The sequence below is a fragment of the Caballeronia sp. AZ10_KS36 genome (genome assembly GCF_023631105.1).
Taxonomy (GTDB): Bacteria; Pseudomonadota; Gammaproteobacteria; order Burkholderiales; family Burkholderiaceae; genus Caballeronia.
On sequence record NZ_JALQDQ010000023.1, the window covers coordinates 1 to 115,343 of the forward strand.

The window sequence follows — 115,343 nt, forward strand, 5'->3', positions numbered from 1 at the left end:
CGATGTGTGCCCGAAGGGACTCAACCCGACGAAGGCCATCGGCAAGATCAGGGAAATGCTGGTGCGGCGGGCGGTTTGACAAAGGATGATGACATGGTCGACAAGCAAGACGACTCGCATCAGTCCGACCCTCTTCGCCGTGCGCGTCTTCGCTGGCGCGCGCGGCGCGGCTTGCTGGAAAACGATCTGATCTTCGAGCGTTTTTTCAGCCGATATGAGCATGACCTCAGCGACGCCGACGTGGCCGCATTGACCCGCCTGCTGGAGCTGAGCGACAACGAACTGATGGACCTGCTGCTCGCGCGCACCGAACCGGAAGGCGATCTCGCCACGCCGGACGTGATGCGCCTGCTGCAGTGGCTGCGTTCGGTGTGATTTCGGCAGAGATCCCGGGAGTTTTGCACAATACGCGCAGCAACCGGGCCGAAACACCAAGCGACGACCAGCCTGAGCACTCGCGGCTACCCTGAAGCGTTGCCGCGCAGCTTCCGTCGTGCAAATTATCGAAAACCTGTATCCATACTTCGATTGAGGATGTGCTATGACCCCGTCAGATGTTAAAGCCACGCTATCGTTCAGCGACAACTCGCCGAGCGTCGAAATGCCGATCTACAAGGGCACGATGGGCCCGGACGTGATCGACATCCGCAAGTTGTACGGGCAGACCGGCAAGTTCACGTACGACCCGGGCTTCATGTCGACGGCGGCGTGTAATTCCGCGATCACGTATATCGACGGCGACAAGGGCGAGCTGCTGTATCGCGGCTACCCGATCGAGCAACTGGCCGTGAACGCCGACTTCCTCGAAACCTGCTATCTGCTGCTGAAGGGCGAACTGCCGAACGCGGCGCAGAACAAGGAATTCGTCGACACGGTGACGCGTCACACGATGGTGCATGAGCAGATGCACTTCTTCTTCCGCGGCTTCCGTCGCGACGCGCACCCGATGGCCGTGCTGACCGCGGCAGTCGGCGCGCTGTCGGCGTTCTATCACGATTCGCTCAACATCAACGACCCGCGTCACCGCGAAGTCTCCGCGATCCGCATGATCGCGAAGCTGCCGACGCTCGTCGCGATGGCGTACAAGTTCAGCATCGGCCAGCCGTTCGTGTATCCGCGCAACGAGCTGTCGTACAGCGCGAACTTCATGCACATGATGTTCTCGAACCCGTGCGAAGAGTACAAGGTCAACGACGTGCTGGTGCGCGCGCTCGACCGTATTCTGATTCTGCACGCGGATCACGAGCAGAACGCGTCGACGTCCACCGTGCGTCTCGCGGGCTCGTCGGGCGCGAATCCGTTCGCGTGTATCGCGGCCGGTATCGCGTGTCTGTGGGGCCCGGCGCACGGCGGCGCGAACGAAGCCGCGCTGAACATGCTGGAAGAGATCGGCTCGGTCGAGAACATTCCCGAATTCATCAAGCAGGTGAAGGACAAGAATTCGGGCGTGAAGCTGATGGGCTTCGGCCACCGCGTCTACAAGAACTACGATCCGCGCGCCAAGCTGATGCGCGAAACCTGCCACGAAGTGCTGAACGAGCTCGGCCTGCACGACGACCCGCTCTTCAAGCTCGCGATGGAACTGGAAAAGATCGCGCTGGAAGACGAGTACTTCGTGTCGCGCAAGCTGTACCCGAACGTCGATTTCTACTCGGGTATCGTGCAGCGCGCGCTCGGCATTCCGACGTCGATGTTCACCTGCATCTTCGCAATGGCGCGTACCGTCGGCTGGATCGCGCAGTGGAACGAGATGATTGCGGATCCCGAGCAGAAGATCGGCCGTCCGCGTCAGTTGTTCGTCGGGCATACGCCGCGTGAAGCGAAGCCGCTCGATCAGCGGTAAGCCGATTCACGAATGAAGTAGGGTTGAAGGCCCCGGCGGGCGACTGCCGGGGCCTTTTTGCGTGGTGGATGACAGGATCGACGGGGATACTGATATGCGAACGACTATCGCACCGGTCTGACCAACACATCCGCAATTGTTCACGAGGCACTCAAGGCGCTCGTGCAACGCGAAGCAGCGCGGCGGCTTGCGAGCCTCGGCGGCAGTCAGCCGGACGTTGAAGGCGCTCGCCGTCGTCGGCAGAAAGGGCGTAAAGATCTGGACACGCGATAAGCGCTTGCAGAAAGTCGCGGAAGAACTCGGCGTCAACGCGGTGCTCCAGCATTGAAACGCAAGAAAACGTTAGGCTGGTACTGCCCATCCGGGTACTGATACCACTACCATAACCCCATGTTTTCAATAGCTTTTTTGCCTTAGCCTAGTACCCACGCGGCGCGCGAAGGTGGCATAATCGTCCAACAAGCTGCCGACGAAGCGAAGCAGCGTCATCCCGCAGTCATCTGAGAAGCGCTCACCATGTCCCAGACTCTCTACGACAAGTTGTGGAACTCGCACGTCATCCACACCGAAGAGGACGGCACCTCGATCCTCTATATCGACCGTCATCTGCTGCATGAAGTGACGAGCCCGCAAGCCTTCGAAGGGCTGAAGCTGCATCAGCGTCCCGTCTGGCGCATCAGCGCGAATCTGGCCGTGTCCGATCACAACGTGCCGACCACCGACCGCTCGCAAGGCATCGCCGATCCGGTGTCGAAGCTGCAAGTCGATACGCTCGACGCCAATTGCGACGAGTTCGGCATCACGCAGTTCAAGATGAACGACCTGCGTCAGGGCATCGTGCATATCATCGGGCCGGAGCAGGGCGCGACGCTGCCGGGCATGACCATCGTCTGCGGCGACTCGCACACGTCCACGCACGGCGCGTTCGGCGCGCTCGCGCACGGCATCGGCACGTCGGAAGTGGAGCACGTGCTCGCCACGCAAACGCTCCTGCAAAAGAAGAGCAAGAACATGCTCGTGAAGGTGGAAGGCCCGTTGCCGCGCGGCTGCACGGGCAAGGACATCGCGCTCGCGGTCATCGGCAAGATCGGCACGGCGGGCGGCACGGGCTACGCCATCGAGTTCGGCGGCTCCACCATTCGCGCGCTCAGCATGGAAGGCCGCATGACGGTCTGCAACATGGCGATCGAAGCGGGCGCGCGCGCGGGCATGGTCGCTGTCGACGATACGACCATCAACTATCTGAAGGATCGTCCGTATTCGCCGCAGGGCGTCGAGTGGAATCAGGCAGTCGAGTACTGGCGCACGCTCAAGTCGGACCCGGACGCGCATTTCGATCGCGTCGTGGAAATCAACGCCGCCGAGATCGTGCCGCAAGTCACGTGGGGCACGTCGCCGGAAATGGTGACGTCCATCGACGGTCGCGTGCCCGATCCCGAGCGCGAAAAAGACCCGGTCAAGCGCGATGCCATGGAGCGCGCGCTGCACTACATGGCGCTGCAGCCGAACACGCCGATCGAATCGATCAAGCCGGACAAGATTTTCATCGGCTCGTGCACGAACGCGCGCATCGAAGACCTGCGCGCCGCCGCGTACGTGGTGAAGTCGCTCGGCAAGCGCGTGGCGTCGAACATCCGCACGGCGATGGTCGTGCCGGGCTCCGGTCTCGTGAAGGCGCAGGCCGAGCGCGAAGGGCTCGACAAGATCTTCACCAACGCCGGTTTCGAGTGGCGCGAGCCGGGCTGCTCCATGTGCCTCGCGATGAACGCGGACCGCCTGGAGCCGGGCGAACGCTGCGCATCGACGTCGAACCGCAACTTCGAAGGGCGTCAGGGCGCGGGCGGCCGCACGCACCTCGTCAGCCCGGCGATGGCCGCGGCGGCAGCCATCGAAGGTCACTTCGTCGACGTGCGCAAGCTCGCGTAACCCAACGGGACACAGAGACAGATCATGGAGAAATTCACCGTGCATAGCGGCCTCGTCGCGCCGCTGGACCGCGAGAACGTCGATACCGACGCGATCATCCCGAAGCAGTTTCTGAAGTCGATCAAGCGCACCGGTTTCGGCCCGAACGCGTTCGATGAATGGCGCTATCTGGACGTCGGCCAGCCTGGGCAGGACAACAGCAAGCGTCCGCTGAATCCTGACTTCGTGCTGAACCAGCCGCGCTATCAGGGCGCGTCGATTCTGCTCACGCGCAAGAACTTCGGCTGCGGCAGCTCGCGCGAGCATGCGCCGTGGGCGCTGGAACAGTACGGTTTTCGCGCGATCATCGCGCCGAGCTTCGCGGACATTTTCTATAACAACTGCTTCAAGAACGGCCTGCTGCCGGTGGTGCTGTCGGAGCAACAGGTCGACAAGCTCTTCAACGAGACGTACGCGTTCGTCGGCTTCAAGCTGACCATCGATCTCGAAGCGCAAGTCGTGCGTACGGGCGACGGTACCGAGTACGCGTTCGACGTGCCCGGTTTTCGCAAGTATTGCCTGCTGAACGGTTTCGACGACATCGGTCTCACGCTGCGCCACGCGGACAAGATCAAGCAGTTCGAAGCCGAGCGGCTCGCGAAGCAGCCGTGGCTGAACAATCGGCTCGTCGGATAAACGAAACACGCACACGTAGAAGGAAGCCACATGAAGATTGCAGTGCTCCCCGGCGACGGGATCGGTCCGGAAATCACGGCCGAAGCGGTCAAGGTGCTGAACGCGCTCGGCGAACGATTCGAGCTGGAAGAGGCGCCTGTCGGCGGCGCGGGTTACGAGGCGAAGGGGCATCCGCTGCCCGACGAGACGCTCGCGCTCGCGAAAGAAGCGGACGCGATTCTCTTCGGCGCGGTCGGCGACTGGAAGTACGACTCGCTCGAGCGCGCGCTGCGCCCGGAGCAAGCGATTCTCGGCCTGCGCAAGCATCTGCAGCTCTTCGCGAACTTCCGTCCGGCAATCTGCTATCCGCAACTGACGGCCGCTTCGTCGCTGAAAGCGGAAATCGTGTCGGGGCTCGACATCCTGATCGTGCGCGAACTGAACGGCGACATCTACTTCGGCCAGCCGCGCGGCGTGCGGCAAGCGCCGGACGGCCCGTTCGAAGGCGCGCGCGAAGGTTTCGACACGATGCGCTATTCGGAGCCCGAAGTGCGCCGTATCGCGCACGTCGCGTTTCAGGCCGCGCAAAAGCGCCAGAAAAAGCTGACGAGCGTCGACAAGGCCAACGTGCTGGAAACGTCGCAACTGTGGCGCGACACGATGATCGACGTCGCGAAGGAATACGCGGACGTCGAGCTGTCGCACATGTATGTGGACAACGCGGCGATGCAGCTCGTCAAGGCGCCGAAGGCATTCGACGTGGTCGTGACCGGCAACATGTTCGGCGACATTCTGTCCGACGAAGCCGCGATGCTGACCGGCTCCATCGGCATGCTGCCGTCGGCGTCGCTCGACAAGAACAACAAGGGCCTGTACGAGCCGTCGCACGGTTCCGCGCCGGATATCGCGGGCAAGGGCGTGGCCAATCCGCTCGCCACCATTCTGTCGGCCGCGATGATGCTGCGTTATTCGCTCGGCAAGACTGAGCAGGCGGATCGCATCGAGAACGCCGTGAAGAAGGTGCTGGAGCAGGGCTACCGCACGGGCGATATCGCGACGCAGGACGGCAGGACCGTCGGCACGAAGGAAATGGGCGACGCGGTGCTGGCCGCGCTGTAATGTCCGTCTCGGGATCGCCCGAGTCGGTACAGTTGACGCGCAATTCGCGGCGATTTCACTGGAAAGACGGTACTTCCGACGAAAACGCCGCGTTTCGTGTATATTCTTTGGTCATGGCGAAGAACTTTCAATTCTCTACGGATTGCATCGGCCGCGGCATTGACGCTCGCGCGACCGGCTTCGCCCTCGTCACGCGCATCGACGGCATCGCCACCACTGGCGCTATCGGCACTATCGGCACGTCGAAAACGCGCATTACGAAAGTCTCCATCAAAGCGATCACGATTCGCTGATCGTCCCTCGTGTCCGAGCGTCTTCCCCGCGCGGCCACGCCGGGTAAGGATGCGGGGAAGCCTCAACAAATAAGGTTAGTCATGAACGTAGGTCTCGTGGGTTGGCGCGGCATGGTCGGCAGCGTGCTGATGCAGCGCATGCAGCAGGAAGGCGATTTCGACCTGATCGAACCGGTGTTTTTCAGCACCAGCAATGCGGGCGGCAACGCGCCGTCGTTCGCCAAAAACGAGACGAAGCTCAAAGACGCGACGAGCATCGACGACCTGAAGAAGTGCGACGCCATCATCACCTGCCAGGGCGGCGACTACACGAACGACGTGTATCCGAAGCTGCGCGCGGCGGGCTGGAAGGGCTACTGGATCGATGCGGCCTCGGCGCTGCGCATGAAGGACGACGCGGTCATCATCCTCGATCCGGTGAATCTCGACGTCATTAAGGATTCGCTCGTCAAGGGCGGGCGCGATTTCATCGGCGGCAACTGCACGGTCAGCCTGATGCTGATGGCGTTGGGCGGCCTCTTCCGCGAAAACCTCGTCGACTGGATGACGGCCATGACGTACCAGGCCGCATCGGGCGCGGGCGCGCAGAACATGCGCGAACTGCTGTCGCAAATGGGCGCGCTGAACGCGTCGGTGGCGGGCGATCTCGCGAATCCGTCGTCGGCCATTCTGGATATCGACCGCAAGGTGCTCGCCACGATGAACAGCGACGCCATGCCGACCGACCATTTCGGCGTGCCGCTCGCCGGCTCGCTGATTCCGTGGATCGACAAGGATCTCGGCAACGGCATGTCGAAGGAAGAGTGGAAGGGCGGCGCGGAAACCAACAAGATTCTCGGCAAGCCGGCAATGGGCCAGCCGGGTTCGATTCCGGTCGATGGCCTGTGCGTGCGCATCGGCGCGATGCGCTGCCACTCGCAGGCGCTGACCATCAAGCTCAACAAGGACGTGCCGCTCGACGAAATCAACGGCATTTTGGCTTCGGCGAACGACTGGGTGAAGGTCGTGCCGAACGAGCGCGAAGCGTCGATGCGCGATCTGTCGCCGGCAGTCGTCACCGGCACGCTGACGGTGCCGGTCGGCCGTCTGCGCAAGCTCGCGATGGGCGGCGAATACCTGTCGGCGTTCACCGTCGGCGACCAGCTGCTGTGGGGCGCCGCGGAGCCGTTGCGCCGCATGCTTCGCATTCTGTTGGACAAGTAAAGTAAACTACGCGCCTGAGAGCGCGGACCTCGTCCAGGAAGCGTCGCGTTATCGCGGCGCTTTTTGTTTATGGAGCCGCATTTTTGGGACTGCGAGCGAATCGACCGGTCGTACGATTGGGGCGCGCATCAGTCTTGCTGTTCGTATCAACCTTCGCCGTACTTCTGGAGCTTCAATGATTCGACGACCCCGCCGGTCCTTCATCCCGTCATCGCGTGCGGCGTTTGCCGCGGCCAGCGCCGTTCTGTGCGCGGCGCTCTGGACGAATTCCGGCGCGGCGTTCGCGCAGGCGAGCGGCGCGACAGCCGATACCGCCGCACCCGGCAATGCGCCCGCGCAGCGGTACGCCGTGAAGCCGGGGCAGTCGCTGAGCGATATCGCGGGCGAACTGACCGGTTCGAAAGAGCGGGCCGTGAAGGAGAAGATGGCGCGCGCGCTGTTCGATGCGAACCCGAACGCGTTCGCGGGTCACGACATCAATCGGCTGAAGCTCGGCGCGGTGTTGAACGTTCCGGGCGCGGATGTGGGCGCGGCCTCTGACAACGCAACGCCGCTGGCGTCGGCGCCGCAGGCAGTCCAGCCGAGCGCCCCGTCGGCGAATGCGGCCAGTGCAGCGCAGTCGTCGTCGCCGGCCGTCGAAACCGCGCCGGTTCAGCCGGCGGCGTCCGCCGCCGAACCGGCCGCGAGCGAGCCGGCCACGCCGGCCACGGCTTCGGCGGCATCGCAAGCCGCGCCGGAGGCAGCGCCTGCCGTCGCGCCCGTCGCGAGCGCGCCCGCATCCGATAGCGCGCCGCAAGCCCACGGCGGCATCGATCCGAAGGTGATCGCGCTCGTTCTCGCGGTCATCGCTTTGCTGCTGTTTCTGCTGCTCCGCCGCAACAAGCGCCGCGCTCAGGCCGAAGCCGAAGCCCGCCAGCAGCCGCCCGCGCCGGTTCCCGCGCCGACGCCGCCGCGTCCTGAATCGGCAGCCGATCTCGAAGGCACCGCCGTCGAGCGCGATCAATCCGAACTGAACGCCGTCGCCGCAAGCCTCGCAAGCTACGAAGCGGCGCAGTCTTTCGCGACGCCGTCGGCGGATGACGCGCCCGAGTCCGCCAGAACGCCCGAAGCGCGCACGGACCAGCCGAATCGCACGCAGCCGGCCGAGCCGTTGATTCCGACGCCGCCGGCTGCGGCTCACGCGGCCTTCGTTCCGCCGCTTTCGCACGCAGCAACGGCCGACGCGCAAACGCATGAGGCTCACGAGGCGCATGCGCGCGAAATCGCCGCGCGCGAAGCCGCAGCGCACGAAGCCGAAAAGTGGGAAGCCGAAGAACGCGAAGCCGCCGCGCGGCAGGCCGCCGCGCGAGAAGCGGAGGAGCGCGAAGTTCGCGCGCGTGAAGCCGCAGCGCGCGAAGCATTGGAGCGCGAGCTTGCCGGCCGCGACGAGGCGTCGCGCGAAGCCGCCGAACAGGAAGCGCAGGCGCATCAGGCTCGCGAGGCGGCGGCGCGCGAAATCATCGCTCGCGAAGCCGAGTTGCGCGAAGCGCAGGCGGTTGCCGCCCAGCAGCAAGCGGCGGAGCAGCGCGCAGCGCAACAACGCGCCGTCGAGGAGCAAGCCGCGCGCGACGTCGAGCAGCATCCTGCGGGCGTCGAGGACGACGAACCGGTGTCCGCCGATCGCTTCCCGATGCCCAAGTTTCCGACCGAAGCTGTCCAGGCGCTGGACTCGCTCGACATGAGCCTGCCGCCTCGCATGGAACTGACGCTCGCTCCGCCTTCCGACGACCACGCTCCGCGCCATGACGCGCCATCGCACGCGTCGGTCGGACAGGAGCCGTTCGTTCCGCAGCCGATTGCCGAGACCGACGCGGCCCACGAGGCGCAGGCGTTCGCGCTGCCGTCGGTTGCCGACGAGGTTCACTCGTCTGCCGCCGCGCGTATCGAAGCGGGAACAGCCGGCGCGCCGTCGGTCGCCGGGCTGGGGGCGACGCAGTTCGGCCCGTTGAGTCTCGACTTCAATCTGGACTTGCCATCCAGCCACACGGAGCCGCTGCCCGCGCTGACCGCCGCGCAACTGGCGACCATCGCGCGCAATAAGCTCGAATTGGCGGTGGAATATATCGAATTGGGCGATCTGTCGGGCGCTCGCACGTTGTTGCAGGAAGTGATCGCATCGAACGATCAGGCGACGCGCCAGCAAGCGGCCGGCTTGCTCTCGACGCTCGCGCCGCACTCCTGATATGCGCATAGCGTTGGGCGTTCAGTACGACGGGGCGGGGTTTTGCGGCTGGCAATCGCAGCCGCACGGCAATACGGTGCAGAATGAACTCGAGCGCGCGCTCGCGGAATTCACGCAGACGCCGGTTCAGACGGTCGTCGCCGGACGCACGGACACGGGCGTGCACGGCCTCGGGCAAGTGGTGCACTTCGACACCGAACTGGACCGTACCGATTTTTCGTGGGTGCGCGGGACGAACGCGTTTCTGCCGAGTTCGGTCGCGGTGCAGTGGGCCAAGGCGATGCCCGACGACTTCCACGCCCGTTTCGCGGCCTTCGAGCGCACGTACTTTTACGTTTTGTACGTCAATCCGGTACGTTCACCCATGCTGGCGAAACGCGCGGGCTGGGTGCACACGCCGCTGGACGTCGCCGCCATGCGCGATTCCGCCGGTTGCCTCATCGGCGAGCACGATTTCTCGTCGTTTCGCGCGGCCGATTGCCAGTCGAAGACGCCGGTCAAGCATCTTTATCGGATCGACGTGCGCGAACAGGGCGATTTCATCCACTTTCGGTTTCGGGCGAATGCGTTCCTGCATCACATGGTGCGTAACTTGATGGGCTGCTTCGTGGCGATCGGGCGCGGACGACATCCCGCGTCGTGGATGGCCGACGTGCTCGAAGCGCGCGACCGTCGCGCCGCCGCGCCGACCTTCATGCCCGACGGGCTTTATCTCGCGGAAGTCGGATACCCCGAGCGTTTCGCGGTTCCGCCGCCGCATATCGCAAGCATGCCGTGGAGCGCCGTTTGGGCCGACCAGCCATGACAGATCAAGATTTGCACCGGACCAGAATCAAGCTATGCGGGCTCTCGACAGTTGAGCACGTCGAGCACGCCGTCGCGCTGGGCGCGGATGCCGTGGGTTTCGTCTTCTATCCGCCGAGTCCGCGCTCGCTGACCGTGTCCGAAGCGGCGGAACTGTGCCGCTACGTGCCGCCGCTGGTGGCGGCGGTCGGCCTGTTCGTCAACGCGACGCCGGAATGGGTGCGCGAGGTGACGTCGAACGTGCCGCTCTCGCTGCTGCAATTCCACGGCGACGAAACCCCGGAACAATGCGCCGAACTGGCCGCGATTGCGGGTTTGCCCTGGTGGCGCGCGGTGCGCGTAGGGCCTGATGCGGCCGCAAGCGATTTGGTAGAATCGTCGCTTAACTATGCGGCGGCGGGCGGTATTTTGCTCGACGCTCTCGTCGAGGGCTTCGGCGGCGGTGGAAAGGTATTCGATTGGTCACTTATTCCAACAGATCTCGGGCATCGGGCCGTTTTGAGTGGTGGGTTGAACGCGCAAAACGTCAGTGACGCCATCCGGCGCGTGCGCCCGTTCGCGGTCGATGTCTCGAGCGGCATCGAAGTGCCGGGCGCCAAGGGCGTGAAAGATTCCGCCCGAATGACCGCGTTCGTGCGCGCAGTGCGCGAAGCGGACGCCGGCTGATTCCGACTGCGGGCCAACCATGGCTCGCCACCGAGAGAGTGACGCAATGTACAACTTGCCTGACGAAAGAGGCCACTTCGGCCAATATGGCGGCGTGTTCGTTTCCGAAACGCTTATTCACGCGCTGGACGAACTGCGCCAAGCCTACGACGCAGCCCGCCAGGACCCGGCATTCCAGGCCGAATACGACTACGAACTGAAGCATTACGTCGGCCGTCCTTCCCCGATCTATCACGCGAAACGCTGGAGCGACATGCTCGGCGGCGCGCAGCTTTATCTGAAGCGCGAAGACCTGAATCATACGGGCGCGCACAAGGTCAACAACGTAATCGGGCAGGCGCTGCTCGCGCGCAAGATGGGCAAACCGCGCGTCATCGCCGAGACCGGCGCGGGGCAGCACGGCGTGGCGACCGCGACCATCGCGGCGCGCTTCGGCATGGAGTGCGTGGTCTACATGGGCGCCGAGGACGTGAAGCGACAGGCGGCAAACGTCTATCGCATGAAGCTGCTGGGCGCGACCGTCGTGCCGGTGGAATCGGGCTCGCGCACGCTGAAGGACGCGCTCAACGAGGCCATGCGCGACTGGGTGACGAACGTCGAAAACACGTTCTACATCATCGGCACCGTGGCCGGGCCGCATCCTTATCCGATGATGGTGCGCGACTTCCAGCGCGTGATCGGCGACGAATGCCGCGTGCAGATGCCCGAGATGGCGGGCCGTCAGCCGGATGCCGTGATCGCGTGCGTCGGCGGCGGATCGAATGCAATGGGCATCTTTTATCCGTATATCGAAGATGAAGCCGTGCGTTTGATCGGCGTCGAAGCGGCGGGCGACGGTATCGACACCGGCCGGCACGCGGCGTCGCTCATGGGCGGAAGCCCCGGCGTGCTGCACGGCAATCGCACGTATCTCTTGCAGGACGACAACGGCCAGATCATCGAGACGCACTCGGTGTCGGCGGGGCTCGACTATCCGGGCGTCGGTCCGGAGCACGCGTGGCTGAAGGACGCGGGCCGCGCCGAGTACGTCGGCATCACGGACGACGAGGCGCTCAAGGCGTTCCACGACTGCTGCCGTATCGAGGGCATCATTCCGGCGCTGGAGTCGAGTCACGCGCTGGCGTACGGCGCGAAGCTCGCGAAAACGCTGCCGCGCGACAAGGTGCTGCTCGTCAACCTGTCGGGCCGCGGCGACAAGGACATGCACACGGTCGCCGAGCGATCGGGCATCCAGTTCTAAGCCGCAGATGCGCACCGTTATCGACGAACCGATGTCCGCCGGCGCGCTGCAAGGCGTCGGCATCGACATTCGGAACCGCGATTTTCTCGCCGATGCCGCCTCCGTTCCCGATGCGTCGATCGATCTGATCGTCGCCGACCCGCCTTATGGGCTCGGCAAGGACTACGGGAACGACTCGGACATGCTGTCCGGCGAAGCCTTTCTTGCGTGGACGTATCGCTGGCTGGACATCGCGATACCGAAGCTGAAGAAAAGCGGGTCGATGTACATCTTCTGCACCTGGCAGTATTCGCCCGAACTGTTCGTGTTCCTGAAGCGCCGGATGACGATGGTCAACGAGATCGTCTGGGACCGGCGCGTGCCGAGCATGGGCGGAACCACGCGCAAATACACGTCGGTGCACGACAACATCGGCTATTTCGCGGTGTCGAAGGATTACTACTTCGATCTTGATCCGGTGCGCATTCCCTACGACGCAGCGACGAAAAAGGCGCGCTCGCGCAAGATTTTCGAAGGCAGCAAGTGGCTCGAAATGGGCTACAACCCGAAGGACGTCTGGTCCGTGTCGCGGCTGCATCGGCAGCACGCGGAGCGGGTCGATCATCCGACGCAAAAGCCGCTGGAGATCGTCGAGCGCATGGTGCTGGCGAGTTGTCCGCCGGGCGGCCGCGTGCTCGATCCGTTCATGGGTAGCGGCACGACCGCCGTTGCCTGCGCGCGCCACGGCCGGCTTTTCACGGGCTTCGAGATCAACGCGGACTACTGCGCGATTGCGGAAAACCGCCTGGCGAAGCTCGATGCGCCGCTGACGGCCGAGACCGAGACCGCCGAATAGCGCGCGAGCCGCAGCTTCGTCGCTGATCGCGTCGATGATCGACGCTAACGAATACGCTTACGAGAATTCTCATGTCCCGTATCAAGAACACTTTCGCGACGCTTGCCGCGCAAGGCCGCAAAGGGCTGATTCCGTTCATCACCGCGGGCGATCCGAACCCCGAGCAAACCGTCGAATTCATGCACGCGCTCGCCAGGGGCGGCGCGGACGTCATCGAACTGGGCGTGCCGTTTTCCGATCCGATGGCCGATGGCCCCGTCATCCAGCGTTCGTCGGAGCGCGCGCTGGCGCGCGGCGTCACGCTCAAGCGCGTGCTCGCCGATGTGGCGCGCTTTCGCGAGACCGACGCCGACACGCCCGTCGTGCTGATGGGCTACGCGAATCCGATCGAACGCATGGGCGCCGACGCGTTCGCGCAAGCCGCGAAAGAGGCGGGCGTGGACGGCGTGCTCGTCGTCGACTATCCGCCGGAGGAAGCCAGCGATTTCGGCGCGACGATGCGCGCGGCCGGCATCGATCCGATTTTTCTGCTCGCGCCCACATCGACCGACGAGCGCGTGGCGGCGGTCGGCAAGATCGCGAGCGGCTACGTGTATTACGTGTCGCTCAAGGGTGTGACCGGCGCGGCAAATCTGGACGTTTCCAGCATCGCGAGTAAAATCCCGGCCATCAAGTCGCAGGTGCCGCTGCCGGTCGGCGTCGGTTTCGGCATTCGCGACGCAGAGACGGCCCGCGCCGTCGCCGAAGTCGCGGACGCGGTCGTCATCGGAAGCCGGCTCGTGCAGTTGCTCGAAGAGGCGCCGCCGGACACGGCCGCCGCGTCGCTCACGAGCTTCATCGCGGAAATTCGCGCGGCGCTCGATTCCGCCAAATAACATGTGCCGCCGCGGCCGTCTTCGACGGTGCGCGGCGCTGCCCCGATCAGTCAAGGAACAACGATGAGCTGGCTCGACAAACTGCTGCCGCCCAAGATCAAGCAAACCGATCCCAAGAACCGCAAGGGCATCCCGGAAGGGCTGTGGGTGAAGTGTCCGTCGTGCGAGGCGGTGCTGTACCGCAACGACGTCGAGGCGAATCTGCATGTTTGCCCGAAGTGCAGCCACCACATGCGTATCGGCGCGCGCGAGCGGCTCGACCGCCTGCTGGACCCGGAAGGCCGCTATGAAATCGGCCAGGAAATCGTGCCGGTCGACGCGCTGAAGTTCAAGGACAGCCGCAAGTATCCGGACCGCCTGAAAGAGGCGATGGAAGACACCGACGAAACCGACGCGATGGTCGTCATGGGCGGCGCGATCCATACGCTGCCGTGCGTGGTCGCGTGCTTCGAGTTCGCGTTCATGGGCGGCTCGATGGGCTCGGTGGTCGGCGAACGCTTCGCTCGGGGCGCGCGCAACGCGCTGGAGCAGAATGTGCCGTTCATCTGCTTTACGGCGTCGGGCGGCGCGCGCATGCAGGAAAGCCTGCTTTCGCTGATGCAGATGGCGAAGACCACCGCCATGCTGACCAAGCTGGCCGACGCGAAACTGCCGTTCATCTCGGTGCTCACCGACCCGACGATGGGCGGCGTGTCCGCGAGCTTCGCGTTCCTGGGCGACGTCGTGATCGCGGAGCCGAAGGCGCTGATCGGCTTCGCCGGCCCGCGCGTGATCGAGCAGACGGTGCGCGAGAAGCTGCCCGAAGGCTTCCAGCGCGCGGAATTCCTGTTGCAGAAGGGCGCGATCGACATGATCGTGGATCGCCGCAAGATGCGCGAAGAAATCGCACAGTTGATGGCGCTGATGACGCGACAGCCGGCCGATTCGGTGGCTTGACGCCGTTTTGTGCCCGCGCCGCGCCGCGCGTGAACCGCGAGGTTCCGCGCGGCGTTTTTGCTTTTCCGACTACCGAACATGACCACATTTCCCACTCTCGACGCGTGGCTCGCCCATCTGGAAGCGGCGCATCCGGTCGGCATCGACATGGGCCTTGCGCGCATCGGGCGCGTCAAGGAGGCGCTCGGCCTGCGCTTCGACTGCCCGGTGATCACCGTCGGCGGCACGAACGGCAAGGGCTCGACGTGCGCGATCCTCGAAAGCATTCTGCTGCGCGCGGGCTATCGCGTGGGCTGCCATACGTCGCCGCATCTGCTGTCTTTCAACGAGCGCGCGCGTATCGACGGCGCTGAAGCCACCGACGCCGAGTTGCTGGAACACTTCGAAGCCGTCGAGAAGGCGCGCGTCAGCTTGGCCGATCCCGTCTCGCTGACGTATTTCGAATTCACGACGCTCGCCATCCTGCATCTGTTCGCGTCGCGCGGGCTGGATGTGGTGATCCTCGAAGTGGGGCTCGGCGGGCGGCTGGACGCGGTGAATATCGTCGATACGGACTGCGCCGTGGTGACGAGCATCGATATCGACCATGCGGACTATCTGGGCGACACGCGAGAGAAAATCGGCTTCGAGAAGGCGGGCATCTTCCGTACGGGCAAGCCTGCCGTGTGCGGCGATCCATCGCCGCCGCAGACGCTGATCGACCATGCCGCCGCCGTGGGCGCGGATCTGTGGCTAGTCGGCCGCGATTTCCGCTATGAAGCGCAGCCGGGCAACGAACGTCAGCAGTGGAGCTACATCGGCCGCACGCAGCGGCGCGCGGCGCTCGCGTACCCGGCGCTGCGCGGGGCGAATCAGCTCATCAACACGTCGGCGGCGCTCGCCGCGCTGGAGGCGCTGCGCGACCGGCTGCCGGTGTCCGCGCAGGATATTCGTCTGGGGCTCGCGAACGTGGAATTGCCGGGGCGCTTTCAGGTGCTGCCGGGCAAGCCGCAGATCATTCTCGACGTGGCGCACAATCCGCACGCCGCCGCCGTGCTGGCGCAAAACCTCGGCAACATGGGTTATTTCCCGTACACCTACGCGGTTTTCGGCGCGATGGGCGACAAGGACATCGAGGGCATCGTGAAGCAGCTCGCGGGCGAAATCGACCACTGGAACGTGACCGCGCTGCCGACGCCGCGTGCGGCCGCCGCCGACCGTCTGGAAGCCGTCCTGCGCGATGCCGGTGTCAACGACGGCCCCGACAGCAGCGTTGCTCGATTCGAGACCCCGGCGGATGCATTTCGAGACGCGTTAAGCCGCGCGTCCGAAAATGATAGAATCGTGGTTTTCGGTAGTTTCTATACGGTGGCTGGCGTCATGGCCTACCGTAAATCGCAGCATCACTAAGACGGCAGCCCGTCTGAAGCTTCTCGCACCAAGCCATACATGGGACTTTTCTCGTTCGGCAAGAAAGACGACGCCCGCGCCGCGAGCGACGCATACTCCGATTCCCCGCGCGGCTCGCGTCATACCGTGCGCACGGAGCGCCGCACGCGCCGCACGGACCGTCCCGATGCCGACGCCATGATGCTCGACCCCACGCTTCCCGAGAAGCAGCGCGCGCGGCGCAGGCTCGTCGGGGCCATTGCGCTGGTGCTGGCGGCGGTCATCGTCCTGCCGATGGTGCTCGATTCGCGCCCGAAACCCGTCGCTGACGACATTTCCATCGATATTCCCAACCGCGCCGCGCCCGCCGCGAAGCAGTCCCGCGAGGCGAACGATGCAGACACGCAGGCAGGCGTCGCGCACGATACGCCGCCCGCCGCAACCGATACGGCCAATGTCGCCGCAGGCGTGACGCAGCCGCAACCGTCGGCCTCGGCGCCCGCGGCCACTGCGCAGGCCAAGCCCGAAGCGAAGGCTGAAGCGAAGCAGCCGGCACCCGTTGCCAAGGAAGCCGCCAAGCCGCAGGCCCAAGCGGCCGCGGAAAAGGACACCACGGCAAGCCCTGCATCAAGCGCGGCGAACACGCCGTCGTCGCCGGCAGGCAGCCGCTTCGTGCTCCAGATCGGCACGTTCGACGACGACACGGCAGCGCAGAACTGGGTCAACAAGTTGAAAGCGGCGGGCGTGCCCGCATATCTCGAACATCGTCAGCAGTCGGATGGCTCATCCCGCGCGCTGTTGCGCGCAGGACCGTTCCCGGATCGCGCGTCGGCGTCCGCCGCGCTCGTCAAGGTGCGGCAGGCGGGCCTGGCCGGCGGCAAGCGGTCGGCGTCGAACTAAGCGTCGATGTCGATGTTCACGAGCTTCGACTACGCCGTGATGGCCGTGATCGGCCTGTCCGCCTTGCGCGGCATGTGGCGCGGGTTGCTCGCCGAAGCCTTCGGGCTGGTCGGCTGGGTCGCTGCCATTCTGATCGCGGGCCGGTTCGTGAGCGTGGTGGTGCCGTACATCCCGGCATACTGGCCGGGCGGCGCGCTGACTCAGTGGGTCCTCGCGTTCTTGCTGGTGGTCGGCACGGTGCTGCTGCTGTCGAGCGTGCTGTCGGCGCTGCTCACGCGCATGACTGAAGTAACGGGCCTGCGCGGGGTGGATCGCTCGCTGGGCCTGCTGTTCGGCCTCGTCAGAGGCGCTATATTGGTGGTGATTCTGGTCGCGCTCGCAGGTCTGACGGAATTGCCGCAGAAGGATTTCTGGCGTAACGCGCTGCTGCGGCCCATGGCCGAGCAGGGCGTGCGCGAATTGAGACCGCTTCTCCCCGATACGCTCGCCGCGTATGTGCACGTCGCACCGCAGTCAGGCGACACGGCGCCAAGCGCCGCACAATAGACGAACGGCAGGCTACACGAGGAACGCGCGACGGCCACTTGCGCCGCCGAACGCGCCCGCTCGCGGGACTCGTTCGACCCGGCGCGACGCCGGCACGCCTCTCTACCGTTTCGACTCTTTGAAGGACCATGCCATGTGCGGCATCGTAGGTGTAGTTTCCCAAAGCCCCGTCAATCAGCTCATCTATGACAGCCTGCTGCTCTTGCAGCATCGCGGGCAGGATGCGGCGGGAATCGCGACAGCGAACGGCAACAACTTCCACATGCACAAAGCCAACGGCATGGTGCGCGACGTGTTCCGCACGCGCAACATGCGCAGCCTGCCGGGCAACGTCGGCATCGGGCAAGTGCGCTATCCGACGGCCGGTTCGGCGTCGAACGAGGAAGAAGCGCAGCCGTTCTACGTCAACGCGCCGTTCGGCATCATCCTCGCGCACAACGGCAATCTGACGAACTGGATGCAGCTGAAGGACGAGATGTTCCGGATCGATCGCCGGCACATCAACACCGCGTCCGACACCGAAGTGCTGCTGAACGTCTTCGCGCACGAACTGCAACTGGCGAGCTCCGGTCTCGAACTCGACGAAGCCGCGCTGTGGAAGGCGGTCGCGGGCGTGCATCGGCGGGTGAAGGGCTCCTACGCGATCGTCTCGCTGATCGCGGGCTACGGGCTCGTGGCGTTCCGCGATCCGTTCGGCATTCGCCCGCTCGTGCTCGGCAAGCTGGAAACATCGACGGGCGTCGAGTGGATGGTGGCGTCGGAATCGGTGGCGATCGAAGGCATCGGCTTCGAATTCGTGCGCGACATCGAGCCGGGCGAAGCGATCTTCATCGACGCCGACGGCAATCTGCACAGCCACCAATGCGCCGAAAAGCCGGTGCTGAACCCCTGCATCTTCGAACTCGTGTATCTGGCGCGTCCGGATTCGTGCCTCGACGGCGTGCCGGTCTACAACGCGCGTCTGCGCATGGGCGACTATCTCGCCGAGAAGATCAAGCGCGTGCTGCCCGACGTGCCGATCGACGTCGTGATGCCGATTCCCGATTCGTCGCGCCCCGCCGCGATGCAGGTGGCGGCCAAGCTCGGCGTCGAATATCGCGAAGGCTTCTTCAAGAACCGCTACGTGGGCCGCACGTTCATCATGCCGGGCCAGGCGGTGCGCAAGAAGTCGGTGCGCCAGAAGCTGAACGCCATGGGCATCGAGTTCAAGGGCAAGAACGTGCTGATCGTCGACGATTCGATCGTGCGCGGCACGACATCGCATGAAATCGTGCAGATGGCCCGCGATGCCGGCGCGAACAAGGTGATCTTCGCGTCCGCCGCGCCGCCGGTGAAGTTCCCGAACGTGTACGGCATCGACATGCCGACGCGTGGCGAACTCGTCGCGCATGGCCGCAGCGACGACGAAGTGGCGCGCATGATCGGCGCTGACCATCTGGTGTATCAGGACGTCGAGGATCTGAAGAACGCGGTGCGCGACATCAATCCGGCGCTGAAGGATTTCGAGGCGTCCTGCTTCGACGGTCACTACATTACCGGCGACGTCACGACCGACTATCTGGATCGCATCGAAACCGCGCGTCTCGCTCCGCAAGAGCAAACGGACCGCGACATCGCGGGCGAGGCACTCGAAGGCGGTCCCGCGCGTTCGCAACTGCACCTGCAACTGTCGGTGGAATAAGCCTTCGTATTTGCTTCGAGAAGCCCGCTCGGTCGATCAGACGAGCGGGCTTTTTTGCGTCTGTTGCTCGCGCGGCGTCTTCAAAGCGCCGCTGCGCCATTGCCCCGGCGGGATGCCGAAGCGTTTCGAGAACGCATGCGTGAACGCGCTTTGATCCGCAAACCCGACTTCGAGCGCGACATGCGTGAGCGAGGCGCGCGGATCGGCGAGCAGCGTCAGCGCCGTGTCCAGACGCAGGCGATGCACATAGCGATGCGGCGTCTCGCCGAACGCCTCGCTGAACAACTGGTGAAAGCGCCGCATGCCGAAGCCGCAATGCGCGGCGAGATCCGCAATGCGTAGCGGCTCGCAAAGATGCGCGCGCAGCCACCGGTCGATGCGCGCGAAGTCGAGGCCGCGCAATTCGGCATCGAGCGATGCGCCCGCGCCGGCCATCAAGGCGCCGCACAGATGCGTGGCCGCTTGCCAGCCGAGACGCGCGGGCAGGGCAGTATCGTCGGTAGGAAGGCGCCCGGCGACGCTCGCGACGAGCTGCGTGACCGATGCATCGAGATCGACGGTACGCGCGCGTTCAAAGAAACGCGCAGGCACCGCGACCGATGAAGCGGGAAGATCGAGCACGAGCTGGCGATTCACGCCTTCGGCCCAGTACTCGTGACGCGCGCCGGCAGGAATGATCCACGCGCGATGACGGTCGATGAGCGATTCGCCGCCCTCCACCGCCATGCCCATTGCGCCGTCGAAACCGAGCACGATCTGATGGAAGTCGTGCTCGTCGGACGCCTGCACCGCTTCATAGCGGCGCAGCGAAACGGTAGGGCGGGGGACCGGCGCGCTCATGCCGTCTTGCTCAAACGTCGAGCAGTTCCACTTCGAAGACGAGCGTGGCGTTCGGCGGAATCACGCCGCCCGCGCCGCGCGCGCCGTAACCGAGTTGCGGCGGAATGGTGAGACGGCGCACGCCGCCGACCTTCATGCCCTGCACGCCTTCGTCCCAGCCTTTGATGACCATGCCGCCGCCGAGCACGAAAGCGAAGGGATCGTTGCGGTCCTTGCTGGAGTCGAACTTCTGGCCGTCGGTCAGCCAGCCGGTGTAGTGCACGCTGACGGTCTTGCCCGCGACGGCTTCGGCGCCTTCGCCGACGGTGACGTCTTCATACTTGAGACCGGAATCGGTCGTGACTGTCGACATTGTTTGCTCCTGGTTGCACGGCTCTACGCCGATGGTCGAAACCACCATTGTAGAGCGTAGCAACGAAGCGAGTCAGGGCGATCAGGAGTGACGGCCGCGTGGATTCATGCGGCTGCCGATGCGCGGGCGGTCCGCGTTCATCGGCGAACCGACCCGGGCGCCCACGTTCGGGCTCACGCTCACGCCGAATTCGGGGCTGATGTACGAAGGCTCCATCCCATTGCCCGGCATGAGATCGCGCGTATCCCTTTTCGCGAGCTTCAGCGCCCGCACGCGGACATACGCCATGGCGATGAACGTCCACGGCGCGAGGTACGCGAACTCGGGCACCGACACCATCATCATGGTCCACGTCGCCACGCAGCACTGGCGCAGCGCCATGCCGCGCGCGTCCCAGTCGAGCTTGAACGCGGGGTAGAGCATCAGCACGCTGACGCCGACGAGACCGATCACCCCCGTGTTGACGAGCAGGGTCGAAAACAGATCGGTGGACCGGATATAGCCGAAGCCGATACCGAACAACTGGTTCAGCGGCGATGAATGCGCCCACAAGCGCAACGACTCCAGGAACAGCTTCGCGCGGTCGGAGCCGGACTCGTTCTTTCCTTCCAGCTTGTCCATCACCATCTGCTGGAACAGGTCGGCGATATAGTCCTGCAACGCGAATGCGACCAACGCCACCAGGAAGAGGCCGATGAGCGCCTTGATCGGATTGATGCCGAGCTTGCGCATGCGAATGAGCGCGAAGACGGCATAGCCGATCAACACTGTGGACGACGTACTCATGAGAAGCGAGATCCCGATGATCCACACCGGCCAGCGCAAACGGGCCGTCGCGTTGAAGTAGATCCAGAAGGGGAAGATGGACATGGCGTACATCGACGGTTCGCCGGTCAGCGCCTTGAGACGCTGTATCGACATGCCGCCCGCGCTCACGGTCTGGAACGAACTGCCGTTCACGGTGCCGTCCGAGCGCACGATGCCGCGGCCGAACTGGTCGCCGAACGCGCGGTTCGAGATGAAGTCGCCGGGCGAGCCCGTCAGCACGTAGAACACCACTTCATAGATGCCGTAGAGGGCGAAGAGCGTCACCGCCGCGAAGATCCACTGGTCCCACGTCGGCCGGTAGTAGTAGTACACGTACGCCGCGTACAGCACCACCGCCGCCACGTAGATGGACTGCGTGAACATGCTCTTGCGCATGATGAACGTGACCGGGTCCTTGTCGTCGACGAGCGCGATCTTGCTGAAGTCGGCATCGAACGGAGCCATGACGTCCGCGAGTTGCGTCGTGCACAGCATCAGCAGCCAGACGAGGATGGCCGCGCCCACGAAGTGCAGGTAGTTCTTGCGCGCACGGCCGCCGAAGAGAAGCACGAGCGGCACGGAAAGGAAGCACATGAGATAGCCGATCGTCGTGCCCTGAATCGACGGGATCACGAGGAACGACGTAACCGGCATCGCGAAGGCCCAGATGCGGTAGTACTTGTCGACCAGCGTTGCTTTGTCTTTCATCGTAGAGAGTGTTGCTGCGTCTTTTGTTTGCTTGCCGTTACGTGTGAAGGCCGCCCCCTGAAACGCAACGCCGCGTGACGGGCACGCGGCGTTTCGCTCAAGCAATCATGCTGTGCTTCGAGACGTTCATCAGTTCGCCGACTTGAAGCTGCTCGTGTACGCCGCCGCGTAACCATACGTGCGGCGGTTGCTGCGACGCTTCGGGATGGCGTTGAACACCGAGCCGACGAGACGTCCGCCTGCGCGCTGCACCTTCTTGACCGTCTCTTCGATTTCCTCTTCGCTCTGGATGCCCGAGCGCAGCACCAGAACCGTCGAGCCTGCATCGCTTGCGACGATGGCCGCGTCCGTGACGGCGAGGAACGGCGGAGTATCGATGAGCACGAGGTCGTACTGATCGCTCAGGCGCGCGAGCATGTCGCGGAAGCCCGGCATCATCAGCAGTTCCGACGGATTCTCCGGGTAGCTGCCGCACGACATGAACGAGAGCCCCGGCACGCCGACCTGACGAATCGCTTCGGCCGTGCCCACTTGCCCCTTCAACACTTCCGACAGACCGCCGGGATTCGCCTGCTTGAAGAACGACGCGATATGGCCGCGGCGCAAGTCGCCGTCGATCAGCAGCACGCGCAGGCCGATTTCCGCGAGCAGCACGGACAGATTTGCCGCGACGAAGCTCTTGCCCGCCGAGGGAATCGGACCGGTCAGCATCACGATGTTGTTCGGCGCGTTCACGAGGTCGCGATACAGCTCGGTGCGCACAGCGCGCAGCGCTTCGACGGCCGGATCGTGCGGATAGCGCGTGGCGAGCACGAAGGCGTCGCGGTCGGCGCCGGCGAGATTCGGCATGGTGATGTCGTCATGCGGCTCGCGCTTGACGTGCGGCAACGCCTTCGGCGCGCTGCCCGCCTGCGTGGTCGAATGACCCAACGCGTGACCGACCGGCGACACCGAGATCTCGTGATCGAGCAACTGCTGCTGACGGCTGAAGAGCACCTCGCCGAGCACCGGCACCGAGAGGCGACGTTCGACGAACATCGGATCGGTGACGCCGATCATCGCGTGGCGGCGCAGGAAGATGAAGAACGTGCCGACGAAGAAGCCGAGCGCCGTGCCCGCGACGATCACGAGCGGCTTGTTCGGCTTCACCGGACGATGCGGACGCAGCGCGTTATCGACGATGTGCGCGCCGCCGCTCGTGCTGGCGCGACGAATCGACAGCTCTTCGGCCTTGTTCATCATGCCGAGGTAGACGGTTTCCGCAACGCGCGCATCACGCGTGAGTTCGGCGCTTTGGCGTTCCGAAGCGGGCATGCTGTCGAAGCGCGACTGGATCTGCTTGTTGGTCTGCTCGTATTGCGCGATCTGCTGATCGAGATTGCGAACCTGCGGGCTGTCCGGCGTGAAGCGCTGCAACGCTTGCGTGCGCTGCAGTTGCAGCATCGCGAGTTGCTGCATCGAAGTGATGCTGCCTTGCAGATACGCCTGCGCTTCGTTGATCGGCTGCACCGACTGGGACTTCGCGCGGAATGCGCTCAAGCGGCCTTCGGCGTCCTTCAGGTCGCGCTCGAGGCGCGGCAGTTCCGAGCGGATGAATTCGAGCGTCTTCGTATCGTTGGCCTGACGGCTGGCTACGGCGGCGGCGAGATACGCCTGACCCAGCGCGTTCGCGACCTCCGCGGTTTGATCGGGATCTTCGCCGTTATACGAGATTTCGACGATGCCCGTGTCCTTCGTGGACTCGGCCACTTTGATCGACTTCAGCAGCAGGTCGATGGCATCCAGCGTGTTGTAGCGCGTGACCGTGAAGTGCACGCCCGGATGACCGACGGCGCCGTCCACGAGCATCGACACGCCGTGCGCCGAAGCGGGACGACCGATCGTGCCGCGCAACAGCACGTTGCCGTCCGGGTCTTCGAGCTGGTACTGATTGTTGTCGAGCAACGTGAAGTCGAGCTTTGCGTCTTCGAGCGACGGCGGAACGTCAAGACGCGCGATGCGCAGATCTTCGCCGCCCCACGCGTACGATTTCATGCCGAACCATGCGGGCGCGAGATGGCCGCGCTCGGCGAACATGCCCGCGATCCAGCCGAGCACCGGCATGGTATGCGGCTTGACCTTGACGTCGAAGTGGAACTGGTTGACGACCGGCTCCAGCACCGAGCGGCTCTTCATCACCGAGATTTCAGCCGGCGCGAGTTGAGTGGCCGACATTTGCGGCTGCTGCGCCTGCATCTGATTTTGCGGCGCAATGCCGAGCGCGTTCGGATCAGGCGGATCGACACGCACGACGACGTCGGCCGAATAGATCGGCTTCGCGAGGAATGCATAGGCGGAGGCAAGCGCAGCGGCCGCCACGACGAACACCAGCAACATGCCGATGTGATCGCGCAGCAGCTTGATCATGTCGCCCGCAGTGAATTCATTGTCGTCCTTGCCAGGACGCGAAGATCCGGAGTTGACGTATAGCGTGTTCAAAGGCGGCATCCTCTGTTCGAATGTTGAGCGTGGTTTTCCGGGCCAAACAGAAACGCAAAGCCCGCGCGGTTGGCCGCGTTACGTCGTTCGTGTGTGTATCCGGCGTGGCCGGGAGAGTCAAAGGCTTCAGGCGGTACGGCTCGTCGAGTTGCGCTCGAACGAGGAGAGCGCGAATCGGCGAGGCGCTCTCTATCGATCTGCAACGGCAGGGTGTTCGCCCCACGCCTGTGTGCGAATCGACACCATACGCCCAAAAAAAATACGTAGCGTCAGGCTAATCTTCCAGCCTCGAAGTGCTTACGTCTGTTAAGTAGCGAACCAATCTAGAGCGTAGTGGTGCGTACCGCACTTGCATCGACGAGGTTTCGGGCGATAATTACTGATTTCGCCCGAAAGACATTCGTCAGACATAACGTTTTTTCCGTTACGTTGTCCGTTAAGGCATGGGATTCGCTTTGATGAAGTCCCGCACGACGTTGAAGCGCGGCTTGCGCGTCTGCCCGTCGTCGTGAATCACGCCGTAATTCCCATCGCCGCCGAAGCGCTCGTCATCGTATAGCTCATAAAGCGTGACGTTTTGAACGTCGTACTTTTTGGCCACTTTCACGAAGCCGGCAAGCGCGTCCTTGCCTGTCAGGAAACCGCCGGGGTCCGCATGATTCGGGCGCACGCCAAATTCCGTGATCCAGATGGGCTTGCCATAGCTGTCGCGCAGACGTTCGAGCACATTGACCTTTTTCGGGCCGGCCGCCGTGATCGAACCCATGTTCGAATACCAGTGCCACGCCGTGATGTCCCATTTCGGAATCGGATGACCTTTGGTGCCGTCCGGCTGCGTGCCGGCGAAGAGCATGTCCGTGAAGCCGTAATGCAACCAGCCGAAGGACGTGAGCAGGATCTTCGCGTCCGGGTTCGCTTCGCGTATGCCTTTGATGAGGCCGAGTATCGAGCCACGCGCTTTCATGAACCTCGCGTTGTCGTAATCCGACGGATGCTCGCCGCTGCGATCCGAGCCCAGGATGGTCCAGTTGTCGTATTCGTTGCCTACCTGATAGTAAGTGACGAGGCCCTTCAACACGCGCCCCGCCGTCTTGCCCAGCGCATAGCCCCGCTCGAAGGTCTCCTGCTCGTTCGCGCGCTTTTGCGGTTCGAACGGCGTCACGAGCGCAAGCACGCTAATGCAGGATTCCGCGGCCTGACGCGCGAACTTCGCGACGAGATGCGCGCTGTCTTCGCTCGACACGTCCTGCGCATAGATCGTGGCGCCGAGATCGCGCACTTGCGAGATCTGCTGGGAAAAGTCGGTCGTGCGATAAACGCCGCGATGTTCGAGATGGCCGACCACGCCGTAGAACACACCTTTCGTCTGATCGTCGCATTGCATGTTCGCGGCATCGGACGGTGCGGACTGCACCGCGCCGGTTCGCGCCTGCACCACGGCGGAGCCGCACAGCAGCGCGCCGACCAACGAAATTGCCACCCACAGCCTTCGCTTCAACATTCATCCCTCGCGAGAAAGCGTGATCAACTGGGAACGTCCGAGTGTTGCGGCGATGCCGGATCGAATGCGCCGCGGCACGGCATGGCGGGCAGCATCACGTTTTGCGCTTGCGCATCGAACGCCTCGCGTGAGAAGCGGCGGCGGAAGCTGTTGGCAAGCGCCGTCATCGGCACGTCCCGCGCGGCAAAAATCCGCTCGACGAATGCCTCGTGGTCGCCCGGACGGAAGAGCAGGGCATTCGGCAAATAAGAATCGAGGCCCGAGATGCGCGACACGACGATGGGCCGCTCGGCCAGCACCGCTTCGATCATCACGAGCGGCACGCCTTCGAACGCCGACGGCAACACGAGCGTATCGCTTGCGACGATGTAGGGCAGCACGTCGTGCTTCGGCCCGACGATGCGCACGCATGCGGACAAGACCGGACTTGCATCGACCATCTCGGCAAGCCGCGCGGCATCCGGTCCTTCGCCGACGATCAGCACGACCGTATGCCTGAACGCGTCCGCATGACGCTCGATGGCTTCCATCAGGAAGTCCTGACGCTTCTGCTTGAAGTTGATGCGGCCGATATGCGCGATGATCGTCGTGCCATCGTCCGGCAGGCCCAACGCGGCGCGCGCGGCGGGCTTCGTCAGCATGGAACGGCTGAAGCGGTCGTCGACGTAGTTTTCGAGAATCATCGTGCGCGCCTGAGGCGCGAGCGTGCGCAACTGGCCGCGCAGATGTTCGTTGAGCGTGACGAACTCGTCCGGCATGCGGTACAGCACGCGTTTGACGAGCCACTTGATCTTGTCGGTAACGCCGCCATCCTCCGGCGCTTCGTCGACGAGCGGCAGATAGCTCAGCGTCGGCACGCGCGCATAACGCGCCCCCAACAGTCCCGCGAGGCCGGATGCAATCGTGCCCTGTGCAATGAGCAGCTTCGTGAGGTTGAGCGTGCGCAGCGTCGCCGCCGTCGAGCGAATCGCGCGCAACAGCGCAAAGAGGTCGCCGCGAAGGGATTCCGCCGTATAAGCGAGCCCGATGGTGCGGACCTTCGCGTGCTGGCGGCTCAGATCGCTGACATAACGGTAGAGGGCTGCGTTCGTCCGCGGCACGAGAATGTGGAGCGTGTCGACGTTCCCGCTCGAAATAAGCGCGAGCATAAAACGCTTGAGCATCTCCTCGTGCCCACCGTTGATGCCCGAATCGCAATAGATTCCAACGTTCACTGTGTTTCCCCTGTCGCGCGCGTTGGCGCGCTTTGACATCTGCTTATCGTCTATTTATGAACTGCATGAGCATTCGCGCACTCTCGGTCCAGCGATACCGCTCTGCATGCGCGAGTCCCCGGCGTCGAAGGTCTTCGCTCAGTTGCGGCGAGTCCAGCAGCTCACGCAGCTTCGCGGCGATGTCCTCTACCGAGAAGGGGTCGCAGTAAATGGACGCATCGCCGCACGTTTCGGGCAGCGCGGCTGCGCGGCCGACGAGCGTGGGGCATCCGTTACGCATCGCTTCCAGTGGCGGAATGCCGAAGCCTTCATATATCGAAGGGTAAAGAAAGCAGGCTGCGTGCTGGTACAGCGCCTTGAGCTTTTCATCGCTCACGTAGCCCGCCTGCTTGATGTTCGGGGCGCTCGACAAATCCTGCGCCTTGCCGAAGATCGTCGCATTCTTCATGCCGACGATGACGAGATCGATGGACGGATCGTTCAGGCGCATGAACGCTTCGACCAGACGCTTGAAGTTCTTCGTCGGGTTCATGCTGCTCACGGCCAGAACGTAACGGTTCGGCGTGAGTTTCAGGTCGCCGATCACCGACGTATCCGGCACGATGTGATCCAGATGGTCCGCCGCGAGCGGCACGACGCCGATACGCTGCGGATTCACGCCGACATGATGCGCGAGACGGTCACGCGAGAACTCGGAGTTCGTCATCACGCAGCTCGACGTACGCGCGAGAATCCAGAACATCACGCGGTACCACATGCGGAATTTCCACGAGAAATGCGCAGGCGTGTCGAACACCGCTGCATCGTGCATGTAGATGATCTGGTTCGGCCGGAAGATCGAGCCCGAGTTGCTGAGATTGACGATGCGCGAGCGCCCCGCGAAAAGCGGCAGCACGATCTGCTCCCAGAACACGCCCTTGCCGAATCCCAGTTCGACGGTCGGCACGCCGTCCACCGGCACGAGGCCCGGTTGCGGCGGCACGGCCAGCGTCACATGCGAGCCTTCGGGCAGCTTCATCAGCGCGGCGACGAGTTCGCGTGCGACGCGCTGCACGCCGGTAGTCTTCTGGCTGGTGAAGCGGCCGTTGTAGACGAGCTTGTTTGGAGCGAAGGAGGTATTCATGTGTTACGCGTCAGAACTGTGAATCGGAGCTCGTCTCATACGATGCCACTTCATTCGCGCCGAGCGGTTCGCGCGAATGACGGTCCGAGCCGAACTCGTACATCGAGAGCCACTGGCGGAAGATGGCGTCCATCGAAAAGCGTTTGCACGCCGACGCGCGCGCTTCGGCGCCCATTCGTTCGCGCAGCGCCGCATCGTCGCGCAGACGCGCGATGTAGCCTTCCATTTCTTCGTCGCTTTTCGCGACGAAGCCTGTCACGCCGTGCTGAACCACGTCGCGGTTTCCCACCACGTCGGTGACGACTGCGGGGATGCCCGCCACCTGAGCTTCGATCAGCGCGATAGGCATGCCTTCCCAGCGCGACGTCTGCACGTAGATGTCGAGTTCCGATGTCAGTTCGAGGGCGCGCTCGCGCGTCACCCAGCCGCTGCATGTGACGGCGCTCTCCGACTGACCCGGCAGTTCTTCGACATTGCCGCCGATCCACAGAAACTTGACCGATGGCGCATGCAGGTCCGTCGCGAGCTTCACGAATGCCTCGTGATTCTTCTGGTACGAGGCGCGGCCACTCATGCCGATGACGAGCTCGCCGCTCGTCTTCTCGATGCGAGGCGGGATCTCAGCCACGTTCACGCCGTTTTCGATCACCCGCGCGTCAGGCGGCCTGACCTTCGTTTCGATCTCGTGCAGCTCGCTCATCGAACACGCGACGATGGTCCCGCCCATGCGCGCCGCGATGCGCTCGAACGTGAGATACGCGAACTGCTTGGCAGGCGATACATCGCGGCGCAGGAACGAGAGTCCATGCGGCGAATAGAACACGCGTGCTCGCGGCGCGGCGATACGCGCAGCGATGCGGCCCAAGACGCCCGCCTTCGAGGAATGCAGATGCACGACCGACGGATCACATTCGCGAAGCGCGCGCGCCAGATCGCGAACGCCGACGCAATCATTCTTCGGGTGCACTTCGCGGCACATGTTGACGTGCTTGAGTCTGACCGCGGGGTGGAACAGCTTCTCGAAGTTCGCTGGGGTTTCCTGCCTGATGGAATGAAGGATCGTTACGCCGACTCCTGCGGCCGCTGCGCGATTGGAAAGCTGGGTGAGCATCGAGAGAACCCCGCCTCCGAACGCTTCTGTTATATGGACGATCTCTTTCATGTTTGACTCTTCGAATAGCGTATTACCTGCGCCCCGCGGCAATCGCAATGGAGAAGAACAGCGGTCTTGTCGTTATCAATGGTCGGTAAACCACACATCGCCATATGCAGCATGCTCTGACGGCAAGGGCGCATCCACGTTCAAAGGAAAACACAAAAAACAGAACTAGGCGCGCAGCATCGCTTACCGAGTGTGGTTTCGACCACTCGGTCGGAACGCACCCCACGCACGCCGCATGCGACTACAACGTATCGCCTGTCTTACGTGAATTCCAGGTCAACCGTGAGATGCGTCATCCCGTCAGGCTCGCCTGTTCATCCGAGCAGGCAAGTCCGTACAACTTCTCTCCGAACGGATAACGCAGGCCCGTTCACGCAAAAACGAATCGCGCGCAATCAGGGTTGTCGAGTCTGCTAAAAAATCCGTACGGAACGTAAAGTCCACTTGTCATGCAATTCGTCATGCAATCAGTCGAACGACCGCCCTGGCGAAAAGCGCCTGCTCGCACGCATACGCCGGGACATGCTACGCATTCCCGTGCCGGCCGACCCACGCGGACTTTACTGATGATGTCGAAGTCAATTGACTTCGGGTTCTGTCTTGATGTCGGACATGGTCCGTTGTGCAAAGGCTATTTCGCATACGTCCAGCAGGATGCGAAGATCCTTGACCGGTACCGCAGCGGATTGCATACGCAGATTTTCAGCGCGCTCGACCAGCCTTTGCACGCGTTCGAACGATAGGTCGTCTTGTTTCATGCCACGGCTCACAATAAGGATTGATACCTAGTACCATAAGCCCCGATTTGTCATCCGTCCGTGCGCTGCCCCACATACACCGGTGCAACTTTCGGAGTAGCGGGCAAGCAAGACACAAAAGCTTCATCGGGCGACGTGCAGCTTTGGCATGTCGTCCGTGAAAGTTCTATAGCAAGGACAGTGCAGGCAAGGTCGGGGTGCGAAGGAAAACCGGGGCTGTCAGACAGACAGCCCACGTGAGGACGCAGGAAACGGGCCAGGTCTCAACCTGCTCCGCCTGGCGTCATGGGACGCTTCAGCAAGGGCACGCCTTCGAGATGAAGCGTGAAGGCCATGGCGGCGGCAACGGCCGTCTCCACGATCAGGACGGTTGCGGCGGCGCCCTGTTCGCCGAAGAGCACAGCCAGCACCGCGAGCAAGCTGAAGTTCAGGATCGCGGAGCCGATCAACACGCGGCTGAAGTGCGACTTCATGCCGAGCGGAAGCATGGTCTGAACGCCGAAAAGGTCGGTCAGGCCCGACATAAGCGGCACGAAGGCCATCCAGCGCAGCACATCGACGGTAGGCCCGAACTGCGGACCATACAGCAGCTTCACGGCAAGCGGCGCGCCGAAGAAAATGCACACGGAGATGAGTGAAACGATCGTGCCTTGCACGACGAACATCTTGCGCAGGAACGCGAAGGCATCTTCGCGTGCATGGTGCATGAGGAAGCTCACGCGCGGATAAGCCGCCGTCTTGAGCGGTCTCAGCATGTTGAGCGCCGCGCGAATCAGCTTGTCGGCCGCGGCGAAGTAACCGCCCGCGACGTTGCCCGAGATGAACGTCAACAACACGATGTTGCTCGACGCATAGATGTCGACGAGCGATGTCGCCATGAAGACGCTCCATCCGTCTTTCAAGCGATCGATGACGGTCCTGAGCGTGATGTGAACGAAGTCGATATCGCGCCGGAAGTACAAGTAAATGCAGATCGCGATGCCCGAGCCGAGCGGCACCAGCGTATTCACGAGCATCGCGTTGTTCACGTCGTCGTGATGACGCACGAAGAGATACATCGCGGGAATACTGAGCGCGCGTCCGACGAACACGAGCGCGCTGATCACGCCGAGATCTTCGACGCCTTGGAAGTACCACGTGGGAATGAGCATCGAGCCGATGGCCATGCCGAAGCCCACGAGCAGCAGTTGGCGATTCTCCGCGAGCGTCGGCACGACGAACGTCAGCCCGAGCAGCACGAGAAAGCCGGCTACCGAGAGCGCCATCTGCGCATACATGGTTTCCCAGAAAATCTGGGAACGCACCGCGCGGTTATCGCGATTGATGGATATCTTGGGTGTGGCGGTCAGTGAGAAGCTGAAGTTCGTGAGAGTGATGAAATAGGCCGTGAAGGCCATCGCAAACGAAAGCCGGCCATACTCGCTCGGACCCAGAACGCGTGCGAGCCACGGCAGCGTCAGGAGCGGTGCGAGGTAGGTCGATACCTGCAACGTCATCAGAATCGTGAAGTTCTTTCGAAAAGATGCCATTGAGCGATTTTTCCCGGCTTGAGTGCTGCGCTTGATTTCGATGACGCAAAAAATGCTGACTCATACGTGCCTCGTGCATGTTCGCCCTTCGGCGAGCCATTGCCAGACAACGCATCGGACGAATAGTTTCGTCGGACGCGCGGCTCGCAACGGCAGGACGTAAGCCATACAGGGCGAATCACCCGCGTCTTGGCCTGACAGCGAGTGAGCGAAGGACATGCGAGGGTAACGATGCAACGACATGACGGCGCCGCTTCAGTATCGCACCACGGGGCACGAGTATGACGCGGACACAAGTAATGGGTATTTAACAGGAAAAAAAAGAATTGTTCAGTGGGTTTGCACACGAACGAATCGGCGCGCGTATGCATACATGCAGCGCAAAACGCCAAGGCGCCCGTGATGTAGAGCCTGCGAGTACGCCGACATTCGACGATGCACGCGAGCCGCACGGGCGTGCGCGCTCACGCACGCGGTTTGCTCAGTCGCAACGGGAACGGTTGAGAGCCGGGGTTGAGCAGTGACGCTCTTCGCACCGCTGTGCGTTCGGCGCTCACATATAATGGGCTGACGATAGGGTACACACATAGAGTACACAGATCGCGGCTACACAGATTGGCCACACGGCTTGCATCGCTCAGGGCGCTTATCGGCGACCGGAACGCATCCGCTCCAGCGTCATCCACTGCAACATCGATACATGCAAGGACTAACAACCGTGACCACGTCTTTCTCAAGTACGGTCGAACGCACAGGCGCGCAGTCCGGCGATCCGGTCGTCGCAGGAAACGACGGCGTTCTGGTCCTCGATGCGGCCCTGCGCTGCGTCTCGGCCGACGCCACCTTCGCCCATCTCTTCGAACTGGATGCCTTGGCCCTCGCGAATCGCGCGCTCGCCGACACGCCGCTGCCCAAGCCGCTCGCGGCCGCGCTCGCCGAAGCCGCGGATGCCGCGTTCGCCGGTCACGGCATCAGCCGTGCGCGGGTGACGTTCGATGACGACGCCGCCTCGCGCAGCTTCAGCATCCTAGCGCTGCCGTCGGCAGGGTCGGTGACGGTCGTGGTCTCCCCGTCGGCCGATGCGTCGGAGGAAGTGGCGCCCGGCCGCATCGCGCATCTTCGGGCGGAGGCCGCGCTCTTCATGCGCGATCACGTGCTGTCCATCGTCTCGCATGACCTGCGCGGGCCGCTCAACGCCATTCACAGCTGGGGCTACGTGCTGGAACGCAAAGTCGACGCGAAAGATCCCGCCGCGCAACGCGCGCTGACGGGCATCCGCTCGGGCGTCGAGCAGCAGGTCAAGCTGATCGAGCAGTCCGTCGATACCACTCGCGCCGAAACGCGCGCCGTCGCGCTGTCGCTCGCGCCGGTGGCCGTGCGACCGCTCCTCGACAAGAGCGTGGCCCTCGCGCGCGCGAGCATCGCTCGCTCGCGTGGCATCACCTTCGCGGTGGAGTCGTCGTTGGCCGAAGAGCAGGTCGAAGGCGATGCGGAGCGGCTCACGCAAATGCTGTGGCTCATGCTCACGTTCGCCGCGGAAGCGAGCGCGCGCGACGCGATCGTGCAGGTGTCGAGCGTCATGGAAGGCGGCATGTGGCGTACGGACGTGCGCTTCACGACATCGGCGCAGGCGCTGACCGATGCGTCAGCGCCGCACGCGCTCGAAGCGTTCGCGCGCAGGCAGGCGCTCGAACCGCGCGAGGCCGGACGCATCGCGTGGGGGCTCGCGCTCTGCAAGCGCGTCGCAGAGGCGCACGGCGGCGGCTTCGAGCACGCGAATATCGTCGACGGCCAGGAGGCCGTGCTGTCGGTGCGTATCGCGGTCGCAGGAATGTAAGTTGACTTTCGATTACCTGTCGCCCATATACTGACGCTTTCCATTTTCGACGAGAGTTGCTTTGGCTCAGGTTGTCGCGCTGATCGGCGCATTGTTGTTGGTCGCCCTCAACGGTTTTTTCGTTGCGGCGGAATTCGGCCTCGTGAAACTGAGGGCGACGCGCGTCAAGGCCATCGCGCGGACCAACGGCCTGCCCGGCCGCTTGCTCGCCAAAGTGCACGGACAGCTCGACGCCTATCTCTCGGCATGTCAGCTCGGCATCACACTGGCCTCGCTCGGGCTCGGCTGGATCGGCGAACCGGCATTTGCCGCGTTGCTGCATCCGCTCTTCGCGCTCGTCGGCGTGCATTCGGAACAGGTGATCGAGTCCGTCTCGCTGTTCTTCGCGTTCTCGGTCATTTCGTTTCTGCATATCGTCGTCGGCGAGCTCGCGCCCAAGTCGTGGGCCATTCGCCGCGCCGAACAGGTGGGCTTGTGGCTCGCCACGCCGCTCTACGGTTTCTACTGGCTCATGTACCCGTTCATCTGGGTGCTGAACACGAGCGCGAATCTCGTGCTGCGGCTCTTCGGCATGTCCGGCGAGCACGGCCACGACGCCCAATATTCGACCGATGAACTCAAGCTGATCCTGCGCGGCCGGCGTCATGGCGGCGCGTCGTCATATAACGCGGACGAGTGGAACACCATCGCGCATTCGCTCGACTTCAGCCGCATGACGGTCTCTGACTTGATGCGGCCGGCGCACGAACTCGTCGGCCTGCGCAACGACTTGCCCGCCCGCGAGAATCTCGCGGTGATCTCGCGGCATCGCTTCAGCCGCTATCCGCTGTATGCGGATGCTTCGGGCGAGCGCGTGATCGGCATGGTTCATCTGAAGGACTTGCTGCTGGACCGCGGGCTGGCGAGCCGCACGTTCAGCTTCAGCATCACGAAGGACGCGAGCAAGCTGGAGAAGCTCGCGCGCTATGCGCGGCCGGTGCAGTACGTCGCGCCGAATCTGTCCGCGCTCGAACTCTTCCGGCGCTTTCGCAAGGGCGCGCCGCATCTCGCCATCGTCGGCAGGAAGGGCGCGAAGCCGATCGGCTTCATCACGCTCGATAACCTGCTGGGCGCGCTCGTCGGCCAGATTCACGATGAATTCCGTCAGGGCGACGCGGACTGGTCGCGCATGGACGACGGCACGCTGATGGGCAAAGGCTCGTTGCCGGTGGTGTCGCTGGAACGTGCGCTCGGTATCGATATCGACGAAGGCCGCGCCGAGTCGGTCGGCGGGCTCGTGATCAACGCGCTGGGCGATCTGCCATCGGAAGGGCAGCGCGTGGGCTTCGACCACTTCGATATCGTCGTGAAGAAGATGAACGGGCCGAGAATCGTGCTTGTTCGCGTCTATCCCCGCGAAGAGGCGCTAGAAGGGGCCGAATAGCGCGATGGCCGCGAGCGGCCATCGCAGACAAACGCAGCATCAGGCGCCTGGAACGCCTTCCTCGACGAGCAACGCCACCGGCATCACGCCGAGAACGTCGCGCACGAACAACCGCTCGCCGTCGGCCTTCGGCGCGTTGGGACTGAGCCAGTCGAATAGCGCGCGCGAATGCAGCGCTTCCGGCAGCACGATCGACGTATCGCCCCAGACCGAAGGCTCGACCAGCGGCACATCGCGCTTATCGCCGAGCAACCGCGCCGCATGCCGCGTCGCGACGACGATCGCATACGCGCTGCCCGCATGCCGCGCATAGGCGATCACATGCTTCGCGTGTTCGCCCTGCACGGTGAGCGGCACGTAATCGCCCTGCGCGAACAGCGACTCGCAGTGCTTGCGCAGCGCCAGCGCGCGCCGCACCAGCCCGAGCTTCACGCGGCCATCGCGCCAGTTCTCCATCTGCTCGGACGGCGGGCCTTTTTCGTCGATCTCTTCGAGCCACTTGCGGCGCAGCGCGTAATCCACCGGACGCCGATTGTCCGGATCGACGAGACTGAAATCCCACAGCTCCGTGCCCTGATACAGGTCCGGCACGCCCGGCGACGTGAGCCGCAAGAGCGTCTGCTGGAAGCTGTCGATGGCGCCGAGCGGCCCGATGCGCTCGACGAACTTCGATAGCTCCTGCAGAAAGCCGCTGCGGCGCTGCGGCGCGACGATATCGAACAGGAAGTCGCGGCACGCCTGCTCGTACGCCTCGTCGGGCGCGAACCAGCTCGTGCGCAGCTTGCCTTCGCGCAATGCCTTCAGCTGCCATTGCGCGACGCGTTCGGCGAGTTCCTGCACGCCCGCTTCGTCGTCCGGCGACAGCGTGAGCGGCCAGCAGCCGACGAGCGTCTGATAGAGCATCGATTCGGCGGCGGGACCGGGCGCCCAGTCGTGGCTGTCGCTCGTTTCGTTGTGGCCGCCGTTGGGGCCGCGCCGCAACGGCGCGTTCAGCGTGGACCACGCCTTCTGCGTCGCGGCCCATTCGTCGGGAATCTCGCTCAATGCGGCGATGCGCGCGCGCACGTCCTCGCCGCGTTTGTGGTCGTGCGTCGCGGTGCAGAGCATCGCGTGCGGGAAGGTTGCAAGGCGCTCGCGATTGGCCTTGTGGAACTCTTCGAGCGACAGCGAAAACTCGCCCGGATCGGCGCCCACTTCGTTGCGCGAGATGAGGCGCCCATAGCGATAGCACGCCGTATCCTCGACCGCCTTTGCCGCGACAGGCGAGGTGAGTTGCGAGAACAGCGTCTGCGCCGCGCGCCGCTGCGATCCCGCCGATGCCTGCGGGCTCTGGTTCGGATTCTGGCCTTGACCGGCGTGAACCTGCGCGTGATTGCGCTCGCGATTGCGTTCGGCCGCGCGATCGCGCTGACGGTCGTTCCTGTCGCCGCGCTCGTGCTGCGCGCCGTCGTCGGGCAGCTTGCCGCCTAGCCATTGCGCGACCTGATCGAGTATCTGGTGATCCGCGCTCGCCAGCGACGCGCGCGCGGCTTCCAGTGCCTGCGAGAAGTAGCGCTCGTCCTCGGGACTGCGCACGCCGCCGACCGGATAGATGCGATACACCGGAAAGTGCACGACGAGTTCCGCCACCACGCGGCGAATCGACGTGAACGTGTAGTCGCGCGTGGTCTGCGCATCGCGTGCAATGCGATGCAGCGCCCGCGTCACGCGATCCAGTTCCGCCGACAGGTTCTCCGCGAGAATCTTGCGGCGCGCGATCAGCGCTTCGTCCGAGAATTCGCTGCTCTTGCCAGTCAGTTCGGCCCACAGCCTGGCAAGCGGCTCCGCGCCCGCCGGATCATGCAGGAGCGCGCCGACGTCGTTCATGAAGTCGTAGCCGGTCGTCCCATCCACCTGCCAGTCGCGGCGCAACGGCTCGCCGCGCGCCAGAATCTTCTCGACGACGAAATAGGTGTGGCCATTGCCGTTGCGCAACGCTTCGGGCCGCTCCGCCGACAATTCTTCGAGCCGCGCGCGCAGGCGCTGGCAATACTCGCGCGGTTCCGCGAGACCATCGACGTGATCGATCCGCACGCCGTCGATCAGCCCTTCGGTGAAGAGCCGGAAGATCAGCGCATGCGATGCCTCGAACACTTCGGGCCGCTCGACGCGCACGCCGCCTAACGTGCTCACGTCGAAGAAGCGCCGCCAGTTCACTTCGTCCGCTGCCGTGCGCCACCATGCGAGCCGATAGTGCTGGCGCTCCAGCAGCCGGTGCAGACGCTCGCGGCCCGCCGGCGTTTGCGGCGAATGCGCGGCGAGCACCGCTTCGATTGCGGCCCGGCCGCCTTCCGTGTTCGCGATGGTCACGAGCGCCTTGCGTGCGTCGGCGGCGCGCGGCTGATCGACGGGCTGCGTCGTCAGGCCGGCGAAGCGTTGCGCAAGCTCGGGCGCTTCCTGAAGCACGGCGGGGTAATCCACCGGACACACCGGGAACACATGCGAGTAGTACTCGATGACGAAGCGCCCCTCCTCCTGACGATACGCGAGCTTGATCTTGCCGCCTTGCAGCTCTTCGCCGTAGGCCGCGCCGAGAAACGGCGCGAGCACCTTGCCGCGCAGCGCGGGATCGGGCGAGTGCCAGTCGACATCGAAGAAGCGCGCATGCGCCGCGTGGCGTCCCCATTCGAGGATGTCCTGCCACCACGCGTTCTCCGATCCGCCGACGCCCATGTGATTCGGCACCACGTCGACGATCAAGCCCATGTCATGCGCGCGCAGCTTTTCGACGAAGCGGCGCAAGCCCTCCTCGCCGCCGAGCTCGGGGTTGACCTTCGTGTAGTCGACGGTGTCGTAGCCGTGCGTGGAACCGGAGGTCGCGGTCGTGATCGGCGACGCATACGCGTGGCTCACCCCGAGCGACGCGAAATAGTCCACTTGCGCGGCGGCGTCGTCGAAGGTGAAGTCCTTGTGAAGCTGAAGCCTTAGCGTGGAGCGCGGTACGGTCATGGTGTTTCGGATTTGGGTGTGTCTGAGTTGTCAGGGCGCACGGCGCGCTTGCGGGCTGATTCGACGGCGAGCAGACGGTCGCGGAACGCATCGTCGTTCATCATCTCGTCCACCGGCAGCGCGAGACGCCGCCTCCAGTTCGGATGCTCGTCGATGGAACCGGGCAGATTCGGCTGCTCCACGAGTCCGAGCAGGTCTTCGAGCGGATACGTGACGAGCGGCGCGGGCGTCGTGCCGACGAAGGCCAGCGCCTCGTCCACCGGCGCGTTGTCGACGGAAGGCGGCGGCACGTCCTTCGGCGCGATGCCGGCTTCCTGGAACGCCTGCCACAGATGCCCGCGATCCACGCCGCGCTCTTCCATCGCCGCCTCGACCGGATCGCGGCCATCGGCGCGCGCCATCGTCTGGCCGATCTTCGAGCGCCATTCGATGTCTTCGCCGCGCCACCATCCGTTGACGGTCGGCAGGTCGTGCGTCGTGGTCGTTGCCGTCACGCCATCGCTCCATTCGCCCGGCGGCTTGAATCCTTCGCCGTCCTGAGCACGTTCGAACCATAATACCCGGATGCCTAGCAAACCCTGCTCCTGCAAGCGCTCGCTGAAGCCCGGCGGCACGGTGCCGAGGTCTTCGCCGACCACGATCGCGCGATGCCGCCACGATTCCAGCGCGATCAGCCGCAACAGGTCTTCGAACGGATAGCGCAGGTACGCGCCGTCCTTCGCGCTTTCGCCTTCGGGCACGAGCCAGAGGCGGCGCAGCCCGAGAATATGGTCGATGCGGATGCCGCCCGCGTGCGCGAACGCGGCGCGCAGCATGTCGATGAACGCGGCGAAGCCCTGCATGCGCATGGCGCGCGGCGAGAACGTCGTAAGTCCCCACGATTGCCCAGCCTGATTGAAGAGGTCGGGCGGCGCGCCGACGGACACGCCGGTCAGCATGTCGTCGGGATACGACCACGCGTGACTGCCCGCGCTATCGCAGCCGACCGCGAGATCCGCCACGAGACCGACCGCCATGCCCGCATCGCGCGCGGCGTGCTGGGCGTGCGCGAGTCCCTTGGCCGCGAGCCATTGCGTGAAGAGATAAAAGTCCACTTCGCGCCGATGCGCTTCGGCGAACGCGGTCACCGCTTCGCTGCGCGGGTCGCGCAGTTCATCGGGCCAGTTGCGCCAGTGGCCTTCGCCGTTCTGCGCGATCTGTTCGGCTTGCAGCGCTTCGAAGCGCGCGTGGTCCAGGAGCGCGCGTCCGCCTTTCTCGACGAACGATGCGAAGTCCTTCGCGAACGGCGAATCGTCGTCTTGCGAGAAGCCGTCGAAGAGGGCGCGCAGCACGGCCACGCGCGCTTGCATCGCACGCGGCCAGTCGATCAGCGGCAGTCCTTCGAGCGCGGCGAGTTCATCGGCGACGCCGGCTTTCTCGATCGCGGCGCGCGCAGCCGGTGCGCCCAGCACCGCGGCCGGATCGATATGCGCGATGTTGACGAAGAGCCGCGACGACGGCGAGTACGGGCTGCACTTGTTCGGCTCGGCGGTGAACATGGCGTGCATCGGGCTGATGGCGAGCGCGTGGCTGCCTTGCTTCGCCGCCTGCGTCGCGAGCGAGGCGAGCGCGGTGAAGTCGCCCACGCCGCCGTCGCCGTTGCGGCGCAAGCCATACACTTGCGCGGCGATGCCCCAGAGCGGCGGCGCGCCTTCGGTGTCGTCGGCGTCGTCATGCAACGCGCGCCATGCGTCATCGACCGTATAGCAGCGCGTCGGCGCGACGGCGAGCGTCGTGCGATGGTCGTTGATGACGAGCGTGTGATAGCCCGGCTCCGCAATCGGCGCGAGCAGCGCGGTCTCGCCTTTGGGCGACGTGAAGCGCCCGTCGATGATCTCGCCGTTCTCTAGCTCGACGCGATAACGCGCACCCGACTTCGCCGCCGCCGCGGGCAGCGCGATGCCGCGATCCACTTCCGCCGTGATGAGCGGCGGCAGCTTGCGGCCGCTCATTTCGGTATCGATGGCGGCCATGCTTTGCTTGATCTGCGTGGCGTTGCCGCACGGCAGGCCGAGCTTTTCGAGCAGGATGCGCAGCGTGTTTTCCGGCACGCGCTGCGTCTTCTTGTGCGCGTCCTGCCACTCGACTTCGAAACCCGCGCGCTCGGCGAGGGTTTCGATCGACGAGCGCGGGCGCTCACTTTGGCCTTGATTCGCGGCGGTCACGAGCGTTGTCCTTCAGTCGGTTCGAAGCGGCGCGCGTCGTGCGCGGTCGCGTATTCGTTCACTTCGCCGGTCAGCCACGCGACGAACGTGCGGCCGCCCAGTTCGCCTTCTGCCGTGCGATCCTGCGCGCGCGGCGGCGTCTCGAAGATCACCTTGCCTTGGGGGGCATCGGAAAGCGCGACGGATGCATCGGCCAGATTCAGCGCGATGGTGAGCGTCTCGCCGTCGCCGAGCTTCCAGCGCGCGACGAGCGCCTTCTCGCCGAGCACGCTCGCGCCGAGCGCCTTCGCGCCCTTCAGACGCGGCGTGATGAGCTTCGCGCGCACCGTCAGCGCCGAGCGATAGAAATGCAGCCATTCGAGGCGATCGAGTTCGTCTTCCTTGTTCGCGATGTTCGGCGACGACATCTCGAAGGTGCGCTTGTCGTTCGGATCAGGAATCTGCGCGCGGCGCTTTTCATCCGTGAACGCGGAGAACTTCGCGAATTCCTTGCGACGTCCTTCGCGCACCGCGTCGGCGAGTTCGTCGTGATAGTCGGTGAAGAACAGGAACGGCTGCTTCGAGCCGTATTGCTCCTCCATGAAAAGCATCGGGATCTGCGGCGACAGCAGCAGAAGGCCGGTGGCCGCATAGAGCGATTCGTCGTCGGTCAGCGCGCGCAGCCGGTCGCCCATCGCGCGGTTGCCGACCTGATCGTGATTCTGCAGGAACATGACGAAGGCCGTGGGCGGCAAGTGACCGCTCGGCTCGCCGCGCGGCGCGCCGTCGTGAATCGGCGACGGATCGCCCTGATACACGAAGCCTTCGGACAGCACGCGCGCGAGCTTTTGAATGGGCTCTTCCGCATACGCGCCGTAGTAGCTTTCGTTTTCGCCCGTGAGCAGCACGTGCAGCGTGTTGTGCGCGTCGTCGCTCCACTGCGCGTTGAAGTGGTTCTCGAGCAGGCTCGCCGTGTTGTGCTCGTTCTCCAGCACGAGATGCACGTGACGTCCCGCTTCCACGGAACTGCGCACGCGGTCCGCGAGTTCGCGCAGCCATTCGTCGTCGTTGATGGCGTGCACCGCGTCGAGGCGCAGGCCGTCGAAACGGTACTCGTTGAGCCAGTACAGTGCGTTGTCGAAGAAGAAGTCACGCACTTGCGGACGTTCGAAGTCGATCGCCGGACCCCACGGCGTGTTCACGCCTTCGCGGAAGAAGGTCTTCGCGTAGGCGTGCAGATAGTTGCCGTCCGGGCCGAAGTGGTTATAGACGACATCGAGAAAGACCATGAGACCCAAGCCGTGCGCGGTGTCGATCAACTGCTTCAGTTCTTCCGGACGGCCATACGCCGAATCGGGCGCATACGGCAGCACGCCGTCATAGCCCCAGTTGCGCGTGCCGGAGAAGTCGTTGAGCGGCATCAGTTCGATGGCCGTGACGCCGAGTTGCGCGAGTTCCGGCAGGCGCGCGGTAACGCCCGCGTAGCCGCCCATCGCGCCGACGTGCAGCTCGTAGAGCACGGTCTCTTCCCACGGCCGGCCGTGCCAGTTGGTATTCGTCCAGCGATAGGCGCGCGGATCGACCACTTCGCTCGGGCCGTTCACGTCCTGCGGCTGAAAGCGCGAGGCCGGATCGGGCACGGCGAGGTCCGCATCCAGACGATAGCGATACAGCGTGCCCGCGCCGCCATCGGCTTCGGCTTCGAACCATCCGTCGCCCGCGCCCTGCATATCGACGAGGTCGGGCGTCGTGCTGCCGGGGCGTTGAATCTCCACTTGAACGTGGTCGCGCGAAGGCGCCCAGAAGCGAAAGCGCGTGCGCGGACTGTCGCCCGCCGCGCCGGTGAGATGCGCGCCGAAAGGAAGGCAATGCGCGTGGTGATGCTGATGAGGATCGATCGGACGTTCGGACATGATTGAGTGCCAGTTTGCTTGTCGCATTGCCTACGGTGGAGCGTGCCGCGCGAGCCTCGACGTCGTGCGTCCGACGTGGCGCTACTGCGTCGAATCGGTCTCGTGCGGCCGGTTCGACGGCAACGTGCCGGGGTCCGGCGGCAGCGCGGTCAGAAGTCGCGGGCCCTGATGCGCGCCCGCCATCCAGACAGCCTGCCAGTCCGCTTGGCCCGAGGGCTGCGCCAGCAGCACGACGATGCTGTGCGCTTCCAGCTGCAGTTCGGTGCCCACGAGCGGCCGTTCGACGGCGTCAGGTTCCGCGCTGTCTAGCAGCACGTTCCATTCCAAGTGCGGCGCGGGCGGCGCGAACGCGAGCGGGCTCGCGGAGCCGTTGATCATGATGAGGATGACGTCGATTTCGCTGTCGATGCCGGGCCCGGCGCGACGCAAAGTCAACGCGCGGCCTTCGGGGTCCTGCCACGCCTCGATGGCGAGCGCGTTGCCGCGCTCGTCGAACCAGCTGACGTCGTAAAGACCCGGCAGCACTTCGCGGTCGCCGTAGAGAAAGCGCGTTTCGCGCAGAACCGGGTACTTTTTGCGCAGCGCGATCACGCGCGCGACGAACTCCGTCATCTCCACGCCGCGCGGGCTTTGCGCCGCTTCCCAGTCCATCCACGACAACTCGTTGTCCTGACAGTACGCGTTGTTGTTGCCGCGCTGCGTGCGCAGGAATTCGTCGCCGCCCAGGATCATCGGCGTGCCGAGCGAGAGCAGCGTCGTCGCGATCATCGAGCGTGCGAGCCGCGCGCGGATGTCGAGGATCTTCGGGTCGTCGGTCGGGCCTTCCACGCCCCAGTTCGCGCTGCAATTTTCGTTGTGGCCGTCGTTGTTGCCTTCCTGATTCGCTTCGTTGTGCTTGTGCGTATAGGCGGTCACGTCGGCGAGCGGGAAGCCGTCGTGCGACGCGACGAAGTTCACCGACGCCCACGGCTTTCGAAAGCGCCGGTTGAAGAGTTCCGCCGAGCCCGTGAGACGCGCGGCGAGATCGGGCCGCATGCCGGCGTCGCCGCGCCAGAAGCGCCGCACGCCGTCGCGGAACTTGTCGTTCCATTCCGCGAAACCCGGCGGATGATTGCCGACCTGATAGCCGTCCGGGCCGATATCCCACGGCTCCGAGATGAGCTTGCGCGTGGAGAGAATCGGGTCTTGCCGGATGGCGTCGAAGAAGCCGGAGCCCGGATCGAAGCCATGACCTTCGCGCCCGAGCGTGACGCCGAGATCGAAACGAAAGCCGTCGATGTTGAACGCCGTGCACCAGTAGCGCAGCGAATCCATCACCATTTGCAGCACGCGCGGATGCGAGAGGTTCACCGTGTTGCCGCAGCCGGTCTCGTTGATGTAATGCCTCTCGTCGCCGGGAATCAGACGATAGTAGCTGGCGTTGTCGAGCCCGCGCCACGACAGCGTCGGCCCGAGTTCGCTGCCTTCGCATGTGTGGTTGTAGACGACGTCGAGTATGACTTCGATGCCTGCCGCATGCAGTTGCCGCACGGCGATGCGCATTTCGTTGAGCCGATGCGTCGACAGATACGTGGGCTCCGGCGCGAAGAACGCGGCGGTGTTATAGCCCCAGTAATTGCGCAGGCCGCGCTCGATGAGGAAGCGGTCGTTCAGGAACGCGTGCACCGGAAGGAACTCGACGGCGGTGATGCCGAGCTTCTGCAAGTGCTCGATGAACCACGGCGAGGAGAGCGCCGCGAACGTGCCGCGTTCGTGCTGACGAATATCGTTGCGCAGCATGGATGCGCCGCGCACGTGCGTTTCGTAGATGATGGTTTCGCCCCAGGGCGTATCGGGGCGCACGTCGCGGGACCAGTCGAAGGCGTCGTCGGTGACGATGCACTTGGGCATCGCGGGCGCGGAGTCGCGGCGGTCCATCGACATGTCGAGCCGGTTCGAATGCACGCGATAACCGAAGAGCGCATCGGACCATCGCCACGGGCCGACGAGCTTTTTCGCGTACGGATCGAGCAGCAGCTTGTGCGGATTGAAGCGATGCCCGTGCTGCGGCTGATACGGCCCGTGCGCGCGAAAGCCGTACACGGTGCCGGGATGCGCGCCTGGCAGATAGCCGTGCCAGATTTCGTCGGTGCATTCGGGCAGGTCGAAGCGCATCAGCTCCTTGCGGCCGGTGCTGTCGAAGAGACACACCTCGATGCGGTGCGCATTCGACGAGAACACGGCGAAGTTGACGCCCAAACCGTCCCAGTTGGCTCCGAGCGGGTACGGAGCGCCCGGGAGCAACTTTTCGGGGAGTGCGTTCGGCATAATTGGTTTTCTTGAGCTTCGCTCAGGGGTGCTTGGTTTTGCGGTTTCTGCGGTTGTATCTTTGTCGGCCTAGCGTCGTTGGCCCTTTCCCGGGTTTGTCGGCTTGTTTCTTCGTGGAACTTGATTTCTCGTCGGTCTATTAGCGTTGCCCCTCCCCGGGGCGGGGGTCACTTTCTTTGCTGCTGCAAAGAAAGTAACCAAAGAAAGCAGCTCTTTTTAGCCCGCAGCATCAACAGTGTGGTCACTCCGCAGCAAGTCATTGGCACTCAGTTTGAACCAACCCTGAATCACCCTCCACGCCCACTGAACACCACGTCCTCCGAGCCCCTTGGCTCGTCAAAACCTTCGGGAACATCGCGCATGTCCTTCTTCTCGCGTTGCCCGAGCCAATCGAAACACGCGACATAGTTCGAAACGGGCACTCCCGTACTTACATGCGACACACACAAACACGCGTCGGTGTTAACGAGCCAAGGGGCTCGGAGGACGTGGCGCTCAGCGGGCGCGGGGGGTGATTCAAGGTTGTTTCCGACTGAGTGCCACGGTCTTTCTGCGAAGTGATCACCTTCTCAGTGCTGCGGGCCAAAAAAAAGCTGCTTTCTTTGGTTACTTTCTTTGCAGCAGCAAAGAAAGTGACCCCCGCCCCGGGGAAGGGCAACGCCGATAGACCGACGCGAAAACAAGTTCCCCAAAAACAAGGCGCCGCAAACAAACACCGTCTAATCAGCCCGCAAAACGATAGCAGCCAAAGGAGGCAAAGTCAGTGCAGCAGACTGCTGCTTCCCATGACTGGGGTGGTCATCGGCATGAATAACGCCGCCATTGCCCATATTGGACCCGCCATAAATGGCCGCATCGGAATTGAGGATCTCACTCCAGCGCCCGCCGCGCGGCAGCCCTACGCGATACCCTTGCCGCGGCACCGGCGTCATATTGCATATGACCACGAGTTCGCGCCCTTCGGCATCCGTACGCCGAAACGCAAACACGCTATTGCCATTGTCATCGCCGACAATCCATTCGAACCCGCGCGGATCGCTATCGAGCTTATGCAGCGCGGGCTCATGCGCATACAGCAGGTTCAGATCGCGCACGAGCTTCTGAAGCCCGCCGTGCATGGCGTCATCGAGCAAATGCCAGTGCGGCGACTGATCGTGATTGAACTCCGCGACCTGACCGAACTCGCCGCCCATGAAAAGCAGCTTCTTGCCCGGATGCGTCCACATGAAGCTCAAATACGCGCGCAGATTCGCGAACTTCTGCCAGCGGTCGCCCGGCATCTTGCCGATGAGCGATCCCTTGCCATGCACCACTTCATCGTGCGAAAGCGGCAGCACGAATCGCTCGGAATACGCGTACACCATGCCGAACGTGAACAGGTGATGGTGATACTGCCGGTACACCGGGTCTTCCTGCATGTAGTGCAGCGTGTCGTGCATCCAGCCCATGTTCCACTTGAAGTCGAAACCAAGGCCGCCGCTATCGACGCTCGCCGTCACGCCCGGCCACGCCGTCGATTCTTCCGCAATCGTGATCGCGCCCGGAATGTGCCGCACTTCCTGATTCAGCCGCTTCAGAAACGCAATCGATTCGAGATTCTCGCGGCCGCCATAGATGTTCGGCACCCACTCGCCCGCCTTTCGCGAATAGTCGCGATACAGCATCGACGCGACCGCATCGACGCGCAGGCCATCGACGTGATAACGCTTCAGCCACGCAAGCCCCGATGCGATCAGGAACGCGCTCACCTCGTTGCGGCCGAGGTTGTAGATCATCGTGTTCCAGTCCTGGTGATACCCCTCGCGCGGATCGGCGTGCTCGTAGAGCGGCGTGCCGTCGAACTGAATCAGACCATGCGCGTCATTCGGAAAGTGCGCCGGCACCCAGTCGATGATCACGCCGAGCCCCGCCTCATGCGCGCGGTTCACGAACTCCGCGAACTGCTCCGGCGTGCCGAAACGCGCGGACGGCGCGAACTGCCCGAGCGGCTGATAGCCCCACGATCCGCCGAACGGATGCTCCGCCACCGGCATGAATTCGATATGCGTGAAGCCCATGCCCTTCGCGTACGGAATGAGGCGCTCGGCCAGCTCATGCCAGTTCATGCCGCGATTGCCTTCTTCAGGCACGCGCAGCCACGATTCGGCATGCGCTTCGTAAATCGCGATCGGCGCTTGCGGCGTCTGCTTGCCGGCGCGCGAGTTCATCCATTCGCCGTCGGTCCATGCGTAATGGTCGATGGCATCCGCATCCGCCACCACCGATGCCGTCGAAGGCGGCTTCTCGCTTTGCATCGCGCACGGATCGGCTTTCAGCGGCAGCGTGTAGCCTTCGCGCGCGACGATCTCGTACTTGTAGCGCGTGCCCGCGCCGATGCCCGGAATGAACAGCTCCCACACGCCCGCGTTATGACGCAGACGCATCGGATGACGGCGTCCGTCCCACGTATTGAAGTCGCCGACCACCGACACGCGCCGCGCATTCGGCGCCCACACCGCGAAGCGCACGCCCGCCACGCCGCCATGCGTGATCGGCCGCGAGCCGAGACATTCGAGCACAGCATACGGATCGGCCTGCGACAGGCGATGCAGCCATTCATCGGAGAGCACGGGGCCGAACGAATACGGATCGTGCGTTTCCTGCGGCGTGCCATGCCAGTCGATCAGAAGCCGGTAAGCCGTGGGCCGCTCGACGAATCCCGCGAAAAGACCCGCATCGTGAATGCGCGTGAGCGTCCCGAGCGGCTCGCCGCTGCCCGCATCGAGCACGCTCACGCCGGCCGCATTCGGCAGAAACACGCGCACGACAGAGCCGTGCTCGGTCTGATGCAGACCGAGCATCGAGAACGGATCGGGATGCCGCGCCTCGACGAGCGCATCGATGTCGAGCGGATTCAGGCCGTGGGCCGGATTCCTCGTATCCGCTCCCGGATCGCTACGGTTATTCATGGTCAGTTCCATCCGGATTGTCCTTGGTTGCATCGAACACGGGGCGCGTGCCGGGCGCGGGCGGCACGCCCGTGTCGCCGAGCAGGCGGCTCGCGAGCGACGCGAGGCCCCGCAGCGGAAGGCCGATCCACGTCGGCCGGTTCGCCGCTTCGTAGCGGATTTCGTAAGCGGCTTTCTCGATCAGGAAGAGATCGAGCAGCGCGGACAAGGCGCTCTCATCCGCAATCGGTTCGGGCGACGACGCAATCGCCTCGCGGTATTGCCGCATGAAGCTCTCTTCCGCGACGGCGCGCATGCGTTCGAACAGCGCGCGCTTGCGGTCGGCCGTTTGCGCGGGCGCGGCTTCGGTGGTCGGCTGCGCGGCGGCGCTCGCATACGACAGCGAACGCAAGAGACCGGCCACGTCGCGCAGCGGGCTCGTCTTTCTGCGGCGCTCTTCCAGCGTGCGCGCAGGCTCGCCTTCGAAGTCGATCAGATACGCGTCGCCCTGCGCCATCAGCACCTGACCGAGGTGGAAGTCGCCGTGGATGCGAATGCACAGCGCATCGGCGTCGGCCGTCACCAGTTGCTTCACCGCTTCGATGAGCTTCTCGCGGCGGTCCAGCAGGCTTTGCGCGAGGAAGCGGTCGTGCTCGTTGAAGCCGCCGATCTTCTGCGCGAGGATATCGAGCGCGCTCGTCAGCAGTTGCAGCGTGCCGTCGATCCAGCCTTGCACGTCTTCGGCCGTCGCGCGGCGCGGCGAGAACGCTTCGTCGTCGGTCGGCGTGGCGAGCGCGACGTGCAACTCACCCAGCCGCTTGCCGATGATGCCGATGATGTTGCCGTAGCCTTCGAAGCCGTTCAGTTGTGCGCTGTGCTCGGGCTTGCTCTCTTCGGTATCGACCGTGACGGCAAGCTCATCCACCACGCGGCGCAGATAGTCGAGCGCGTAATTCCACGCATCGCCCTGATTGTCGACGAAGCCTTGCAGAATCACGAGCGTATGCGGCACGCCTTGCGGATCGACGCGCACCACTTCGCCATAGAGCGGGCCGGTGTTCGCATAGCCGAGCTTCGTGAGATAGCGGCTCATTTCCGCTTCGGGATGAATGCCGCCGACCACGCGCCGCACGAGCTTCAGCACGATCTTGTCGCCGATCACGAGCGAACTGTTGCTCTGTTCCGCCGCGAGCCAGCGAATCTCGGGCGGCGACGCGGGATTCATGTCGAGCGTAGCGAAGCGTTCGGTCGGCAAGAAGCGGATCTCGCTCTTCTGCACGGTCGGCACCACGGCGCGCTGCGCGAGCTTCTGCAAGATGCCGTAGGTGAATTGCGGCACCGCGAACGCATCCGTGATGTGCCCGATCGTGCGGCCGCGCCGCACCCGCGCGAGCGCAAGCTGCATGTAGAGCGGCGACGTGGTTTCCGTGCCCCACGCGATCGAAAGCGGCAGCACGTAGCGTTCGGTGTGATCGCCGACGTCGGCTTCGATCTCGGTGAACGCGAAGCCCGCGCCTTCTATCGTCGTGAGCGCGGCGAGGCGCACCGCATGCAGCTGCTGATCTTTCGATGCAAACCAGCGGCGCTTGCTGAGATAGCTCGGCAGCACTTCCGATTCGAGCAGACGCACGTTTTCGGGCGTCGGTCCCGTTTGCCCTGCGCGAATCACCATGGTGACGAACTCCGGTAACTGCTCCGACGGTGCCTGCGACCATGCGGGGCGCATGTTGCCGGGGCAAAGCTGGAACCACAAGAAGCCGTAAGGCGGGAAGGTCAGCAGATAGGTCAGCTGACCGATGGCGGGGAAGGGCTGGTCCGCCGTCATTTCGAGCGGCACGGAGCCCGCGAATTCCGACAGATCGAGTTCAACCGCTTGCGGCGCGCGCGAAAGATTCGCGACGCAGAGAATAGGCGGCTCGCCCTTCAGTTCACGCAGATACGCGAGAATCTTGCGATTGCTCGGCTTCAGGAAGCGAATGGTGCCGCGTCCGAACGCATGCTTCGAGCGGCGCACCGCGAGCATCTTGCGCGTCCAGTTCAGGAGCGAGTGCGGGTCGCGGCTTTGCGCTTCGACGTTGATCGCGTCGTAGCCGTAGAGCGAGCCCATCACGGGCGGCAGCACGAGTTGTTCCGGATCGGCGCGCGAGAAGCCGCCGTTGCGATCGGACGACCATTGCATCGGCGTGCGTACGCCGTCGCGGTCGCCCAGGTGAATGTTGTCGCCCATGCCGAGCTCATCGCCGTAATAGATGACGGGCGTGCCCGGCATCGAAAAGAGCAGCGAATTGATGAGCTCGATGCGGCGGCGGTCGCGTTCCATCAGCGGCGCGAGACGGCGGCGAATGCCCAGGTTCAGGCGCGCGCGGCGGTCGCTCGCGTACGTGTTCCACAGGTAATCGCGCTCGGAGTCCGTGACCATTTCGAGCGTGAGTTCGTCGTGGTTGCGCAGGAAGATCGCCCACTGGTTCGTTTCGGCGAGGTCCGGCGTCTGCCGCATGATGTCGGTGATCGGGAAGCGGTCTTCGCTTGCAATCGACATGTAGATGCGCGGCATCAGCGGGAAGTGGAACGCCATGTGGCATTCGTCTTCGTCGCCGAAGTACTCCTTCACGTCTTCCGGCCACTGGTTCGCTTCGGCGAGCAGCATGCGGTTCGGATACTCGGCGTCGATGGTCGCGCGAATCTGCTTCAGGATGGCGTGCGTCTCGGGCAGATTCTCGTTGTTGGTGCCTTCGCGTTCGACGAGATACGGCACCGCATCCAGCCGCAGACCGTCGATGCCCATGTCGAGCCAGAAGCGCATGATTTGCAGCACTTCCTTCATCACGGCCGGATTGTCGAAGTTCAAATCCGGCTGGTGCGAATAGAAGCGGTGCCAGTAATACTGACCCGCGACGGGATCATGCGTCCAGTTCGAAGGCTCGGTGTCGATGAAGATGATCCGCGTCTCTTCGTACTTCTTGTCGGTATCGGACCACACGTAGAAGTTGCGGTGATTCGATCCCGGTTTCGCGCGGCGTGCGCGCTGAAACCACGGATGCTGGTCCGACGTGTGATTGATGACCAGTTCCGTGATGACGCGAATGCCGCGCGCGTGCGCTTCCTGAATGAAGCGTTTGACATCGGCGATGGTGCCGTAGTCCGGATGCACGTTGCGGTAATCGGCGATGTCGTAACCGTCGTCACGGCGTGGCGAAGGATAGAACGGCAGCAGCCAGATGGCGTCGACACCCAGCTCCGCGATGTAATCGAGCTTCGCGAGCAAGCCCGGGAAGTCGCCGATGCCGTCGTTGTTCGCATCGAAGAACGACTTGATGTGCACCTGATAGATGATCGCGTCTTTGTACCACAGCGGATCGTCGCTGAGAGTCGACGACTTCTTGCTGCGCTTCACCCTTGTATCCACGGTTTGCTCCAGTACTCTTGTAGGCGCTTCTCGCGCTGTTATCGGTTCGCTATCGTCACTGACGTTCGCTGCTCGTTCGTACCGTGTCGCAATTAACGTTCTCCGTCGGGCGAAGGCTTCGGCAGACCCCACGTCGGCGAGATGCGCCAGATCGCGAAGGGCAGCGAATGGGGGTTGAGCCGCACATGCTGACGCCGGCCGCGCCACTCGAAACGCTCGCCCGTCATTTGATCCTCTACCGCGATGGCGTCGCCTTCGCGCACGCCCCAGCGTTCCAGCGTCTGCCACGGCAGTTCGATATCCGCGCCTTGCTGGTTGAACGGATCGAGATTGATCGCGACGAGCACGACGTTGTCGCGCGATGCGTTGGCCTTCTCGAAGAACAGGATGTGATCGTTATGCGCGGGCAGGAAGTTCACGCCGAGATGCGTCTGCAACGCGGGATTCGCGCGTCGAATGCGGTTGAGCGCCGTCACTTCGCCGACGATATTGCCGGGCCGGTTCCAGTCCCACGCCTTCAGCTGATACTTCTCGGAATCCAGATACTCTTCGCTATTCGGCAGCGCGGCGGACTCGCACAATTCGAAGCCGCTGTACACGCCCCACAGGCCGGAAAGCGTCGCGGCTAGCGCGGCGCGAATCACGAAGCCGGGACGCCCCGAGCTTTGCAAGAAGCGCGGATTGATGTCCGGCGTGTTGACGAAGAAGTTCGGCCGGAAGTAATCCTTGGCATCGGTCTGCGTCAGATCGTGCATGTATTCGAGGAAATCGCGCTTGGTCTCGCGCCACGTGAAGTACGTGTACGACTGCGAGAAGCCGAGCTTCGCGAGCCGGTTCATCACGCGCGGCCGCGTGAACGCTTCGGCAAGGAAGATCACATCGGGATGACGCGCGCGCACGTCGCCGATGACCCATTCCCAAAACGGGAACGGCTTCGTATGCGGATTATCGACCCGGAAGATACGCACGCCCGCCGCGATCCAGTGCAGGAACACGTCGCGCAAGGCGATCCACAGTTCGGGCTTCGCGTCCTGCGCGTAGAAGTCCGGATTCACGATGTCCTGATACTTCTTCGGCGGATTCTCCGCATAGCGCAGCGTGCCGTCGGGCCGCCACGCGAACCATGTCGGATGCTCCTTCAGCCACGGATGATCCGGCGAGCACTGCACCGCGAAGTCCAGCGCGATCTCAAGCCCGTGCTCATGCGCGGCTTCGAGCATGCGCTTGAAGTCGTCGAAGTTGCCGAGCTCCGGATGCACCGCATCGTGGCCGCCTTCCTTCGCGCCGATCGCGTACGGGCTGCCAACATCGCCCGGCTCGGCCGTCAGCGAATTGTTCTTGCCCTTGCGGTTCGCCATGCCGATAGGATGGATCGGCGGGAAATACAGCACGTCGAAGCCCATCTCGCGAATGCGCGGCATCTTGCCGATCACGTCGATGAACGTGCCGTGACGGTTCTCGTCGTCGCTCATCGAGCGCGGGAAGATCTCGTACCAGCTTGCGAAGCGCGCAGCCGCGCGTTCCGAGTCGATGCGATACACGACCGGATCGCGCGACAGGAACGGCCGGTGCCGCGCCGCCGCCACTGCCTTCGCCGTCGCGGCAGAGAGCACCAGTTCCAGCTTGCGTTCAGGCTCGGCCTTCGTGAATTCCTTGACGATGGTTTCGAGCGGCGCGCTGTCGGAGTCCTCGACGGTCTTCACTTCCGCGAGGATCAGCGCGAACAGGTGCTTCGCTTCTTCGAGTTCGAGTTCGACCGTTTGCCCGGCCTTCAGCTTCTTCTGCATGTGATCGACGAGCGACGCGAAGTCGTCGCGCCACGCCATCACCACGAATTCGTGACGTCCGACGCGTTCGAGCGGAATGCGCGCCGTCCACAAGTCGTTGCCGAGCGGAAGCACGAGCGACATCGGCGTTTCGTGCCACTCGGTTTCGTCGGCGGCGCGCCATTGCACTGCTGCCGCGATCTTGTCGTGACCTTCCGCGAAGATCGCGGCCTGGATCTCGACCGCCTCGCCGACGATGCGTTTGGCCGGAAAGCGCCCGTGGTCGACCGAAGGCGTGACGCTTTCGATCGACACGCGCGGCGCGGTGATCGCTTCGTTCACGGACTTCTTGTCGGCGGTCTTCGCGCCGCGCTTCACTTGCGGCTGCGCGAGCAGAATGAACGGCTCGGCTTCCGCGCGGAAGAGGCGCACTTCGCCGGCTTTCAACGACAACGCCGCGAGGCGCTCCGCCGGGGCGTTCGCGTCGCCGAGCGGCGCGAAGCGCGTGTAGTTGCCCGGCACGCCTTCGAGCAGATGCCGCGTGTCCACATGGACCGGTGCAACCAGATCCGGATTGACCACGATGAGCACCGCCGAAGCGCTGTCGCGCAAATCGCCGCCGGCGGCGCGAATGAGCGCGGCGTAGGGCGTGCCCGCGCCCGTCAGCGAGCGCAGTTCGCCGACATCGGAAAGCGTCGCGGTATCGCGCTGCAATCCGTTCGCGCGCTTGATCTGCTCGCACAGGTCGATGCGCGCCTCGCTCTTTGCGCGCTGATACTCGGCCGCGACGCCGTACTGCTGCGACATCGGCAAGCCGACGCCGTATTCGAAGCCCATCGGCACCAGCAGGCCCGTGCCGAGCGCGGTGGCCGTGTAGAGCGCGCGGCAATACGCGCGTTCGACGAGCGCGGTATCGCTCGTATCGCTCAGGTCCGCGATCAGGCGCGTGCCGAACGGCTCCTCGGGGAAGGAGACCGGCGGCGCGATGCGCGAGAGCGCCGCGTGCTCGTCCACGAGCCACGCGCCCTTGAAATCCCACCAGCGCGTCGAGGCGAAGACGGCATCGAACTCGGCATCGGCGAGCGCGCGCAAGTCATCGCGCGATACGCCGACGGTCCACGCGAGCCAGCGCGTCTGCGGATGCTTTTCCCGCACCGCGGCCCCGAGCCGCCGCCACACATGCGCCGGCACCGCGTGCGGCGAGTCGAAGCGGAAGCCGCCGATGCCCGCATCCGCGATCACGCTCAACTCGCGCGCCCACCACTGCGTCAGTTGATGCGCGGCTTCGCCATCGGCGAAATTGGCGTAGGCCACGTCGCGCTGTTGCGGCGGACGGCGCGGATCGAGCCGCGCATCCGCGCTCTCGAACGGCTGAAACCAGTGCTTGTTGTCCTGATACAGACCGCCTTCCGCGCTCACGCGATTGATCACGATATCGACGAGCAGGGTCAGGCCATGCGTTTTCGCGGCGTCGGCGAGCTGGCGCAGGCCGTCCGCGGCGCTCGCGTCGCATTCGAAGACAGGGTGCAGGCGATGATGATCGGCGACGGCCTCGCGATGCCCGTTGCTGCCGGGCACGAACGGAGAGCCGATCAGGACATGATCGAAACCGAGCGCCGCCGCGTGCTCGAACTGGGCAGGCCAGTTGGAGAGCGGGCCGACGAGCAGGGGATCGATGAAATAAATACGGGGTGCGTACGCATGATGAGCTTGATGGTTTTCCATCGTTCGTCTTTTCCAGAGTCGTCCTGCGGTGGCGGGGATGCGGGCAACCAATCGCGATCACGCTCACGGGTCAAACTGGCTGAAGAGCCGGTCCGCACGTTACGCCGCATGGCGCGCATCGCGCGGCGCGAACCGTGGAACACCGCCGCGCCGTCGAGCGGCGCAAGTCCCGGTCGCGTCTCGTGTGCACCATGCATCGAGCGCAGCTGCCGCCTGGTCGCGCTCGCCGGTGGGCGCCACGGTCCCAGAAGGGATTTCCTGCGGGCATTGCACGGGCTTGGGAGCATGTTACGTGCCGCCCCCGGCGCAACGGCGACGCTTTCGCTGCATCGCTGCTGTGCGCTCAGGCGGGCGGACGCGCGCGGCATGGGCTCACGCGGTGCTCAGGCGGTCTTCGCGACGAGCGGCTTGGCGCTCTCGTGCGTGCGGTGGCCGAGCGCGTGCGCGGCGCTGTCGGCGGCGCGGCGCGGACGGACGGCGGTGCGGCTCGGGCGCAGGCCGGTGAGATCGCTGTAAAGCGCGACCATCTTCGCGACGGTTTCACCCCAGCCGAAGTCGCTGGACATCGCGTTGCGCTGCATCGCGCGCCAGACCGGCGGGCGCATGTAGGCGTCGATGGCGCGGCTCGCGGCGGCGATCACGTCGTCGGGCGCTTCGCCGTCGAAGAGAAAGCCCGTGGGCGCGGGCGCCGTGTCGTGCGCGTCGTGCATCGCGATGGGCGCGTCGTGCGTGCCGTCGCGGACATAGAGGGTTTCGCGCGAGGCCATTTCCGCGCGGTCGCCCGCATCGACGATGGTGTCGGCGAGCCCGCCCACGCGCGAGGCCACGGGCAGCGTGCCGTAGCGCATGGCGTACATCTGCGTGAGGCCGCACGGCTCGAAGCGGCTGCCGTGCAGAAGAATGTCGGCGCCCGCGTGCAGCGCGTGCGCGCGGCGCTCGTCATAGCCGATATGCACGCCGACGCGATCCGGCCATTGCTGCGCGAGTTGCCGGAAACCGCGCTCGATGTACGCCTCGCCCTGGCCGATCACGGCCAGTTGCAGACGCGGATGCTTCTCCAAGAGGCGCGGCAAGGCGTCGATCACGACATCCGCGAGCTTCTGGCCGGTCATGCGGCTGCCGATCGCCATGAGCGGCGCGAACGGATCGGCCGGCAACCCGAACATGCGCTGAAGACGGCGCTTGCACGCGTGCTTGCCGCGCATGTCGTCGAAGGAATAGGCGCGCTCGATCAGCGGGTCCGTAGCCGGATTCCACACGTCTTCGTCGATGCCGTTCACCACGCCCGAGAGCTTGTCCGCGCAGCTTTGCAGCACGCCTTCCATCAGATGCCCGAAGCGCGATGTCAGGATCTCGCGCGCATACGTTTCACTGACGGTCGTCACGCGGTCGCTATGGACGATGCCGGCTTTCATGAGGCTCAGCGCGCCATAGAATTCGATGCTTTCGGGATTGCTGAACGCGTGGACCAGCCACTTCGCCGGCACGCCGAGCGATGCGCCGAGCGACAGCGCGTAGTTGCCCTGGAACGCGAGATTGTGGATCGTGTAGACGCTTTTCGCCTGCACGCCAGCGTCTTTCATCAGAAGCGGCGTGAGGCCGGTATGCCAGTCGTGCGCATGAACGATGTCGGGCTTCTTCACGCCGCGCACGCCCTGCGCGATGCGCACGGCGGCGGCCGAAAGCGTCGCGAAACGCACGGCGTTGTCCGGATAGTCGCGGCCATGCGCATCCTGATAGAGCCCGGTGCGCGCATAGAGTGCATCGCAGCGCAGCAAAAGAACCGGGACGCCGGTGTCCGGCATGCGGGCGCGCAGGAGCGCGGCGTCGCCGCCCGGCAGGCCGCGCAAGGTGCACAGCTTGCTTACGCCTTCGGCCTGCGCGAGTGCTTTCGGATAGGCGGGAAGAAGGATGGTGGCATCGACGCCTGCTGCGCGCAGGGCGGCGGCGTAGGCGCTGACCATATCGCCGAGGCCGCCAGTCTTGGCGAGCGGAACGGCCTCGGAGGCGACCAGCAGTACGTTCAAAGGCAAAATGGGCTCCTGTGCGGGCAGACGCGGACGATGACCATGCGCCTCGTTCACGTGCATCGACGTGCTCATCGACGTGCTTCATCGACGTGCACACTCGGGTGACGAGGAAAAGGCCGGGCCGCGCGATCCTGGTGCTGATCGGGGTTTATTCTTAGTGCTGGCGCAGTGCAGCAATCTACGTGCCACTCAGCGGTGCGGTATGTGCGCTGGACCACGATCATTTCGGACTGATGCTCGACGAGGGTCTGCTCGCGCGCACGCGAAAACGGGAACGGCGCGAGGCCGTGGCGCATGTAAAACTGACAGCCGCGCGCGCCGCGTTTTTACATGACGCGTTTCGCGGGCGCTTTTGGAAGAGCTTAGGGACGGCGTGTGACAGGCGCGTTGCGCGCCGCGTCGGCGTCAGCCGCCGACGAGGCTCGCGGCGATGTTCACGCACAACCCGAGCACCGCGAGATTGAAGAAGAACGACAGGACGGACTGCGCGAGCGCCGTGCGGCGCGCGCTCGTCGAGCAGAGAACGACGTCGGAAGTCTGCGAAGCGACCGCGATGGTGAACGAGAAGTACAGGAAATCCCAATAATCGGGCTTCAGATGCCGGTCGGGAAACTTCAGCGCCGCATCGCCTTTCGGCGAACGGTAGTAATGCCGGGCGTAGTGCAGCGTGAACATCGTGGGAATGAGGAACCAGGCGCCGAGCATCGTCGCGCCGGTCAGCAGATAGTTGGGAAACGCGCGAAAGCCGAGGCTCTTCGCCGCGGCGAGTTCGACGACGATCGCCACGAGGCTCGCGATGGCCGCGAGGCTCACGATCACGAGGACGGCTGCGGCGTTCTCGTCTTCGCGTTCGGCGAGCGCCTGCACGTTGCTCTGGCGCGCGGTGCCCATCTGCAGCCAGATCAGCGCGAGATAGAGCCAGACAGCCGAGTCCCAGCCGATCAGCGCGCGGGCGGTCGGCCGCACGTGCGCCGGAACCAAAGCCGCGATGACGAAACCAACGAGCAGGCCGATCATGGCTCGCGGACGAGTGCGCAAAACGGGCGGGATAAGGTTCATCGTGGCAACGGCTCGGTTCGCTCGACGCCAGCGATTATTGCTGATGCGCCTTACATCGAGATGAGGATGACCGATGGCTGAACGTAAGCGCGTGTCCTTCGCGATGCGTCGAGGCATGCTGGCGGGCGCGGGTGCGTCGGCTGCCCTGGCGTTCGCGCCGTCGCGCGCGTCGCCTGCGGTCGGCGAAGACTTCGACACGTTCATCGCGGTCTCGATGAAGCTGACCGGCCGCGCCGCCTTCGATCCGCTCGTCGCCGCGCGCCTTCACGCGGCCCTGCTTCGCGCCGACGCGAATTTCGCCGACAACATGAAGCGGCTCGATCACTGGCTCGCGACGCACGGCGGCACGCCCAGCGACGTCGTGACCGCCGCGCTGCAGGCGACGCAGCCGGATCTCGCAAAAGCCGTCGGCAGCGTGATGCGCGCGTGGTATCTGGGCGTCGTCGGCGAAGGCGGGCAGGCGCAGGTCGTTGCGTTCGAACGCGCACTGATGTTCGATCCCGTCCGCGACATGCTCACGGTTCCCTCGTACTGCCGCGGCACGCCCGCCGACTGGGCGAAAAAGCCGTAGCCGACATCCGACTCCCCAACCACAACGACAACGACGAACAAAGGCGAAGCGCATGGCGGGATCGACAGCGGCGGACGTGGTCATCGTCGGGTCGGGGGTGGCAGGCAGTCTCGTCGCGTACCGGCTGGCGAAGGCGGGCGCGTCGGTGATCCTGCTCGAAGCGGGGCCGCGTCTCGCGCGCTGGCAGATCGTCGAGAACTTCCGCCGCGCGCCCGAGAAGCGCGATCTATGCGCGCCGTATCCGCTCGTTCCGCACGCGCCGCGCACTGATCCGGCGAATCCGGGCAGCTATCTCGTGAATCGCGGGGAGAAGGCGTACGAGCCGCAGTTTCTGCGGCTCGTCGGCGGCACGACGTGGCATTGGGCCGGCGCGGCGTGGCGTCTGTTGCCGGCGGACTTTCGGCTGCGCACGCTGCACGGCGTCGGCCGTGACTGGCCGTTTCCCTATGAAACGCTGGAACCGTGGTACGGGCAGGCCGAACGCGAGCTGGGCGTCGCGGGGCCGGACGTCGATCTCGGCTCGCCGCGCTCGACGCCGTATCCGATGCCGCCGTTGCCGCTCTCGTATCTGGATCAGCGGTTCGCGCAGGTGCTCGCAGCCCAGTCGATGCGCGCGGTGCCCGAGCCGATGGCGCGCAACAGCCGCGCGTACGACGCCCGGCCGCCGTGCTGCGGCGCGAACAGTTGCATGCCGGTGTGCCCGATCGGCGCGCTCTATCACGGCGGCACGCACGCCGACAAGGCCGAACGCGCCGGCGCGACGCTGATTGCGCAGGCGGTCGCGTATCGCATCGAAGCGAACGACAAAGGCGAGATTATCGCCATTCAATACAAAGACCCGAACGGCGCGAGCACGCGCGTGACCGGCAGGCGCTTCGTGATCGCGGCGAACGGCATCGAAACGCCGAAGTTATTGCTAATGTCGGCGTCGGCGCGCTTTCCGAAGGGCATCGCGAATGCGTCGGATCAGGTCGGACGCAATCTGATGGACCATCCGGGCGTGGCCGTCAGCTTCCTTGCGAACGAGGCGCTCTGGCCGGGGCGCGGGCCGGTGGAGATGAGTTCGGTCGTCGATTTCCGCGACGGCCCGTTCCGCGCGCAGCAGGCGGCGAAGAAGCTGCATCTGTCGAATGCGTCGCCGACGCTCGTCGTTACGTCGAAGCTGATCGAAGCCGGGCTGACCGGCGGCGAGCTCGACCGGCAAATCCGCGAGCAGTCCGCGCGACGCCTGACGCTCGGCAGCTTTCACGAACAACTGGCGTCTCCGGACAACCGCGTGACGCTGTCCGCGCAGAAAGACGCGCTCGGCCTGCCGCGCCCGGAAATCCGCTACGCCATCGACGATTACGTGCGCCGCAGCGCCGCCGATACGCGGGCGCTCTTCGAGCGCATCGCGGGATGGTTCGGCGGCGAGCAGATCGAGCACGACGACGGTCTCGCGCCGAGCAGCCACATCATGGGCACGGCGATCATGGGCCGCGACGCGAGGGATTCCGTCGTCGATGCCGATTGCCGCGCGCACGATCACCCGAATCTCTTCGTCGCGGGAAGCGCCGTGATGCCGGCGGGCGGCTCGGTCAACTGCACGCTGACGATTGCGGCGCTCGCGCTGCGGCTCGCGGGCACCATCGAAGCGTCGCTGCGATGACGCGGCGGCGTTCGCTCGTCGTGATCGCGATGCTTGCGCTTGCGGCTGCGCTTGCGTTCAGCGATCTTTCGGCGCAATCGCAATCGCAATCGCAATCGCAATCGCAACGCGGCGAGGCGGCCGCGCCCGTGCGAGCCGAGAGCGTTACGCGCGGCGAATATCTGGTGCGCGCGGGCGGCTGCATGGCGTGCCACACGGCGGACCCGGCGCGGCCGTTCGCGGGCGGCCGCGCCATGCAAACGCGCTTCGGCACCTTCTACACGCCGAACATCACGAGCGACCGCGCGACCGGCATCGGCGCGTGGACCGACGCGCAGTTCGTCCGCGCGATGCGCGAGGGCATCGGCAGGAACGGCGAGCATCTTTATCCCGCGTTTCCGTACACGGCCTACACGCGGCTTTCCGACGCCGACGTGCTCGCCATGCGCGCCTATCTCGCGACGGTGCCGCCCGTGCGCTACACGCCGCCGCCGCACGCGCTGCGGTTTCCGTTCGGCTGGCGCTGGCTGATGGCCGCGTGGAATGCGTTCAACTTCACGCCGGGCCGCTTCGTGCCGGACCCGGCAAAGCGCGCGGAGTGGAATCGCGGCGCGTATCTCGTCGAAGCGCTCGCGCATTGCGGACAGTGCCACACGCCGCGCAACGTGCTGGGCGGGTTGAAGGAGAGCGAGCGGCTCGGTGGCGCGTCGGTGGCGGGGTGGCGCGCGGGCAATTTGACGCCGGATCGGGCGGCGGGCATCGGCGCGTGGCGCGACGACGAATTGCTGCGCTATCTCGCGAGCGGCGCGGCGCCGGGGCGCGCGTACGCGATCGGGCCGATGGCGGAAGTCGTCGCGAACGGCACGCAATTTCTGACTGATGAGGATCGCCGGGCGATGGTGGTTTATCTTCGCTCGATGCCGGTTGTCGCTGCGCAGAGCGGCACGCGTTCGCGATGGAGCTTCGGGGCGGCGGGGCAGGCTGACATCACGACGTTGGACGCGGTGGGCGCGTTCGAGCGCGACGGCGGGAGAGCGCGGGCTGCGGGGATGGAAAGCAAAAGCGACAGCGCGAGCACCGGGAAAACGGCGGGCACCGCGACGGATTCTGTCCGGGACAGCGCAAGCACCGCGAAGACGCCGACCGCCTCAACGGATTTCGCCCACGCCAGCGCAGACGCCCAAGAGAGCCCGCAACACGCCACTAACGCCGACCCCGGCGCAGCCAACGCGGCCCATCCCCAAGGCGCTCGCCTTTACGCCGCCGCCTGCGCAAGTTGCCACGGCGTCTCGGGCGAAGGCGCGGGCGGCGCATTCCCGTCGCTCGTTCAGGACGCTGTGACTGCCGCGTTCGGCTCGATGGACACGAGCAACCTCGTCCTCGTGATCCTGCACGGCGTGAACCGCGAGACTCACGCTGCCCCGGCGCTCATGCCGGCGTTCGGCGCGTCCCTATCCGACGAGGACGTCGCCGCGCTCGCCAACTATGTGACGCAGCAGTTCGGCGACCCGCGCGCGACGACGCAGGCCGAAGATGTCGCGCGGCTCCGCTCGATCGCGCAATAATAGGGCTCGCTCAGTTCGCTTCCTGTCGAGAGTCGAAACGAGCATCGAACCAGCACGCGAAACGCCGTCCGCCGACGCTGCGAAATCCGCAGCGAAAGCGACCCACCACGCACACGTTCCATTTTCCCGGCGCTAAGATCGACGCATGAATGATCCGACCTATTCCGCCGTCTGCAGGCATCCGGCAAACGACATCGGCCGCGACTTCGTCGTGGGCGATCTGCATGGCTGCGTCGATGCGCTGCGCTATCTTCTGAGCGAGATCGGCTTCGACGGCTCGCGCGACCGGCTCTTTTCGGTCGGCGATCTGGTCGACCGCGGCACGGATTCACTCGCGGCCGTCGAGCTCATCGACAAACCGTGGTTCTATCCGGTGCTCGGCAATCACGAGGATTCGCTGGTCGCGGTGGCGGCGGGGCAGATGCGCCGTCAGTCGTGGTACGCCATCGGCGGCGCGTGGGCCGAGACGCTCCCCGACGACCACCTGGCCGCGCTCGCCAGCAAGCTCTCGACGCTGCCGCTCGTGCGCGTCGTGGGCGAAGGCGCGCGGCGCTTCAACGTGCTGCACGCGGAATTTTTCGGCAGCGACGCGGATCTGGATGCCGCCGAGTTCTCCGACGACACGCGCAGCCAGATGCTCTGGGGCCGCAGCCTTGCGCTCGGCAACGCGGACCCGTCGCGCCAGCGCGGGCTTTCGCCGACCTATTGCGGCCACACGCCGATGCGCGCGGTTCGGCAAATCGGCTCGCAGATTTATATCGACACAGGCGCGTTCGCGGCGGAGGGACGGCTCACCATCGTGGAAGTCGGCAGCGACGAAATCTGGTCGGTCAAGGAACGCTGGGCGGCGTCGGAAGGCGCGCGCGAACTCGCGTTGCCCTGAGCGTCGCGCTCGGAAAGTAGCGCGCGGCACGGCCGTTGCTCGCGTTCTCGCCACGAACGAAAAGCAACGAGTCGAGGCACGCAGTGGCGAGAATCGGACGCAACGCTGGACAAAACACCGCACGCAGCGGCGGCAACGGGGTTTCGGAACAACCGCGCGGCGCGCAGAACGTTCTTGCGCAGTCGCTCGCGGAAGAGCTTCCGCCCGGCCTGCGTTACGTGGACGATTCGCGGCGCGGCTACACGCGCGAATGGATCGACGGCGCGTTCGTCTACTTCAACACGCAGGGCAAACGCATCGAGGACGAAGCCGAGATCCGGCGCATCAACGCGCTTGCGATTCCACCGGCTTACGTCGATGTCTGGATCTGCCCGGACTCGCGCGGCCATTTGCAGGCGACGGGACGCGACGCGCGCGGCCGCAAGCAGTATCGCTATCACCCGCAATGGCGCGAAACGCGCGACGCCAACAAGTACGAACGCATGCTCGCGTTCGGCGCGGTGCTGCCGAAGCTGCGCGCCCGCGTGTCGCGCGATCTCGCGCTCGACGGCATGCCGCGCGACAAGGTGCTCGCGACGGTCGTCCGCTTGCTCGATACGACGCTCATTCGCATCGGCAGCGAGGAATATGCGCGCGAAAACCGCTCTTACGGACTGACGACGCTGAGAAAGCGCCATCTGAAAGTGTCGTCGGGGACGCTGCGCTTCAAGTTTCGCGGCAAGAGCGGCATCGAGCACGACGTGGCCGTGAGCGATGCGCGCGTCGCCCGGATCGTCAAGCGCTGCATGGATTTGCCGGGGCAGGACCTGTTTCAGTATCTCGATGCCGACGGCGAGCGGCACTCGGTCAGTTCATCCGACATCAACGATTATCTGCGCGAGATCACCGGCGCGGATTTCACCGCGAAGGATTACCGCACGTGGGCGGGCAGCGTGTTCGCGCTGGCGGCGCTGCGCAAGCTGCAATGGGAGACGGTGACGGAAGCGCGCAAGCATGTCGTCGGGACGATCAAGGAAGTGTCGCAACTGCTGCGCAATACGCCGGCGGTGTGCCGCAAGTGCTACGTGCATCCGGCCGTGATCGAGGCGTTCGAGGCGGGCGAACTCGCCGAGGCGCTGCCGGCGTCGCGGCGGCACGGACTCAAGACGGATGAGGCCGCGCTCGTCATCTTTCTGGAGAAGGATGCGAAGCGCCGCGCACGCGAGGCGGCCCGTGCGAATCGCAAGGGCGCAGCGGCGAGCGACGCGCGGCTCACCGGGCTGCTCGCGGAATCGAGCAAGAAGGCGCGCGCAGGGGCGCTGAAGGGCAGCGCGAAGGGCGCGGCGGCGCAGGCGCTTCAGACGGTCGCGCGCAAGACGTCGCCGAAAGCCGCGCGGCCCGCCGCGAAAAAGCTGTCGCGCACGCGCAGTTCGACGGCCGTCGCGATCAACTAGCCCGAAGCTAGCCGACCTGATTCAGTTCGAACACGCAATCGATTGCGTGACCGTTCCAGTTGTATTCGAGATACGCGGCGTGATGACAGTCGCGCAAGAGCGTCGTGCGCAGCGCGGCGAGACATTCGCCTTGCGGATCGCGCACCGACGGATAAACGATGCCCGGCGCGCCCGCCGCCCGCACCGCCCGGCCGAGCGCCATGCCGGGCGCGTAGTCGTCCGGCGCGAGAATCCGCGGATCGAGCCCCGCTTGCGCGATGCGATCGCCCCTCACATCCACCACTTCGCCGCGCGCCGTCACGCGGTAGAGCCGCATCTGCTGGCGCAGCGGCGCTTCCTTCGTCGCGGCGAGAAAGAGGCCGGCGTGATAGCGCGTCTCGGCAATCGCGGTCTGCCGGTCGCGAGCGCAATAGAACACGCCGTAGCTGCCGTCCGAGAAACGGCTGCCGTTCGGGTTCAGATGCGTGAAGGCGGCCATGATCGGGCCGCAGCCGGGCCCGAAACAACGTTCGTCGGGCGGCACGAGATCGAGCTCGCCGACTTCGGTGCGCAGGCGGTCGTTGGTCATGGCTTCGAGCGCGTACAGCGCGTCGAAATCTTGCGGCGATGCCACCCGGTCGAAGAGATTCACGGCGGGAAAGCGAGTCGGAATCACGCGATACGCCGGCGACCAGTCCAGTTCGGCGTGCGGCCAGCGGTCCCGCCAGTTCGATACATCCTGAGTGCCCGTCACGCCCAGCCGCCCCGCATTGCATCGAGATACTGCCGGACGGCGACGAGATCGCTGACGTTGCCCGCGAGCATACGTTCGAGGGCGGGCCGGCCGCCGAACGCGGGCGCGGTGTTCGGGCGTTTGACCCAGGTATCGGCGGCTTGGGGATCGGGCAAAAGGATTTGCAGCGCCTTATAGATGCCGAGAATCAGCGACAGGCGTTCGAGCGTGTCGCGCCCGACGCGCGCGGCTTGCGGCGCGTTCTTCCACTTGAAGAAGGTCGACCGCCCGGGTTTGCCGAGCAAGACGATTTGCTCGTCGGCGGAAAGCGACCACGCTTCCGCGATCTTGAAAAAGGCGCGCAGGCCGGCAGCGGACAGGTCGCCGAGATCCGGCGCGGGACGCGGCGCCGGATGGCCGGCCGCCGACGATGCGGCGCGTGCGGCATGGGGCATGTCGTTAAGTCTCCAAAGGAACCTTTAACGCATGTTAGTCCATATCTGGATTTATACAAGATAAATGTAGCTTCGGCGCGCCGTCGTGCGGTCAATCGTCGTCGTCGGCGGGACCGTAGCAGCGGCCCGGTGTATGCGATTGAAGCGCATCCGCGATATCGGACGGCGTGCAATCCGCTCGCAGCACGCGCCGCTGCACGCGCGGATCGCTCTTGAGCGTCCATTCGACGGTACGATACGGCTCGCCCCAGGGCGGCTCGATGGGCGCGGACAAGCGGCAGCGGCTCAACTGGAGCGCCGTGTGGCGGCGCATGGCGCGGGCGAGATTGGCGAAAGGGCGCGCGGCGGTGTTGGCGGACATGGCACATTCCTCACGTGAATGCCCGGCTGTCGGCGGCCGGGCGTGATCGCGTATTGAGTGTGTGCGCCGACAATTAAGCCCGGCTTAATCGCTATCCGCTGCGTGCGTTATGCGGCAAAACGCCGCTCGCCGCGCGGTCTCCGCTGCGCCGCTGCGTCGCTGCGCCGGTCAATAGCCGCTTCGGCATTTTCGCCACGGCGCGCATCGACAGTTTGCCGGCCCGCTGCATTACTGTATATTCGTACAGCTTGTCTGCACCAAGGAGCTTGCCGATGATCTCTCGCAACGATTCGCTCGAAGCTGCCGCGCTCGAACGCTTCATGCGCGCAAGCCGCGCCGTGGACGCCGCCTTCGACGCCACGCGAGGCGAGCCGCAGTTCGAAGAGGGCACGCAATCCGTCGCGCGTTCGCTTGCACGCCTGGACGCCGCGCTACGCGAGCTGGAAACCTCCGAACGCACGCTCGACGCAATTCTGTCGCGCAGCGCGCGTCAGGGCCACTGAGTTGCAACCGATACTGAACCGATGGAGCGAAACGAATTGAAACTCGCATTCCTGACGATGGCTTTCGTGCTCGGAACGTCGCCGGTCATGGCGGCGCAGCGGTACACGGAAGTCTGGAATCCGCCGGAAGCGAAGTCGCAATCGGCTAAGAGCAAGGCGAAGACGCACGCCGCATCGCGGACGGCCGCAAAGAAGAAGGCCCGAAGCGTGGCGGCGGTCAAGCAGATCGCCGACAAAGCTGCCATCCAGACACCGACGGTCGTGCCGCGCGAGAAGGCGGCGTCGCCCCGGCAGACGGAGCCTGTCATTCCCCGGAAAATCGAGCCGAACGGTCAGGTGATGCAGGTCTGAACCGCACCGCATGGAAACGAAGAAGGGCGCTCCGTCGAGCGCCCTTCTTTTTTTCCAGCGAGGCGGCGGACGCTTGCGGCGCCCGCCCGATGTCATAGGCGGCCCATCAACAACAGAACGATCACGACGATCAACACGACGCCGAGAATTCCGCTGGGTCCGTAGCCCCAGCTTCGGCTGTGCGGCCAGGACGGAATGGCGCCGATCAACAGCAAAATCAGGATGATGAGCAGGATGGTTCCGATCGTCATTTCACTTCTCCTTATAAAAGACCGCGCGACCATCCGGCTCGACGTGGACCTCCCAACCCGCTACACGTCTTAGCGCAGCGGCACTTAAGCCGCTGGCCGTCCGGCGTTGCGATCGACAAGGAGCGAAAAGCAAGGCCCGTGCCGTGCACGGCGCGGGCTCGGCAGTAAGGCGGCGCACGCGTCGGCAAGCATGCGTGCGGCGATGCCGATTGTCAAAATGAAAGACGGGGTATCGGCGCGCGCAAAATTTTCAATGCCGAAGCGCGCGCCCGACCATGCGTCAGAACAGCCCTCGGAACGCCCAAAAGAGCGCGCCGGCTAGCGCGATCGAAACCGGCAGCGTGAGCAGCCACGCGAGCGCCAGACTGCGGACGGTTCGCCATTGCAGACCCGAGCCGTTGGCGGCCATCGTGCCCGCCACGCCGGACGACAGCACATGCGTCGTGCTGACGGGCAGGCCGTAGACGTCGGCGGCGCCGATGGTCAGCATCGCGACGAGTTCCGCCGATGCGCCTTGCCCATAAGTCAGATGCGTCTTGCCGATGCGTTCGCCCACCGTCACGACGATGCGCTTCCAGCCGACCATCGTCCCGAGCCCGAGCGCCACGGCGACCGCCACCTTCACCCACGTCGGAATGAACTTCGTCGCGTGATCGAGCTGATGCTTGTAGTTGTCGAGCACGGCGACGTCGGCAGGCGCGAACGCGGGCGACTTCTGCTTCTCCATCACGCGCAGGGCTTCGGACGCGATGTACATCTCGTTTCGCACGTTGCGGACGTTGCCTTGCGGCACGGAGGCGATCGTCTCGCTCGGGCGGATCTGCGATTCGATCGAGCCGATCAGCGCCTTCAGCGAGGCGATGGTGTCGGGCGCGAGCTTCTTCGTTTGCACGAACTTCTCGACCTGCGCTCGCGCGTCCGGCGCCGCGGACGCGCCGCCGCTGTATCGCTGGAGCGTTTCCGTCGCGCTGTGGCTCACCGCGAGGAACGTCTGCGTCTCGGCAGGGGTGACTGCCTTGTTGAGCGCGTAGGCCGTCGGCACCGTGCCGATCAGGATCAGCATGATGAGGCCCATGCCTTTCTGGCCGTCGTTGGAGCCGTGCGCGAACGACACGCCGGTACACGTCAGGATCAGCAGGCAGCGAATCCAGAAGGGCGGCGGCGTGTTCTTCTTCGGCTCCTGATAAAGCTCCGGCACGCGGACGACGAGCTTCAGCACGTACAGCAGAAAGCCCGCGAGCACGAAACCGACGAGCGGCGAAAACAGCAGCGACTTACCGACCGACACTGCCTGGCTCCAGTCGACGCCCGACGTGCCGTTGCTTCCGTGCAGCATTTGATTCATGAGGCCGACGCCGATGACCGAGCCGATCAGCGTATGCGAGCTCGACGACGGCAGCCCGAGCGCCCACGTGCCGAGATTCCAGATGATCGCCGCGATCAGCAGCGCGAAGACCATCGCGAAGCCCTGCGAACTGCCGACGCCGATGATCAGTTCGACCGGCAGCAACTGAAGGATGCCGAACGCGACTGCGCCGCTCGAAATCAGCACGCCGATGAAGTTCCACGCGCCGGACCACACGACGGCGAGGTTGGGCGTCAACGAGTGCGTGTAGATGACGGTCGCGACGGCGTTGGCCGTATCGTGGAAGCCGTTGACGAACTCGAAGCCGAGCGCGATCACGAGCGCGACGCCGAGCAGAAGGTAGGGAAACACCGACGATTCGCGCACCGGCGCGAGATCCTCGAACAGGTGCAGGATGCAATACACGACGCCCGCTCCAATGGCGAGCAGAAACAGCAGGAACGCGAAGCGTTGCCCTGGCGTGCGGCCTTGCGTTTGGGGAAAGACAACCTGGTTCATGGCGCGTCCTTGAGGCGAGGAACTCCGGCAACGGTGAAGCGTTAGGCCGGCGAAGGAAAGTGGTCATGTTTCATGGGGCACATGTCCGTTTCGTGACTCTCGGAACAATTCCTATTTCCTCTGATGTGTGCCGCCATCGGCCGTGGGAGCAACGCTGGCGCTGAACGCGTCGATATAATTCGCGGCACTTTCCGCGCATTCCCTCATTCGAGAGGCGACCGATGACCAACGAAACACCGCCCGCCGTCCCCGAACCGCTCGAGTTCGGCGGCTCGGTCTGGATAAAAAGCGGTGGCGAAACGCTCGGCGGCGCGGGGCGCATCGCGCTGCTGGCAGCGATTCGCGATACCGGATCGATCACCTCGGCCGCGAAACGCGTCGGCATGAGCTACAAGGCGGCGTGGGACGCAGTCGATACGATGAACAATCTCGCGGGCGAGCCGCTCGTGGCCAGCGCGACCGGCGGCCGGGGCGGCGGCGGAACGAGACTGACTGCGTCGGCGCTGCGGCTCATCGACACGTATCACGCGGTGGAGCGCGAGCATCGCAAATTTCTTGAGCACGTGAGCGAGGCCATCGAAGGCTTCGACCGCGATTGGCGGCTTATCGGGAGATTGGGGATGAGAACGAGTGCGCGAAACCAGCTGGCCGGCAAGATCACGAAAATCACGCGCGGCGCGGTGAACGACGAAGTGGAACTCGGCTTGCCGGGCGGTCAGACCATCGTCGCGGTCCTCACGCATGAGAGCACGGAGGCGCTCGGCTTGCAGCAAGGCAGCGACGCGTTCGCGCTCATCAAGGCGTCGTGGGTCATGCTGATGGAAGACGCGCCCGCGAAGCTGTCGGCGCGCAATCAGTTGCGCGGGACCGTCGCCAGCGTGACGCGCGGCGCGGTCAACGCCGAAGTGACGCTCTCGCTCGACGAGTCGACGACTGTCACCGCGATCATCACGAATCAGAGTGCGGAGGCGCTCGGGCTGGCGGAGGGCCAGAGGGCTGTCGCCGTCGTCAAGGCGTCGAGCGTGATCATCGGCGTGAACGACTGACGCATCTTCGATTGCTTTACACGGCGGCGGGCTCGCGCGGCGCGTGCGAGTCGGCGCGCCGGTCCGGCACGCGATAGATTTTCGCCTTCCAGCGCGCCCGAACGTACGGGCGCTCGTGGCCCGACAATCCGAGCGCGATTTCGGTGATCCAGTGTTGCGTCGGCACCGGCACGCCATGCAGCGCCACGACGACCGCGCCGAGGCTTGCCGCGACGGGCGCGGGCGAAAACTTGCCGGCTTCCGCTTTCCACGCGATGCGCACGAACGCGATGGCAACCGCGCCGCCGAGCGCGCAGCCCGCGACGACTTCCGATACCGAATGCGCGTTGACCACCACGCGCGATCCGCCGATCAGGGCGCCCAGCAGCAGGCCCACGGCCACGCCGCCCGCGCGCAACGCGCCGCGTGCCGGCAGAAGCGCGACGAAGAGCGCCACGGGAAGCACTGCGGTCGCCATGTAAGCGTGGCCGCTGATGCCCGTGAAGTCGATATTGCGCACGCCGATTCCCCAGCCGATAAACGCGATCTTGCTCAGAGCCACGCATGCGCTGCCCGCGCCGAGGAGCGCGAGCCATTCGAGCGTGTACTTCCAGCGATAACCCAGCGCGAGCCACGCCGCAGCCGCGAGCCCGACGGGCAGCATGACGCCGACGCTGCCGAGCGCGGTGATGCGTAACCAGAGCGAGATGGGAATTTCGACGTTCATCGAGGGCAATAGGAATAGCAGTTGCTGCATTGCGGCAGCGATGGAATTAGAAAGCCGGTGCGAGCAGCAGTATACCGGTTGGGAAGAAGACGAAATTTCGGCTCATTCTTTGTTTGCATCGCGGCTCATCCGGCAACAAGTTCGGTCTTATTGGTCTAAATGTCGCAAACCTCCAGCTGGGGTGTGGCAAAGGACTCGGCGAGTCGCTGCATTTAATGGTATTGTGCAGTGCAACACGACGCGCCACGCGTGCGTCATCTGAAACACGCTTTAGGAGAACCAGCCGAATGTCGAAGAGCCTTACCAAACTCTGGTTGCGTGGCTTGAGACGCCTGGTCGCTGTCCAAGCCGAGAGCATCCACCCGCCCAAGCCGCGCCCGGCCACGAAGCCCGCGCGTTCCAAGACCGTACGGTCCAAGCTCAAGTCAGGCGCCGCCGCGAAGGCCGCGGCTTTCGCCCCGGCCGCGCGCCGCCCCGAAACGCGCGAATCCCGCGTCCGGCCGCGTGCTTCCGCATGGGCGCGCGGCAAGTGGGACCGTTCGTATCATTCGGCGCCGCCGACCGCCGGCCGTTTCGTCAACCACCTTTCCTACGCGTTGTATGTGCCGCCGAGAACCGGCCTGGGCCGCATGCCCGTCGTGGTGATGCTGCACGGCTGCAAGCAAAGCGCCGACGACTTCGCGCAGGGCACGCGAATGAATCTGCTCGCGGACAAATACGGCTTCGCGGTGCTGTACCCTGAGCAGTCGAAGCATGACCATCCGCATCGCTGCTGGCGCTGGTACGACGATTCCGACAGCGGCGGCGGCGGCGAGGCCGCGTCCATCGTCTCGCTGATTCGCGCGACGGTCGCCGAGCACCAATTCGACCCCGAGCGCGTCTATCTCGCGGGGATGTCGGCGGGCGCAGGGCTCGCGGCGCTGCTCGCGGTGCGCTATCCGGACTTGTTCGCGGCGGTCGGGCTGCATTCGGGCGTTGTTTTCGGCGAGGCGAACTCGGCAATCGGCGCGATGGACGTCATGCGCCGCGCAAGCCGCACCGACCCGGTGACGCTGATCGACGCCGCGCTCGACGTGCGGGACTACCCGGGCATGCCGGCGGTCATCATCCACGGAGAACTCGATTCGGTGGTGTCCGCCGAGAACGCCGAGCAACTGACGCAGCAGTTCCTTCGGCTGAACGGCTTCATCGACGCAGCGGGCAAGCCGCGCGCGGGCGAAGTACGGGAGGAAACGCATCCCGATGGCGTCGTGCGCGACTATTTCAAGAACGGGCGGCGCGTCGTCAAGACGTCGATCGTGCGTGGGCTCGGCCATTCGTGGGCCGGCGGCGACGACACGGTGGCGTTTCATTCGTCCAAAGGGCCGGATTCATCCGCCGTGCTGTGGGAGTTCTTCAAGCATCAGCGCCGCTCCAGCGAAGCCGCGCGCGCGGTGTTCGTCGCTTGAACGTGGCCGGCTTTGTTTCAGGTGTTGCAATTTCGTCTTTAGTATCAGCGTTCTAGCGGTAAATGCTGGCGCTGGCTCAGGGATTACCCTATAATCACGCTTATAGGTAGTTACCCCAGTATCCAGCGAGGCCAATCATGTTCCTGCTTTCCCGTATTTTCCTGTTCCTGACCAAGACCGCTGAAGAGCGTGACCGCGAGCGTGACGACGCGTACCTCGCTGAAGCCACCGACATCTACGATCTCGAATATCGCATGAAGAAGTTGGACCAGCGTGCGGCAGCCCGTCATCCGTCGTGGATGGCGAACTGAGTCGCCCTCGGCGCGAGTTCGAGTCGATGTGAAAAAGCCGGCAGTCAGCCGGCTTTTTTGTTGCCTATTCGCCGCATTCACGCGGCACCGTCAGCGTCCCGAGGCGCCGGACGTGTTCGGCAGGTCCGGCGTGTCCGGCGTCTGCACGCCGAAGCAGCCGCGATACGTCGCGTAGAAAGAGCAGTAGAGCGCGGTGGTCACGAGAATCGACGCTGGCATCAGCACGGCGAACGCCATCTCCTGTCCGACGCCGAGCGCCTGCATCAGCGCCGTGATCCCGAACGAAATGGCAAGCGCCACCGCAATCCATAGGACGCCGTACAGGATGAACGCGCCGCGATTGCGCCAGCAGGAAACCAGGCTGAAGAACAGCGCCTTCGCGGTCGGAACCTCGTGCCACGCAATCAGAATCGGCGAGAACCAGAACAGCATGGCGACCGGCAGATAACATGCCATGGCGACGAGTACGGCCAGCGGACTGAAGCCGGCCGCGACCGTCTCCGGATCGCCGGACGGTCCGTTGCCCATCATCAGGTTGAGGAGCGCGCCGCCGTCGACGAGGGCGGAGACGCCGAAAATCACCGCCATCGCGACGACATAGAGCGCGCCCAGCACCAGCAGGCGGCGCGCGACCACGCTCCCGTACGAGCGGAATCCGTCGACGAGGATGGTCGGCCAGACGGGCTTGCCGGCGATGGTGTTCCTGCACGCGGCCATGAAACCCACGGCGACGCCGGGGATGAACAGGAGCGGCAGCAACGGACCGACGAGCGGCACGCGCGAAATCAGCGTCATCACGAACAAATAGGCGAAGAACACCGTGAGGAACGCAAACGGGTTGCGGCGGAAGAGCCAGATGCCCTGGCGAAACCACACGTAGCCGGTTTTAGCGGGAACTTCGATCAGTCGCATGGGAGTCGCTGAATTACTGTTTGGCGGAAGAGGACGCGGCTTGGACGCGCTCGCGCAGAATGCGCTCGAAATGGCCGGGATCGTGCGCCTTCAGCATCTGCGCTTCGCGCGGTCGATGAAAGTCATAGAGCCGCGACACCCAAAAACGCATGGCGCCCCCGCGCAGCATGTCGTTCCAGTGGCGTTCCTCGGCCGGCGTGAAAGGACGCACGGTTTGATAGGCGCGCAAAAGCGCATCGACGCGGGCCGCATCGAGCGCGCCGGTCGCCAGGTCGACGCACCAGTCGTTCACGGTCACGGCCACGTCGAAGAGCCACTTGTCGACGCCCGCGAAATAGAAATCGAAGAAGCCGCCGAGCCGCGCGTGCTCGCGTCCATGCGCGAACAGCACGTTGTCGCGAAAGAGGTCGCAATGGCACGGGCCGGCGGGCAGCGCGGCGTAGTCGGCCGAGGCAAAAAAGGCGGTCTGATGCGCGAGTTCGGATTCGATGAGTTCGCGCTGGCTGTCGCTCAGGAAATCGATGATGGCCGGCACATTCTCTTGCCACCACGGCAGGCTGCGCAGATTCGGCTGATGCCGCGCGAAGTCGCGCCCCGCGAGATGCATGCGCGCGAGCATGTTGCCGACTTCGATGCAGTGCGCGGGCGTCGGCGCCAGTTCGGGCGCGCCTTCGAGCTTCGTGACGATGGCGGCCGGCTTGCCGCGCAGCATGCCGAAGAGCGAGCCGTCGCAGCGCGGCATCGGATCGGGAACCGGCACGCGATGCGAGGCGAGATGCCGCATCAAATCAAGATAGAACGGAAGCTGCGTGGCCGTCAGATTCTCGAAGATCGTCAGCACGTATTCGCCGTGCGTGGTCGTGAGGAAGAAGTTGCTGTTTTCGATGCCCGATTGGATGCCGCGAAATTCGACGACATCGCCGAGATCGTAGTGTTGCAGCCAGTCGCCGAGCTCGGCGTCAGAGACGGGGGTGAATACGGCCATGCAGGAAACGTCGGTCTGGTTGATTGGCCCGCGCGGGGCCGAATGACGAAGCCCGCTCACGAAGAGCGGGCTCGAAGCTATCTTACTTGACTCAATAACGCAGATTCACGGACGGCAGGCGCGTGCTCGCGCGGCCGTTGTCGCGCACTTGCGGCGACGTATCCGCAGGCGCGCTCATCTGATAATGCGTGCCGAAATTCGAGTGGACGTTGATTTCGACAGGCTTGCCCTTGTCGCGATACTCGGTGATCTCGGTCCCGTTCGGGCTCAGTTCGTGAAAGCTCGGCGTGCGCGGCGGCGAAATCTCGACCTTGGAGCTGACATTGGCGGGCGGACGGTTGATGGCCTTGAGATCCGGAAGGCCCGCGGCTTCTTCCGCCGACATGGTGTGCTGAGCCGGTTGCGCCGCCGGCGGGTTCGCGTCGGATATCGGCTGCGCGATGGCGCCAACGCTTGCGGCGGCGAGGACTGCCGCCGTCGCGACAGAAAGAAGCGGCTTCATGATAATTCTCCAGGGATGGCCGGATTCTAACAAACCCTGTCGAAGCGTAACGGACTGCGTTGCGTGGCGCGTGTTAGCCTTATCGGAAGGCGCGCGGTAGGGGCTTCACGGTCTGCACTTTCTTCCGTGTTAATGTCGATTCATCGACAAGGCATTGAAGCACACGCACACAAAACCATGACCAACGACCGCACTCAAACCACGCAAGGCACGCCGGCCAACGATTTTCCGACCGAATCCTTCGATGACCCGGTCGCCGCCGTCACGCGCCTTTCCGCCATTTACGAAGCGAACACGTCTTTCCTGCGCGACGCCTTCGCGCGCTACCGGCGCAACGAGCAGTTCACGCATCGGGTGCGCGCGTGCTATCCGTTCGTGCGAGTGCGAACGGAGCTGAACACGCACATCGATTCGCGCCGCTCGTACGGCTTCGTCGCGGGGCCGGGCATCTTCGAGACCACGCTCACGCGCCCCGACCTCTTCGGCGATTATTATCGCGAGCAGTTGCGCCTGCTCACGAAGAATCATCACGTGGGCATCGAAGTGGGCGTGTCGGCGCAGCCCATTCCGATCCACTTCGCGTTTGCGGAAGGCATTCACCTCGAAGGCGATCTCGACCGCGACCGCCTGCTCGCGATGCGCAATGTCTTCGATACGCCGGATCTCGCGCTGCTCGACGACCGCATCGTCAACGGCACGTACGAGCCGGGTCCGGGCGAGCCGCATCCGCTCGCGCTGTTCACGGCGGCGCGCGTGGACTTCTCGCTGCATCGGCTGCGTCATTACACGGCGACGTCGCCGACGCATTTCCAGAACTATGTGCTCTACACGAACTACCAGTTTTATATCGACGAGTTCGTGAAGCTCGGCCGCACGCTGATGTCGCGCGCCGACGACGAAGAGACGCGCGCGTATCGCAGCGAATATTCGTCGTTCGTCGAGCCGGGCGACGTCATCACGTACAACGCGAATCTCGGCGAGCAGCCCGACGAAGGCACCGCGCTGGCCCGTTTGCCGCAGATGCCCGCCTATCACCTGAAGCGCGCGGACGGCAGCGGCATCACGATGGTCAATATCGGCGTGGGGCCGTCGAACGCGAAGACGATCACGGATCACATCGCCGTGCTGCGTCCGCATGCGTGGGTCATGCTCGGGCATTGCGCGGGCCTGCGCAATACGCAGCGGCTCGGCGACTATGTCCTCGCGCATGGTTATGTGCGCGAAGATCACGTGCTCGATGCCGATCTGCCGCTCTGGGTGCCTGTGCCGGCGCTCGCCGAAGTGCAGGTCGCGCTCGAAAAAGCGGTGGCGCAGGTGACGCAGCTTGAAGGTGTCGAACTGAAGCGCGTTATGCGAACGGGGACGGTTGCGAGTGTCGATAACCGCAACTGGGAACTGCGCGATCATCGCGAGCCGGTTCAGCGCTTGTCGCAAAGCCGCGCGATCGCGCTCGATATGGAAAGCGCGACCATCGCCGCGAACGGGTTCCGCTTTCGCGTGCCGTACGGGACGTTGCTTTGTGTATCGGACAAGCCGCTGCACGGTGAACTGAAGCTGCCGGGCATGGCGGACCAGTTCTATCGCGTGCAGGTGGATCAGCATTTGCAGATCGGCGTGAAAGCGATGGAACTGCTGCGGATGAACGGCTTGTCGAGGCTGCACTCGCGCAAGTTGCGGAGTTTCGCGGAGGTGGCGTTTCAGTAACGAAATGCACGCGGGCGAGCGGCGCAGGGTCGCCGCCCGCGATGCAGTGTTTTATTGTTGCGGGCGCGGCGCGCTCAACAAGCGCGTGTAGTTCATCCAGCCGGTGACCGGTGCGTCCGTGCCGTGGGAGGGCGTGCAGCCGGTTTGCTGATCCAGTTCTTCGGGCGTGCAATACGCGCCTTCATACGTCACCCGAACCCACGGCGTGTTGGCTCCCGACGACTCGGTGACGTTCCGGATCGTGGATGTATCGGCACTAATCTTCGAGTCCTTTGGAACGATCAGCAGCGCTGCGCAAGTCGAGCCGGGACACGAACGCATGTTCATGTCGATGCCGCCAAGCCACATGTCGATGATGCCGCGGTCGCTCGAAGTGACCGGCGCGGGTGCCGATTCTGTCGGCTGACTCGGCGCAGGGGACGACGCCCGCGCCACGCTCAGCCGGCTGATTCTGTTGAGATCGTCGTTGCTTATGCGGCGCACGAAGCCGAGCACGTCCTGTTGTCCGTCACTGCCCGTCATCGTCAGGTTGTAAGCCGTGTGATCCGCGTTCCACTTCTTGCGAAGCGTGAGGATCTCTTCCTTGCGATTGACGACGGTGTTGACGTTCACCGTTTCCTCGCCAGGATCGACGTCACCCAGCGTGACCGCGAGCGGTGTGTCGCCCTGAAGGATCTGCAAGCGGTTGTCGGAGTATTGAATTGTCGTGAGTCCGATTGCGGACGACGAACTCCAGACGCCGGATATGTCCTTCAAGAGAGCGAGTTTCGCGTCCTGCGCGGTGGCGGACGGAGTGACGGCTGGCGTATTGGTCGCCTTATCGCAACCAGCGATTAGCGAGACGGCCATTGCGGTCGCGACGGTCAGTTGGAGTGTTCGATACAGCGCTTGCTTCATGCTTGCTCCAGGCTTGCCACTGGGGGCAAATGACGGCGGCTCTTCGATCAGACGCCATCCCGAAGAGCCGAGACTATTAATGGAAGCCGTGGAATCGACGCGAGGTACCGCTCATGCGGCCGGTATGCGCGTTCCCAATGCGGCGCGGGCGCGAGCATACCGTTCACAACGCTGTCGTTTATGGAAAAGTGTGAAGCCGCGGCAAGGCCTTGCCGGGAAGAAGAAAAGGAAGGACCAAGGGCGGTCCTTCCCTTGATGAATCGACAGCCTTACAAATAAAACATCCGATCCTCGTCCGACTTACCCTCAGCCGGCTCTTCGACCTTCTCTTCGCGGTCTTCATAGAACCGCAGCACGGCATCGAGCACCTGATCCGGCTCGTCGATGACCTGCATCAGATCGAGGTCCTTCTCGCTGATCACGCCATTGGTCAACAGCGTCTTCTTGAACCAGTCGAGCAGCCCCGCCCAGAACTCGGCGCCGACGAGCACGATCGGCACATGACGCGACTTCTTCGTCTGGATGAGCGTGAGCACTTCCGCGAGTTCGTCGAGCGTGCCGAAGCCGCCCGGCATCACGACGACCGCATCCGAATTCTTCACGAACGTGACCTTGCGCGTGAAGAAGTGACGGAAGCGCAGCGAGATGTCCTGCCACTGATTGCCCGACTGCTCGTGCGGCAATTCGATGTTCAAACCCACCGACGGCGACTTGCCCGCGTGCGCGCCCTTGTTGGCCGCTTCCATGATGCCCGGACCGCCGCCCGAGATGACGGCGAAGCCTGCATCGGAGAATTTTTGCGCGATTTCGATGGTGCGCTGATAGTACGGCGACTCCGGTTTCAGACGGGCCGAACCATAGATGCTGATGGCAGGGCGGATCTCCGAGAGGTACTCGGTCGCCTCGATAAACTCTGCCATAATCGTGAACATCTGCCACGACGCGCGGGCCTTCTTGGCTGTCGCGCGCTCTTGATCTGCGAGTGATCGCAGACTCGGAATCACTTTTCTCTTGTTCATAATGCCTGAAGAACTCAGTCTTGAAGGTAAGACCCTGCTATTGGTCGACGGTTCTAGCTACTTGTACCGGGCTTACCATGCGATGCCTGACCTGCGTGGTCCCGACGGCGGTCCCACCGGCGCACTGTATGGGATGGTGAACATGCTGCGGCGCCTTCGCCGCGAAATCAATGCAGAGTATAGCGCGTGCATCTTCGACGCCAAGGGTAAGACCTTCCGCGACGACTGGTACGCCGACTACAAAGCCAACCGTCCTTCGATGCCCGAAGACCTGAGCAAGCAGATCGAGCCCATCCATGTCGCGGTGCGCGCGCTCGGCTGGCCGCTCGTGATGATCGAAGGCGTAGAGGCCGATGACGTCATCGGCACGCTCGCCGTGCAGGCCGAAAAGCGCGGCATGAAGGTAATCGTGTCGACGGGCGACAAGGATCTGGCTCAGCTCGTGACGGATCATGTCACCCTCATCAATACGATGACCAACGAAACGCTCGATCGCGCAGGCGTCGTGAACAAGTTCGGCGTGCCTCCGGAGCGCATCGTCGACTATCTGTCGCTCATCGGCGATACGGTCGACAACGTGCCCGGCGTCGAAAAGTGCGGACCCAAGACCGCGCTCAAATGGCTTACCGCATACGAAACGCTCGATGGCATCGTCGCACACGCGAGCGAGATCAAAGGTGCGGTAGGAGACAATCTGCGCAAGGCTCTGGACTTCCTGCCGATGGCGAGAAAGCTCGTGACCGTGCACACGGCATGCGACCTCGCTTCGCAGATCGACTCCATCGAAGAGACGCTGCAAACGCGCCCCGAATCCCGCGACGAGTTGCGCGACGTGTTCCTGCGTCATGGCTTCAAGACGTGGCTGCGCGAGATCGAAATCGCGGATGCCGTCGAAGGCCCGACCGATACGCCGCCCGCCGAAGTCACCGAGATCGTTCACCACTACGAGACCGTGCAGACGTGGGAGCAGTTCGATGCATGGCTCGCGCGCATTGAAGCCGCCGAGATCACCTCGTTCGATACGGAAACCACCTCGCTCGATCCGATGGTCGCGCAGATCGTCGGGCTGTCCGTGGCGGTCGAGCCGGGACATGCCGCGTATATTCCGGTCGCGCATCGCGGGCCGGACGCGCCCGTGCAGTTGCCGCGCGACGAAGTGCTCGCAAAGCTGAAGCCCTGGCTCGAAGACGCATCGAAGAAGAAGGTCGGCCAGCATCTGAAATACGACGAGCAAGTGCTGGCCAATCACGGCATCGAACTGAACGGCGTCGAGCACGACACGCTGCTGCAATCGTACGTGCTGGAGTCGCATCGTCCGCACGACATGGACAACCTCGCGCTGCGGCATCTGGGCGTGAAGACCATCAAGTACGAAGACGTGGCGGGCAAGGGCGCGGCGCAGATCGGCTTCGACGAAGTGGCGCTGGAGAAGGCCGCCGAATACGCAGCCGAAGACGCCGACGTGACGTTGCGCCTGCATCAGACGCTTTATCCGCAGGTCGCGGAAGAAGAAGGGCTGCTGCGCGTGTATCGCGATATCGAAATGCCGACCTCGCGCGTGCTGCGCAAGATGGAGCGCAACGGCGTGCTGATCGACCGCGAGAAACTCGACGCGCAAAGCAACGAGATCGCCAAGCGCCTGATCGAACTACAGACCGAAGCGTACGAGCACGCAGGCGGCGAATTCAATCTCGGGTCGCCCAAGCAGATCGGCCAGATTTTCTTCGAGAAGCTGCAATTGCCCGTCGTGAAAAAGACGCCGAGCGGCGCGCCTTCCACGGATGAAGAAGTGCTGCAAAAGCTCGCCGAAGACTATCCGCTGCCGAAGGTGCTGCTCGAACATCGCGCGCTGTCCAAGCTCAAGTCGACGTACACGGACAAGCTGCCGCGCATGGTCAATCCGTCCACGGGCCGCGTGCACACGAACTACGCGCAGGCCGTCGCGGTGACGGGGCGCCTGTCGTCGAACGAGCCGAATCTGCAAAACATCCCGGTGCGAACGGGCGAAGGCCGGCGCATTCGCGAGGCGTTCATCGCGCCGCCGGGCAGCAAGATCGTGTCGGCAGATTATTCGCAGATCGAACTTCGCATCATGGCGCACATTTCGGGCGATGCGTCGCTCATGCGCGCCTTCACGGCAGGCGAGGACGTGCACCGCGCGACGGCATCCGAAGTGTTCAGCGTGACGCCGCTCGAAGTGGACAACGACCAGCGGCGCATCGCGAAAGTCATCAACTTCGGCCTGATCTACGGCATGAGCTCGTTCGGGCTCGCGTCGAATCTCGGCATCACGCGCGACGCGGCGAAGCTCTATATCGACCGCTATTTCGCGCGCTATCCGGGCGTGGCCGCGTACATGGAAAACACGCGCGTCACGGCGAAAATGAACGGCTTTGTCGAAACCGTGTTCGGGCGGCGTCTGTGGCTGCCCGAGATCAACGGCGGCAGCGGCCCGCGCCGTCAGGCGGCCGAGCGCGCCGCGATCAACGCGCCGATGCAGGGCACCGCCGCCGACCTCATCAAGATGTCGATGATCGCGGTGCAGGACTGGATCGAAAAAGCGGGCATGCGTACGAAGATGATCATGCAGGTCCACGACGAACTCGTGCTCGAAGTGCCCGAAGAAGAACTGCCGGACGTGCGCAAGCGTCTGCCCGAACTGATGTGCGGCGTCGCCGAACTGAAGGTGCCGCTCGTCGCGGAAGTGGGCGTCGGCAACAACTGGGAAGAAGCGCACTGAGGGCGCACTGAGCGGCCGGCATGAAGCATATGCCCTACATGCGACGGCGGCGCTTGTGAATGCCGCGTCGCATCACGCACAATGAGGCAACGAGGCGAGCGGACAGCGCCGTGCAATCCATCAGGCAAAGGGAGAGCTCTTCATGCATCGCTTCATTATCGTCGGCGGCGGGGCGGGCGGCCTCGAACTCGCGACGCGTCTCGGTGACCGCTTCGGTTCGGGCGAAGGCAAGGCGGACGCCAAGACCAACGCCAAAACGCCGCGCGCGCAGATCACGCTCGTGGACCGCAATCCGACGCACATCTGGAAGCCGTTGCTGCACGAAGTCGCGGCGGGCAGCATGGACCCGTTCACGCAGGAACTCGAATACGCGGCGCAGGCGCTGTGGCACGGCTTCGAGTTCCAGCAGGGCGAGATGATCGGCCTGAATCGCGCGGCAAGGCGCATCACGATAGGCGCGCTGCGCGACGACGAAGCCGGCGAACTGCTGCCGCAGCGCGAGCTGGAATACGACACGCTCGTGATCGCGATCGGCAGCACGACGCATTTCTTCGGCGTCGAAGGCGCGCAGCAGTATTCGATTGCGCTCGATACCGTTGGCCAGGCGGAGCTTTTCCGCAAACGGCTGATCGCCGCGTGCATGCGCGCCGAGCATGTCGTGCCGGAACTCGCCGTCGAAGGGCCGGCGCAGGAGCCGGTCGTCGTGGAAGCCGCGCCGCGCATTCAGATCGCGATTGTCGGTGCGGGCGCGACGGGCGTCGAACTGTCGGCGGAACTGCGCAACACCGCGCAAGTGCTGTCGGCGTACGGCTTGCACAAGCTCGATCCGAAGAACGACATCGGCATCGTGCTGATCGAAGCGGGGCCGCGCATTCTGCCGGCGTTGCAGGAGCGCGTGTCGACCGCGACGGCGGAACTGCTCACGAAGCTCGGCGTCAAGCTGATGACTGGCGAGACCGTCGCACAGGTCTCGCGCGACTCGATCCGCACGGCGAGCGGCAAGATCATTCGCGCGGACCTGACGGTGTGGGCGGCCGGCATCAAGGCGCCCGCGGTGCTGTCGCAACTCGACGGCCTGCCGACCAATCGTCTCGGCCAGTTGGTCGTGCGCCGCACGCTGCAAACCGAAATCGACGACAACGTCTTCGCGCTCGGCGATTGCGCGGCCTGTCCGTGGCCCGGCAACGAGCGCAACGTGCCGCCGCGCGCGCAGGCGGCGCATCAGCAGGCGAGCTTTCTGTTCAAGGCGTTCGCGCGGCGCATGGACGGCAAGCCGCTGCCCGAATACACCTATCGCGATTTCGGCTCGCTCGTTTCGCTCGGGCATTACAGCGCGGTCGGCAATCTGATGGGCGGGCTGATCGGCGGGAACATGCTGATCGAAGGGCTCTTCGCGCGCTTCATGTACATGTCGCTGTACCGGCTGCACGTGGCTGCGCTGCATGGCTACGCGCGCATGGTGCTCGATACCTTCGCGCACTGGCTGCGCCGGTCCACCGCGCCGCGCGTGAAGCTGCACTGACCGCTTAAGCGCTTGCGGAACAAAGCTGTTTAGAATGGGCGGCGCGCCGTGTCGTGCGCGCCCGGGCGATGCGGCTTGCCGCCCGTGTCTGGTCGTGTAGCGTCGCGCTGAGACGTTTCAGCGCGGTTTCCGGTTCAGTGCCATCGGTGCGGCTGTGGCTCGACGACGCGAGCGACCGCATCGGCGGCGCGTTCGCGGCGCTTGCCGCAGGAGCTTCGTATGCTGAGTCCCGAAGTCGACAGCCTCATCCCGCACGTTCCGTTCGATCGACGCACCTTCATCAAGGCCGCTTTCGGCACCGGCTTCGCGGCCGCCGTGCTGCCCGTCTCCGCGCAGACCATTCATACCGATGCCGACGGCCTCGAAGCCGGCGCGATCGGCGTGCGCGGCGCGGACGGCACGCTGATTCCCGCGTATCGCGCGCAGCCGCTCGGCAAGACGCATCTGCCGGTCATCATCGTGATTCACGAGATCTTCGGCGTGCACGAGCATATCGCCGATGTCTGCCGCCGCTTCGCCAAGCTCGGCTATCTCGCCGTCGCGCCGGATCTTTATACGCGGCAAGGCGATGCGTCGGTGTATCCGTCGATTCAGCAACTCAACGATCAGATCGTCTCGAAAGTGCCGGATTCGCAGGTGCTCTCCGATATCGACGAGACGGTCAAATGGGCGGGCGAGCACGGCGGCGATGTGAAGCGGCTCGGCATCACCGGCTTTTGCTGGGGCGGACGCATTACATGGCTGTACTCGGAGCACAATCCGCGCGTGAAGGCGGCGGTCGCGTGGTACGGGCGCCTCGCCGGCAACAAGACGGCGAATTCGCCGAGCAATCCGATCGACAACGCCGGCGAGCTGAAGGTGCCCGTGCTGGGCCTTTATGGACGGCAGGATCCGAGCATCCCGCAGGACACCATCGAGCAGATGAAACAGGCCATCGCGAACGGCCCGCCGAGCGCGCGCGGCTCGCAGTTCGTGGTCTATGACGACGCGCCGCACGCGTTTTTCGCCGATTATCGTCCGAGCTACCGGAAGGCCGACGCCGAGGACGGCTGGAAGCGCGCGCTCGCGTGGTTCCGCGAGCACGGCGTCCGTTAAGAAGGCGTCAGGGATTCGCGCCGGTCGCGACGGGACGGCCGGGATCGGCGCTCCATTCGCTCCACGAGCCGGGATAGAGCGCGGCGCCGTGCAGCCCGGCGATTTCCATGGCGAGCGCGTTGTGGCACGCCGTCACGCCCGATCCGCATTGCAGCACCACGCGATCCGCGGGCGTCTCGCCGATGAGCGAGGCGAACGCCTCGCGCAGTTCGTGTGCCGTCTTGAAACGGCCTTCCTGCGTCAGATTGTTCTTGAAGAAGTGGTTCAGCGCGCCGGGAATGTGGCCGCCGACCGGATCGATCGTTTCGTTCTCGCCGCGATAACGGTCGGCGGCGCGCGCATCGATCAGCAGATGATCGCGCGTGCCGATACTGCGTTCGATCGCTCGCGCATCCACGGTCACTTGCAGCGGCTGGCCGGCCTTGAACGTGCCCTGCGTCTTCGGCGGCACGGCCGTGTCGAGCGGCTTGCCCGCAGCCTCCCACGCTTGCAGGCCGCCATCGAGCAAGGCGACGGAATCATGCCCGAGCCAGCGCAAAAGCCACCACAGACGCGCGGCGTACATGCCTCCTTGCGCGTCGTAAGCGACGACCTGCTGGCCTTCGTTCAAGCCGAAGCTCGCGAGCTTCTCGACGAGCGCGGCGCGCTCCGGCAACGGATGCCGGCCGTTCGTGCCGGTTTTCGCGCCGGACAGGTCGCGGTCGAGATGCAGGTAATGCGCGCCGGGAATGTGGCCGGCGGCGTAGGCCGTTTCTCCGGCTTCCGGCGCGGCGAGATCGAAGCGGCAGTCGAAGACGAGCACGCTGCCGGGCGCGTCGGCGAGCCATTGGGCGAGATTGGCCGCTGAAATGAGCGTGGTGTAGTGAGTGTGCGGCATGGCGGCTCCTGATATCTTCGGCAAGGACTTCGAAGTGGATGAACGCCTAGTGTAAACAAGAAAACGGGCCCGAAAGCCCGTCTCTTGTGATCATGCGCCGCGCTCAGATGCTGCCGAGCTGATGCCGCAGGAACTCATGGAAGTGCTGCATGCCGGATTCCATCGGGCTTTGATACGGCCCGACCTGATTCTCGCCGCGCGACATCAGCGCGCGACGGCCCGCGTCCATGCGCTCGGCGATTTCATCGTCCTCGCGTGCGGTTTCCATGTACGCGGCGCGCTCGGCCTCGATGAACTCGCGCTCGAACAGCGCGATTTCCTCGGGGTAATAGAACTCGACGATGTTCGTCGTCTTCTGCGTGCCGCGCGGAATGAGCCACGACACGACGAGCACGTGCGGATACCACTCGATCATGAGACCAGGGTAGTACACCATCCAGATGGCGCCGAACTCCGGCGGCGCGCCGTTACGGAAGCGCAGGACCTGGTCGTGCCACTTGCGGTACGTCGGGCTGCCGGGCTTCTCCAGATTCTTGTGGACGCCCACCGTCTGCACGCTGTACCAGTCGCCGAATTCCCATTCGAGGTTGTCGCACGACACGAAACTGCCGAGACCCGGATGGAACGGCGCGACGTGATAATCCTCCAGATAGACCTCGATGAAGGTCTTCCAGTTGTAGTTGCACTCGTGCACTTCGACGTGATCGAACATAAAGCCCGAAAAATCGAAGTGACGCGCCGTGCCGAGCTTGGCGAGATCGGCCGCGACGTTGCGGCCCTCCGCCTCGAAGAGCAGGCCTTGCCAGTTCTGAAGCGGCGTAGCGCCGAGATTCAGGCACGGTTTGTCGGCGAAGTGCGGCGCGCCGAGCAACTGGCCGCTAAGATCATAGGTCCAGCGATGCAGCGGACAGACGATGTTCTCCGCGCTGCCGCGCCCGTTCAGCATGATGGCCTGACGGTGACGGCACACGTTGGACAGCAGTTCGATGTTGTTCTGCTGATTGCGGACGAGCACGCGCCCTTCGCCTTCGCCCGGAAGCGCGAAATAGTTCCCCGCTTCGGGGACCATGAGTTCGTGCCCGATATAGCGTGGACCTTGCTTGAAAAGTACGTCGAGTTCGCGCGTAAGAAGCGCTTCGTCAAAGTAAGCCGTGACTGGCAGTTGACTATGAACAGCCTTCAACTGCAATGCATTGCTCAGATTGGACATTCCCACTCCCGATGAAGACGTGAAAGCAGTGAACAACCCAACCATCGAAGATTCGATTTAGGGAGCCCGCGATTATACCGAAATCCGCCTCGCCGGGGCGCATAAGGTCTTGATTTGGGTATAAATTGTCGCGAGAGTTCCTACAAATGCGCATTTAGCTGATTTGGCGCAAGCATCGTGCCGCATGCATGCAGCGCGACGCGGCGGCGCCGGACGCGCGGGTGGCCGTCGCGTCACGCGCACGGGTTGCGGGTCGAAAAATCGGCTTTTGCCGTAGAATGTGCGACTTGGTTCCAATTTTCACCGCACATCCACGATTCATGGCGAAGACCGCAGAAGACGCAACAAGCGAAGAAGCCCGCGCCGATGCGCCGGGCGCGGACAGCGCGCCGCTTCCGCAGAATTACGAAGCGGCGCTGGCCGAACTCGAATCGCTCGTCGCGCGCATGGAAGAGGGCGCGTTGAGCCTCGAAGAATCGCTTGCCGCGTACCGCCGGGGCGCGGCGCTTGTCGGCTTTTGCCAACAACAGCTCGAAAAAGTCGAGCAGCAGGTTCGCGTGCTCGACGGCGAGACGCTCAAGCCGCTGCCCGGCGACGCAGAACGCGCGACGAACGACAACGGGGACGACGATCTATGACCTTCGAACAATGGATGCGCGCCACGCTCGACCGCGTCGAAACCGCGCTCGAGCACTATCTTCCCGGCACGGACGTCGCGCCGGCGCGCCTGCATGAAGCCATGCGCTATGCCGTGCTCGGCGGCGGCAAGCGCGTGCGTCCGCTTCTGGTTCACGCGGCCGGCGAACTGACGGGCGCGAGCGCGCAGGCGGTCGAAGCAGCAAGCGCCGCGCTGGAAATGATCCACGTCTATTCGCTCGTGCACGACGACATGCCCGCGATGGACGACGACGCACTGCGTCGCGGCAAGCCCACGGTACACATTCAATATGACGAAGCGACGGCGCTGCTCGTCGGCGACGCGCTTCAGTCGCAGGCGTTCATCGCGCTGACAGTCGAAGGCAATGGTCTGTCGGACCGCCAGCAGGCCGCGCTCGTGCGCGAACTGGCGGTCGCGAGCGGCTCCGTCGGCATGGCGGGCGGGCAGGCCATCGACCTCGAAAGCGTCGGGCGCAAGCTGTCGCGGCCCGAACTCGAAACCATGCATCGCAAGAAGACGGGCGCGTTGCTGCGCGCGTCGGTGCGCATGGGCGCGCTTGCAGGCGACGAGCCGGGCGCGGACGTGCTCGCCGCGCTCGATCAATACGCCGCCGCGGTCGGGCTCGCGTTCCAGGTCGTCGACGACATTCTCGACGTCACGGCCGATTCCGCGACGCTCGGCAAGACCGCCGGCAAAGACGCGCAGCATGACAAGCCGACTTACGTGTCGATCATCGGACTCGACGCGTCGCGCGAACTCGCGGCGCAGTTGGGCCGCGACGCGCACGCCGCCATCCAGCCGTTCGGCGCTCGCGCGCAGCGCCTCGCCGAACTTGCCGACCTGGTCGTGAACCGGGCGCATTAATTGTTGAACGCGTGACGAGGCCCACGGCGCGAAACCGAATTGTCGCGCTGAACGAATCACGCCAGTTTTCCTAAATGGGACGACGATGTACGACTTGCTGAAAACCATCGACGATCCGGCCGATTTGCGTGCCCTCGATCGACGCCAACTGCAGCCGCTTGCGGACGAACTGCGGGCCTACGTGCTCGACAGCGTGTCGCAGACGGGTGGCCATCTGTCGTCCAACCTCGGCACGGTCGAGCTGACGATCGCGCTGCATTATGTGTTCGATACGCCGAACGATCGTATTGTCTGGGACGTCGGCCATCAGACGTATCCTCACAAGATTCTGACCGGACGTCGCGACCGGATGCCGACGCTGCGTCAGCAGAACGGCATTTCGGGCTTTCCGCGCCGCAGCGAATCCGAGTACGACACGTTCGGCACGGCGCATTCGAGCACGTCGATCTCGGCGGCGCTCGGCATGGCGATCGCGAACAAGCTGCAGGGCGACAACCGTTATTCCATCGCCGTGATCGGCGACGGCGCGATGACCGCGGGCATGGCGTTCGAGGCGATGAACAACGCGGGCGTCGCCGACGACCTGCCGCTGCTCGTCATCCTCAACGACAACGACATGTCGATCTCGCCGCCGGTCGGCGCGCTGAACCGCCATCTCGCGCGTCTGATGTCGGGCCGCTTCTATGCCGCCGCCCGCGCGGGCGTGGAGCGCGTGCTGCGCGCCGCGCCGCCGGTGCTCGACCTCGCGCGCAAGCTGGAAGAGCACGCCAAAGGCATGATCGTGCCGGCCACGCTCTTCGAAGAGTTCGGCTTCAACTACATCGGCCCGATCGACGGCCACGATCTCGACTCGCTCATTCCGACGCTGCAAAACATCAAGGAACTGCGCGGTCCGCAATTCCTGCACGTCGTCACGAAGAAGGGCCAGGGCTACAAGCTCGCGGAAGCCGATCCGGTGCTCTATCACGGCCCCGGCAAGTTCAATCCGGCCGAAGGCATCAAGCCCTCCACCGCGCCGTCGAAGAAGACCTACACGCAGGTCTTCGGCGAATGGCTCTGCGACGCCGCCGCGCAGGATTCGCGCGTGGTCGGCATCACGCCTGCCATGCGCGAAGGCTCGGGCATGGTCGAGTTCGAAAAGCGTTTCCCGGACCGTTACTTCGACGTCGGCATCGCCGAGCAGCACGCGGTCACGTTCGCGGGCGGTCTGGCTGCGGACGGCATGAAGCCGGTCGTCGCCATTTATTCGACGTTCCTGCAACGCGCGTACGACCAGTTGATCCACGACGTCGCGTTGCAGAATCTGCCGGTCGTTTTTGCAATCGACCGCGCGGGTCTGGTCGGCGCGGACGGCGCGACGCACGCGGGCAATTACGATCTCGCGTTCCTGCGCTGCATTCCGAACATGACGGTGATGGCCGCATCCGACGAAAACGAATGCCGCCAGATGCTCTACACGGCGCTTCAGCAGCCGAACCCGACGGCCGTGCGCTATCCGCGCGGCGCGGGCACGGGCGTCGCCACCGTCAAGCAGATGACCGCCATTCCGCTCGGCAAGGGCGAAATCCGCCGTCAGTCGTCGCAGAAAATGGGTTCGGGCAAGCGCATCGCGATTCTCGCGTTCGGCACGATGGTCGCGCCGTCGCTGGCCGCCGCCGAGGAACTGGACGCGACCGTGGCGAACATGCGTTTCGTGAAGCCCGTCGACGCGGACCTGCTGCGCGAACTGGCTGCAACGCACGACGCGCTCGTGACGGTCGAGGAAGGCACGATCATGGGCGGCGCGGGTTCCGCGTGCGTCGAGGCGCTTTTGGCAAGCGGCGTCGTGAAGCCGGTGCTGCAACTCGGCCTGCCGGACGTGTTCATCGACCACGGCGATCCTGCCAAGCTGCTCGCGAGCGTCGGGCTGGATGCGGCCGGCATTGCACACTCCATCCGCGAGCGTTTCCTGTCCGCAGTCGAAGCGGCGGGCAAGCTGACCAAGCGCGTCGCCTGACGCGGAACCGGCCACGGGCGCTCGGGGCGCGCCGTTCATCGGCAATGGCCGCAGTGTTTTGCATACGGCGCGGGCTTCGTCCCGCGCCGTATGCGTTTCACCGTTTAGCGCCGCTCGCGTGAGCGTCGGTGCAAATAGGACATAAAAATATGAATCAGATGAATCCCGCCTTCGTGATGCCGGACATTCAGAGCACGCCCGACACGCGTCAGATCGCGATTCAGCGCGTGGGCGTGAAAGGCGTGCGGCACCCGTTGTCGGTGCGCACGGAAAGCGGCGTGCAGCCGAGCGTCGGCGTGTGGAATCTCGACGTGCATTTGCCGGCTGATCAGAAGGGCACGCACATGTCGCGCTTCGTCGCGTTGCTGGAAGAGCACCGCGAGCCGCTCGATCAGGCTGCGCTTTGCACCATGCTCGCGTCGATGCTCGCGAAACTCGAAGCGCATTCGGGCCGTATCGAAGTGACGCTGCCGTACTTCGTGATGAAAACCGCGCCGGTCTCTGGCGTGCAGAGCCTGCTCGATTACGAAGCGACGTTCATCGCCGAGAAGCGCGACGGCCAAACGCGTCTGACGCTGAAAGTGCTCGTGCCGGTCACGAGCCTGTGCCCATGCTCGAAGAAGATTTCGCAGTACGGCGCGCACAATCAGCGGTCGCACGTGACGATCACGGCGGAACTGGCGGGCGAGGTCGCGGTGGAAGAGCTGGTGCGCATTGCGGAAGAAGAGGCGTCGTGCGAGTTGTGGGGGCTGCTCAAGCGCCCCGACGAGAAGTTCGTGACCGAGCGCGCGTATGAGAATCCCAAGTTCGTCGAGGACCTCGTGCGCGATATCGCGACGCGGCTGAACGCGGACGAGCGCATCGTCGCCTACGTGCTCGAAGCGGAGAACTTCGAGTCGATCCACAATCACAGCGCGTATGCGGTGATCGAGCGCGACAAACGCTAATGGCGTGACGTGATCGAGTTGAGCGAAAGCCGGTCCCAGAGACCGGTTTTTCTCTTGCGTGTCGTGGCGCGTGGGTGCCGTTCGTCTCGCCGCCATTGTCTCCGGAACGCGCCCGCCCGTAGAATGCTCTCCCGACCTTCACGAGCATACGGAGGGCATCTTGATCCTGATCGGCCAATACGATTCTCCGTTCGTGCGGCGCGTCGCCATCGCGCTGACGCTGTACGACATGGCGTTCGAGCATCGCCCGTGGTCCGTGTTCGGCGATGCCGACAAGATCGCGCCGTTCAACCCGCTGATTCGCGTGCCGACGCTCGTGCTCGATTCGGGCGACGCGCTGATCGAAAGCGCGATGATTCTCGATTATCTCGACGAACAGGCGGGTCCCGGACGCGCGCTGATCGCATCAGCGGGCGCAGCGCGGCGCGAGGCGCTGAAGGTGTGCGCGCTTGCCACAGGCCTTGCCGACAAAGCCGTCGCGCTCGTCTACGAGCGTGTGCTGCACAAGGAAAAATCGCAAGCGTGGGTGGATCGCTGTACGGGGCAGGTCGAGCGCGTACTGGACGTACTCGAAGCCGACCGCGCCGCGCGCCCGACGCCGTACTGGTTCGGCGATTCGATCGGTCATGCGGACATCGCCGTCGCGTGCGCGCTGCGCTTTGCGCGCGAAGCGCATCCGCAGCTTTTCGGGCAAACGCGCTGGCCGTCGCTGATCGGTCACGCGGACCGCTGCGAGACGCTGCCGGTGTTCAGTGCCATCGTGCAGCCGTTCAATCCGCCGAAATAGCCAGTCAGGCCCGAGCGAGCGCGGTGAGATCCCAGCGCGGCTTCACGGTGAACGCGTAGTCGCGCACGGCCTGCTCCGGCCAGCGCGCGAGCCGCAGCGCGCCCGCTAGCGCGATCATCGCGCCGTTGTCCGTGCAGAGCGACAAGTCCGGATAGTGAACGTCGAAGCGCCGCTTCTGCGCCGCCGCCGACAGCGCCTCGCGCAACTGCCGGTTTGCGCCGACGCCGCCCGCCACGACGAGCCGCTTGAGGCCCGTCTTCTTCAGCGCCGCCAGCGATTTCGCGACGAGCACGTCGACGGCGGCATCGACGAAACCGCGTGCGAGATCCGCCTTCGCCTGTTCGCAGACATTGCCGCCGGATGCGTCCAGCTTGCGGCTGTGCGTCAGCACGGCGGTTTTAAGGCCGCTGAAGCTGAAGTCGAGATCGCCGGAATGGAGCATCGGGCGCGGCAGCGCGACGGCGCCCGGCGTGCCGAATTCGGCCAGGCGCGAGACTTCCGGCCCGCCCGGATAGCCGAGCCCGAGTAGCTTCGCGGTCTTGTCGAAGGCTTCGCCGGCGGCATCGTCGAGCGTTTCGCCGAGCGTCTCGTAGACGCCCACGTCCGTGACGCGCATCAGTTGCGTATGGCCGCCCGACACCAGCAGCGCGACGAACGGAAACGGCGGCGGCGAATCGACCAAAAGCGGCGAGAGCAGATGCCCTTCCAGATGGTGAATGCCGACCGTCGGCTTGTCCCACGCCATCGCGAGCGCATTGGCGATGCTCGCGCCGACCAGCAGCGCGCCCGCGAGCCCCGGCCCTTGCGTGAACGCGATAGCGTCGATGCTTTCGCGCTCGACGCGCGCCTCCGCCATCACCTGTTCGAGGAGCGGCAGCGCGCGGCGGATGTGATCCCGCGACGCGAGTTCCGGCACCACGCCGCCGTACTCGCGATGCATGGCGATCTGCGAGTGAAGGGCGTGCGAAAGCAGGCCGCGCTCCGTGTCGTAGAGCGCGAGGCCGGTTTCGTCGCAGGAACTTTCGATGCCGAGAACGAGCATGGGGGTGACATCCATTGGGTGCATCAAAGCGAACCGAAAAGTATAGCAGCGGGCCGAACGGCGCGTTTCGCGGCGGCAGTTACAATGCGCGGCATGGAATCCTTCGATATCGCCGTCATCGGCGCGGGCGCGGCCGGCATGATGTGCGCGGCCGTCGCGGCTCAGACGGGCCGGCGCGTCGTGCTCATCGACCACGCCGAGCGTCTCGCCGAGAAAATCCGCATCTCCGGCGGTGGGCGCTGCAACTTCACGAACATCAACGCGCAGCCAGCCAATTTTCTGTCCGCGAATCCGCATTTTTGCCGTTCCGCGCTCGCCCGCTACACGCCGCGCGACTTTCTCGCTTTGCTCAAGCAGTATCGCGTGAAGTGGCACGAGAAGCACAAGGGCCAGCTCTTCTGCGATGACTCCAGCGAGACGATCATCGACGTGTTGCGCAGCGAGTGCGACGCGGGCGGCGTCGCGTGGCGGCGTCCGGTGAGCGTGCATGCGATCCGTCACGACGGCGCGCGTTTCGCGCTCGATACGACCGCCGGCGCGATAGGCGCGGCTGCGCTCGTGATCGCGACGGGCGGGCTGTCGATTCCGAAGATCGGCGCGACCGACTTCGGCTACCGCATCGCGAAGCAGTTCGGCCATAAGCTCGTCGATACGCGGCCCGCGCTGGTGCCGCTCACGTTCACCTCGGCCGACTGGGCGCCGTTCGCCGCGCTGTCGGGGCTTTCGCTGCCGGTGCGCATCAGCACGGGAAGCGGCAAGACGCGCGGCGAGTTCGACGAAGACCTGCTGCTCACGCATCGCGGGCTGTCGGGTCCGGGCGTGCTGCAAATTTCGAGCTACTGGAATCCGTCCGAGCCGATTCGCGTCGATCTGCTCCCCGACCTCGACGCCACCGAACTGCTTCTGGAAGCGAAAGCCGGATCGCGCAAACAGATCGGCAACTTCCTCTCCGAATACGTGCCTGCGCGCCTCGCGCACGCGTGGCTCGACGCGCAGCGCGTGCCCGTCGATGCCCGCCTCGCCGATCTCCCCGACCGCACGCTTAAAGGCATCGGCGCGTCGCTGTCGGGCTGGACGCTGACGCCGAGCGGCACCGAGGGCTACCGCAAGGCGGAAGTCACGCGCGGCGGCGTCGATACGCGCGAACTCTCGTCGGCCACGATGATGAGCGAACGCGTGCCGGGCCTCTTCTTCGTCGGCGAGGCGGTGAACGTCACCGGCTGGCTCGGCGGCTACAACTTCCAGTGGGCGTGGGCGTCCGGCGTGGCGGCGGGAAAGGCGGCGTCGGAATACGCGCACGGCGCCGCGAAAGTCGCCTGAGCCGTCCGCGCGGCAGGTGTTTCACCGGTCTCGAATCGCAGACCCGTTTGCTATACTCGGACGGTCATCGAAGGAGTTCGCGCGCCTTTCGCCGCGCTTCTTCGCTCTGGCTGACGCGACCCGCGGCGCGCATCGCTGCAAGCTCCAGAAGGCCCGCTTACAGTCCCGCTTGAGGAACGTCCCCAAGCGGGTTTTTGCTTTCGCAGCGCAGGAAGTCAGCCGAAATTCTTTTTGCAATTGCACCGGGTGAAAGATGAGCCTCAAGGACCAGATCAACGACGACATGAAGTCGGCCATGCGCGCGCGCGAAACCGAGCGCCTCGGCACGATTCGCCTGCTGCTCGCAGCCATCAAGCAGCGTGAAGTCGACGATCGCGTGACCCTCGACGACGCGGGCGTGACCGCCGTCATCGACAAGATGATCAAGCAGCGCAAGGACTCGGTGAGCCAGTTCCAGGCCGCAGGCCGCGACGATCTCGTTGCGAAGGAAAACGCAGAGCTCGCCGTGCTTGCCGCGTACATGCCCGAGCAGCTTTCCGCCGATGCCATCGCCGCCGAAGTGCAGGCCGCCGTCGCCGCGACGGGCGCAGCGGGCCCGCAGGACATGGGCAAGGTGATGGGCGTGCTCAAGCCGAAGCTCGCGGGCAAGGCGGACATGACCGCCGTTTCCGCGCAGGTGAAAGCGGCGCTCGCGAAGTAACCGACTCCGCGCTCGCATCCGGTGATTCCTCACGCATTTCTGCAGGATCTGCTCAACCGCGTCGATATCGTCGACGTGGTGGGCCGCTACGTCCAGTTGAAGAAGGGCGGCGCGAACTTCATGGGCCTGTGCCCGTTTCACAACGAGAAGAGCCCGTCGTTCACGGTCAGTCCGACCAAGCAGTTCTACCATTGCTTCGGCTGCGGCGCGCACGGCACGGCCATCGGCTTCCTGATGGAGCACACGGGGCTCACGTTCCCCGAAGCCGTCAAGGACCTGGCGCAAGGCGCGGGATTGACGGTGCCGCAGGAGCCGTCGAATTCGTTCCGCGGCGGCGGCTATGGCAGCGAAAGCGCGCCGAGCAAGGCGGTGAGCGTCGCGCTCACGGAAGTCATGCAGACCGCCTGCGATTTCTACCGGAAGCAGTTGCGCGCGGCGCCGGACGCCATCGCGTATCTCAAGAAGCGCGGGCTGACCGGCGAGATTGCGGCGCGCTTCGGCCTCGGCTACGCGCCGGACGGCTGGCAGAACCTGGATGCCGCGTTTCCCGATTACCGCAACGACAATCTCGTCGAAGCGGGCCTCGTGATCGTCAGCGAGAAGACCGACGCGCAAGGCCAGCCGCGCCGCTACGACCGCTTTCGCGAGCGCGTGATGTTCCCCATCCGCAACGTGAAGGGCAATGTCATCGGCTTCGGCGGGCGCGTGCTGGACGGCGGCGAGCCGAAGTATTTGAATTCCCCCGAAACGCCGCTATTTAGCAAAGGCAGCGAGCTTTACGGCCTGTTCGAAGCGCGTCTTGCGATTCGGGAATTGGGCTATGCGCTCGTCGTCGAGGGGTATATGGATGTCGTCGCGCTCGCGCAGCTCGGCTTCGCGAACGCGGTCGCCACGTTGGGCACGGCCTGCACGCCCGTCCACGTGCAGAAGCTCTTCCGTCAGACCGACACCGTGGTGTTCAGCTTCGACGGCGATTCGGCCGGCCGACGCGCCGCGCGCCGTGCGCTGGAAGCGGCGCTGCCGCACGCGGCGGACAACCGGACCATCAAGTTCCTCTTTCTGCCGAAAGAGCACGATCCGGACAGCTACGTGCGCGAGTTCGGCGCGGACGGCTTCGGCGAGCAGGTCGACCGCGCCATGCCGTTGTCGCAGTTCCTGCTGAACGAAGTGCTGAACGACAAGGAGCTGGAGCAGCCCGAAGGCCGCGCGAAGGCGCTCTTCGACGCGAAGCCGCTCCTGCAGGCGCTTCCGGCCAACGCGCTGCGGGTGCAGATCCTGCATATGCTGGCAGACCGGCTCGCGACGCCGTTCACGGAAATTGCGGCCCTCTGCGATATCGATTCCCGGGCGGCGGCCGTCGCCCGCGCGTCGGTGCCGAAGAGCGAGCGGCGTCGCGTGACGGGGCAGGAACAGCGGGCGCTGCGCAATCTGGTCATGTATCCGGGCATCGCGGCATCGCTCGATGAAGAGAGCGAACGCACGCTCGTGACCATGACCGAGCACGGCGAGCTTTTCAGCGAAGTGCTCGGCCACGTGCGCGAACTGGGCGGCGCGGCGGAATTTCAAATGTTGTCGGACGTTTTGAGAAATGCAGCAAATGCGCCGACCTACGAGGATATCTTCCAGGAAATTCTCGCCTATGATGAAAACGTGCGGGATTTGCTGTTACGCGACCCGTCCGACGAAGACGCCGCGCAACGCGTCGACGAGCAGAAGCGCTTGCTGACCGAAGAGTTGCTCGCCACAGTCGTCAAGCTGCGGCACGACAGTTATCGCGCGCGGCTCGATCAACTGGCGCGGCAGGCGAGCCTCTCGGCGGAGGAGGTGGCGGAGTTCTCGGATCTGTCGGCGAAAGTCGCGCAAATCAAGGCGGGACGGGCCGCAAGCCCGGATCGGGAAAAGTGAACTGCTATAATAAAAAGTTGAAAATTCGTTGCTTTTTTTCAACGATTTGTACGAATTCGCTGGCTAGCGCAGTCTGAGCGGCGAGACGTACGGAAGCTTTGAGGGAATTTGCGAGAGTTGCAAGGGCGCTGGCTGAATCGGCTGTCGCGGCGCGCGCAAGGGCGGTTTCGCCTCGAGCGGGGCGCGACACATAGAACAGGCGGATAAGCACGCCGACGAACAGACGGGCGCAAGGGAAGCGGCTGCTATTGCGGGTAGGAGCGATTCGCGTTCGAGCGCATCGCTCGGACCGCGGTAGCGCCCCGGGCAGGGCACGCAGCCAGGCAGGTCGAGGCACGTGCGCATTGGGTATTCACGGTTCCATCGGTTGCCGTCCGGCAGCCGCGAGTCGAGACTAGAGCCTGTATGGCGAACTCCATGACGAAAAAGCTGAACGATGTACCCGTCGAAGACGACGCACCGCAAACTGCAGAGCCGGCCGCCGCACCCGCGGCGAAGGTCGAAAAGGCCAAGGCACGCGACCGCCGCGCCAAGGAGAAGGCGCTTCTGAAAGACGCGTTCGCGTCGAGCGCGCCCGGCACGGTCGAAGAACTGGAGGAGCGCCGTTCGAAACTGCGCGCGCTCATCAAGCTCGGCAAGGAGCGCGGGTTCCTCACGTACGCCGAAATCAACGATCACCTTCCGGACAACTTCACGGAAACCGAGGCGATCGAAGGCATCATCAGCACGTTCAACGACATGGGCGTGGCGGTGTACGAGCAGGCGCCCGACGCCGAGACGCTGCTTCTGAACGACAACGCGCCGAACGCCTCGGCCGACGACGAGGTCGAGGAAGAAGCCGAAGTCGCGCTCTCCACGGTCGATTCCGAGTTCGGCCGCACGACCGACCCGGTGCGCATGTACATGCGCGAAATGGGCACGGTCGAGCTGCTGACGCGCGAAGGCGAAATCGAGATCGCGAAGCGTATCGAGGACGGCCTCAAGCACATGGTCATGGCGATTTCCGCCTGCCCGACGACCATCGCGGACATTCTCGCGATGGCCGAACGCGTGCAGAACGAGGAAACGCGCGTCGACGAACTCGTCGATGGCCTGATCGATCCGAACGCGGAAGACACCGACGGCTTTTCCGAACAGGAAGCCGAGGCGATCGAGTCCGAGGAAGAGGAAGCCGACGAGGAAAGCGACGAAGAAGAGGACGACGATGACGGCGCCGCGCAGGCGAGCGCCAACGCCGCCCAACTGGAAGCGCTGAAGCGCCAGTCGCTCGAAAAGTTCTCGCTCATCAGCGAGTGGTTCGACAAGATGCGCCGCGCGTACGAGAAGGAAGGCTACAAGTCGAAGGCGTACCTGAAGGCGCAGGAAGCCATTCAAACCGAACTCATGTCGATCCGCTTCACGGCGCGCACCGTCGAGCGCCTGTGCGACACGCTGCGCGCCCAGGTCGATGAAGTGCGCCAGGTCGAGCGGCAGATCCTGCATACGGTCGTGGACAAGTGCGGCATGCCGCGCGCCGAGTTCATCGCCCGCTTTCCGGGCAATGAGACGGACCTCGACTGGGCCGACAAGGTCGTCGCGGAAGGGCACGATTACAGCGCGGTGCTGGAGCGCAATATCCCGGCGATTCGCGAACAGCAGCAGCGTCTGCTCGATTTGCAGGCGCGCGTGGTGTTGCCGCTGAAGGACCTGAAGGAAACCAATCGCCAGATGGCGGCGGGAGAACTGAAGGCGCGTCAGGCGAAGCGCGAAATGACGGAGGCCAATCTGCGCCTCGTGATTTCGATTGCGAAGAAATACACGAACCGCGGACTGCAATTCCTCGATCTGATTCAGGAAGGCAATATCGGCCTGATGAAGGCGGTGGACAAGTTCGAATATCGTCGTGGCTACAAGTTCTCGACTTACGCGACGTGGTGGATTCGCCAGGCCATTACGCGGTCGATTGCGGATCAGGCACGCACCATTCGTATTCCGGTTCACATGATCGAGACGATCAACAAGATGAACCGTATCTCGCGGCAGATTTTGCAGGAGACCGGATTGGAACCGGATCCGGCGACGCTTGCCGAGAAGATGGAAATGCCCGAGGACAAGATCCGCAAGATCATGAAGATCGCGAAGGAGCCGATCTCCATGGAAACGCCGATCGGCGACGACGACGACTCGCATCTTGGCGACTTCATCGAGGATACGAACACGGTGGCGCCTTCCGACGCTGCGCTGCATGCGAGCATGCGGGACGTGGTGAAGGACGTGCTCGACTCGCTGACGCCGCGTGAGGCGAAGGTGCTGCGGATGCGCTTCGGCATCGAGATGAGCACGGATCACACGCTGGAGGAAGTGGGCAAGCAGTTCGACGTGACGCGTGAGCGCATTCGCCAGATCGAGGCGAAGGCGCTGCGCAAACTGCGTCACCCGAGCCGGTCGGACAAGTTGAAGTCGTTCCTCGAGGGTAATTGATGCGTGTCTCGGGCTTGTATTGAGAGACGTTGTAAGGCAAACTCGCAGACCTTCGAGAGTCGCCTTTGGCATCCTTCTGAAGCATCAGAAAGCGCCGCACGGCGCTTTCTTTTTGCCCTCCGTTTTCGAGAGGGGCCGGAAGCTTAACTGGTATAAGCTGTCGACTCATAATCGACCGACAGTGGGTTCGAGTCCCACCCGGCCCACCAGCAGTTACTTCAAACTATCAAAGGGTTAGCGGGGTTTTGGTCCCCGGCGGGTGGCCTTCAGGGACACTCTGGGGACAATTCGGGGACACTGGTGGGTTACATGACCCACTGGGCGTTCTTAACCTCGCCTTACTCACTCGCCGCCTACTAGCGGTTTTGTGCCCTCCGTTGAGTGGCGACCGCATTGACACCCCCAGGAGCCCTATCGCCTAAGAGGGCGACGCTATCCCTTCGCGGGGGAGGCCGGCTCGCTGAGAATCAACCCATAATCTCCCCGCAGTTCGCGGTCAACTAGATGAAACCGGTCCAACCCAAGACCAACCCAATGTGTTTCCTCAATGTGCTCCAGTACTATCATTTGGAAGCCCCCATACTCATCCATTTCCTTCACGAATTGGTCAAGTTCGCGAAGCACTACGTCTAGGCTCACGATATCGTCGGTGAGCTTTCCGTCGGTCCAGTACGGCGTGCTGGGCTGATCCAGCACTAGGAAAGATGGCACCCACGGGACGCGTCGCAGTTTAGCGATCTCGTGCAGTGCCAAGAAATATGCGACGTGCAAGTAGAGATAGTTAGACGCACTTCCAATGTCCGGCATCTTCTCGGCTCGCGACAGATCCGGTGCGTACAGCGTTATCAACCGCTCTCGTTCGGCGAAATGCGCTGAAAAGCCCTCGTAGCCCTTCAACTTTAGCCGGGTTAACCTGGCGTTAATGCGCCGGTTTAGCTCTTCTTTGGTGTGGGCAGTCTTCTGGCGGTCTGCCTCGACTGTTGATTGCAGTTCGCGGATTGGACCATCAAGCTCTTCGTCCATGGCTGGCCGTTGGAGGTCATCGCGTCCGGCATAAAGTTCAAGCTTCGCTTCCAGCCGCCCAAGATACTTGTGGTAGGCCTGTGAGCTGAGGGGTATCGCTGCACTTTCCTGTAGAGCCGCTTGCCTAGTACGCAGGTCGCCGATGCGCTTCTCGTTTTCGTCAATTAACGTTTGTACCTCCTTCAGAAATGGGAAGGAGTCTCGGCTGCGGATGGCTTGTTCGATCTCGTCCAGTTCGGTCCTCAGGCGCGACACTACCTGATGGGCCACGAATGAGGGAAAGACTTGCTGCGGGCCATCATCGAATAGAGTGGTCGGTTTCAGCGCATCGGCCATCTCCCGCAGCGCTTTCTTATGGTGGTCTCCGCTTTCAGCAAAAGCAACGAGACGGCGGTTCTTGGCGCGAAGCTCGAAAATCTCAGCCTCGATTCGGTCGGCCTCCTTGAGCTGTGCCGGCAGGATGTCAGCTAGTTCTAAGGCTTGCCGTAATGAAGTCACCTGTTCCGCAGGCTCATCGGGGAAACTGTCAACTAGCCCGAAAGTCGCGGCTTCTCGGCCGAGTTCGGCGAGCTCGTCGGAGAAGGCGTGAGTCGCCTTGTCATACACCGCGTGCTTTCTCGCCTGCGCGGCCTTCTTGCGCTCCAGGTCAGCCAGCTGACTGCGCGCCAATGCCGTCTTGACATTCTCAGCACCGATGGCCATGCGAAACGTTCGTTCTATCCCTTCTTGATAGCGTCCGTCACCAGGACGGATGTACAGATAGTCAGGAGCGATGATGGTAGTCTGATCCTGATAGCAATGCGCCAGAAAATTCCGAAACGACACTTTCTGATTCGCCTGAATGAACTTGCCACCGAAGGGAACTTTCAGTTCGGGGTCGATCCCGAAAGCGTTGTTGAGGATTCGCTTCAAATTGAAGATGCGGACATTGAATGACGGCCGCTCCGGTATGATCCCGTCCTCGCCGAAGTATGCGCGATCGCTTTCCTGCTGAGCCTCAGACGGGCGTGCAATCACCAGCCCTTTGCCGTCGATGCTTAGCCTGATGCCATACCAGTCCACCTTTGAATCAATATTGGTCTTGGATATGCCCTTGGTCTCACTGGCCAGCAGGCAATAATCGATGATAAATAAGATGGACGATTTGCCTTTGCCGGCATCGCCGGTAATGACGTTGACGCGGTTTTGTTTAAATTCGAGATCCCTGAGTTGCCCGTCTTTTTGCCACAGGAGAATGTTGGTTATCTGAATGTTGCTCACAGCGCGATCCGAAGGGTTTGATAGAGATCGATGACTGGTTCACGCAGGAGCGTGGCGAGATGCGGACCGGCGCGCATTATGTCGCTAGCCGTCTTACCCATGCGTGCTGGCCTATTGTCGTCGAAAAATACTTCCATCAGCATAACGTCACCGCCCACCAGTTGGGTCATGCCCATTTCGCAGGCAAGCACGATTGTGTTCAGTGAGGTCAAGAACAGATCGCTGAAGCGCGCGCTGACCGTCGTGAAAGCTTCCGGCCGCGACAAGATCAGATCCTTGCAGCTTACGACGACGCTTCGTCGGTCTTTGAGTATCTTTCGAATGTTGCCGTCGAATAGCAGAGGCAAGATCAGGAAGGCTTTGGATAGTGGAAGTCGCGACTCCGGCGCGTGCTGCAGGGCCGTCTGCAGAGCGACGCTACCAAGCAGTTCGTTGGTAGTCAGGGCATTCATGACTTGAATCTCGTTTCCCAATCTTTTGCCCAGCCGATTCTCGGCTGATCCGACAGGCTGATGAATTTGCCACGACTCATCGCTATGGGGAGCGATTGCTGGTTGGCAGTCAGCGACTCCCTGATAGTTTGTTTGTAGCAGGTAAAAGCCGCTTTGCGTTGCGCAGCCTCGTCAGCGTGCGTCTCGCTGTGGGCATCGCGATGGATCTCTGTCCAAGCGCTGTGCGCACTGTTTTCCAGCCGGACGTTCTCGGTGTGCCCAAAGAGCCCCCGCGCTCGCAGTTCCTCAATGAAGTCTTCGGTCACCTTCATCTCAATGCCTCGATCGATGATCTCGTCGCAGGTCACATCCAATTCGGCAAGCTGCGCCTGGTACCTGCTTCTGAGGAAGGATAGGTCTTGAGGGCGGCGATAAGCATAATATCGATCTACAAACTCCTCAAAGTTTGCTCTGTCAGATCTCGCGGCCGCTACAATGAGCGCGAGTCCTATCCTATTGCGAAAATCGTCGAAGGAAACGTTGATCTTCTTGTTGGCACAGATGGTCTTAAACTTGTATTCCTTGAACGCTCCGATTAGTTGATGCCGGGTCGCAGAGAGTTGAGTGGGCGGCACTGACAGGTACGTCAGAAGCACGTCGATTCGCGCAAGGATCGCATTGTCGTCCGCATGAAACTCAAAGCGCTCAAAAAGAAAGCGCAACTGTGCGTCAGATGCCCGGGCCAATGCGCTAACGTGGCCCGCGATCGGATTGGGCGATGCACCGGTGGCTTTCTTGGCGTCGGTAGCGGCGATGTCATCGTGCGTCTCACGGACATGCGCGATGATAGCCTTGATGTCTTTCTCAGGTGCTTTGAGGAGGCTGACGAGTTTCTGGCTGTTTAGCGCCTTGTTTGTATGAAGCCGAAAAGCCACCTCGCGGTCTTGTGGCAATTCAGGGAACGCCTTAAGCCAGTTGGCGAGCGTTTTCCAAAGGTCACAATCCCGGTCCGTAATGTTGCCGCCGCACAAGCTATGCTTGACCTGATACAGGAGAACTTCACTGGTTATTGTCTCGAGGTGGATGTCGTCAAAGACTTCAAGCCCGAGTGATTCGCCAGGTCGGAGTTCCAAGAGTTTTTCTATGAACACTAGGTCTTGAAATTCGAAGCCCAGTGATGTCTTGTCCGCTGAAACTGCTTCTAATTGGCCCATAGTCGTTATATCGATGTACGGCGATTTTTCTGGCGGCGCCTAGCTGGGAAATGCAGGCACCGTATCGCGCGCTCGATGATAACGTCCGGATCGATCCGTGGCTATGCCCGACGTTAACCGATGCGGCTATCGGGTTCGCCGTAAGCCGGCAAGATTGCGCTTCACGATCTGAGCAACAGGACCGAATAACTTACATGCGAGAATCGCAACTGACGTTTCCTGCAGGTCGCCAACCAAATCCCGGTATTTACCGCGCCCTCCCCGTTGCTCATCCGATGCCGGAACGCCTTGTCTCGCCTGCTGTCCCCGTTGTGCGTGGCACCCAACCCGCCTACATCCAGATACCGCTAACACAGCGTTGCGGTCCGTGACGGGGCCGAGGCGTGTGTCAGCGCATTCTCCAGCCGCGCCATCTCGAGATCGTTCTGGCTGCCGTCGATCCACTTCGCGTAGGTGCGCAGGAACATCTCGACCGTATGGCCGAGCTGGCGCGCGCAGAAGGCGGGCGTCATGCCGGCCATGAGCATGCTGGTGGCGTAGGAGTGGCGCATGTTGTACGGGCGACGGTAGCGGATCCCTAGACGTTTGAGGATTCGGGACCAGTACACGCGGGTGAACGCCTCCTCGCTGTGCCACGGCTTGCTCGTGCGCGGGTCCTGGAATACGCGGCCACCGGCCACCTGCGTGAAGGCACGCTGGCGCTGCAAAGCGGCGTACGCGCGGCTGTTCAGGCGCACGAGCCGCGCCTCCGCGGTCTTGGTGCGGTTCTTCTCTTCGCCTGCCACCAGGACGCGCTCGATGGCGATCGTGTTGTCCTTGAAATCGACAAAACGCCATTCCAGCCCGTTGATCTCCGACGTGCGCAGCCCCGACCAGAACCACAGCTCGATGTAGTTGTGGATCTGTGCATCGACCTTGGCCGCTTCGGCGATGATCGCTTCCGACTCCTCGCGCGAGAACGGATCGGTCGGCTGTCGTTGGTGCTTGGCGCGTGAGACGCTTTCGGCGATGTTGGTCGGCATCAGCTGATCGGCAACGGCGACACCCAGCGCCAGTCGCAGCACCGACACGTAGTTGTTGATGGTCTTGCCGGAAAGTTCCCGGCGGCTGGCGATGGCTGTCAGGATGTGTGAAAGCTTGAGCGCGGCGAGCGGCAGGCTACCCATCTTCCGAGCTCGGTTGTCGCAGGACGCGCGACACCAGAACTTGACGGCGGCGTCGTAGCCGATGCGGGTGGAGGTTTCGATGCGCGTCATGTCGAGCCATTGCGTGAGCCATGCTTCGACGGTGGGCGCGGCGCTCGCGTGCTCCTGTACTTTGCGCTTGGTGGACGCTTCGCCGGGCTCCTCCGACGGCGGCTGCGCGCTCGCGGCTCTCGTGGATCGTCTCACCGGTGGTTCGACCGGCGGCTCAACGGCCGGCGTGTGCGACGCTGCCCCTCGCTTGACCGACGTGGCGCCTTGCGGAAAGTACTCCATCATGTCGAAGGTGCCCGCCTTGATGCGCGCGCTGACTTCGGCCATGAGCCGGTTGGCGTACTTGATGTTGGCTGGCGTCGGCAGCACCGCCGCGCCGTCGATCATCAGCGTGGTCCGATAGCGCACGCCCCCTGCAGTGAAGCTCAGGCGAATCGAGGCTTCGCGAACTTCTACGCCCCCTGTTGTTCTACCCATCTCTGATATCCCGTCAATGAAATAAAAATGTGGCCGTCCGGCGCCCGGCGATACTCACGTCCGTCGAGCCACCGGCCTTGCTCGATCTTGCGGCGAATCGCTTTCTCCGAAAGACCCGTGAGGGAGGCAGCCAGCGCCACCGTCACGTAGTTGCTACCCGGCGGCGGGTTCGCGACTGGCTTTTCCAACGGCCTACCCATGGTGAGTGATCCTTATCGTCAAGATCGTGTGCGAGCGCGGTTCGGTCTGCGCGGCCGGCCCCTGGCCGTCCGTCCCCGTGTGGGTGAGCGGCAGGCGCACTGTAGCGTCGTGTCGCGGGAACAGCCACTCAGGAGCGTGCGTGGAACACAAGTGTCGCGTTTAGTCGGCACGCTCCGCGAGGCATCCTAAATTGGCTTGACTGCTTCGCACTAAATCGGCACCGACCGGCGTCGCGTTCACCTACCGCCTCGGCTTAAGGCGCGCCCTCGAGCCGCGCGTTGCAGGTAGCCGTTGCCCGCCGCGAGATGCTCGAGATCCCGCTTAACCTTGCGCAAACTGCGCCAGTCGGAGCTGGTCATCGAGATGATGATGAAGTCACCCGTGCTCGGGTGACGCACGCGCACATGATGGTCGGTGCGGGTCACGTCCAGCCCGGGATAGCGCCCGAGCAGCTTGCGCACGTTCTTGTCATGGATGATGCACTTCATCGGTCCTTCCTTTGATGTGAGACTTTCGCAGTCCTTAGTGAAATACACGCAAACCGGAGCGTGGGGCGGCACGCTTCAGTCTGGGTCCGTACCGCGCTGCGCTTTCGCGATCATCTCGGCATTGATCTGCGCTGCCATTTCCTGCAGCTCGTCGCGTTGTGTCGCGTCCGCGAGCGTGTCGATCAGCTTTGAGGCGGCGAGCAATGCGGCCTGATCCTTCGCCTTATTCAGGCGCTCGGCGACCTGCGCATACGTCAGCCCGAGTGGCGGCGCCTCGGACTTTGTGCGTGCGTTGCGCGAGGATCTCGCTGTACGCGATTCGTCGTCCGCGGCGCCTGGCGCGTCCAGCGCCGGGGCGGCGGAGGTCGCCGCCTCGCGAATCGTTGCGTTCATCGCGCCGATCGCCGTCGCCGCGTCGTCAACTGATGGCCCGTGAGAGAAGCGCTGCGCATCCCTGGCATCATCACGTGCCAGCACCGCGCGCGCGTCGGTGGACATCGGCAGGCGCTTGCACAGCCGCCGGATCACGCGCACCTTGGCCATCTCGAGCGGCCACCGCTTCCACGGTGCCTCTTCGGCATGCGCCTGACTGAGCGCGCTGAACATCTCGACCTCGAACCACGGCATCGGCTCGAAATAGCGTCCGCCATCCCGCGTGCGCGCATATGCGTAGACCAGCAGCGGGGCGGCCTCGGGTTGCTGAAAGTCGGGGTGATGCCGGAAGTGCTCGCCGTTCTCATCCACCACGTAGTCGAAGCGATCGGCGCGCGTTACGACGTGCGCGCCCAAGTCGGTCAGCTCCCCCGATTGGCGCACGAGTTTCACCAGCCCCCACACCATTGGTTGCCAACTCGCGATGTAGCTATGGGTCTCCCGATAGCGGTACGCGACGATGGCGCCTTCGCGACCATCGGGCAACAGACCGTCTGAGGCGCACTCCATCGTCGCGCGCAGCAGCGAGCGGGGGGAGGCTTTCGCGAGGTCGTCGTTGGATTGGACCGCTGTCATCACGACGCGGCAGAAGGTATCCAGATCGATATGGCGGGGCAAAGCGGTGCGCAGTTGCTCGCGTTGCGCGGGCGAGTCCAGATCGCGGCGAAAGGTGGCGATGCGCATGCTCGTCTCATCGGTGCGGGGATCAGTCACGATCGACTCCTTGTGCATCGCTTGAGTGCAGCGCCCATTTCGGCAGGCGCAGCAGCTGAATCGTCTCGGGGTAGCCCGGCCAGCGCCGCGCGCGCAGTGCCTGCGCATACACTTTTGCCGCCGCGCGCACCAGACGCCGGCCCTCGTCGAGCCCGTCGCTGTCGATCTCGTAGCAACCGCAGCCGAAGGGCGGCTCTGTCTCGACCGCGATCCAGGCGAAGAAGGGCGGCGACGCATGTTCTGCGTGCTGGACGGCATTGCGATAGTGCGCGGCCTGCGCGTGGTAGCGGAAGTTCGCCACCGAGCGGGCGAAGGCGCTGGGCGCCGCATCGGCGGTGGTCTTGAGATCGACGATGCCGAGGTCGGCGCGTAGTACGTCCAGTCGCGCCTTGCAGGGGATGTCGAACGCCTCGTCCTGCCAGAAGATGGACACCTCGGTGGCGATGTTCTCGAGGAGCATGCGCGCGCCGGCATGGGCATAGACCGCATCGCGCACGCGCTGGGCGCGATCGAACTCTTCCTGCCTCAACGGCACGCGGCCCTGCAGGTTCGCTTCGAACTCCGTCCAGACGGCCTTGTCGGCATTCGAGCGACGCTCGCACGACGGCGTGATCGCGACCGGCGGCGGGCGATGCGGCTCGAGCACCAGCGCATGGACGACGGTGCCGAGCGCCATCGCCGCGGTTTGCGTGCCTGGCGTCGTGCGCCAGAGGCGATAATGGGCAGGTGAACGAAGCAACCTCGATATGCCCGAGGCGCTCAAGGCTTCACGCGCGTGATAGTCGATGGCGGGCAACGCATCGAGGCGGCGGGTGGTGTCGCATGTCGGCGCCGTGCCGCCTTGATTCTCAGACGAAGTCACTCCGTCGCTGACAGCGATGGATTGATTCAATACGCTCAATTCCGGCATGACGTCATTCGGTTAATTGAATGCGGCCGCATAAGCTGTGCTCTCTTTGAAACGCGCCATTTCAAAAGCGGGTCCATGCTCTCGCGCGTAAGGTAATGCGCGCCGTGGAAATGAAGATAGGCAAGCCGTAAAGCGATTTCAAGTAGACAGGAATTAGTTTGCAGAAAATAGTACCTGTCGAACATGCTCGACACTTGATTTTTACGGATTAAAAGAAGCGTATAAAAATCAATGAGTAAGCGCGCTAGAAAAGACAAGAATTTAAGAAAGCGGTGCGATGTTCGACAGTATGTTCGACACCCTAGGATATGTACCTATCAAAAAAAAGATTTGACGCACGGATTTACGCAGTCCTATCTTTAGGTGGACTTTCACGGGTTAGGACTAAAGGCGTTTTGAAATGGCTGACACCAGAAGAGCGGTGAGAGCGAGAGCGGCGCGGGTGATCGGAGTGAACGGCAAACGTTATCCGGCATCGTACGCAGAGAACCGCGAAGCCATACGTCAAGCCATCGAAGCCAATCCCACGGCGACCAACGCGGAAATAACCCGGCGTTTTAATTCATCTCGCGATACGGTCATCGAAGTGCGGCGCGCGCTGGCTGAAGCACCGAAAGCTCGGCACGAGGAATTCGCTTATGTGCCGCTCGCGCGCGTCATCGGGTGGATCACGGCGACATCGATGCGCTTGGGCGCAGCATCGCGACAATCGGCCTGTTGCATCCGATCGTCGTGACACTCGAACTCGAACTCATCGCCGGAGAACGGCGCTTGATGGCGTGTGTGCGTCTGCAATGGGAGCGCGTGCCTGCGCGTCTGGTGGATCTTCAGTCGATCGTCTTGGGCGAGTACGCGGAGAACGAGTTGAGGAAGGACTTCACCGTATCGGAGCGCCCGTTCACTTATGCCGACTTGGAAGGACTCGCACAGGCGATCGCGCGCCGTTCGTCGCCGACGTACGAGACGCTGTTCGTCAAGATCTGCGAGGTCGTCTCGGCAACGAGCGTTGTGGAAGTGCAAGCCATTGTCTGGTGAAGCACCTCGCAATTCAAGCACCTCACGGTAGGACATCATGCGTCTGACTGACAGCCCGCCGCCGGTGACGGTCCCGTTCGCGCAAAACGGCAGCCGCAACGGCATTCCCGTGCCGTCGCAGGTCAGCGTCACGAAAGGCGCGGCCTCGTTCACCGACGGCTTCCCGCCACTGACGATGACCAGTCCGCTCAAGGGCGGCATTCCCCCACTCGGCCAGGACATGAACGGCATCCTGTTCGTGCTCTCGCAGATCGCGCGCTGGCTGATGGCGGGTGGCTCGCTCGCCTACGACGCGACGAAATGGCGACTGGAACTTGTCCACGGGTCCAGGTGCGATCCTCAACCGGCCGAACCTGGCGAAGGTCGCCACAAGCGGACAATACAGCGATCTGGCCGGCGCGCCACCGGCACCCGTCAATGCCGACTGGACCGCCGCATCGGGGCTCGCGCAGATTCTCCATCGCCCCGATCTCGCCCCGTAACGACCAGCGGTCAGTACAGCGACCTGTCCGGCACGCGGACGATTCCGGCGGCGCAGGTCAATGCTGACTGGAACGCGGCCAGCGGGCCGGCCCAGATTCTGAACCGACCGAACTCGGCCAACGTGGCGACGACGGGGGACTACGCCGACCTCACGGGCGAGCCGGTCATCGCGACGCCACCGCAGTTCGACGACAGCAGCGCTGCGGCGAGGTCGGCGTTCGTGCAGCGTGCGCTCGGCAGCTTCTCGGGGCACGTGACCTGCAGCGAGAACGCGACGCTCGACGCGAGCCACGGGGGCATGGCCATTCAATGGGCCGGCGCCGATGGCGGCACGCTCACGCTCGCGCGCACCGCGACGCTGCCGCTGAACGCAGTCGCGTTTCTGATCTACCACCACGGCGCGCGTGTCCTCAACTTGCTAGCACAAGGCGGCGACTTCACTGGATGGGCGGTCCGAACGACGTGCCGGTCGTCGTCTTGCAGCCGGGCGACTTCGCGTTGTGCCTGTCCCGCGTGAACGGCGAATACGATGTGCTGGCGACGCGCCTGCCGGTCAATGCGGACTGGAACGCCACCTCGGGCGCGTCGCAGATTCTGAGCAAACCGGATCTCGCGACGGTGGCGACCTCAGGCCGCTACGCGGACCTGTCGGGCACGCCGACGATTCCCGCTGCTCAGGTGAACAGTGACTGGAACGCCACCTCGGGGGTGGCGCAAATCCTCAACAAGCCTAGCTCGCTCGGCGGCTCGGCCTCGGGTTTGCACATCGAGCTGGGCTATCAGCCGAATGACCGCGGCATTGACTGCGGCGATCACTACCAGCTCGACTTCGGCATGGCGACGAGCACCTTCGGTGGGTTCCAGTTCACCCTCAACAGCGACAACTCAATCTCCGTGCCGACCGGCATGTATCCGGTGACTGCCGATGCCGAAATCAGTGCGTCGCCCGAGGATGTCTGGCAGATCCCGGCGCAAATGACGTTCTCGGTGTGCGTCGGCTACGGGTATCCAGGCGTGTACCAGCAGGCGGTGCGGCGCTTCCCCGATGCGTCGCTGGGCACGCTGCAGAAGGTCAGCACACTCGGCTCGCTCGCCCTCGCTGGGCCGATTGCCATTTCGGCAGGCGACCACGTGTGGGCGGGCTTCAGCAAGGTCGTCGGCCCGAACACGCAAACGACGCTAATGATCCACGGGCGCTCGTCGCTCACCAAGGTCGCGTAGGGCAGCGGGCATGCGCCGGCTCGTGCAGGTGTGCGTGCTCGGCGCGCTGCTCGGGTCGCTCGGGCTGGGCCGTGCACCTTCGTCTATGTCGAAGGCGACCATAACGCGGTGAGCGATGTCGGCGGACACGGTGGTGGCGTGACATTGCCAGCCCGCACCGAATCATCGAATGCTGTGCCTCGGCGCTTGCCTCGCCACTGCGGCGAGGTAAGGCCGCGTCCCCGGTGCAATGCGAAGCGCGAGGGTTTCGTGGCGAACGTCAATAAGAGATCGAATAGTGACGATGCGCTTATGCCACGCTGACCAATTTAGGAGAAATCGTATATCTGTATTGGGGTCGGACTGGTAATTTTGCAGCCACTTTTCATGGCGAGCTTGCAATGCCGGTCACCCGTCGGAACCCTACGCATTCTATATGCGTGCATAAGAGCACGAGGCCCAATTGCGCGTGCCGTCTCGCTCGTCTTGCGTGAAGCGAGTCGCATGGACCCGCGCCTTCTCGATACCTATCTCAGCGAACTGCGCTTCATGCAAGCGCTGGGGGACGAGTTCGCCAGCGATCATCCCAAGATCGCCGCGCGACTCGGCATGGTCGCGGGAAGCATCGCCGATCCCTACGTGAATCGGCTGCTACAAACATCTGCGTTCGTCAACGCGCGTATGCAGATGCGGTTCGACGACGAGTTCCCGCTGATCACGCAGGCGCTGCTGTCGTCGGTCTATCCCAACTACCTGTCGCCCACGCCTTCCATTGCCGTTGCGCGACTGTATCCCGGCGGCAAAGCGGCGGGCTTCATCTCGGGGCACACGATTCCACGCGGCGTGGAACTCACGTCGGTGCGCTTGACCGCTACGACGAGCTTAACCCTGGCGAGGGCTTGCGCAGCCTGTTGCGCCTCTATCTATCGGCCGATATGCCTGCGTTGCGGCGGCAGGTGGACAGTCTGACTTCGGCGACGCTCGCGCCGGTCAATTGCGTCGTGCCTCCTGCGACGCCTCCGATGGTGCGCGCCCTCGAATGTGCCGTGACCTTCGATGAGGACGACTTCGATGGCGCAAGCCCCTACGCGCTGGGGCTTGTCCTGGAGCATTACCTCGCACGGCACGCTTCAAGACACTCTTACACCAAGACGCTGCTGCTTTCGAAGCAGCGCGGGCGCATTGCCGAATGGGCGCCTCGGCCGGGCAGCCGCAGCACCGCGTGATCCGCAGGCAAGCACGCAAATCGAATCCCACGCGGCCTCTGCCGTGACTCAATCAAAAGAACCAGGGAGAAGTAACTGATGTTCTACCCGCTGCAAAGCCGCACGCTGAAGATCGAGTGTGACGCGCTGCCCACCTGGGGCGGCAACGAGATCCTCATCCCTCAGCGAGTGCGGGGCGTCGAAGCGCTCGGCGAGCTCTTCAAATATGAGGTGGACTTCGCGTCCGTCGATAGTCCGACGTTCCGCATCTGGGACGCGCGCAAGCTGCTCAAGCCGGACGATTTGATTGGTAAAACGATCGCCATCCAAATCGAATTCGAGGGCAAGGGAACGTTCATTCCCGGGCTACCCGGCGATCTCGGCGCGGGCAACGTCGGCGCGGGCGTGCGCACGATCAACGGCATCATCACCGAAGTGCAGCAGACGGGCAGCGATGACAGGCGCGTCTATTACCGGTTCACGGTAAGACCGTGGCTATGGCTCGCCACGCAAAATCGAGATAGCCGGGTGTTCCAGGACATGAGCGTCTTGGAAATAACCGAGAGCGTTCTGAAGAGCGGAAACTATAAGTTCCCGTGGAAGACGCGCTTGGCTGCGGTCGCGCTGAACAACAACGTCTTTCCGAAGCGCGACTTCATCCGGCAGTTCTGGCAGAGCGACTACGAATTTCTACAGCAGCTCTGGACCGAGTGGGGCATCTACTACCACTTCGACGGCATGACGCTGGTGCTGTGCGATTCGCCCGGCTCGCACAAGAAGCACGGCAACGCGTACGACACGGTACTGTATCACGCGCCCGAAGATAAACGTATTGACGAAGAGCACATCCACAGCCTCAAGGTGCTGCGTCAGATCACGCCGGGCGACGTGACGGTCAACGACTACGACTATTCTCATCGAGATTGCCGTGGTTGTCATCGTGTACTCACTGGATCACACTCGAACCGATGACATGAACGACCGAAGCAGCGCAATTAGGAACGCGTACGCTTCGGCCCACAGCGCCCGAAGGCATTGCGGGCCTGGCAACAATCGGCGCAACGGCTTCGATCAGGCTCGCGCTGGCATGCCGTGCTTCGGCGCGAACAGGATGCGGGTGATCGAAGCGTAATCGCGTCGTCGTCGCCTTCTGGTCGTATCACAGGATGACACTCGCAACGCGCCGCAGCGTATTCACGTCCAGCGCTGAACAAGAATCACCGCGGATGATTCCGCACAAAATCCCGATAAGACGAATAAGCCGGCTTCTGCGAATGCCCGTCACCGCGAATCATCCCATACGCGCCTTCCGCATCGTCATAGAGCTCGTACGCCTGAATCGACTGGATGTTGTACTTGGACGCCACATTCACATACTGGGACATCATGTCGCCGCCCGTGAGATACCTTGCGATCTGCAACAGCGATCCCAGGCTCGGGCGCACGCCGAATTCGTTGATCCAGATCGGCTTGCCCATTTGATGCAGCACCGCCAACACGTCGTGACAGCCGGTACCGCCGCAGGCGTGCGTGATGTCGCCTTCGTTCGAGTACCAGTGCCATGCCGTGATGTCCCAGTTCACGGTCGGATGGCCCCACGAGCCGTCAGGCTGCGAACCGTCGCCCAGCATCTGGTAGAACGCATAGTGCAGCCACGTGCCGCCCAGAACGATCTTCCCTTCGGTGTCCTCCGATCTCACACCCGCAATCAAGCCGCGAATGATGCCTCGGGCAATTTCGTAGCGGTGATTGTCGTAATGTTGCCAATAGACGCCGTCGACATTTCCGTTGAGCGTGCGCGCCTCCAGTTCGTTGCCGACTTCGTAGTACTTGTAGTGGTACGCGCTCGCGGTCTGTTTGCCGAGTCTATAACCCGCGTTATAAGCATCTTGCTCGTTGCTATAGCCAAGACCCAGCAGCATGACGGGATAGACGGTCACGCCGCCGTCTGCCATGGTTCGTGCAATGCCCGCGAGCTTGTTCGCCGAAGCCTGGTTGTAGACCTCGTTCCGGTAGATCGTCGCGCCGAGGTCGCGGAGTTGCGAGAGCTGCGTCTCAGGGCTGGAGATGTCGTATGCGCCGCCGCTGTTGTTATGGCCGTTCATGCCATAGAAGATCGAGCCGTTCGTGTTCGCGCTTTTCACCGTCGCGGCGAGCGTGCTGCTCTTGTCGGTGGCTGCGTCAACGGGACTTCCGCTTTCGCCGCCGCAGGCTGCAAGCAGCAGGCTCGTCATCATTGCGCTGACTACCGCGCCGCGCTTAAGCGACGTGAAAGGCCGGATAAGGAGTGAGCAAGGTCGAGTCGATTTCGTCATGATTATTAGTCGTACTAAATGGCGTGCCGAGTCATGCACGATGAGATAGTGCTTTCATCGTCTCGGATGGCTCGGACTGAAAGGGAAGCAGGCCGCGCAAAAAATCATCGCGGCGCACATCAACCCACGAATGGATGAAACCGATGGTTGAGACGTACTGCCAGCAGAAGCACGGCAGTCGAGGGCGACCAAAAGATCGCCGATGCGTTCGGTCATGCGCGACTCATCGCGCGTTCAAGACGGATTCGCGGCGAAGCATGCAAGCATCGCGGTCGATCCCACGCTGACTCGAATCCGCCGCATCCAACATGAGCAGTCAGATTTACCCGCTCTATGCGAAGCGATGCGTCGAATAGGCAAGCGTTGCCGGAAACCCGAGGCAGCGGCGAAAGATTACTGTGTTCTCGCTTCGATGTAAACCTTCAGCGCAAATCATTCCGTCTCCATCCTGCGGGAACCGGCTATAAAGTTCGGTATCCCTATTGATGTTTCATGGCGTGACGTAACGGCGCATGCATTGAGGGAAAAGCGATTCGGCGCATTCGATAATGCTTCGGATAACCAACGAACGATATCGATATGAGGATTGATTGCCGCCGGGAAAAAAATACCCCTACTGAGCGATCGGCGCCGTCTGCTCGCGCCGAGCCCGATCATGTTAGCCTCTCGTTTTTTGTCGCGGCGGCGGGCATTGGGCTGCTGCAATCAATCGCACATCACGAATATGACGTACAGAAGTCCGCAAGTCGCCGAGTTGATGGCGCAAAGGGAGTCGCTGGAGAAAGAACTGGCCGAAGCACGGCGCAAAGAAGAGCGCCTCGCGCTGATCGAGATCGTCCAGAAGATGCGTCAATACGGCATCTCGTTGAACGAACTGATGGGCCGTAAGGCCGGCGCGCAGCATTCGGCGCCGGACGCGGCCATCAAGTATCGGGATCCGGAGAGCGGGGCGACGTGGAGCGGGCGCGGTCGCGCGCCGCAGTGGATCGCGGGCAAGGATCGGGACGCGTTTCTGGTCGAACAATCTGCGAGCCTGCCACCGCGGCACGCTTCGCAGGCTTCCCTCTTCGCGGACGAAGACTGAAGCGCGCGCAGGGATGAAGGCTTCGCGTAAGCCCATCCTGCGCGCGCGAGCGCCGTATTACTGCGCCAATACGACCTGGGCGATCAGGCCGGTTGCTGCGGCGACGAGCACGTAGTCCGCGCCGACGCCGACCCACTGATATCCGCGCGGCGGCTGACGCAGGCCGCGGCCGCGCCAATCGTCGACCACATACTGATGGTCGCGATATTCGCTCGAAAGGCGATCGCCTTTGTGCCAGTCCGGATGACCGCGGTCGCGATCCGCATGATCCTGCGGGCGGGGCCCGTCGTGTGCATCGTGGCCGTCGTGTGCGTCGTGGCCGTACATCATCGGCGCGTGATTGGCTTGAGGGCCGTGATTCTGATCCGGGCCGTGCCACTGCTGTGCGAAACTCGCCCCCGCAGTAAGTCCGAGACCGGCAGATAACAGCGCAACGACGATTCCTTTTTTCATGGAACGTTTCTCCTCGTAGAGTAGTGATTGATCGCTTGCCAGGGTTATTCCCTTGTGCGCGAACAGGCGGTCACTCTACGTTGCAAGGCGCGGCGATGGGGTGAGATTGTGTAAGCAACGCTTACTTCCCATTACGCGCATTACGCGCATCGGGCGGTAAGCTTTGACGGGCAAAGCGTCCCGATGCCATATCCGCCCATACATGACGCTGAATAAGAACAATAAAAATGTTTTTCTATCGTCGGGCGGCTTTCTGGCCCACCATGAAATGATTTAATAAAGCATGGAGAGAGACATGGAAAGCACAGCGGATTTGAAGCGCTACGAGTTATTGATAGGCGGGGAATTCGTCGCGCCGAGCGGCGGCGAATATTCGACCAATCTGAATCCCGCGACCGAAGAGGCCATCGCCCATGTCGCGCACGGCACGTCGGCTGATGTAGACCGCGCAGTGCAGGCGGCGCGCGCCGCGTTGAAGCCCTGGAACGCGATCCGCGCCGCCGAGCGCGGCCGCATTCTGATGCGGCTTGCCCAGCTGCTCCGCGAAAATCAGGAAGAACTCGCCGCGCTCGAAAGCCTCGATGCGGGCAAGCCCATTGCCGGCGTCCAGCGGCAGGACGTGCCCGCCGCCATCGATACGCTCACCTACTACGCCGGCTGGTGCGACAAGATCAACGGTCAGGTCGTGCCCGCGCGGCCCGATGCGCTGACCTACACGGTGCGCGAGCCGGTGGGCGTGGTCGGCGCCATTGTCCCGTGGAATTTCCCGCTGATGATCGGCATGTGGAAGATCGCGCCCGCGCTCGCCTGCGGTTGCACGCTGATCGTGAAGCCCGCCGAAATCACGCCGCTCTCCGCGCTGATGGTCGGCCGCCTCGCGCTCGAAGCGGGCGTTCCGCCGGGCGTGCTGAACATCGTCACGGGCAAGGGCTCGGTGGTCGGGGATTCGATGGTCGCGCATCCGGGCATCGACAAGATCACCTTCACGGGTTCGCCTTCGGTCGGGCGGGGCATCCTGCAAGGGGCGGCGGGCAACTTCAAGCGCGTGACGCTGGAGTTGGGCGGCAAGTCGGCCAACGTCATCTTCGCCGATGCCAACATCGACAGCGCGGTGCGCGCCGCGGCATCGGGCATCTTCTTCAACGCGGGACAGGTGTGCTCGGCGGGATCGCGCGTGTTGGTGCAGCGCGCCGCCTACGACGACGTGGTCGAGCGCCTTTCCCAGCGCGCGCAAACCATCAAACTCGGCGATCCATCGAAGCGCGAGACGAACATGGGACCGCTCATCTCCGCCAAGCAGATGAAGACCGTGCTTGATTACGTCGATATCGGCACGGGCGAGGGCGCGTCGCTCGTGACGGGCGGGCGGCGCGCGGGCGAGCGCGGCTATTTCGTCGAGCCGACGGTCTTCGCGAACGTCGAGCACGAAATGCGCATTTCGCAGGAAGAGATCTTCGGGCCGGTGGCGAGCGTCATTCCTTTCGACGACGAAGCGGACGCGCTGCGCATCGCCAACGGCACCGCTTACAGTCTGGCGGCGGGCGTTTGGAGCGCGGACATCGGGCGGGTGCATCGCATGGCGGCCGGACTCAAGGCGGGCACCGTCTGGGTCAATACCTACGGGTATACGGACGTGCGGCTGCCGTGGGGCGGTTCGGGCGATTCAGGCTTCGGCCGCGAGCACGGCGACGTGGCCATCGAGAACTTTACGGAGCCGAAGGCAGTGTGGGTGTCGCTGACGCCCTAAGCGACCGATGAACGCCGCGCGTTGGAAACGCGCGGCGGTTCTCGCACAACGCGAGAAGGCGGCCGAAGCCGCCCCGAATACATCGCGAAAGAAAGACTTA

General features: G+C 63.8%; 95 protein-coding genes, 1 tRNA gene and 2 pseudogenes (1 of these 98 running past the window's edge). 54 read left to right on the plus strand and 44 right to left on the minus strand.

All coding sequences use genetic code 11. From position 1 onward, the window contains the following. The 20 genes and pseudogenes from sdhB to purF form a co-directional block, all read left to right on the plus strand. Positions 1 to 79: pseudogene (gene sdhB, locus NCR35_RS14555) on the plus strand (succinate dehydrogenase iron-sulfur subunit); the annotation flags it as partial. Between the two features lie 14 nt (positions 80 to 93). Next, a complete protein-coding gene (locus NCR35_RS14560; protein WP_175940910.1) occupies positions 94 to 375 on the plus strand; it encodes an FAD assembly factor SdhE in 282 nt (93 codons plus the stop codon). Between the two features lie 166 nt (positions 376 to 541). Next, positions 542 to 1,843 (plus strand): citrate synthase, encoded by a 1,302-nt coding sequence (gene gltA / locus NCR35_RS14565; RefSeq protein ID WP_244849784.1) that lies wholly within the window; start codon positions 542 to 544, stop codon positions 1,841 to 1,843. Between the two features lie 111 nt (positions 1,844 to 1,954). Beyond that, positions 1,955 to 2,116: pseudogene (locus NCR35_RS30085) on the plus strand (hypothetical protein); the annotation flags it as partial. Between the two features lie 243 nt (positions 2,117 to 2,359). Beyond that, positions 2,360 to 3,769 carry a 3-isopropylmalate dehydratase large subunit gene (gene leuC, locus NCR35_RS14575; RefSeq protein ID WP_175940912.1) on the plus strand — a complete coding sequence of 470 codons (1,410 nt, stop codon included), beginning with the start codon at positions 2,360 to 2,362 and terminating at the stop codon, positions 3,767 to 3,769. A 24-nt stretch (positions 3,770 to 3,793) separates the two neighbouring features. Continuing rightward, a complete protein-coding gene (gene leuD, locus NCR35_RS14580; protein ID WP_175940913.1) occupies positions 3,794 to 4,444 on the plus strand; it encodes a 3-isopropylmalate dehydratase small subunit in 651 nt (216 codons plus the stop codon). A gap of 30 nt (positions 4,445 to 4,474) precedes the next feature. Further along, positions 4,475 to 5,542: a 3-isopropylmalate dehydrogenase gene (leuB, locus tag NCR35_RS14585; RefSeq protein ID WP_250534874.1), complete on the plus strand. Its 1,068-nt coding sequence runs from the start codon at positions 4,475 to 4,477 to the stop codon at positions 5,540 to 5,542. 32 nt (positions 5,543 to 5,574) lie between these two features. Further along, positions 5,575 to 5,835 carry a hypothetical protein gene (locus tag NCR35_RS14590; protein WP_250534875.1) on the plus strand — a complete coding sequence of 87 codons (261 nt, stop codon included), beginning with the start codon at positions 5,575 to 5,577 and terminating at the stop codon, positions 5,833 to 5,835. 81 nt (positions 5,836 to 5,916) lie between these two features. Beyond that, the gene (gene asd, locus NCR35_RS14595; RefSeq protein WP_250534876.1) at positions 5,917 to 7,038 is read left to right on the plus strand and encodes an aspartate-semialdehyde dehydrogenase; all 1,122 of its coding nucleotides are present in this window, start codon (positions 5,917 to 5,919) and stop codon (positions 7,036 to 7,038) included. Positions 7,039 to 7,213: 175 nt separating this feature from the next. Beyond that, a complete protein-coding gene (locus tag NCR35_RS14600; protein WP_250534877.1) occupies positions 7,214 to 9,259 on the plus strand; it encodes a FimV/HubP family polar landmark protein in 2,046 nt (681 codons plus the stop codon). Position 9,260: 1 nt separating this feature from the next. Continuing rightward, on the plus strand, positions 9,261 to 10,064 hold the full coding sequence (truA, locus tag NCR35_RS14605) for a tRNA pseudouridine(38-40) synthase TruA (RefSeq protein WP_250534878.1): 804 nt from the start codon (positions 9,261 to 9,263) through the stop codon (positions 10,062 to 10,064). Then, positions 10,061 to 10,729 (plus strand): phosphoribosylanthranilate isomerase, encoded by a 669-nt coding sequence (locus tag NCR35_RS14610; protein WP_250534879.1) that lies wholly within the window; start codon positions 10,061 to 10,063, stop codon positions 10,727 to 10,729. Before truA ends, NCR35_RS14610 begins: the two co-directional genes overlap by 4 nt. 46 nt (positions 10,730 to 10,775) lie before the next feature. Further along, complete coding sequence (gene trpB / locus NCR35_RS14615; RefSeq protein WP_250534880.1) at positions 10,776 to 11,969, plus strand: tryptophan synthase subunit beta; 1,194 nt, start codon at positions 10,776 to 10,778, stop codon at positions 11,967 to 11,969. Positions 11,970 to 11,976: 7 nt separating this feature from the next. Beyond that, positions 11,977 to 12,804, plus strand: coding sequence for a DNA-methyltransferase (locus tag NCR35_RS14620; RefSeq protein WP_250534881.1), 828 nt, complete (start codon positions 11,977 to 11,979; stop codon positions 12,802 to 12,804). A 71-nt stretch (positions 12,805 to 12,875) separates the two neighbouring features. Further along, positions 12,876 to 13,679, plus strand: a complete 804-nt coding sequence (gene trpA, locus NCR35_RS14625; RefSeq protein WP_250534882.1) for a tryptophan synthase subunit alpha — start codon at positions 12,876 to 12,878, stop codon at positions 13,677 to 13,679. Positions 13,680 to 13,742: 63 nt separating this feature from the next. After that, positions 13,743 to 14,615, plus strand: coding sequence for an acetyl-CoA carboxylase, carboxyltransferase subunit beta (gene accD, locus NCR35_RS14630; RefSeq protein WP_244849793.1), 873 nt, complete (start codon positions 13,743 to 13,745; stop codon positions 14,613 to 14,615). Positions 14,616 to 14,693: 78 nt separating this feature from the next. Further along, a complete protein-coding gene (folC, locus tag NCR35_RS14635; RefSeq protein WP_250534883.1) occupies positions 14,694 to 16,004 on the plus strand; it encodes a bifunctional tetrahydrofolate synthase/dihydrofolate synthase in 1,311 nt (436 codons plus the stop codon). A 39-nt stretch (positions 16,005 to 16,043) separates the two neighbouring features. Beyond that, positions 16,044 to 16,883: an SPOR domain-containing protein gene (locus tag NCR35_RS14640; protein ID WP_250534884.1), complete on the plus strand. Its 840-nt coding sequence runs from the start codon at positions 16,044 to 16,046 to the stop codon at positions 16,881 to 16,883. 12 nt (positions 16,884 to 16,895) lie between these two features. Then, a complete protein-coding gene (locus NCR35_RS14645) occupies positions 16,896 to 17,429 on the plus strand; it encodes a CvpA family protein (protein WP_250534965.1) in 534 nt (177 codons plus the stop codon). A gap of 133 nt (positions 17,430 to 17,562) precedes the next feature. After that, positions 17,563 to 19,110 carry an amidophosphoribosyltransferase gene (purF, locus tag NCR35_RS14650; protein WP_250534885.1) on the plus strand — a complete coding sequence of 516 codons (1,548 nt, stop codon included), beginning with the start codon at positions 17,563 to 17,565 and terminating at the stop codon, positions 19,108 to 19,110. A 36-nt stretch (positions 19,111 to 19,146) separates the two neighbouring features. Here purF and NCR35_RS14655 read toward each other — a convergent pair whose 3' ends face one another. The 10 genes from NCR35_RS14655 to NCR35_RS14700 form a co-directional block, all read right to left on the minus strand. Next, entirely contained in the window at positions 19,147 to 19,950 is an 804-nt protein-coding gene (locus NCR35_RS14655; protein ID WP_250534886.1) for an AraC family transcriptional regulator, read from the minus strand. Positions 19,951 to 19,960: 10 nt separating this feature from the next. Then, on the minus strand, positions 19,961 to 20,302 hold the full coding sequence (locus NCR35_RS14660) for an FKBP-type peptidyl-prolyl cis-trans isomerase (RefSeq protein ID WP_040049973.1): 342 nt from the start codon (positions 20,300 to 20,302) through the stop codon (positions 19,961 to 19,963). 81 nt (positions 20,303 to 20,383) lie between these two features. Continuing rightward, entirely contained in the window at positions 20,384 to 21,817 is a 1,434-nt protein-coding gene (locus NCR35_RS14665) for an O-antigen ligase family protein (RefSeq protein WP_250534887.1), read from the minus strand. A 129-nt stretch (positions 21,818 to 21,946) separates the two neighbouring features. Then, positions 21,947 to 24,304 (minus strand): polysaccharide biosynthesis tyrosine autokinase, encoded by a 2,358-nt coding sequence (locus NCR35_RS14670; protein WP_502801677.1) that lies wholly within the window; start codon positions 24,302 to 24,304, stop codon positions 21,947 to 21,949. 427 nt (positions 24,305 to 24,731) lie between these two features. Continuing rightward, the gene (locus tag NCR35_RS14675; RefSeq protein ID WP_250534889.1) at positions 24,732 to 25,796 is read right to left on the minus strand and encodes a glycosyl hydrolase; all 1,065 of its coding nucleotides are present in this window, start codon (positions 25,794 to 25,796) and stop codon (positions 24,732 to 24,734) included. Positions 25,797 to 25,819: 23 nt separating this feature from the next. Continuing rightward, positions 25,820 to 27,010, minus strand: a complete 1,191-nt coding sequence (locus tag NCR35_RS14680) for a glycosyltransferase (RefSeq protein WP_250534890.1) — start codon at positions 27,008 to 27,010, stop codon at positions 25,820 to 25,822. 43 nt (positions 27,011 to 27,053) lie between these two features. Then, entirely contained in the window at positions 27,054 to 28,133 is a 1,080-nt protein-coding gene (locus NCR35_RS14685; protein WP_250534891.1) for a glycosyltransferase family 4 protein, read from the minus strand. Positions 28,134 to 28,143: 10 nt separating this feature from the next. Beyond that, positions 28,144 to 29,295, minus strand: a complete 1,152-nt coding sequence (locus NCR35_RS14690) for a glycosyltransferase (protein ID WP_250534892.1) — start codon at positions 29,293 to 29,295, stop codon at positions 28,144 to 28,146. Positions 29,296 to 29,873: 578 nt separating this feature from the next. Further along, on the minus strand, positions 29,874 to 30,053 hold the full coding sequence (locus NCR35_RS14695) for a hypothetical protein (protein WP_159835836.1): 180 nt from the start codon (positions 30,051 to 30,053) through the stop codon (positions 29,874 to 29,876). A 263-nt stretch (positions 30,054 to 30,316) separates the two neighbouring features. Next, complete coding sequence (locus NCR35_RS14700; protein ID WP_250534893.1) at positions 30,317 to 31,582, minus strand: flippase; 1,266 nt, start codon at positions 31,580 to 31,582, stop codon at positions 30,317 to 30,319. A gap of 718 nt (positions 31,583 to 32,300) precedes the next feature. On the opposite strand from NCR35_RS14700, the gene NCR35_RS14705 reads away from it, so the two are divergent. Next, complete coding sequence (locus NCR35_RS14705; RefSeq protein WP_250534894.1) at positions 32,301 to 33,419, plus strand: sensor histidine kinase; 1,119 nt, start codon at positions 32,301 to 32,303, stop codon at positions 33,417 to 33,419. A gap of 61 nt (positions 33,420 to 33,480) precedes the next feature. Continuing rightward, a complete protein-coding gene (locus NCR35_RS14710; RefSeq protein ID WP_244849805.1) occupies positions 33,481 to 34,842 on the plus strand; it encodes a hemolysin family protein in 1,362 nt (453 codons plus the stop codon). Positions 34,843 to 34,881: 39 nt separating this feature from the next. Here the strand turns inward: NCR35_RS14710 and treY are convergent, their stop codons facing one another. From treY to NCR35_RS14755, 9 genes are all read right to left on the minus strand, one after another. Then, positions 34,882 to 37,830 carry a malto-oligosyltrehalose synthase gene (treY, locus tag NCR35_RS14715; RefSeq protein WP_250534895.1) on the minus strand — a complete coding sequence of 983 codons (2,949 nt, stop codon included), beginning with the start codon at positions 37,828 to 37,830 and terminating at the stop codon, positions 34,882 to 34,884. Continuing rightward, positions 37,827 to 40,034, minus strand: a complete 2,208-nt coding sequence (malQ, locus tag NCR35_RS14720; protein ID WP_250534896.1) for a 4-alpha-glucanotransferase — start codon at positions 40,032 to 40,034, stop codon at positions 37,827 to 37,829. Before malQ ends, treY begins: the two co-directional genes overlap by 4 nt. Next, positions 40,031 to 41,926, minus strand: a complete 1,896-nt coding sequence (gene treZ, locus NCR35_RS14725; protein WP_250534897.1) for a malto-oligosyltrehalose trehalohydrolase — start codon at positions 41,924 to 41,926, stop codon at positions 40,031 to 40,033. Before treZ ends, malQ begins: the two co-directional genes overlap by 4 nt. 81 nt (positions 41,927 to 42,007) lie before the next feature. Continuing rightward, positions 42,008 to 44,233: a glycogen debranching protein GlgX gene (gene glgX / locus NCR35_RS14730; protein ID WP_250534898.1), complete on the minus strand. Its 2,226-nt coding sequence runs from the start codon at positions 44,231 to 44,233 to the stop codon at positions 42,008 to 42,010. Between the two features lie 719 nt (positions 44,234 to 44,952). Further along, positions 44,953 to 47,181, minus strand: coding sequence for a 1,4-alpha-glucan branching protein GlgB (gene glgB / locus NCR35_RS14735; protein WP_250534899.1), 2,229 nt, complete (start codon positions 47,179 to 47,181; stop codon positions 44,953 to 44,955). Then, entirely contained in the window at positions 47,174 to 50,566 is a 3,393-nt protein-coding gene (gene treS, locus NCR35_RS14740) for a maltose alpha-D-glucosyltransferase (RefSeq protein ID WP_250534900.1), read from the minus strand. Before treS ends, glgB begins: the two co-directional genes overlap by 8 nt. A 92-nt stretch (positions 50,567 to 50,658) precedes the next feature. After that, positions 50,659 to 54,057 carry a maltotransferase domain-containing protein gene (locus NCR35_RS14745; RefSeq protein ID WP_250534901.1) on the minus strand — a complete coding sequence of 1,133 codons (3,399 nt, stop codon included), beginning with the start codon at positions 54,055 to 54,057 and terminating at the stop codon, positions 50,659 to 50,661. Between the two features lie 383 nt (positions 54,058 to 54,440). Beyond that, positions 54,441 to 56,090 (minus strand): glycogen synthase GlgA, encoded by a 1,650-nt coding sequence (gene glgA, locus NCR35_RS14750; protein WP_250534966.1) that lies wholly within the window; start codon positions 56,088 to 56,090, stop codon positions 54,441 to 54,443. Positions 56,091 to 56,492: 402 nt separating this feature from the next. Then, entirely contained in the window at positions 56,493 to 57,146 is a 654-nt protein-coding gene (locus NCR35_RS14755) for a DUF1345 domain-containing protein (RefSeq protein ID WP_250534902.1), read from the minus strand. A gap of 73 nt (positions 57,147 to 57,219) precedes the next feature. Here NCR35_RS14755 and NCR35_RS14760 point away from each other — a divergent pair, with 73 nt between their 5' ends. The 5 genes from NCR35_RS14760 to NCR35_RS14780 all read left to right on the plus strand — a co-directional run bounded on the left by NCR35_RS14760 (position 57,220) and on the right by NCR35_RS14780 (position 63,225). Next, a complete protein-coding gene (locus NCR35_RS14760; RefSeq protein ID WP_250534903.1) occupies positions 57,220 to 57,717 on the plus strand; it encodes a sugar dehydrogenase complex small subunit in 498 nt (165 codons plus the stop codon). Between the two features lie 52 nt (positions 57,718 to 57,769). Beyond that, complete coding sequence (locus NCR35_RS14765) at positions 57,770 to 59,365, plus strand: GMC family oxidoreductase (RefSeq protein WP_250534904.1); 1,596 nt, start codon at positions 57,770 to 57,772, stop codon at positions 59,363 to 59,365. Next, positions 59,362 to 60,909, plus strand: a complete 1,548-nt coding sequence (locus NCR35_RS14770; protein WP_250534905.1) for a cytochrome c — start codon at positions 59,362 to 59,364, stop codon at positions 60,907 to 60,909. Before NCR35_RS14765 ends, NCR35_RS14770 begins: the two co-directional genes overlap by 4 nt. Positions 60,910 to 61,054: 145 nt before the next feature. Beyond that, positions 61,055 to 61,792, plus strand: coding sequence for a metallophosphoesterase (locus tag NCR35_RS14775; RefSeq protein WP_250534906.1), 738 nt, complete (start codon positions 61,055 to 61,057; stop codon positions 61,790 to 61,792). 92 nt (positions 61,793 to 61,884) lie between these two features. Beyond that, positions 61,885 to 63,225, plus strand: coding sequence for a DNA topoisomerase IB (locus NCR35_RS14780; RefSeq protein WP_502801680.1), 1,341 nt, complete (start codon positions 61,885 to 61,887; stop codon positions 63,223 to 63,225). A gap of 7 nt (positions 63,226 to 63,232) precedes the next feature. Here the strand turns inward: NCR35_RS14780 and NCR35_RS14785 are convergent, their stop codons facing one another. The 3 genes from NCR35_RS14785 to NCR35_RS14795 all read right to left on the minus strand — a co-directional run bounded on the left by NCR35_RS14785 (position 63,233) and on the right by NCR35_RS14795 (position 64,753). Continuing rightward, the gene (locus NCR35_RS14785) at positions 63,233 to 63,958 is read right to left on the minus strand and encodes an RES family NAD+ phosphorylase (RefSeq protein WP_250534908.1); all 726 of its coding nucleotides are present in this window, start codon (positions 63,956 to 63,958) and stop codon (positions 63,233 to 63,235) included. Beyond that, on the minus strand, positions 63,955 to 64,392 hold the full coding sequence (locus tag NCR35_RS14790) for an MbcA/ParS/Xre antitoxin family protein (protein WP_206469176.1): 438 nt from the start codon (positions 64,390 to 64,392) through the stop codon (positions 63,955 to 63,957). The genes NCR35_RS14785 and NCR35_RS14790 overlap by 4 nt, the downstream gene beginning before the upstream one ends. A 91-nt stretch (positions 64,393 to 64,483) precedes the next feature. Then, positions 64,484 to 64,753: a DUF2866 domain-containing protein gene (locus NCR35_RS14795; protein WP_244849823.1), complete on the minus strand. Its 270-nt coding sequence runs from the start codon at positions 64,751 to 64,753 to the stop codon at positions 64,484 to 64,486. A 272-nt stretch (positions 64,754 to 65,025) separates the two neighbouring features. Here NCR35_RS14795 and NCR35_RS14800 point away from each other — a divergent pair, with 272 nt between their 5' ends. Beyond that, the gene (locus NCR35_RS14800; RefSeq protein WP_250534909.1) at positions 65,026 to 65,256 is read left to right on the plus strand and encodes a hypothetical protein; all 231 of its coding nucleotides are present in this window, start codon (positions 65,026 to 65,028) and stop codon (positions 65,254 to 65,256) included. Positions 65,257 to 65,292: 36 nt separating this feature from the next. After that, a complete protein-coding gene (locus NCR35_RS14805; RefSeq protein ID WP_250534910.1) occupies positions 65,293 to 65,607 on the plus strand; it encodes a hypothetical protein in 315 nt (104 codons plus the stop codon). 92 nt (positions 65,608 to 65,699) lie between these two features. On the opposite strand, the gene NCR35_RS14810 is transcribed toward NCR35_RS14805, so the two are convergent. Both NCR35_RS14810 and NCR35_RS14815 read right to left on the minus strand, forming a co-directional pair. After that, positions 65,700 to 65,858, minus strand: a complete 159-nt coding sequence (locus tag NCR35_RS14810; RefSeq protein WP_244849826.1) for a DUF3309 family protein — start codon at positions 65,856 to 65,858, stop codon at positions 65,700 to 65,702. A 280-nt stretch (positions 65,859 to 66,138) separates the two neighbouring features. Next, the gene (locus NCR35_RS14815; RefSeq protein WP_244849827.1) at positions 66,139 to 67,722 is read right to left on the minus strand and encodes an inorganic phosphate transporter; all 1,584 of its coding nucleotides are present in this window, start codon (positions 67,720 to 67,722) and stop codon (positions 66,139 to 66,141) included. A 221-nt stretch (positions 67,723 to 67,943) separates the two neighbouring features. Here NCR35_RS14815 and NCR35_RS14820 point away from each other — a divergent pair, with 221 nt between their 5' ends. After that, complete coding sequence (locus NCR35_RS14820) at positions 67,944 to 68,768, plus strand: TOBE domain-containing protein (protein ID WP_250534911.1); 825 nt, start codon at positions 67,944 to 67,946, stop codon at positions 68,766 to 68,768. A 16-nt stretch (positions 68,769 to 68,784) separates the two neighbouring features. On the opposite strand, the gene NCR35_RS14825 is transcribed toward NCR35_RS14820, so the two are convergent. Beyond that, a complete protein-coding gene (locus tag NCR35_RS14825; protein ID WP_250534912.1) occupies positions 68,785 to 69,504 on the minus strand; it encodes a phosphatase PAP2 family protein in 720 nt (239 codons plus the stop codon). A 257-nt stretch (positions 69,505 to 69,761) separates the two neighbouring features. On the opposite strand from NCR35_RS14825, the gene NCR35_RS14830 reads away from it, so the two are divergent. Both NCR35_RS14830 and NCR35_RS14835 read left to right on the plus strand, forming a co-directional pair. Then, positions 69,762 to 70,922, plus strand: coding sequence for an extracellular catalytic domain type 1 short-chain-length polyhydroxyalkanoate depolymerase (locus tag NCR35_RS14830; RefSeq protein ID WP_250534913.1), 1,161 nt, complete (start codon positions 69,762 to 69,764; stop codon positions 70,920 to 70,922). A gap of 137 nt (positions 70,923 to 71,059) precedes the next feature. Further along, the gene (locus NCR35_RS14835; protein WP_175940956.1) at positions 71,060 to 71,233 is read left to right on the plus strand and encodes a DUF3563 family protein; all 174 of its coding nucleotides are present in this window, start codon (positions 71,060 to 71,062) and stop codon (positions 71,231 to 71,233) included. Between the two features lie 90 nt (positions 71,234 to 71,323). Here NCR35_RS14835 and NCR35_RS14840 read toward each other — a convergent pair whose 3' ends face one another. The 3 genes from NCR35_RS14840 to NCR35_RS14850 form a co-directional block, all read right to left on the minus strand. After that, positions 71,324 to 72,145: a BPSS1780 family membrane protein gene (locus tag NCR35_RS14840; RefSeq protein WP_250534914.1), complete on the minus strand. Its 822-nt coding sequence runs from the start codon at positions 72,143 to 72,145 to the stop codon at positions 71,324 to 71,326. Positions 72,146 to 72,158: 13 nt separating this feature from the next. Further along, on the minus strand, positions 72,159 to 73,130 hold the full coding sequence (locus NCR35_RS14845; protein ID WP_250534915.1) for a homoserine kinase: 972 nt from the start codon (positions 73,128 to 73,130) through the stop codon (positions 72,159 to 72,161). A gap of 91 nt (positions 73,131 to 73,221) precedes the next feature. Then, a complete protein-coding gene (locus tag NCR35_RS14850) occupies positions 73,222 to 73,632 on the minus strand; it encodes a hypothetical protein (RefSeq protein ID WP_250534916.1) in 411 nt (136 codons plus the stop codon). A gap of 177 nt (positions 73,633 to 73,809) precedes the next feature. Between NCR35_RS14850 and NCR35_RS14855 the strand changes: the two genes are divergently transcribed. Further along, positions 73,810 to 75,336 (plus strand): AMP nucleosidase, encoded by a 1,527-nt coding sequence (locus NCR35_RS14855; protein ID WP_250534917.1) that lies wholly within the window; start codon positions 73,810 to 73,812, stop codon positions 75,334 to 75,336. Positions 75,337 to 75,387: 51 nt separating this feature from the next. Here the strand turns inward: NCR35_RS14855 and NCR35_RS14860 are convergent, their stop codons facing one another. Continuing rightward, entirely contained in the window at positions 75,388 to 76,233 is an 846-nt protein-coding gene (locus NCR35_RS14860; RefSeq protein ID WP_250534918.1) for a hypothetical protein, read from the minus strand. Between the two features lie 269 nt (positions 76,234 to 76,502). Further along, complete coding sequence (locus NCR35_RS14865) at positions 76,503 to 77,252, minus strand: LOG family protein (protein WP_175940962.1); 750 nt, start codon at positions 77,250 to 77,252, stop codon at positions 76,503 to 76,505. 1 nt (position 77,253) lies between these two features. Here NCR35_RS14865 and polA point away from each other — a divergent pair, with 1 nt between their 5' ends. The 3 genes from polA (at position 77,254) to NCR35_RS14880 (ending at position 82,609) form a co-directional block, all read left to right on the plus strand. Then, a complete protein-coding gene (gene polA, locus NCR35_RS14870; protein WP_250534967.1) occupies positions 77,254 to 79,992 on the plus strand; it encodes a DNA polymerase I in 2,739 nt (912 codons plus the stop codon). Between the two features lie 142 nt (positions 79,993 to 80,134). After that, a complete protein-coding gene (locus tag NCR35_RS14875; protein WP_250534919.1) occupies positions 80,135 to 81,514 on the plus strand; it encodes an NAD(P)/FAD-dependent oxidoreductase in 1,380 nt (459 codons plus the stop codon). A 219-nt stretch (positions 81,515 to 81,733) separates the two neighbouring features. Further along, on the plus strand, positions 81,734 to 82,609 hold the full coding sequence (locus NCR35_RS14880; protein ID WP_250534920.1) for a dienelactone hydrolase family protein: 876 nt from the start codon (positions 81,734 to 81,736) through the stop codon (positions 82,607 to 82,609). 7 nt (positions 82,610 to 82,616) lie between these two features. On the opposite strand, the gene NCR35_RS14885 is transcribed toward NCR35_RS14880, so the two are convergent. Both NCR35_RS14885 and NCR35_RS14890 read right to left on the minus strand, forming a co-directional pair. Continuing rightward, positions 82,617 to 83,486 (minus strand): sulfurtransferase, encoded by an 870-nt coding sequence (locus tag NCR35_RS14885; protein WP_244849838.1) that lies wholly within the window; start codon positions 83,484 to 83,486, stop codon positions 82,617 to 82,619. Positions 83,487 to 83,589: 103 nt separating this feature from the next. Beyond that, positions 83,590 to 84,696, minus strand: coding sequence for an aromatic ring-hydroxylating oxygenase subunit alpha (locus NCR35_RS14890; RefSeq protein ID WP_244849839.1), 1,107 nt, complete (start codon positions 84,694 to 84,696; stop codon positions 83,590 to 83,592). Positions 84,697 to 85,016: 320 nt separating this feature from the next. Between NCR35_RS14890 and NCR35_RS14895 the strand changes: the two genes are divergently transcribed. From NCR35_RS14895 to NCR35_RS14915, 5 genes are all read left to right on the plus strand, one after another. Next, on the plus strand, positions 85,017 to 85,334 hold the full coding sequence (locus NCR35_RS14895) for an exodeoxyribonuclease VII small subunit (protein ID WP_244849840.1): 318 nt from the start codon (positions 85,017 to 85,019) through the stop codon (positions 85,332 to 85,334). Then, complete coding sequence (locus tag NCR35_RS14900) at positions 85,331 to 86,218, plus strand: polyprenyl synthetase family protein (RefSeq protein ID WP_250534921.1); 888 nt, start codon at positions 85,331 to 85,333, stop codon at positions 86,216 to 86,218. Before NCR35_RS14895 ends, NCR35_RS14900 begins: the two co-directional genes overlap by 4 nt. 85 nt (positions 86,219 to 86,303) lie before the next feature. Beyond that, positions 86,304 to 88,214 carry a 1-deoxy-D-xylulose-5-phosphate synthase gene (gene dxs / locus NCR35_RS14905; protein WP_244849842.1) on the plus strand — a complete coding sequence of 637 codons (1,911 nt, stop codon included), beginning with the start codon at positions 86,304 to 86,306 and terminating at the stop codon, positions 88,212 to 88,214. Between the two features lie 149 nt (positions 88,215 to 88,363). Next, entirely contained in the window at positions 88,364 to 89,161 is a 798-nt protein-coding gene (folE2, locus tag NCR35_RS14910; protein WP_250534922.1) for a GTP cyclohydrolase FolE2, read from the plus strand. Between the two features lie 160 nt (positions 89,162 to 89,321). Then, a complete protein-coding gene (locus tag NCR35_RS14915) occupies positions 89,322 to 89,948 on the plus strand; it encodes a glutathione S-transferase family protein (protein WP_250534923.1) in 627 nt (208 codons plus the stop codon). Positions 89,949 to 89,952: 4 nt separating this feature from the next. Here the strand turns inward: NCR35_RS14915 and tsaD are convergent, their stop codons facing one another. Beyond that, on the minus strand, positions 89,953 to 90,990 hold the full coding sequence (gene tsaD / locus NCR35_RS14920) for a tRNA (adenosine(37)-N6)-threonylcarbamoyltransferase complex transferase subunit TsaD (RefSeq protein WP_250534968.1): 1,038 nt from the start codon (positions 90,988 to 90,990) through the stop codon (positions 89,953 to 89,955). On the opposite strand from tsaD, the gene NCR35_RS14925 reads away from it, so the two are divergent. From NCR35_RS14925 to NCR35_RS14945, 5 genes are all read left to right on the plus strand, one after another. After that, on the plus strand, positions 90,883 to 92,310 hold the full coding sequence (locus NCR35_RS14925) for a BaiN/RdsA family NAD(P)/FAD-dependent oxidoreductase (protein WP_502801678.1): 1,428 nt from the start codon (positions 90,883 to 90,885) through the stop codon (positions 92,308 to 92,310). The two genes, tsaD and NCR35_RS14925, sit on opposite strands and share 108 nt — an antisense overlap. A 253-nt stretch (positions 92,311 to 92,563) precedes the next feature. Beyond that, positions 92,564 to 93,010 (plus strand): GatB/YqeY domain-containing protein, encoded by a 447-nt coding sequence (locus NCR35_RS14930; protein WP_250534925.1) that lies wholly within the window; start codon positions 92,564 to 92,566, stop codon positions 93,008 to 93,010. 21 nt (positions 93,011 to 93,031) lie between these two features. After that, positions 93,032 to 94,915 carry a DNA primase gene (gene dnaG / locus NCR35_RS14935; protein ID WP_250534926.1) on the plus strand — a complete coding sequence of 628 codons (1,884 nt, stop codon included), beginning with the start codon at positions 93,032 to 93,034 and terminating at the stop codon, positions 94,913 to 94,915. Between the two features lie 405 nt (positions 94,916 to 95,320). Beyond that, positions 95,321 to 97,375: an RNA polymerase sigma factor RpoD gene (gene rpoD / locus NCR35_RS14940; RefSeq protein ID WP_250534927.1), complete on the plus strand. Its 2,055-nt coding sequence runs from the start codon at positions 95,321 to 95,323 to the stop codon at positions 97,373 to 97,375. A gap of 132 nt (positions 97,376 to 97,507) precedes the next feature. Beyond that, positions 97,508 to 97,584: transfer RNA gene (locus NCR35_RS14945), tRNA-Ile, on the plus strand. 223 nt (positions 97,585 to 97,807) lie between these two features. Here the strand turns inward: NCR35_RS14945 and NCR35_RS14950 are convergent. The 8 genes from NCR35_RS14950 to NCR35_RS14985 form a co-directional block, all read right to left on the minus strand. Further along, complete coding sequence (locus NCR35_RS14950) at positions 97,808 to 99,658, minus strand: DUF3732 domain-containing protein (RefSeq protein WP_250534928.1); 1,851 nt, start codon at positions 99,656 to 99,658, stop codon at positions 97,808 to 97,810. Continuing rightward, entirely contained in the window at positions 99,655 to 100,110 is a 456-nt protein-coding gene (locus tag NCR35_RS14955) for a three component ABC system middle component (protein ID WP_250534929.1), read from the minus strand. Before NCR35_RS14955 ends, NCR35_RS14950 begins: the two co-directional genes overlap by 4 nt. After that, the gene (locus NCR35_RS14960; RefSeq protein ID WP_250534930.1) at positions 100,107 to 101,303 is read right to left on the minus strand and encodes a hypothetical protein; all 1,197 of its coding nucleotides are present in this window, start codon (positions 101,301 to 101,303) and stop codon (positions 100,107 to 100,109) included. Before NCR35_RS14960 ends, NCR35_RS14955 begins: the two co-directional genes overlap by 4 nt. Before the next feature lie 347 nt (positions 101,304 to 101,650). Further along, the gene (locus NCR35_RS14965; RefSeq protein WP_250534931.1) at positions 101,651 to 102,976 is read right to left on the minus strand and encodes a site-specific integrase; all 1,326 of its coding nucleotides are present in this window, start codon (positions 102,974 to 102,976) and stop codon (positions 101,651 to 101,653) included. Beyond that, the gene (gene xisR / locus NCR35_RS14970; protein ID WP_250534932.1) at positions 102,952 to 103,176 is read right to left on the minus strand and encodes an excisionase family protein; all 225 of its coding nucleotides are present in this window, start codon (positions 103,174 to 103,176) and stop codon (positions 102,952 to 102,954) included. Before xisR ends, NCR35_RS14965 begins: the two co-directional genes overlap by 25 nt. Positions 103,177 to 103,413: 237 nt before the next feature. Beyond that, complete coding sequence (locus tag NCR35_RS14975; RefSeq protein ID WP_250534933.1) at positions 103,414 to 103,665, minus strand: hypothetical protein; 252 nt, start codon at positions 103,663 to 103,665, stop codon at positions 103,414 to 103,416. A gap of 75 nt (positions 103,666 to 103,740) precedes the next feature. Beyond that, positions 103,741 to 104,811: a recombinase RecT gene (locus NCR35_RS14980; RefSeq protein WP_250534934.1), complete on the minus strand. Its 1,071-nt coding sequence runs from the start codon at positions 104,809 to 104,811 to the stop codon at positions 103,741 to 103,743. Continuing rightward, positions 104,804 to 105,721: a PD-(D/E)XK nuclease-like domain-containing protein gene (locus tag NCR35_RS14985; protein ID WP_250534935.1), complete on the minus strand. Its 918-nt coding sequence runs from the start codon at positions 105,719 to 105,721 to the stop codon at positions 104,804 to 104,806. Before NCR35_RS14985 ends, NCR35_RS14980 begins: the two co-directional genes overlap by 8 nt. A gap of 630 nt (positions 105,722 to 106,351) precedes the next feature. On the opposite strand from NCR35_RS14985, the gene NCR35_RS14990 reads away from it, so the two are divergent. From NCR35_RS14990 to NCR35_RS15015, 6 genes are all read left to right on the plus strand, one after another. After that, complete coding sequence (locus tag NCR35_RS14990) at positions 106,352 to 106,756, plus strand: ParB N-terminal domain-containing protein (protein ID WP_350029204.1); 405 nt, start codon at positions 106,352 to 106,354, stop codon at positions 106,754 to 106,756. 37 nt (positions 106,757 to 106,793) lie between these two features. Next, a complete protein-coding gene (locus NCR35_RS14995) occupies positions 106,794 to 107,756 on the plus strand; it encodes a hypothetical protein (RefSeq protein ID WP_250534937.1) in 963 nt (320 codons plus the stop codon). Continuing rightward, positions 107,702 to 108,460, plus strand: a complete 759-nt coding sequence (locus NCR35_RS15000; RefSeq protein WP_250534938.1) for a hypothetical protein — start codon at positions 107,702 to 107,704, stop codon at positions 108,458 to 108,460. Before NCR35_RS14995 ends, NCR35_RS15000 begins: the two co-directional genes overlap by 55 nt. Positions 108,461 to 108,943: 483 nt before the next feature. Beyond that, positions 108,944 to 109,408: a type VI secretion system baseplate subunit TssF gene (locus tag NCR35_RS15005; protein WP_250534939.1), complete on the plus strand. Its 465-nt coding sequence runs from the start codon at positions 108,944 to 108,946 to the stop codon at positions 109,406 to 109,408. Further along, positions 109,375 to 109,665, plus strand: a complete 291-nt coding sequence (locus NCR35_RS15010) for a type VI secretion system baseplate subunit TssF (RefSeq protein WP_250534940.1) — start codon at positions 109,375 to 109,377, stop codon at positions 109,663 to 109,665. Before NCR35_RS15005 ends, NCR35_RS15010 begins: the two co-directional genes overlap by 34 nt. A gap of 78 nt (positions 109,666 to 109,743) precedes the next feature. Then, positions 109,744 to 110,616 (plus strand): type VI secretion system Vgr family protein, encoded by an 873-nt coding sequence (locus tag NCR35_RS15015; protein ID WP_250534941.1) that lies wholly within the window; start codon positions 109,744 to 109,746, stop codon positions 110,614 to 110,616. A gap of 245 nt (positions 110,617 to 110,861) precedes the next feature. On the opposite strand, the gene NCR35_RS15020 is transcribed toward NCR35_RS15015, so the two are convergent. After that, entirely contained in the window at positions 110,862 to 111,881 is a 1,020-nt protein-coding gene (locus NCR35_RS15020) for a lipopolysaccharide biosynthesis protein (protein WP_250534942.1), read from the minus strand. 802 nt (positions 111,882 to 112,683) lie between these two features. Here NCR35_RS15020 and NCR35_RS15025 point away from each other — a divergent pair. Then, on the plus strand, positions 112,684 to 113,043 hold the full coding sequence (locus NCR35_RS15025; RefSeq protein WP_250534943.1) for an H-NS histone family protein: 360 nt from the start codon (positions 112,684 to 112,686) through the stop codon (positions 113,041 to 113,043). Positions 113,044 to 113,100: 57 nt separating this feature from the next. On the opposite strand, the gene NCR35_RS15030 is transcribed toward NCR35_RS15025, so the two are convergent. Further along, positions 113,101 to 113,496: an RcnB family protein gene (locus tag NCR35_RS15030; protein WP_250534944.1), complete on the minus strand. Its 396-nt coding sequence runs from the start codon at positions 113,494 to 113,496 to the stop codon at positions 113,101 to 113,103. Between the two features lie 295 nt (positions 113,497 to 113,791). Here NCR35_RS15030 and NCR35_RS15035 point away from each other — a divergent pair, with 295 nt between their 5' ends. Then, positions 113,792 to 115,243 carry an aldehyde dehydrogenase family protein gene (locus tag NCR35_RS15035; protein ID WP_250534945.1) on the plus strand — a complete coding sequence of 484 codons (1,452 nt, stop codon included), beginning with the start codon at positions 113,792 to 113,794 and terminating at the stop codon, positions 115,241 to 115,243. Between the two features lie 97 nt (positions 115,244 to 115,340). On the opposite strand, the gene NCR35_RS15040 is transcribed toward NCR35_RS15035, so the two are convergent. Continuing rightward, on the minus strand, positions 115,341 to 115,343 hold the 3' portion of the coding sequence (locus NCR35_RS15040) for a hypothetical protein (RefSeq protein ID WP_250534946.1). It continues 342 nt past the right edge of the window; the window shows 3 of its 345 coding nt (coding positions 343–345); its start codon lies beyond the right edge, outside the window; it ends in the stop codon at positions 115,341 to 115,343.

Excerpts from the sequence above, each read along its gene's own strand:
- NCR35_RS14845 (WP_250534915.1), bottom strand. The coding sequence starts at position 73,130 with ATGGCCGTATTCACCCCCGTCTCTGACGCCGAGCTCGGCGACTGGCTG.
- polA (WP_250534967.1), top strand. The coding sequence starts at position 77,254 with ATGCCTGAAGAACTCAGTCTTGAAGGTAAGACCCTGCTATTGGTCGAC.
- NCR35_RS14850 (WP_250534916.1), bottom strand. The coding sequence starts at position 73,632 with ATGAAGCCGCTTCTTTCTGTCGCGACGGCGGCAGTCCTCGCCGCCGCA.
- NCR35_RS14665 (WP_250534887.1), bottom strand. The coding sequence starts at position 21,817 with ATGAAAGACAAAGCAACGCTGGTCGACAAGTACTACCGCATCTGGGCC.
- NCR35_RS14690 (WP_250534892.1), bottom strand. The coding sequence starts at position 29,295 with ATGAAAGAGATCGTCCATATAACAGAAGCGTTCGGAGGCGGGGTTCTC.
- NCR35_RS14885 (WP_244849838.1), bottom strand. The coding sequence starts at position 83,486 with ATGCCGCACACTCACTACACCACGCTCATTTCAGCGGCCAATCTCGCC.
- NCR35_RS14810 (WP_244849826.1), bottom strand. The coding sequence starts at position 65,858 with ATGACGATCGGAACCATCCTGCTCATCATCCTGATTTTGCTGTTGATC.
- NCR35_RS14960 (WP_250534930.1), bottom strand. The coding sequence starts at position 101,303 with ATGGGCCAATTAGAAGCAGTTTCAGCGGACAAGACATCACTGGGCTTC.
- leuB (WP_250534874.1), top strand. The coding sequence starts at position 4,475 with ATGAAGATTGCAGTGCTCCCCGGCGACGGGATCGGTCCGGAAATCACG.
- NCR35_RS15020 (WP_250534942.1), bottom strand. The coding sequence starts at position 111,881 with ATGATGACGAGCCTGCTGCTTGCAGCCTGCGGCGGCGAAAGCGGAAGT.
- glgB (WP_250534899.1), bottom strand. The coding sequence starts at position 47,181 with ATGAATAACCGTAGCGATCCGGGAGCGGATACGAGGAATCCGGCCCAC.
- NCR35_RS14670 (WP_502801677.1), bottom strand. The coding sequence starts at position 24,304 with ATGCCGCCTTTGAACACGCTATACGTCAACTCCGGATCTTCGCGTCCT.
- xisR (WP_250534932.1), bottom strand. The coding sequence starts at position 103,176 with ATGGGTAGGCCGTTGGAAAAGCCAGTCGCGAACCCGCCGCCGGGTAGC.
- truA (WP_250534878.1), top strand. The coding sequence starts at position 9,261 with ATGCGCATAGCGTTGGGCGTTCAGTACGACGGGGCGGGGTTTTGCGGC.
- NCR35_RS14775 (WP_250534906.1), top strand. The coding sequence starts at position 61,055 with ATGAATGATCCGACCTATTCCGCCGTCTGCAGGCATCCGGCAAACGAC.
- NCR35_RS14745 (WP_250534901.1), bottom strand. The coding sequence starts at position 54,057 with ATGGAAAACCATCAAGCTCATCATGCGTACGCACCCCGTATTTATTTC.
- NCR35_RS14860 (WP_250534918.1), bottom strand. The coding sequence starts at position 76,233 with ATGAAGCAAGCGCTGTATCGAACACTCCAACTGACCGTCGCGACCGCA.
- NCR35_RS14815 (WP_244849827.1), bottom strand. The coding sequence starts at position 67,722 with ATGAACCAGGTTGTCTTTCCCCAAACGCAAGGCCGCACGCCAGGGCAA.
- NCR35_RS14880 (WP_250534920.1), top strand. The coding sequence starts at position 81,734 with ATGCTGAGTCCCGAAGTCGACAGCCTCATCCCGCACGTTCCGTTCGAT.
- leuD (WP_175940913.1), top strand. The coding sequence starts at position 3,794 with ATGGAGAAATTCACCGTGCATAGCGGCCTCGTCGCGCCGCTGGACCGC.
- NCR35_RS15035 (WP_250534945.1), top strand. The coding sequence starts at position 113,792 with ATGGAAAGCACAGCGGATTTGAAGCGCTACGAGTTATTGATAGGCGGG.
- NCR35_RS14820 (WP_250534911.1), top strand. The coding sequence starts at position 67,944 with ATGACCAACGAAACACCGCCCGCCGTCCCCGAACCGCTCGAGTTCGGC.
- dxs (WP_244849842.1), top strand. The coding sequence starts at position 86,304 with ATGTACGACTTGCTGAAAACCATCGACGATCCGGCCGATTTGCGTGCC.
- NCR35_RS14675 (WP_250534889.1), bottom strand. The coding sequence starts at position 25,796 with ATGTTGAAGCGAAGGCTGTGGGTGGCAATTTCGTTGGTCGGCGCGCTG.
- NCR35_RS14800 (WP_250534909.1), top strand. The coding sequence starts at position 65,026 with ATGATCTCTCGCAACGATTCGCTCGAAGCTGCCGCGCTCGAACGCTTC.
- NCR35_RS14795 (WP_244849823.1), bottom strand. The coding sequence starts at position 64,753 with ATGTCCGCCAACACCGCCGCGCGCCCTTTCGCCAATCTCGCCCGCGCC.
- accD (WP_244849793.1), top strand. The coding sequence starts at position 13,743 with ATGAGCTGGCTCGACAAACTGCTGCCGCCCAAGATCAAGCAAACCGAT.
- leuC (WP_175940912.1), top strand. The coding sequence starts at position 2,360 with ATGTCCCAGACTCTCTACGACAAGTTGTGGAACTCGCACGTCATCCAC.
- NCR35_RS14760 (WP_250534903.1), top strand. The coding sequence starts at position 57,220 with ATGGCTGAACGTAAGCGCGTGTCCTTCGCGATGCGTCGAGGCATGCTG.
- treZ (WP_250534897.1), bottom strand. The coding sequence starts at position 41,926 with ATGTCCGAACGTCCGATCGATCCTCATCAGCATCACCACGCGCATTGC.
- NCR35_RS14930 (WP_250534925.1), top strand. The coding sequence starts at position 92,564 with ATGAGCCTCAAGGACCAGATCAACGACGACATGAAGTCGGCCATGCGC.
- gltA (WP_244849784.1), top strand. The coding sequence starts at position 542 with ATGACCCCGTCAGATGTTAAAGCCACGCTATCGTTCAGCGACAACTCG.
- NCR35_RS14700 (WP_250534893.1), bottom strand. The coding sequence starts at position 31,582 with ATGGCATCTTTTCGAAAGAACTTCACGATTCTGATGACGTTGCAGGTA.
- NCR35_RS15015 (WP_250534941.1), top strand. The coding sequence starts at position 109,744 with ATGTTCTACCCGCTGCAAAGCCGCACGCTGAAGATCGAGTGTGACGCG.
- NCR35_RS14995 (WP_250534937.1), top strand. The coding sequence starts at position 106,794 with ATGCGTCTGACTGACAGCCCGCCGCCGGTGACGGTCCCGTTCGCGCAA.
- NCR35_RS14975 (WP_250534933.1), bottom strand. The coding sequence starts at position 103,665 with ATGAAGTGCATCATCCATGACAAGAACGTGCGCAAGCTGCTCGGGCGC.
- NCR35_RS14765 (WP_250534904.1), top strand. The coding sequence starts at position 57,770 with ATGGCGGGATCGACAGCGGCGGACGTGGTCATCGTCGGGTCGGGGGTG.
- NCR35_RS14965 (WP_250534931.1), bottom strand. The coding sequence starts at position 102,976 with ATGGGTAGAACAACAGGGGGCGTAGAAGTTCGCGAAGCCTCGATTCGC.
- treY (WP_250534895.1), bottom strand. The coding sequence starts at position 37,830 with ATGACCGTACCGCGCTCCACGCTAAGGCTTCAGCTTCACAAGGACTTC.
- trpB (WP_250534880.1), top strand. The coding sequence starts at position 10,776 with ATGTACAACTTGCCTGACGAAAGAGGCCACTTCGGCCAATATGGCGGC.
- NCR35_RS14560 (WP_175940910.1), top strand. The coding sequence starts at position 94 with ATGGTCGACAAGCAAGACGACTCGCATCAGTCCGACCCTCTTCGCCGT.
- NCR35_RS14660 (WP_040049973.1), bottom strand. The coding sequence starts at position 20,302 with ATGTCGACAGTCACGACCGATTCCGGTCTCAAGTATGAAGACGTCACC.
- NCR35_RS14855 (WP_250534917.1), top strand. The coding sequence starts at position 73,810 with ATGACCAACGACCGCACTCAAACCACGCAAGGCACGCCGGCCAACGAT.
- NCR35_RS14895 (WP_244849840.1), top strand. The coding sequence starts at position 85,017 with ATGGCGAAGACCGCAGAAGACGCAACAAGCGAAGAAGCCCGCGCCGAT.
- NCR35_RS14875 (WP_250534919.1), top strand. The coding sequence starts at position 80,135 with ATGCATCGCTTCATTATCGTCGGCGGCGGGGCGGGCGGCCTCGAACTC.
- NCR35_RS15030 (WP_250534944.1), bottom strand. The coding sequence starts at position 113,496 with ATGAAAAAAGGAATCGTCGTTGCGCTGTTATCTGCCGGTCTCGGACTT.
- purF (WP_250534885.1), top strand. The coding sequence starts at position 17,563 with ATGTGCGGCATCGTAGGTGTAGTTTCCCAAAGCCCCGTCAATCAGCTC.
- NCR35_RS14835 (WP_175940956.1), top strand. The coding sequence starts at position 71,060 with ATGTTCCTGCTTTCCCGTATTTTCCTGTTCCTGACCAAGACCGCTGAA.
- NCR35_RS14955 (WP_250534929.1), bottom strand. The coding sequence starts at position 100,110 with ATGAATGCCCTGACTACCAACGAACTGCTTGGTAGCGTCGCTCTGCAG.
- NCR35_RS14695 (WP_159835836.1), bottom strand. The coding sequence starts at position 30,053 with ATGAAACAAGACGACCTATCGTTCGAACGCGTGCAAAGGCTGGTCGAG.
- NCR35_RS14840 (WP_250534914.1), bottom strand. The coding sequence starts at position 72,145 with ATGCGACTGATCGAAGTTCCCGCTAAAACCGGCTACGTGTGGTTTCGC.
- tsaD (WP_250534968.1), bottom strand. The coding sequence starts at position 90,990 with ATGCTCGTTCTCGGCATCGAAAGTTCCTGCGACGAAACCGGCCTCGCG.
- NCR35_RS14825 (WP_250534912.1), bottom strand. The coding sequence starts at position 69,504 with ATGCAGCAACTGCTATTCCTATTGCCCTCGATGAACGTCGAAATTCCC.
- NCR35_RS15010 (WP_250534940.1), top strand. The coding sequence starts at position 109,375 with ATGCCTGCGTTGCGGCGGCAGGTGGACAGTCTGACTTCGGCGACGCTC.
- NCR35_RS14655 (WP_250534886.1), bottom strand. The coding sequence starts at position 19,950 with ATGAGCGCGCCGGTCCCCCGCCCTACCGTTTCGCTGCGCCGCTATGAA.
- NCR35_RS14830 (WP_250534913.1), top strand. The coding sequence starts at position 69,762 with ATGTCGAAGAGCCTTACCAAACTCTGGTTGCGTGGCTTGAGACGCCTG.
- NCR35_RS14890 (WP_244849839.1), bottom strand. The coding sequence starts at position 84,696 with ATGTCCAATCTGAGCAATGCATTGCAGTTGAAGGCTGTTCATAGTCAA.
- folC (WP_250534883.1), top strand. The coding sequence starts at position 14,694 with ATGACCACATTTCCCACTCTCGACGCGTGGCTCGCCCATCTGGAAGCG.
- NCR35_RS14790 (WP_206469176.1), bottom strand. The coding sequence starts at position 64,392 with ATGCCCCATGCCGCACGCGCCGCATCGTCGGCGGCCGGCCATCCGGCG.
- NCR35_RS14685 (WP_250534891.1), bottom strand. The coding sequence starts at position 28,133 with ATGAATACCTCCTTCGCTCCAAACAAGCTCGTCTACAACGGCCGCTTC.
- NCR35_RS14620 (WP_250534881.1), top strand. The coding sequence starts at position 11,977 with ATGCGCACCGTTATCGACGAACCGATGTCCGCCGGCGCGCTGCAAGGC.
- NCR35_RS15005 (WP_250534939.1), top strand. The coding sequence starts at position 108,944 with ATGGACCCGCGCCTTCTCGATACCTATCTCAGCGAACTGCGCTTCATG.
- trpA (WP_250534882.1), top strand. The coding sequence starts at position 12,876 with ATGTCCCGTATCAAGAACACTTTCGCGACGCTTGCCGCGCAAGGCCGC.
- NCR35_RS14610 (WP_250534879.1), top strand. The coding sequence starts at position 10,061 with ATGACAGATCAAGATTTGCACCGGACCAGAATCAAGCTATGCGGGCTC.
- NCR35_RS14900 (WP_250534921.1), top strand. The coding sequence starts at position 85,331 with ATGACCTTCGAACAATGGATGCGCGCCACGCTCGACCGCGTCGAAACC.
- NCR35_RS14770 (WP_250534905.1), top strand. The coding sequence starts at position 59,362 with ATGACGCGGCGGCGTTCGCTCGTCGTGATCGCGATGCTTGCGCTTGCG.
- glgX (WP_250534898.1), bottom strand. The coding sequence starts at position 44,233 with ATGCCGAACGCACTCCCCGAAAAGTTGCTCCCGGGCGCTCCGTACCCG.
- NCR35_RS14925 (WP_502801678.1), top strand. The coding sequence starts at position 90,883 with ATGCATGGCGATCTGCGAGTGAAGGGCGTGCGAAAGCAGGCCGCGCTC.
- NCR35_RS14600 (WP_250534877.1), top strand. The coding sequence starts at position 7,214 with ATGATTCGACGACCCCGCCGGTCCTTCATCCCGTCATCGCGTGCGGCG.
- folE2 (WP_250534922.1), top strand. The coding sequence starts at position 88,364 with ATGAATCAGATGAATCCCGCCTTCGTGATGCCGGACATTCAGAGCACG.
- NCR35_RS15025 (WP_250534943.1), top strand. The coding sequence starts at position 112,684 with ATGACGTACAGAAGTCCGCAAGTCGCCGAGTTGATGGCGCAAAGGGAG.
- NCR35_RS14755 (WP_250534902.1), bottom strand. The coding sequence starts at position 57,146 with ATGAACCTTATCCCGCCCGTTTTGCGCACTCGTCCGCGAGCCATGATC.
- NCR35_RS14865 (WP_175940962.1), bottom strand. The coding sequence starts at position 77,252 with ATGAACAAGAGAAAAGTGATTCCGAGTCTGCGATCACTCGCAGATCAA.
- asd (WP_250534876.1), top strand. The coding sequence starts at position 5,917 with ATGAACGTAGGTCTCGTGGGTTGGCGCGGCATGGTCGGCAGCGTGCTG.
- rpoD (WP_250534927.1), top strand. The coding sequence starts at position 95,321 with ATGGCGAACTCCATGACGAAAAAGCTGAACGATGTACCCGTCGAAGAC.
- NCR35_RS14645 (WP_250534965.1), top strand. The coding sequence starts at position 16,896 with ATGTTCACGAGCTTCGACTACGCCGTGATGGCCGTGATCGGCCTGTCC.
- NCR35_RS14640 (WP_250534884.1), top strand. The coding sequence starts at position 16,044 with ATGGGACTTTTCTCGTTCGGCAAGAAAGACGACGCCCGCGCCGCGAGC.
- NCR35_RS14985 (WP_250534935.1), bottom strand. The coding sequence starts at position 105,721 with ATGCCGGAATTGAGCGTATTGAATCAATCCATCGCTGTCAGCGACGGA.